The following is a 106,175-nucleotide window of genomic DNA, read 5'->3' on the forward strand; positions in this document are numbered from 1 at the left end:
CCTTCTTAACCACATTCTCAGCAATCAAGACGGACTCAAAACGGCTGTTCTCGTGAATGAGTTTGGCGAGATTGGTATTGACAATGATCTTGTGGTGAGCACCAGCGCAGACATGGTGGAACTCAGCAATGGCTGCATCTGCTGCACGATCAATGGTGAGTTATTGGAAGCCGTTGAAAAGATTCTGAAGCACCCAGATCCCTTGGATTATTTGGTTGTGGAGACCACAGGCCTTGCCGATCCACTTCCTGTCGCAATGACATTTCTGGGCAGTGAATTAAGAGATCAGACGAGACTGGATTCGATCATCACCCTGATTGATGCTGAAAATTGCAATGACCGCGTTTTTGAAAGTGAAGTTGGGCGCTCCCAAATCATTTACGGAGACATCCTTCTCCTGAACAAAACTGATTTGGTGCCTAAAGAACGCGTTGAAGCGTTGGAAGAAAGCCTGCGCAGTATCAAGAAAGACGCCCGAATCCTCCATTCCGTCAAAGGCGAGGTTCCCTTGCCCCTGCTGATGAGTGTCGGATTGTTTGAAAGCGATCGCATCGCAAACTCAGCCGATCACGACCACGGGCATGACCATCACGACCATGACCATGACCATGACCATGACCATGACCATGACCATGAAAGCCATGCTGACCATCTCGACATCGAGGGCTATACCTCGCTGTCATTTAGTAGCGACGGACCCTTCTCCCTGCGCAAATTTCAAAACTTCCTCGACAACCAACTGCCCGAGAGCATTTTTCGTGCCAAAGGCATCCTTTGGTTCAACGAAAGCGAAAAGCGCCATGTTTTTCACTTGGCTGGCAAACGTTTCTCTATCGATGACAGCGAGTGGGATGGCCAGCGCAAAAACCAGTTGGTGTTGATCGGTCAAGAGATGGACCACAGCACCCTGAGGAGGCAACTTCAAGACTGCGTTGCCAAAGATGCCGGCAAAGGTTTTTCCTAAACCAATCCTCCTCACACGTTTCGTTCAACCTGGATGTCGAAACCCAATCAAACTGATTAGAGTTTCACCAGCTTTGAGTTGGCGATGTTGGAACTCACCCTTCTCGGGACTGGTTTCATTTTGATTGGCATCGTTCTTTGGTACTCGGCCAACTCTGACGATGACGACAACAGTGGCGGTGGCTTGATGGAGCCCGCACTCGTACCGATCCCTGTTCGGAATCACCGCCGCTGACGGCATCATTTGAGACCCCTTCCCATCTCTCAGCCCAGGGTTTTCAGCGATGAGAAGCCCCAACCAACCAAGCCACTCTTGAGTACTGTTCTCAACAGGTTCTTGGTGCGAATGCAGGTCAATAGGAATCCATTCCGTCAACGGGGACATGACTGCATTCCCTTCTTGTGAAGGCCCGAGCCGTTGGCCTCGCTCCATTGGGATGGCTTCATTGCTATCGCTCGCTTGGTTGATCGCTATGGTTGAGCGCTACCACTCATGACAAGCAAGAGCTTGCAAAGCCAGTGGCAGCAGGGAAGGACCCTCTTGGCAACCTTGGCCTGCCTCCTCGCCGCGCTCGCGCTCTTTCCCTTGGGCGGATTAATTGGAGAGGGGTTCAGGGGCCTCCTTCTTGGCGCGGCCAGCCTGGGAGCCGATGGTCTGATCCAAATCCGTGGAACAACGCTCCTGCTGCTTGGAACCGCGAGTCTCGGGGCCATTCTTGGCTCAGCCAACGGCTGGCTTCTCGCCAATTGCCGCTTCCCCGGCCGACGCCTTCTTCGGATTGCCCAGCTGCTCCCACTCGCCAGCCCTTCGTATCTCTTAGCGGCAACGCTGGTTGATCTGGGCAGCATCCATGGGATCCGAATTCATGGCCTGAGCTGGGGGGTGCTGATCATGGCCTTAAGCACCTATCCCTATGTTTTCCTTCTCAGCACTGAAAGCTTCAGCATCTGCGGACGCCGTCAGCTTGAAGCCTGTCGATGCCTAGGCGTGGGTCCATGGGAAAGCTTTCGACGCATCGCTCTGCCGATGGCTCTCCCTGCCATCGGAGCCGGAATCGCTCTGATGGGAATGGAGGTGGTCAACGAACTTGGGGCCGTCCAACTCCTGGGCATCCCCAGCCTTTCCGCTGGCATTCTCCAAGCCTGGCAACTCGAAGGGAACCCAGCAGGAGCGGTCGGACTTGCCCTCGTCACGCTGATCATCGTGACGGGCCTGTTGATCGGCGAACGCAAACTGCGGCGTCGAAGCCGTCGATGGTCTGAAGGCCTTACGGGTGGAGAATCCCCGAATTGGACGCTCACCGGAACGAGAGCCTTGGCCGCTCAGGCCTTGGGATTCATTCCCCCGTTTCTCAGTCTTGGTACACCCTTGATCTGGGCCTGCTTGAACCTTGATCAACTTCAAACCGGTTTACAACCAGAGCTGTTGCTGTTGACCTTGCGCAGTCTTGGGCTCGCCCTTGCCGCGGCAGGTTTGGCCTTAGCAGCGGCCTTGCTCCTGGCGATCACAAAGCGCTGGACCACGGCCCCTTGGCTGCACAGCCTGACCTTTCTCGCGGGGCTCGGGTATGCGATCCCAGGGGCCGTCCTCGCTCTGGCCCTCCTCCTCATCGGTGGGCCCTGGCAGCTCTCACCCATCCTGCTGTTGCTTTGGGGCTACAGCGATCGCTTTCTTGCCGTTGCCAAAGGGGGACTTGATGCCGGATTGGAACGCATGTCACCCAGCCTGGACGAGGCAGCCACTGGCCTGGGCTGTCGCTGGCCAGATGTGCTTCGTCGCATTCACATTCCCCTGCTGCGGGGCCCGCTCGCGGTCGGTGCCCTGCTTGTCTTTGTGGACACGGTGAAGGAACTTCCGCTGACCTTCGCGCTTCGTCCCTTTGATTTCGACACCCTTTCCGTGCGCGTTTTTCAATATGCGAGCGACGAGCGGCTTGCGGCAGCGCTTTGGCCTGCCTTGATGATCCTTGGACTCGGCCTCATTGCTGCCGCGGCCCTGGTGCCAGGCCTCGACCACACAACTGAGACTTAAGTCTTCGGCAAAGCAGGGCAACCAGAGCTCCGGCGAGGAGCCAACAGTCCCACCAAATTTCGCTGAATCAGACTGAAATTATCGTCACTGACGATCACGAGAGTGCGACGCCCATCGTCAAGCTTTGGCCCCCAAGCCAGACCCTCCCAATTTTCGCGAGGCAGATCCTCACCCCTGAAATCCCAGCCCGTGATGGGCTGCAAAGCCAGCTGAGACTTGCGTTTAGGCCAAGAGAACAACTGGAGCCTGGAGGTCCATTGAAGGGGGCGATGACGACGAATCAGTGCCAACAGGCCAGGGGGGCCTTCCAAGGCAAGAAGTTCGGACAGTCCAACGGTTTCTTCTGAATCGGTTTCTTCTGGTTCTGAGTCGCTGGAATCGAGAGGCAAGCGACCACGCTCTTCCATGACACCTTCCCGGTCCAAATGCGCTAAACGCACGCCATCCCTATCGCCGGCAGCGAGATCCTGAATCAACGGAGCCTCCGCTGCGATCAAGAGTCCACCATCGATGGAGCGCGTCAAAGACTCTGGCCCTTGATTCACCGCGAGTCCCTGACCAGGAAGAGCCATCCATGCAGGTGGCAGAGCCTTGGTCTCCAACAACCAGCCATTGCGAAGCGAAAAACGCTGAAGACGCGCCTGATGCCCTGCTTGACGACGCCCCTCGCTCACAATCCAAGCCCCGTGATCGCCCGTCAGCACCAAACCCTCTGCATCTAACGAGGGAGGGAGGGGGGTTCCACTTTGATCACGCAAAACCAAGCGGGGACCAACCTGCAGTTGACCTCCTGTTCGTAAGGCTTTTGCAAGCGGGCCCACCGGGAGCACATATCCCCATGACGCATCACTCAGCAACCAAAGTCGATCATCCGATGCTTGGTAAGCCGCTGCGGAAAACCCTCCAAGGGACAGCCCGTTATCGGCCCGTTTTGGCAGTTCCCAAAGACGGATCAAAGCCCAACCAGCATCAAGCGGACAGGGCAACGCCTCCCAGCGAATCGGCAATTCAGGGAGAGGCCACACCATCAGAACAGCTGATTAAACGCGAACCTTGCCGTGATCCAGGCATCACCCTTCACAGCAGCAGCAGCGATCAGATCCGCCAAGGTGACGAGCAATCGGTAACTAAGGGCCACGGCAAGCAGGGAAGCCTCCGGCACCATCGTGCCCATACGAATTAACAGAACCACCTCAAACACCCCCAACCCACCTGGAGCAGCAGGAACGACCAGACCTGCCGTCCAGGCAAGGGCAAAGGCCGCAAGCCAAAGGCCTAGGGGCTGCCCAGACACGAGTCCGAACGTTTGCAAGCAGCACCAAAACCCAGCAAATCGACAGAGAACAAACAGCAGTTCGGAGACGAGGGGCCACCAGGGGTACGACGCTCGACCAGTGCCCAGATCCTCATCCTCAATGGAGGTCATCCCCCCCGGATCCACGCGATTGAGCTGACGCAACTTGCTGGTCTCCAACCGACGCAACAAAGGCTCCCGCCAACGGGGCAGCAGCAGCAGAGAAGGAAGAACGCAGAGCAACGCCAAACCGTTTTGAAACCCACCGAACGGCACCCAAAGCAACGCAGCAACGGCCATCACCATGGGCTCCATCAACACTGAAACCAAAGCCTTGCCGCCACCAAGATCAGGCCGGAGAGCACGAAAACGATCGAGGAAATGCCAGACGCCACCAGGCAAATATTTAAGCAAGTTGCTTCGGAGATAGAGCGGCACCAAGGCCAAGCGCTCCGGCTGATGTCCGAGCCAAATCACCAAGACCTTCCAAGCCAGGGCATTGACGACCAAGCTGAGCCAACTCAAACCAAGCCCTAACAACAACCACCACCATCCCTGTCGGCTGATGGTGAGGGCACGCAATCCTGTGGCATGGCTCGCCAACGCCACGCCCACAAAAACGAGGGTCAGCAGGGTGATCCAAAGACGTAAACCACCTGGCAAAGAAAGCCGTTTCAACACTGCCAGTCCTCCTCGGGCACAAAAGCAAGCGTCTCGCGAGAAAGGCGCTCACGAAGCTCCATCACGGTGAGACCCGCCTCAGCAGAGACGCGCTGGAGCTCATCTTGCTCCCACTTCAAGGTGAAGGTCCCATCTGGACGGCGCGTCTGCTTAGCGCGAATCATCCCCCAAGGGGTGGTGCTTGTCCCACAACGACGGGGCAACACCCAGCGCCCCTGTTCTCGCTCCCTTAAGCCGATGGTTGGACTATGGCGCCACCACACCTGCCGCAAGGCCGCTGCCTGATTTGGTGTTGTTAGGGCCATCACAGCAGTACCCGGCCTTTGCTTTTTCATCAACACGGCTCCTTGAGCAACGTCCAATGCACCAGCCAAACGCAAGTGCTGAGCCAGGCTTGCCAACTCTTCGGCCGTGGCATCGTCAATCCAAGCCTCCTGCACCACAAGCTCCTGCCAACCAGGCTCTGTTCTGGTCGCATCACGAATGCGCATCATGCGCAGCAGGTTGGGACGGTCCAAAGACCGATGGCCGAGGCCAATGCCAACGGCTTCAACCTCCATCCTGGAGGGACGATGAAAGTGATCTGCCAACGCCGCCATCAAGGCCAGACCGGTGGGCGTGGTGAGCTCAGCCGCAGGAAAATTTTCCCCCGTGAGGAGCGGCAGCTGATGGCGCTTTGCCAATTCGAGAACCGCTGGCACTGGAACAGGCAACACCCCGTGGGCCGTCGTCACGCGTCCATGGCCTGCTGGGGGTGCTGTGCAATAAATCAAACCCGGGGAAAGGTGCTCAATTCCAGCGCAGACGCCGATCACATCCACCAAGCTGTCGATGGCCCCGATCTCATGGAAATGAACCTGATCAGGAGCACAGCCGTGCACCGTGGCTTCCGCATCAGCCAGGGCCTGAAACACCTGCAAAACCTTGGCCTTTAGGGAAGGTGACAGCGAAGCGTCCGAGATCAACAGGCTTAAATCTGACCAGCGACGATGGGGTGGATTGGATTCCTCGCTCCTCACCGTGAGCCGAAGACCACGCAAGCCACCACTCTTCGCTTCCTCCACGTTGAGTGCATAGGCCTTTGCGAGGCCAAGCGCCTGCAAGGGCTGATGCACAACCGACTCCGGCACTCCTAAATCCAGGAGTGCCGACAACAACATGTCCCCGGCAAGCCCCGTTGGACAATCAATGACCAGCGCACTCATGCTGGCTCTGGTGGCATACCGTCCAGCAACCTGTCGGCGATTGATTCAATCTCAGTGCGCCGCGAACGCAGAAGCTGCTCCACCTCCCGACGGGCCCGTCGTTGCTCGCGCTGAGCCGTGTCGACATCTTGTCCTGACACGCCCCAGATGCGTCCCAATAAAGCCCTGTCATCTTCACCGCCTTGAGGGGGGCCCTCGAGCAATGTCTCTGCAGCCATCCCGGCCTGAAGGACGCGGCTCCAGCGACGCAAGTCTTCCAGAGACAACCGGGCCCGATCGGGCAGTGCAAATTCAGTGACACCGTTGCAGCGCAACCCCGCCTTCAGGCAGCCACGGGTTCCGACAAGAACCCTCTTGACCTCAAGATTTTCCTCTTGAGCCACCAACCAGTGACCTGCCTCGTGAAACGCGACTCTGCGCAATCTGTTGCGTCCCCCGGGCAGGGATTCCGCCAACAGGTGACCTCCCATCCCATTCAACTGAGCGGCATCCACGGTGAGGCCCAATAGGGCCCCTCCCAAGCCGAGAGCAATCCAAGCCGGCGACAGTCCGATCAACGGTCCGAACACAGCCAACCCTGTGGCACTGGCCACCGCGATACCGGCCGTGGTGTTGAAGGTGGGGGAAGAGGGCATCAGGTCTTGGCAGGTCGGGAACGAGCACCTCCCTTACGGGATCCCTCCCGTCCTTTTCCGCCTCGCGTCGGCATCGGTGCAATCACTTCCACAGCCTCTACGGCGAGGAGCTGTCCTTGACGGCGCACATCCAAGCTGACGAAATGTCTTAGGAGCTCGAGGGGCAGCTCTCCAGTGAGCTGAACTTTGAACGGCAACGGGCGGAATCCGTCAGCGCGAGGCAGCTGCCGCACCTTGACCACAAGCTGATTGGCTTCTGGCTTGGTGAAAATCAATTCGCCGCGAATCGAGAAAAAATCGTCGCCTTCGGGCAGTTGATCCAACGCGTCCTGGGCCTCGGAGGCCTCGGCATCCGGGGTTTCCGCTGTCGCCAGCGTGCTTGGCTCCCAAATTCCTGCGATTTGAAGATGCAGCTGCTCAGACTCACGGCAGCGGGGGTACACCACCCAAAGGTGGGGCGTTTTCATGTCGAGATGACGACGCATAAGGGTCAGCATCCTGCCAAGAACGACAGTCTCTAATTCATTGCCATCGGAATCAATCAAGACTCCCCGGGTCAATTGATCCTCGGATTCCGGTCGGTAGATACCCCTAACAACACCGATCGCCCGGTACTGGAGGGGTTCTGTAACCGGGGAAATCGGATGGTCGCGCATTGCTGTCAGTGGCTTCCATTTGCCTGCAGTGACTCTAGCCAGCTCGAGGGATTCGATTCAGAGTGGTCCCAGCACTCCCCATGCAGATTGGCCGGCGCTAACCGACAACAGGCGGTTCGAAATCGATGGTTGATGGGGTTGGGACTTCCTTTGGCCCTGATCACAGGCTGGTTTGTAGCCCAGTCACTCAATCAAAATCCAACGGGGAACCAGCAGACGAAGGCGCCAAAAGCCAAGGCGCGAAAAGACAAGGCGCCGCAGGCCCTGGAGCCAGAGCAAAGGCTGGAGCGACTCGCCCTCTCCCATCCACGCGATTGGCGTTGGCGCTTGCTCCTGGCCCAAAGGAAGCTCCAAGGAGGGGATCGCGATGGCGCAAGGCGCGAGCTCATCACCCTTCAAGCCCTGTGGCCCAATCGGCCAGAGGTCCAAAACCTCCAACTGCTGTTGGAGGTGGGAACAAAGCGTCAGGCCGCCGCGTTGAAACAGACAAGCGATCGTTTCCAGCAAACCCCCAAAGGTCAAAGACTCTTGCTTGGATTGCGCCTGGCGGATCTGCAACGTCTCTCCGGACAAGACGAGGCAGCCATGGCCACCTATCGCCTGATCGCCACAGAGTCTCCCAAGAGCATGCAGCCTTTGCTTGCCCTCGCCCTTCTCCATCGAGACAAGGGACAGAATCAGCAATCGCAACAGGTCCTGCTCAGTGCCCGAAACAGACTGTCTGGCAGCGAAGAGAACAAGCAAACCATCGATCAGTTAGCCGTGCGCTGGCAACTTGATTCCTTCCGAAACAGTGAGGACAGCACGGCAAAACATCGTGCAAGCGTGCTGCCCCCAACCACCTCTCCGACTAAGGCGCGGGCTGGGACGACTCCAGAGCCCTAAGAGCCGCATCAATGGCATCGGCAGGCGGTGTGGCGTCATTCATGGCATTCGCCCTGCGCAACCGATTCATCAATTCCATGGGGTTGGTGGCATCAAGCACCGACTCCTGGTTTTTCTGGCCGGGCACGGTCTGGAACACGTCACGCTGCTGGGGAGACTGATAGCCGCTACTCATCGGGCTTTCCTGAGCCAAACCGTCCACGCAAGTGACCAGCGAAATCGCACTGATGAGCCCAAGCAGATGGGGTCGGAACGGGGTTAGCGATGGCACGTTCTCAACTCCCAGATAACGGCCTGATGCTAAGGGTCACCATCAGAAGCCGCATCATCCGTGCAAATCGCCAGCTGGAATGTCAATTCCGTGCGAACCCGACTGGATCATGTTCTGAATTGGCTTGAGCGCTCGGAAGCAGACCTGCTGGCATTGCAGGAAACCAAGGTGGATGATCCTCAATTCCCGCTAGGGCCTTTTCTCGAGAGGGGCTATCAAGTTCAAATTCATGGACAGAAGGCCTACAACGGCGTTGCGCTGATCAGTCGCACCCCTCTGGACGATGTGCGCATGGGCTTCAGCGCAGAACTTGTGGACGACAGCGAAGCCGAGGAACTTGGTGCTCAAAAACGCGTGATCAGCGCTCTGATCGATGGCGTTCGCGTGGTGAATTTGTACGTCCCAAATGGATCGAGTCTCAAATCGGACAAATACAGCTACAAACTCACCTGGCTGTCCTGTCTGGAGCGCTACCTAAAGGCCATCCAAACCAGAGATGAACCGCTCTGCGTGGTGGGAGATTTCAACATCGGGCTTGAAGCACGAGATCTCCCTGATCCCGATCGCTTATCCGGGGGGATCATGGCCTCCGATCGCGAACGCAACGCGTTACATGCAGCCTTAGGCCCCGATCTCCATGACGCCTTTCGTCTGTTTGAGCCGAACAGCGGCCATTGGAGCTGGTGGGATTACCGCAGTGGTGCTTGGGACCGAGACCGTGGCTGGCGAATCGATCACGTCTATCTCGATGAAACCCTTCGGGACGTCGCACGAAGCTGTTCGATCGATAAGCAAGAACGCGGACGGCTCCAACCCAGCGACCATGCACCTGTGATTGTTGACCTGGCCTGGGACTTGGAGGACGACGAAGAGGTTGAGGACTGATTTCAGTAGACAATGGCTTCTTCAGGAAGCGATCGTCCTTCTGTCTGCAATTGCACGGACCGTCGCATCGACTCGCCACAGGTCTGTGGAGTCGGAAAAATTTTTCCGGGATTGGCACGGCCAAGCGGATCAAAAGCCAGCCGAACCCATTGCATGCTGTCCAGGTCTTCAGCGCTGAACATTTGGTCGAGAAAGCAGCGTTTATCGCTGCCAACGCCGTGCTCACCACTGATGCTGCCGCCGACCTCCAGGCAAAGGTTCATGATCGCGCCTCCAAGTGCTTTCACCCGTTCATTCACACCCTGCTCTGAAGCCCGATACAAGATCAGCGGATGCAGGTTGCCATCACCGGCATGAAACACATTCGCCACCACCAATCCGTGCTCCGCACTGAGCTGATCAATGGCCTTGAGAACCCTCGGCAGAGCCGTACGCGGGACCACACCGTCCTGGAGGTAATAGCTAGGGCATTGCCTGCCAAGCGCTGAAATAGCACTTTTACGCCCTTTCCATAGACGGGCCCGATCCTCTTCACTCCAGGCTTCCCGAATAGCGCCGGCCCCAGCCTCTCGACAAAGGGCTGTGGTGACCGTGACAGCTTGCTTGACCTCTGGTTCCTGGCCGTCCAGCTCAATCAATAAAACCGCTCCAGCCTCCGGCGGATACTCCTCTTCTCCAAACGCTTCATTTACCGCCTTGATGCAGGTCTGGTCCATGATTTCCAACCCAGCCGGCAACACCCCAGCGCGCGTGATCAAGCGCACAGCCTCTCCAGCCGCCTGCATGGAAGAGAAATCTGCGAGCAACACCGCTACAGCATCCGGAGCATGCAGCAAGCGAAGCGTGATCGCCGTAGCAATTCCAAGCGTGCCCTCACTCCCAATAAACACGCCCCGCAGATCCAGTTCAGCCGCATCGCACAACGCGCTGCCAAGGCGTGTGGGTGTGCCATCCGGCAGCACAACATCCAAGGCGAGCACATGGTTGCTGGTGACGCCGTACTTCAAGCAATGCACGCCACCAGAATTTTCGGCCACATTGCCGCCGATGCTGCACACCACCTGACTGGAGGGATCTGGCGCGTAATAAAAGCCATCACCAACAACCGCACGACTCACCCAACTGTTGATCACACCGGGCTCCACCGTGATCGTCTGATTGTCGAGATCAATGTCGAGAATGCGGCGCATCCGACTGGTCACTACCAGAAGCGCTTCCTGCTCAACCAGCGCACCACCTGAAAGCCCAGTGCCGCTCCCTCGAGCCACAAAAGGAATGCCATGGCGATGGCAACACACCAAGATTTTGGCCACCTGATCGGCCGTTTCTGGCAAGACCGCAAGCCTCGGCATGTGCCGATCCATGGTGAGACCGTCACAGTCGTAAGACAACAATTCCTGGCGCCTTGCGACGACTGATTTCGAAGGAAGGAACCCTCTCAACTCCCGCTCAAGCGCTGGCCAGTCGTAATTCACGGATGACGTGCCGAACTTGAGCAACCTAGGCATCTTTGTCATCAATTTTTAGGCTTCAACTACAGAAAAAACACATTGGGCCAATCTTGGGTCAAGATGTTGCACGGTTTGCAATTGCCCTTTGGCTCCCGTCCCCGTGACTGCTTCCAATCTGAACACCAGCCACTCCCAGGCCATTTTTAGTGCTGCCAAGGCTCTGATGCCTGGTGGCGTGAGCTCTCCGGTGCGCGCCTTCAAGTCGGTCGGCGGGCAGCCCATCGTGTTCGATCGGGTCAAAGGCCCTTACGCCTGGGATGTCGATGGCAATAAATATGTGGATTACATCGGCAGCTGGGGGCCAGCCATCTGCGGTCATGCCCATCCAGAGGTCATCAGTGCACTTCAAGAGGCCATTGAGAAAGGCACAAGTTTTGGTGCTCCCTGCGCCTTAGAAAACACCCTGGCCGAGATGGTGATTGAAGCCGTCCCCAGCGTGGAAATGGTGCGCTTTGTGAACAGCGGCACCGAGGCCTGCATGTCGATGCTGCGCTTGATTCGCGCGTTCACTGGGCGCGACAAGATCATCAAGTTCGAGGGCTGCTACCACGGCCATGCGGACATGTTCCTCGTCAAAGCTGGTTCTGGTGTGGCAACGCTCGGCCTACCCGATTCCCCCGGAGTACCACGGAGCACCACTGCCAACACGCTAACCGCTCCCTACAACGATTTGGAATCGGTCAAACAGCTCTTCGCTGAGAACCCCGACGCCATTGCTGGCGTGATTCTTGAGCCAATTGTTGGCAATGCTGGGTTCATCCAACCTGAGCCAGGATTTTTGGAGGGGTTGCGAGAACTCACCAAAGAAAACGGCGCACTTCTGGTCTTCGATGAAGTGATGACTGGTTTCCGTATCAGCTACGGCGGGGCCCAAGCTCATTTTGGAGTGACTCCTGATCTCACGACGATGGGGAAAGTGATTGGAGGAGGTTTGCCCGTAGGAGCCTATGGCGGCCGCAAAGACATCATGGAGATGGTGGCTCCAGCTGGTCCTATGTATCAAGCAGGGACGCTGAGCGGCAATCCATTAGCGATGACGGCTGGAATCAAAACACTCGAGTTGCTCAAGCAGCCAGGAAGTTACGAGAAACTGACTGCCACAACGGAACGCTTGATTCAAGGAATCCTCGACGCGGGCCGTGAGGCAGGGCTTCCGATCACCGGGGGCAGCGTTGGCGCCATGTTTGGTTTCTTCCTCTGTGAAGGTCCAGTTCGCAATTTCGAAGAAGCGAAAACAACCGATTCCGTTCGGTTTGGACAGCTGCACCGAGCGATGCTGGAACGCGGTGCTTACCTTGCACCGTCGGCGTTTGAAGCGGGGTTCACGTCGCTTGCTCACTCCGATGTAGACATCGACGCGACCATCAAGGCATTCCGAGAAAGCTTCGCTGCAATCGCCTGAATCAAGTGAAGATCACGGCTCTAGGTATCGCGAATGCGATGCTGAGCTTTGGTCTTTTGATGACTGAAGCACACGCAAACGAAACGGAAACATCTCAACCACCTGCTTGGGTTGATTTAACTCTGGATTTAACGGCCCAACCGGTGGTGGGAATTGCAGGAGGACTGGAGCCTTCAGCCAGCAGTTGGATGCAACAAGTTGCGGCAGGACTCACCCTCGGCACTGGCCTGGACAAACATCGAAGCAGCTGGACAGGCTTCGATCATTGGCAAATCCAGCTGGAACTGAATCAGTTCACAGGCAATCCAAAACTCAATGAACAGCTAGGGACGGACTATCCCCTTCAAAGCCTGGTGGTTCCCACTGGCACCTGGATTACACAGGCATCCTTGGAACGACTAGAGGGCGAAAACAAAATCGACTGGAGCATGAATGCTGGAATGATTTCGATCGAAAACAATGTAATGGAGATACCATCTCTTGATTACTACACAAATCACACCTTAAACACACCTTACAACGTATCGATCATTGGCCTTCCAATCACTCCACTTGTCGCCCTAGGAGCACAACTAGGATGGCACACGAACAACTCGGGAGCTTCGATTACGCGTACTACAACTTAACAAGACACATCAAATTGCTGCCTCACTAGGTGTCAAGCCGTTAACGCCAAAGCTCAAAGGTGATCTTCAAATCTTCCAATGGTCGATGAATCCATGGATCGATTCCCAACAGAAAAACGCGAAAGAATCAGAACAAAACCTGCCAGATCCACTCATTCAACTAGGCGGTTATTCAGCAACAACCGACCTAGATGTAACGCAAAGCACAAACTTAGGCGATGGCAGCAATCATGGCATTTACGGAACGATCACATGGCCATTATCCCTACCCATTGGAAACGACAACCGAATCTGGATCTCCAGTAGTCTCAGTTTGAACCCAAACAACAACCCCTTAATCAGCTATGTAGCCGGGGGACTGCTCAGCCAAGGGATCTTCCCTGGCAGGCCCTTGGATGTGCCCCTAGGCGTGAACAAAAACGGATTCAGCCAAAGCATTACTCCTAACCAAAGCTATGAAGGAGTGATTGAACTCAACTACAAGATTCAAATCTCTGATCGCCTGCAAATACAGCCACTCATGCAGTTGATTATCAACCCTTCTGGGATAGGATCTCTGCCAACGATATGGGCAACAGGAGCCCAAATCAACTTCTCTATTTAAGATCGCATGAAAATACAAACAACAAGTCTTCTCCCCATATTAAAACGAGCAGCGTGGCTCCCCATAGCCTTCAATGCAACCGCGCTGCTGCTGCTTGATAGCAGCACACGCAATGTCTTTGCAGAAACAATCACGCTAACCCTTAGCAATGGCGACAAAATTCAAGGGACATTAGTCAAGAGTGAGAGCACTGATACCGTGACTGTGATTGACCACCCAAGTTTAGGCAAGCTTGAAATTAAATCGACAGCTTTAAAAGCCAAACCGAAAAAAAAGCACTGGACAGGAAGTCTTTCAGCTGGAATGACAGGCACAAATACAGATCGTGATTACGACCTCGACAGCACATTTCAACTGATCACACAATATAAGGACGAAAGGAATCTTCTCTCCTTCAAAGCCAATACAGAGTACGGAATTACAAGAAGCGCCAATCAAAAGGAGGGCTCAACAGACACCAACCAAGGACAGATGGACTTGCGTTATTCATATACTTTTTCAGGGAAACTGAGTACTTATGCATCCAATACCTATGAGTACGACATGCTGAATCAGGTCGGCCAGAATAATCTCATTAATTCAATTGGACTCGGGTATGACCTGATCAAAACTGACACCACAACTCTCAATGTATCGGCAGGACCTTCGGCCCAGAGCCTTTGGGGAGGAAGATTCTGCACAGCTGACAAATACTGCGGAAAAACTTACCCAGCAAGCAGTGCTCGAATCAGTTTCGACTGGCTTCCTAACAACTACTTCAACCTCTCTCTCAGCAATCAATTCACGAATGCCTACGTCGATGGGTTTTCTCCGAGCAACAATTTCTCAGGAACCATCAAAATCTACCCCTTGGGGGACAAAAAACTATTCACATCCCTAAATGGACAACTTATCTATAACTCTCTCACGTCACCAAAAGTTGACAACAGCTTTTCATTGCAACTTGGAACCCAACTCTTCTAACGCTACTGAGTGACGAACAGCCCCTTAAGACCTGCCAGCATCAATCACTAGCCATAAGACCTTCAACGGAAAGATCAAGACTAGGAACTTTCCATTTAGCGGTAATTCTCAAATTGAAGCGGAACATCTAATTCTTCCTCCTTGCTTTTCACGAGTTGGATGGCTGCTTGAAGGTCGTCCTTGCTCTTACCAGTAATACGAAGACTTTCCCCTTGAATGGCAACCGTGACCTTCTTCAATTCATCGCGAACCATTTTGCTCAGCTTTTTCGCCAACTCTTGACTCAGCCCCTTTCGCAATTGAATGACCTGCTTGACGCGATTCCCACCCACTGCTTCAGGGGTTTGGAAGTCAAAAATCTTTAAAGAAAGATCGCGTTTCGTCGCTTTAGTTCTCAAGATATCCTCCACAGCCTGCAATGTCATATCACTGGCTGTTGTGATAACCACTTCCGTTTCGGCTAGATCAATCTCAGTACCCGAGTCCTTAAGGTCATAGCGATTTCCAACATCCCGGCGGACTTGATCCAGAGTATTGACCAGCTCCTGGCGGTCAAAATCAGAAACCACATCAAATGAATATGACGCCATAGTGCTGTGCTGCTGTTCCGAACAGGTCTTTGCTCAACTTACTCACGGCGAGCGATCGTGGCAGTCTGAACAAACAAACTCACAGCATCTCGGGTGCTTTTGGCGCTCAAAAGCAGAGTTGCGGGCCCAAAGACCTAAAAACAGTCGGCAGGTCCAGGATCTACGACGCACAAGCCCGTGGGCGATTCAACAATGAGCCTCAAGACATTGAGTCAATATTATTTTCACCGAAGAATTAACAAAGAATTCACATCAAAGCCCAAGCAAGTCTAATTTATAATCAAAAAACTTACTCACGCAGGCTTTCAGGCTCTCCATGACAACACCACTTGATCAAGCGCTCTTCATCGCCAATGAGATGGAAAAACTTGCTGATCAACTGAAGCCTACGGTGATTCGAGCCGCTCGTTCTGATGATGAGGGACGAAAAAATCTCGACCGTATTGAATATGCCCTTGGGACGATTGGGAAAGCTCTGATCCTTACTGACTACAGCGTGGATGAACAAAAAGATCTCGATAAACTCGAAGAGTTCAGAGAACTTCATGGAAAGCAGTGAAGCAGTGAAGCCCTAAAGCTCGCTGCTCAAGCAGGGTGCAAAATTAGGGAATGGGCTCATCGGATGCAGCTTGTTCTAAGTCTTTCCAGGTCAAGTCAATGAGGGGGAGCGCCTCATCAATTTCTCTTTTCACGCCAGAGGCTTCATCACTGAGCCCCAGCTCGATCAGCTGCTGGTATTTCTTGTATTGGTTGACCCAGATCAGGATCGTGGGGGTGCTGTTCGTCATGCTTCTAGAGTGGAGCGACATTCCAGGACATCCCATAGGCAGAGGATGTAGGGGAAGAGCCTTTGGGCATCAGATCAATTCCAAAGGTAATCGATTCATAGGCGAGGAAGGCCTGAATGCTCGAGAGCTCACATACCCAATAGCGAATAAAACTGCCATAGAGGGGTTGCGATGGCCATTTAAGTAAAAAAAAGCGATGCCTCAGAGAAGCGAACTGGCCAAAAGTGTTCTCAAAGGGTCAACTCTGAACCCAAGCTTGCATCGAGACAACATATTTGAAGACGTTTAAAAAGCCTCATCCATCACATCTACGAATCAAAAGATGAAAAGCCTAAAGAAGTGAGCTAGAAGTCATGTTTTTCACCTTCAACCACCATCGCCACCAATAAGGGCCAGTAGCGATAGCTCGCCCGAATCAAAAGGGCCCAAATCAACCAGAGAAGCCAAAAATTGACACTCTCATCAATGGCCTCACGACAGTTCTGTTGCAAGCGCGTTGCCTCAGGGCCTGAAACTTGCTCTTGCAACGACCGATTCATGGCTGCACACACCCTTCCAGCTGGAAGGCGGAACAATTCTGCAGAAAGCCAGGCCGGAGCTAAAGCCACGGGAATAGCAACCAACCATCTGCCGACAAATCGCTCTAACGAACGACTCGGCACGATGCGTCTCGGCTTGGGAGAAGGCATCAAACGCCAATCCAGACGCTCACTGTCCTGAAATTAGAAACGGTTGGTCAACAAGACCAGCGCATTGACATCAAGCGAAAGCTTTTCTGTTGGACACTGATTGCGCAACCACGCGGTACACCGTTTACAAACTCAGCATCACACAACTCGATTCAAGGAAGTCTGAATGATTGCGCCGGTAGTTGAGGCATCCTCTGCCCAAAACTGACTCCAACCGGCAGTTCCAACGTAATTGGTGTAGAGCCAAACGCCGTTGCGGCCAAAGTTCATCCAAGGGCTCTCAGGCGTTTGACGGGTGGGGCTAAAAAATGTCATCGATCCACCACTCAGGGTGCCTGGCCAACGTTGATTCCCATAAACAACGACCGCCTCTGTTGGATGTTCCGTGGAACGATCAACACTCACCTCACCAAGCGGTCCGCAGCGATACCTCACCGACTCCAAGGCGAGAGCAGGCCCTGGGAGAGCGCCTACAACCACAAGCAATGACCACCGGGCAATGTTGTGCCATGACGTCATGGGGCATCGACCCGAAGGGCCATTATCCCATTAACAAACGCGAGCAGATTGCCAGCCAGCAAGCGAACAAACAACAAAAAATAGTCCAATACTTACCTATCGGGGGCTAAAAAGCGACTGAAATCAACGATTCAGCCCGATATTCAAAGCAAATTCAACGCATTTTAGGCGACGTACTGCCACACTCAAGCGCAAACACAAGCTCAATCAGATCATGGATGATTGACCCGAATCAGATGCGACTAACAATCATGTTTGACGCTTAAATGTATAACAACCGCCGTGGTAACCCGTGAATGGCTGCGCATAGGTAATCAATTCCCACCCCTGCTGTCCAAGCTCATTCATCAGTCCCACCAAAGTGACATCATGCTGTGGGTTCCTTCGCGAAATCAGCTGCTTTTCATCAAGCCAAAGCTCTTCAATTTCTCCAGTCCACGACTTTCCTTTCGGAACAAAACGCAATTGCGTGTATTCCCAAGTCATGGAGGTCAGTCGTCATCATGTTGACTGTAAAGCAAGGATCGAGCTGACTAACCCTAGAAAGCACAATCTCAATGCATTTCAACGATGACAGCGCAACGCAAGCGTGAGCAGCCACAGGCCGATGCCGTAAGGCTGCACAGGCAGGGGGAGCGAGCAGGCCTCTGCCCTCAGCCAACGACAAACACGGCCGTTATAAACACGGCAGAAATAGCCGCTAGAAAACTGCCGATACCAGCAGCTTGAATCAAGTTTGGGCTCATCAGAAATCCTCGATGCCCTTGGTATGGCTCAAGCCAAGCTCTGACATCAAGATTTGTCGTGAAACGGAAACGAAAAAGCAACCAGAAACGGAGAGGCCGCCCCTCCCGGATGCGCATTGCCATCAGAACCAAAACCGACGAGGTTGGAAATGGCGTACCTGAAGTGAAGATTTCAGCCATCATCAGGTTTTGATGGCTGCAGGCCTCCAAGACTTGTCATCCACGATCCACTCACTCAAGCGGGAAGCAACTGGACAAAAGCTCATAAAGCCAGGTTCACTCTGCGTGTACATAGAAAAGACTTCTGCTGTTGCTAAGCAACATTTGGGACCACAGGTAGACGATCCATAACGAGGACAAATCATGGCTTCTCTCCGTTTTTTTTATCATCTCGCTCTTTGATGGTGTTAACTGAGCAAAGGATGAGATATCCACTAGGAAGCCATGAATCATGCCCATGGCCAATCACCTACTCGACCAAATCCAAGGCTTGAAGCACTTTCAAGCGAATTCCTCCGAGTTTGGCCCAAGCACGCAAGGCCTCAGGCTTCGAGGCATAGGGCCTCCAATCATCTTCAAGAATGCGACGCTGCATATGAATTGCAACGCGTTGAACAACAGCTCGATCACTAGGACGATCGAGATGGATCGTTGTCCCGTTGAGCTCAAAATTCATATCAGTCCGAGTCTCTTCGCAAGGTGCGGATGTTGATGTCGCTGCTAACGACCCTAAGCCACCCTCTCAACGTCGAAATCCACTTTGATGGTGAACAGGCCGAAGCACCGTTGAAACAGTTAGGAGTGAAACCTTCAAACCGTACCTCTAACCGAACAACCGTTAAGGAACAAAACCCAATAGATTTTTCAAAGACTTATCGAGCCAATGACCAATCATCGCTTGTCGATTGAACAAAAGTTTCAGCTCGAAGCGGCTTTCAGAGACATTGACGCTTGCGACGACATCGGCAAACTACGTGAAATCACCAAAGCCATCATCACAGCCCAAGAAAATGAAAAGGCTTTCGCAAGAGAAGCTATTTCGCGAATGCGTCAAGAGATAGAAGCACAGACAAGTTCTCATTTTGGCTTTAATCGAGCGGCTGGGTAACCAGCAGCAAATGCTACTCCAATCCTTCAATCAATCTTTCTTTACTAGTTAGTATCGCTACGACAGGTTCTCCCAACCACGCTATCGATGTAGCGAAGCAAATCACATGAGATCATCCTTTTCCATTTCCCGGTCACCATCCACTGGTTTCCATTGACTTACCACTTTTAACATCAATCCCTATCTTTAAACGTCTTGATTCACAAGGCCTACAACATAATTGATTTGTATTTCATTTAATGCATTGACCCGACCTGATCTTGCCTAGCGCCAGCGCTGAACATCAGTGACTTTCACGCCGATTCGCGCAAAAAACATGACACCAAGCAAAGATTGGGGCATAAAGGGAAGACACAGCAGATGCAGACATGTCATTACCAAAATGGGAAACGATGACTGACGAAAGCCAAGCGATGGTGAAGAACACCGGTCTCAGGATCGGCGCAGGGCTCTTGGTGGTTTGGGTGGCTTTGGGATTCATCAAAGCCATCCTTCCCATCATTGTCCTTGGAGGAACCGGCTACTTAGGTTGGAAGGTCCTCAACACAAAGTAGTGCTGGTTGGCGATCCAGCCATCGAGCTCCAGTGTTGGCTGAGAGGGAGCGATCGCTACGATCTTCAAGAATCGACGCCTCTCCATCTGAAGTGATATCAAAAGACTTCGACTATTCGGCCTCGATTTCATTGATGGAAGTTAGGGAGAACTTACCTTTTATCGATCCCGAAAATCTCTCATCCCAAGATGTGCTGGAGGTGCTACTGCATCTCTTTCGGCAAAAGCCAGGATTTGTTGACCGGGGCCATGAAATCAACAACAAAGAAACGGCCTGGGTGAATGCGTTCCTCTTTCGACTCAATCCTGGCATCGATCACGACGGCATGGAAGCGTTCGTTGTTGAGATCATCGGCTCTAGCGTCGACCGGATGGCAAAGCTGCGTTGACCGTGTTCAATCTGGAATCATTGCATTAATCAAGCCGTATTGAGGCGAATCAGAAACAGCCCCATCCTGCGCAATCAGCCAAACAGGCTTCAATCCCAAAGCCCTTCAAGACATCCGTCAATCTCTGATGTTCTGGCCATGCTTTCGAGCAAATTAGAGCTTCAGCTGGTGATCCAAACACACCTAGCGATCCAGCATTCATGGATTCAAGGGCTCGATATCTAGGAAGCGCACGCATGCGAGCCAAGGGGCTTCATGCACCGGAATCAGATCTCAGCTTGTTTTCCCTGTTCCATTCCCGAGTGCTCTTCCCTCTCCAGTCAAAGTAGCGAACCAACAGGGAATTTCGGCAGCATGTTTCTCCCTCATACCTCCATCGCACAAGCCGAAGAACTTGCAGCCGCTGTTGTCGGTGCCATGCGACTCCCCAGTGGTTGGTGTTCAGCGTTCCAGCCCCACTTCCTGTCTTTGATCTTCCGTGAGCTTCTGGACGTGGAGATCAACTTCGAACAAATCCGCGGCCTGAGCGTGGCAGAAGCCGGAGTGATTTTTCCAGACCCCTTACAGCGGCAAGAGCTGATCGAGCTGATCGTCCTGACAGAAATGATGGTCAATCCCATCCCAGCCGAACTGGAGCGGTCGTTGGAACACTGGGCAGAGCAACTCAACGTCCACGATCGATCCCTTGTCTTGGCCCGAGATGTGGCCACCCAAGCCAGGGCTCAAGCCCAGAGTGATTTTTATCGGCTGTTCTGGATGGGAGAAGAGGACCTGCAAAAAGCCGAATTTGAAGGACTCCTCGAGAAGCATGGGTCGCAAGCATGGACCTTCACGGTGAAGGAAGATCCCGAGCTGGCCGCTCAATGGCGCTCCCTTGCCCAGCTACCCGCAGGCACTTTAGGAGCTGCTGTTTGGCAGCACTATCAGAGCCATGGCTTCACCACCCCTGGGGAGCTCGGCGGTGCCAATGCCGCCCTTGCGCATCACGATTGGCTTCACGTCCTGGGTGGATACAACGTGGATGTCATCGGAGAGGTAGAGAACGCCGCATTTGGAGCTGCCAGCAGCAGCGTCCCGGGCTCAACGCTCTGGTTTTTAGGCGTGATGGCGATGTACGAGGGAGGACTCTTTGACAGTGTCGTCGCCGGCAGCCATCCGCACCAAATCTCTAGCGCGGGCACGCCGGAGCGAGTCGCCCACGCCCTGCGGCGCGGACGGGAATGCAAGCAGGACTTACTCGCCATCGACTATTTCAGCGTTGCCAATCAACAGCTGGTGGACCTGCAAGAAACCTGGGGCCTCAAGGACTGACCCTGACAGCATGCAAAGAAGGGGATTCAGCTCAACCTTGAGGAAAAGCAATAAAATTCCAAGAAAGAAGGCCTAGAGAGAAAACTATTCACACCTTTAATGACCGCCTCGTTTACTCATCTCCACAACGGATAGCACCACTCAATTGGTCATCGACTATTGCCAATAAAATCTCAAACTAGAGTGAAGCCTCTTGCTTAAGAAAGGGATCCGCAAGGCCCTTACCATCAAAAACTCGTGATTTATGCCATCAGCTGCAGACCATCCAGTGATCGGACAATGTGCGTGACCTCATCACCGTTCACCCAATGAATCACGCCATCATCGACATCTGAAACTTGAAACATTGTGTTCACCATCGGATCCCTAGCTCCCCCCTCACAGAACACCACCTGTCCCATCCACCAATTCTCATCGACCTTTCGAGCCACCCGCCTCTCCGCCTGCACGATGACAAAGTCACCAGAACTAACGCTCAAAAATGCGGGAATATCCTGGCTCGCAAACGGACTCTTGCCCTGGAGAGGGTGATCAACACTCACTAGTACACCTGAACCACTGCTCGCGTTCTAGGGCATCTGCATCGGCTGGTCAAGCCCTTCCCAAGCCCTGCCAGACCTTGGGTTTCTGGTGTGCAACGGGATCGTTACTTCAAAGAGGAATGGTGATTGACCACTTGTTGCGCCTAAAACCCCAACGCTTCCCTGAATCCTCGGCTTTAGGGACACTGTCAAACAGAAAACCTTTGGGGTCATCAGGGCGTTGGCCAATCTTCTTGGCTCCATCCAGAGGAATCTCAGATCCAACGTAGTGATCGCCCTCCTTACGGCACAAGCGCACTGGAGACTGCGCGTAACTGGTCCAAATCCCTGTTCTCTTCACGGTGTATTGACCGGCACTCTCCGCCCATTGATTGCAAGCCCTAAGCGCAGCCTCAGGCGACTCATAGCGATTGAGAGCCTGAATGAAACTGATGCAATTGGGCACTTGCGTAATAACCAGAGCCGCCAAAAGGAGCTGTGTGATTCGACTAGAAGTCATAAAAGCTCTTGGTTAGGCCACGCCTAAACCATATTGAATCCTTTTAGAAACAAGGGCAGACTCCCTGAAATTCCCAGCCAGCCCCATACCAATCCAACCGCTAGCAGATTTTGCAAAAGAAACAGCACTCCATCAAAGGAATCAACTGCCATTACGATTAGAAGCGAATGTTTGCTCTATAAATGTCCAAACGCAGGACCGGGCCAAGCGTTTGCGAGGGCGGTAGGGAAGGAGATTCGGGATAAAAACTTGCCGACCACTCGTAAACTCCCTGCCTGGGATTAATACTTGGGATCACAACACTAACAATCTGACCAGGCTTAATGGAAGGGCTGAAGATGATCTCAGTGATTCCACTCTCATCATGGGACTGGAGACTTGCAAGACCCTTTTCTCCACGCTTACGCATATCATAAAAGCCAGAATAAACAGAGAGATCCTTACCTCGCCATTTCCACTTCTCAGTGCCATTAATTTGCGACAAGGCAATTCTTTTGAGATTCGCCCCAGCATCTGCGGGTAGCTCCAATGAGATAACGGGATAGGACCTCTGATAGGCGTTGGAATATGAATTGTGGATCGAAATATTTCTGGGAGGACTTTGAAAAAATTCCTGACCGTATAACTCTGTCGCATGCGCGCTCAGCGGCTGAGCAAAAAGAAAAAGAAGGGGGAGCGCGGCAGCTTTATTCACGGATTCTTTTCCTTTGATTCTAGTCGGCAACATCTTTCAGCAAGAAGAATGCAGCCGCCACACAGTCAGTCGCGAGCTAGTCGGCTTCGCCTTTTAGCTAGTTCTTACAGACGCTATTGAACGAATCAGGGGGTCTCGACAAAAGAGATCCCAGTCAACGCGTGAAGACATTGGGGCTGGAGGGTGGTCTTAGTAACCACCGAAACGCAGCGCAAGCTCTAAGGCCCCATAACCAAAAAGGAACGTGCTTCCAAGCAGTGCCAACTCTTTTTTCGAACTTGCCATAGAAAGGAGGGAGGAACCCACCAGCAACGCTCCAAAGAATCTAAAGGGAATCTGAAGCTCCAATATTTAGAAAACTATCAATCTGGTCATTATGAGCGACCTGTTTACTCAATTTCATGAAAAACGCTTAACAGTGAACATTTTTAGGCGCCAGCGCAATACTTCTATTTATCTATAGCGAAATAAAAATGGTTCAGCCTCCGTCGCCGCCCTGCAGGCTTCACGCCCCTCCACAGCGAGGCATTTGCACCTGAGAAAGCCTCGCTTTCTGGATTTCGCCTGGCAGACTGGACCACCTAGCCGATTGTCCTCTTGTCCGTCGATCGCCATTTGAGAGTCGTCGCGGCTACCTCCCCAGCAGATGCAGCACGGCTTCAACAGGAGGAGAGTCTCCGCACACCTGGCGTCATGAAAACCCTGGTGACACCGAGAGTCAATCTGGGGGAAGGGCTAAGGCAGGGCAGCCGCTGAATGAAAGAAGGCCTGGACACAATCCATCGCGATCTTTATGGGCCTGGGGAATCGCCCATTCTGAATGGAGAAGAAAAACTCGAAGACAGGACTTCCCATAGGCCCGGACGTTTAGCGAGCTCATTTTTCGCCTCCACAATCAGCTCGTTCTGGGTGTCTTGATCAAGGGCAAGAGCGTCACAAAGACGGGCAAAAGCCTTTTGCTCATCGGAGTTAACAGTGAATTGGTAAGCATCCCGAGAGGAGGCAATCACCATGTAGGACAATTTTGCCGTGAGAGCTCTACATTCTTCAGGGATCTCCTCCGCCAAGACCTCCAAATCATTGGGATGGCTGAAGGCTGCAGCCCAAGACGGAATGGCGGCTTCTTTGAGATAACGCTTACTAAGAGATTCCAAGAGCTCCTGCTCCTCAGGTGCCATATTCCCGTCCGACACAGCCATCAATTTAAGGATCTGGATAACTACTCCTGCCGTACGGAGATCCATAATTACATCCATTTTAACTACCATAGCGTGGCAACTTAATGTCAACAAAGTTTTTACCACTTTTTAATAGTCCTTCGGCATTTCCTGTTCCTAAACAGCGGCTCCAAACGTGCCATTGGTTCCTGTGACTAAATGCCCCATCAGCTCAATTTCGATCGACGAGTGGAGAACCTCAGGGACATTTTCCTTCCAGCTATGATTGTTAGCTGATAAGCACATCTTTAAACAAGCAACCTTTGCAATAAAACCAGGGCTAGACGGAATAAAGAAGGAAACCAATAAGACGTTGGCTTTGTACGCGCCCTAGAGGCAAGCTGCACGCGCCAACTCTGTCCTGGAACAGCCCTGAGAATGATTGCTACATAGAGAAAGCTGTTGCTGCTCGTTGATGGGAACCAAGACTGCGATCTTGGCAGCTGTGCTTTCTGCCATCTCTCCAATGCGAGTGGTGATGGCCAACGAGCCAGGGCTAAGTGCACAGGATGTTGTACGCCGCTACAGCAAGACAGTGGCTTGCCAAATTCATGAGGAGAGCCCCAGCCAGTACGCCAAGGTCCAGTTGGAGCCTGGCATTCAAGATGATTTTGGAGCTATCTGGCTGGTGGGTTGGACTGGTGACCAGGGTCATTGATGCGGAACCGATGCCGAAGCTTCTGATGGGAACGCTGTTGGAGCTGGATTTTCAAGACGACGTGCTGACGATCCGCGGCACCACTGTTCGCCAGAAATGGGGCACTCTCAAACAGGTGACAGAGCGCTATCTCTGGCTTGGTCCATGGGGTAACGGCCCACGTTTCAAGCGCCTGTCTTGAGACATAACCTTGACCCTGCTCTGTGGAACCGCAGTGGTGAAACACTGCAAGTCGAGATCAGCACAAACCCCATCTGCAAGGCCCGAGCCAAACTGACGAAATGAAACGTCTCCTACGGCTTCTTAAGCGACTGACAGGCAAAACGCAGAAGCCTCCGCTTCATACGCCTGAGGAGTTGGAGTGCTTTAAACGGGATGCCATTGAGAACCGGGGCAAGCACTACTAATGCAGGGCGCAATTGCACTGGGGCTGGTGGCTGTCCTGTTTCTTAGCCTTCAGGTTTGGTGGCTCAGCAAGGTCTTTTTAAATCGTCCACGGCAGCCAAGACCCATGGGCGATTCAAAACCAAGGGGAGCCAATTCACTCCAAAACGAACGTCATGCTCTGGAGAAGATCTTTGGGAAATCCTGAGAACCAATACAGCGCTTTCAGAGCACCCAGCCCCCACGAAGCCCCCAGTTCATTCAGCGCAGATCTGCTTAGAAGTAGAGAAGACTGGATCGGCACAGATGCAGCGCCTTACGCGCCGAATCAACCGATGCCGTATTGGGTGTGGTCAATCCTTTTGGAACCACGAGTGCGTCATTGAGATCCAGACGAACCCGGGCAGAGAACCACGATCCACCACCAGGCAACGATGCACGGCAAACATGATTTTGTTCACGATCCACCTTGCGCTCAATCAACCAACCATCAACGCGATCAATCGTTTGAAAATTCTGAGCCAGGGCTGATGTTCCCATCAGCGAAACAAGCAGCAAGAGGCATTTCATACAACAGAAGACACTCGCATCGACATTGACATGGGTGAAAGGATGAAAAGCAACGTGAGCAACATCACAGCAGAGCTGGATACCTGTCATCACAGAAGCCATGGATTCGAGAGATGGTCATCCATCGAACCCATCTCGCTTCCATGAACTTCACTCTCCCTGGCTTCGAGTCCTGGAACTTACAAATCGTATTTTTTGGAAACATCCTAATTCTTGAAGCAATCCGTGATACCGAAACGCTAAGCACCGTGCTTCAGCCAATGGACGACACACGCAAGGCCGCTCATGGATTGATCAACATGCCAAGCTGCAGCCTGATCGGACATTAAGGCGGAAGCCAAGCATCCTCTATGTGATGCCAAACTCGTACTTTTTGAGTGCATTTGTTGAAGCAGAGATAGCTTTATGAATGGAAGCGTCTAAACGTCACTTCCATTTATCTTTGCGGCCAAGACCGGATCGGCTTGCGCAGGCCATCAACCTTGTGGGTGTCAATCAGCGCTTCCGCATGTGCCCAACCCAGGGAAAACTCAACATGGAGTCCCCTCCTTCCGTAGCCTCAAGATCAAGAAACATTGACGCATGGACGAAGACAGCAGAAAGGCCAGACGAACGACTTTTGCCTGGGTCATCGGAGCCAACGTCGCAGCATGGGGTCTTTACTTCGTTCTAACGAAAGTTGTGGGGATCGATTTTGAGATGATTCGCCAAGCCAACTACGGCTGACTCAGGGAGAAGCGCTTGGCGGACTGCTTAGAACGTGCTTGGTGATTCAATCACCCTTCGCCTAACGGCAGACCAGACCGATGGCCACGACTGAAATGAAAACTATGCGGTTTTAGAGGGAAAACTAAACCTCATTTAGTGAAAGCCGGTACGGTTCATGCGCCAACGCCTAATCGCGATTTCTGTCGTTAGGTCATGATCGGCAAACCTGGCTGGGATGACATGAACAAGGTCGTCGAGATTGTGACCAAAGAAGGCGTCAAGATCGCATCGCCCAAAACCAGCCAGAGGGAAATGCTTCACACCGCGCTTCGCAATAAAAAAGGGACTCAGCGTTTGCTGAATCCCCTCAAGCCATAACGCCCCCTGCTGGATTCGAACCAGCGACCGACTGCTTAGAAGGCAGTGAGTCATACAGTCAGGCGATTCTCCTAAGTAACTGAAATTACTGGCCAGAACGTAGATCACAGCTGAAGCTATCGGGATCTGGGCCACACATTGTTCACGCGTGTCATGGCATGTAATGGCCATTTGGGCCACACTTTGGGCCACACCCGAGCATTTGGGCCACAGTGGCGAAGCGAAAGAAAAAAGCAGTCGCAGACTGGGAACAGGCTCTCCGCCACAGCCTGAAAGCGGTGAACGGCAAAGGCTGGAGCCTCAGGGAGAGTCGTGGCCGGGCCCAGCTTGTTCAGATCCTGGAAGACCGCAGCAGGCGCAGCACCAAGCTCGAAATCATCTGGGCCAGCAAAAACGTTGGGGAGATGCTGGAGGCGGTGGCCCAGCTCCGGGAATACCTGCAGAACGGCATGGACTGGGAGGTCGCTCTAGCTAACCGCGAGGAACTCTCTGTCCACAGCACCGGCACCACCAGGGCCACCAAAAAGGTGAACTGGGAGACTGCCTGCGATCGATTTTTAGAGTCACGCTCGAACCGGCGCAGCAGCACCCTCAGCGATCTCCGGACCCGATTGCGGCGTATTCAAGAGGTCATGGACAGTAAGCCCAAGGTCACCGACGGGCCAGGTTTGATGCGTCGCTACGCCGCGCTGCATTTCGCGGATTGCCCTCCCGGTGGTCAGGGTCGGAAACGCCAGCTGCAGGATGTGAGCGCCTTTCTGTTGTTCTGTTGCGACGACCTGGGCTTCCCGGCGCGTTGGATGCCGTTGTCTACGGCCAAGCGTCAGAACCTGGTGGGCAGCTCTCCCACCACCGGAAAGAAAAAACAGCCGACCATCCCGGTCATGCCGGAGGACTTCAGCTGGCTCTTGGAGAGGATGCTCGAAGACCACAAGGAGCAGCTGTGGTTAATGACGGCGATGCTCGGTTTCTACGGCCTGCGCGAGGGCGAAATCTGCCTGCTCGACATTGATGAAAGTGGCGACGTTTATGTTGGCGGCGAGCTGAAACGGGACCTCCGCACCCTGAATAGCGCGCAGGAGAAGGGGGAGCGCCTCGCTCTGGGGCTCGATCTAAAGGGTCAGCCCGGCGAAGCTCGCAGGATTGCTCAGTTGTTCCGTTCTGGACAAATCGGCTTGCCCAAACCCGTGCAAAACCAGATTGAATTGGTGCCCCAACGGAACAGCTACCGGGAGGTGGGCGCAGCGTTCGCCCAAATCCTTCAGCGATATAAACCCTGGCAGGAATTAGTTAAGCGGACTCCAGGATTGAAGCCGTATGGATTGCGTCACGGTTGGGCATGGCGGGCTCATAAATATTCCGCTCGTCCTCTTCATTACAGTCAGGCGGCAGCCTTTATGGGTCACAGTGTCGAAACTCATCTGAAGTATTACTCCAGTTGGGTAGATCAGAAGGAGCTCATTCAGGCAGGTAAAACCTACAATGAAGCCCTTCAACTTGCCGACATTTACTAGGACAAAGCATCAAGGAGACGGAGCAAAAATGTTGCAGTCTGAGATGACATGTCCTAGAAGAGTCATATCGGATTGAACTATCGGCTCTTTTGAGTCTTCGCCAGGTCCCGTGTCTGGTGATCGCTACGCGGATAGGTGTCTCCGGGTATTTCTCTGCCTCTCCCTACGGGATAAAGAGCCTGCGAATCAAATCGGCGACGGTTTGAAGAGCTGAGCACAGAAGTTCTCGATGACTTCAAAACGATGCAAGAGCAATGGCTTCGAACGCCACAGGCTGCGATCGCCTGCGGTGTATCTGAACGAACCCTGAAACGCCTACGCGACGATGTCCTTGAGGAAGGTATTCACTACCAGGTGGGATTCAGCAGCAACTCCGCGTACCTCTGGGAGGTGCAAAGTGTGCGCGCCAAGCTCGCCTGGCGGGGAATGATCCACCGCAAAGCCGCTGAGGTCATCCGCGAACAGGTGGAGGCATAAAAATGAGCCCCACACAATCTGCGTGGCGCTCACTACTTGCCAAAGATGAGCCCAATTTAGGCGAGCGACTGCCACTTGAGCAGTCGTGCAAACAACCCAAACCCTCTGCGGAGACTGACATCGAGATAGCCCTACGGGGCTGCTGTGGCCCAATCTGCGGCCCAAAGCGGAGGTAGCCATGACCACCGCGGAAAATTTTCATCGGCTCGAACCGCTCAGCAACAGCGACCGACTGCAGCCTGTAATTGGTGGCAATGAGTTCAAAACAGCAGAAGGATCTGACGATTTTTCTGGGTTGAAAATCGATGAAGTCGATCAGTTCACATGGCTACTAAGCAAAGACCTTGACGACACCTGGCTAAGGGCTATCGACCCACTAAAGATCCGAACCCCTGGAGGGGACGCAGGGTTTAGCGAGGGGTGGATTCAAGACAAGGTCGAAGCCGGGTTCAACGTCTACATGGTCATCGGTGAGACCAGCCGCCCCCCAGCCAAAGGCGGGGGAATCAAAGACGCCGACATCGATTCATGCGTTGCATTCTTTGTCGAGTGGGACGACGGCGCATCACTTAAAGAGCAAGCCAGCCGCTGGAAGGCATCGGGTCTGCCTGAGCCCACTGTGATGGTGGCAACAGGCGGGAAGTCGCTGCATGCCTATTGGACGCTTGAAGAGCCACTAGCCCCGACAAGGTGGAAGGAACTTCAGACGCGGCTGATCACGCATTGCAACGGCGACAAAACATGCAAGAACCCCTCACGGGTCATGCGGCTCCCCGGTTGCCCGTACTTCAGCAAAGAGACCGGCAAGATCACAGGCCGGTGCAGGATTTATGCCGCATCAGGCCAGCTCATAACAGCTGCTGAGATCGAGGCATGCCTGCCACCCGTTCAAGTCGCCCCACTAGGCGATCTGTTCACCGCGGTTGACCGGCCATCAACCACCCACACGCCCCGCCCGATCGAAGAAATCCGAGATGCAGCCAGACACATCCCACGCAGGGCCGGAGGGCAAGGCACCTACGAACGAGACAGAAATGCACTCTGCGGGTGTGCTGCTGCGCTGAGGGATGCAGGAGCAGCAAGCCCAGACGCTGAAGCCTTAAGCCTGCTGGGGAGCTGTTGGCCGACACCACAGGCTGCGCGGCAGGTACTGGCCAGCACCACCACCCGCAACGCTGCGAGTTTTTGGGCGGTCGCAAAAGAGAACGGTTTTAGCCTGAGCAGGAGCCAGCCCCAAACAGTTGAGGCCAGCAGCAAGCCGGCAACAAACGCCAAACGCAAGCCGAAACGAAACCCTCAAAAGCATCTATCGCACTCCAAAGCAATGGTGTGTTTTGAACGTTGCGTGGAGATTCAAGCCAAGAGAGAACGCAACAGCCTGAGGCGCCGTGCGCGGCTCCTAAAAGCAGCAAAGGATCTGGGGCTTGCGTCCTATCTCAACCGCGCTGAGATCTCCCAACGTGTGCTTGAAGCAAAGGTCGAGGAACAGGGCCAAAACTTTCGGATGCTGACGGTGGCAGACCGCCAAGCCATGGCCAAGCCTGTGATCCGCTGGTTGCTGCCCGGCGTGCTGCCTGCTGGTGATCTGACGATCCTTGGCGGTCGTCCCAAGGTCGGCAAGACGCGATTAGCGATGGCATTTGCAGCGGCAGTTCTGGAGGGGCAAAGCTGTTTCGACATGCAAAAGCCAGCGAAGCCAGCATCAGTGATCCTTTGCACGGACGATCAATCAGACGGCGACACCGCCGAAATGTTGGAGTCGCTCAACCTCTGGGAACACCCACGTCTCACATGGTCGAAGCACTTCCGGCTGTGTGAACGCGACATCGATCAGCTGCTCATGGCGATCAGCTCAAACCCCGGCGCGCTAGTGATCATTGACAGCCTGAGATCGATCAGCAGATGCCTGCAACACGGCGAGAACGACCCTGAAAGCGGCGTAGTGCTCTACGACCTAAAGCAAGCCGTCACAGATGCAGGAGGAACGCTCCTGCTTATCCACCACTGCAACAAGGCCGTCGACCTGGTGGGAGTTGAAGCACTAAGCGGCCACAACGCAATCGCAGGCGCGGCCAACACCGTCTTGACGATGCATTACGTCGACAGCAAAGGGCAAGCCGACAAACAAGCACCTGAGCGGCGCCTAGTACGCGAAGCACGATCTGGCGAAGGATTCGACCTAGTGATCAGTCGCGACGGTCCTGGTCGATTCAAACGGGTGTGTGATCAAGGCGAATGGAAGAAGCAGCAACAGGAGGTCAAGCAACGTGAACAGCTTTCAGACCTGCAACAGGAGGTACTCGCTGTCGTCGATGCCTTGGAGGGTCAGTGGCTAACGCGCAGGCAAGTCTGCGAAGCCCTCGACATCGAATGGACGAACAGAGGCAGAAACAAGGACTGCCGGCGGGTGGAACGTGCGCTGAGGACTCTTGCGAGCGAGGAAGAGATTCAGACCGTCAGTTCCGGGTCAGAAAACACTTATGCCTCGTGTAAGGGTCACATTAGGGTGGTCTCAGTGGACCCACCCAGTCATACCAACGGGTCTGAGGTGGCCCGTTGCGTGGTGTCACATGGTCTCAGTGGTCCCACCTTCCTCCCTGCACCCGCGACCGGGACCAGTGTCCCGTTTGACGGGACAGAAAAGGTCTCACCAAACCCCTTGGCATCACTGGGTGAGACCGCCGAGACCAGTGACCCGGGGGTGTTAGAGGCAGAGCGAAAAAAAAGCAAAAAACGATCTGTTCGGACTTCTCCTGCTGAAGCTCCGAAGCCAGGAGCCGGAGCGGCTGGCACTCTGATCTCTGGCGCTCACGACACCACCCCACCCTCTCAACTCCCCTTTGTGATGGAGGACGGTGATGAGCTCACGTAATCGCTCCGGCAGGTGCCTAGGCGTTGAGTTGGAACCCGACCAGCTCAGCCGGCTGCATGCACTCGCCCGCGAACGCCGGATCACGTTGTCCGCGCTCGTTCGTGAATGGTTGGCCCTGGGCCTGGCCGGCTCACTCGAAGACGGATCACCGGAAGCATCCATCGCCCGGTTGCAGCTACAGATCGACGCGTTGCAGCGGGACGTTTTGACGTTGCATCTCAAACGCCTACCCCCCTAGGGCACTCACATATTCCGCGATATCTCGTGGCGAAATCCCGCTTTTAACTGCCTCTTCGCGCGCGAGTTAGTTTTTCTTATGGATTAGATGCTCGAAAGTGCATTACATTTGTAGTACAGTACAAGCTCAGGACAGGGACTGCTGGCGCCTTTGCTTTTGGTATTAGCAGGACTACTCCTGTTCATTCAGAGAAATACCCATGCCTAAGAATCAAACTGTTCAAGTCAGGGTCAATTCACAAACTATTGAGAATTTAAAAAGGCTTTCTAGTCAAAGCCAGGAGTTTCAAAGTGAAACGGTTAGAAAGGCTTTGGCTTTATATTTAGAGGCGATGTCGGATGCCGATAATAAGGTTTTGATAGTAAATGATTTGAAGAAAACGAAAAAGGAGATAATTCTTGCCTAGCTCTAGTGATTCTTATGAAACAGAATCTGTTAAATTGATGAGTATCCTTGAATCTAGATCTGATGTTATCAATAACGTAAGTGATGTATCAGCCTTGCTTGAGGCTGATACAGATAGACAGATAAAATTAGGTAAGCATCGGTTCTTTTACAAAGATCTTCCTAGGTATTCTCTTATTTTTGGTATTGCGTCTCTTGGTGTTTATTTATCATTCGTTGAGCATAGTAAAGACCTTGCCTCTGTTTTGTTCGCGATTGTTGCAGGGGCTTTGGGATTAGACCCGAATGTACGCAACCGTCTGGACAAGCACGAGTGACTGCTGACTCCACAGTGACGCAACCGCTTGATGTGCCAGTTGGTCTTGTCGCGGTGGTGTTTGCCCGTCTCATCGCGTGAGACTGATGCGGCGATTCCTGTCCAATTTGACCTTGGCTCGTGTCCAAAAATCTGAGACTCAAGCAGGTGTGCCAGTTGGGTTGATCCGAAAGCCGCTTAGGGCTGGAGTTCTCGAAGTCGGTTGAGGCTAATGAACCTCTGTCCGTTTGATTGCATTGCCCCAGCGGCTTCCCATACCGGTGATGCCGCACCTGAATAGATCTCTGTTGCTTCTCCAGTCTTGTCAATCTGTAGAACGATCAACCTCTCAGCTGTTGGTTCCATCCCGCGAAGAGCCACTCCACGACTGCCAGTGGTCGCTTTAATTTCCACGCTGGTGCCGTTGGCGTCGTGAGCGTCAATGCCTTTGTTGCTGGCTGTGGTCAATGTCAGACCGTTTCGAGCGGCTGCAATTACCTCACCGATGCTGCCTACTAGGTGTCCATCAGGGGTGAAGTGGCGGCCAGGTGCTGCAGCTTCAAGTGCTGCGGTGACCCTGAATAGTTCAGGAACAAGGCGTTGAATTGCTGCAGCGTCCATTTCAGTTGGTTCAGGTATCAACCATCAAATACATTGGTGATCTTTGGAGTTACATATTTACAAGTGCCCTTTGTTGTTGTTGTATTTGCATCCTGAGCTGAGAGCAGAGCAAAGATCACCGAACCGTTTTGGCAGACGTATCGGTAGACGTGATCTGGATCGAGCCGGATTGAAGCGGTGATGAACTTGCCGTCACGCAGGAGATACCGCTGCGCTTTAAGGGGAGTCGTCATGCTGTTTTTTGATTGTTGTGCTGCCGGTGGTGCGCCAAGCGCAACGCTTCCGACGAGCCAAAACTAACGAGATCAATCAGGGATGCAAGAGGCTGACCTTCGGGTTATGAGCCCGACGAGCTGCACCGTGGGTTCGAATTCGACCCTCTCCGCTGAGGATTTGGTTGTGCTCATCTTGGCTTAATGGGCATGGTCATTTGTTTCTCCATCAGGTTCACCATCTGTTCACCTTTTGGAGTGAGAAAAATTCGATAAGCACGGTAATTATCTGGATCAACTTCTCTTCTGACCAGTTTTAATCCGTCTCGATGCTCAAGGCGGTGAGCAGGTCCAAGCCAATCAAGACAGCGCGAGACAGAAGACTTAGACATTTTCACTGCTTCAATCACATCTGATTGACGGCAGCCGTTGTGAGATGCCACCCAAAAGAAAATTGCAGCTAGCTGCATTGGGAATTCCTTCTCTCCAGTAGCGCGCAGAACTTCAATAACCAGATGGGCGCGATAAAGGCTGACGTTGGTGATTTTGTCCAGAGTCATGTCGATGGATATGTAAAAGGTCGGCTAGCTCCTACGAACGGTGATTAGAACCTGGAACTAGCGCGACTAACGGATCCGACCCTCTTCGCTGACGAGTAACTGATGCAGCAGTGACGGGTCAGTTACCCGTCAGTGTCATGCGGCTGAACAGATCGGAGCCAGTGCAATCAGTTGCCCGAACGTCGATCACTGAGAGCGATGCAGCAGTGCCAGCGTCATCTGAGTTTCGAGAGTCATTGGGAAAAAAGCAGCTGCTTGAAGTATTCCCCCTTCAGAAAATACCTAACTATCGATCTGCAATATCCATAGCTGACACCCTTGTTTTAGCGATTTCTTTTTATCTATTATCTGCTCAATCGTGCCAGGTATTGGATGGCATTTAAAAGTAATTACAGAAATAAAAAGACCCTGCCGTTGTGCCACAGGCACAGAAGAACGGCTGTTATGCTCTTTGATTCTTATCTCTAGCAATCAACAGCAAGGTTATAAACTGCTGGAGTGCTAAGGTAAGGCAAACATCTTCTCGAATTCCCCACTCTTACGTCTCGGTTGCTTGGCGTTGCGGTTAATGCCTTAATCACAGGTTGTTGTCGAACTTCTTTTCTCATTGCTGTTGTTTTGGGTCCACCAAAACGTAATTTCAAATCAGCAGTCACCCTGGATTCAAAATTTTCGTCATAGGAATAACCAACACCTGCCTGTAGTTGATTACTGATGTCATATTCGAGCCGTGTTTTCACTCCAGATCCTTCAGCATAGTCTTCAAATACTTCTGGCTCTTTCTCACATGTTTGGTAGTAATAACCAGCCAATAAAGACAATGAGTTGCTGATTTTGTAATTAACATCAAGGCCGACAGTTGTTAACGGCTCTGCTCCAAAGCTACTATTAATCAACGCGACATTGTCTGAGCCATAGCCATATTCCCCAACCGGTATTAATCCATAGATATTGGCACCCCATTGGTTGCTTTGTAGTTCTGCATTAACAGCAACCTGCTGAAAGAACGGTGTTTGTGAATTAAAGACTTCGATGCCATTGGTTGTTGCACCTGTTGCCATCGGCCTGCTGTCATAGCCAGCATTGATGCCATACATCGTGCTGCGATCACCATTGAGCCAGCGGTAGCCCAAGCGCGTTGAGGTCGAGATGGTGGTGCCAGCAACAGTGGTTTGTCCAATGCTGCTGTAGCTCTCGTAATCAGCGAAATTAGCGTTAGCGAGGACATCAAGAAACCAGACGCTGTTGTCGCCAACAGAAAGAGGCAAGAATCCACCAATACCTGCTTGGTTTGCTGTTCCTGCTCCTTGCAGTGCGCCTTGAAACCCAAGGGTTGGTTTGACGACATCCTTCAGGCTGATGCTCATCACACCAAGGTCATCAGCACTGCCGTCCTCTTGAGCAATGGCAGGCAGAGCAGAAAGAGAGATGGCAGAAGCCAACAGCCCCAGGGAGAGACGACGCAGCATGGAGCGTGAATCAGTTGCCGTAACGATGCTTTGCTTGTGCTGCTGCTGCCAGCTGCAGTAGGCAGTTTCAGCTTTGCTGTTCTGCTCTCACAAAGGGACTAGAGGCTCACACCCAGCTGCCAAGCCATAAGCCTGTCTCTTTCCTCTTCCACCAACAGGGGCACCATCCAGTCCGACTCGACTTCAGCAGCTACATCCCTTCCAAGCTGTTCAATGCCGAGGGTTAACCAAGACTTATAGCCATCAGCGTCATTCGCCCTCAGTGCCATCAGTAGCTCTTGCAGTAGAGCCAGCGTCATCTGTGTGTTGAGGGTCATTGGTTTAGGGCAACTGGTTGAAGTATTCCCCGAAGCCAACTGCGAGAATCTTCTGAAAAGTGTAGAAAAGTAAACGCCATGCAGAGGGCTCTAATCGCTTTACAAGCTGAACCATACTTAGAGTTGAAGTGAAGCCTGAGAAGTCGGTAGGGACAATATCTTTGCTAAGGATTGCTAAAAATTTTTGACAAAGCAATGCACAATCCTTCTGACAGGCTTAGAGGTAATATGTTTGCATTTATTGCGATGAGAGCCTGCCTTGTATTGATTGCTGGATTATTTCTTTTTGGAATACAAGCACAAGCCAATACTCGGTCGCTTACAAGGAGTGGAGTGAGTGAGGAGATCACGCTCAACCTCTTGAAGTCAAAAATTCCTCAAGGCGCAACAGTTACAGATACATCCTGCAAAGAAATACAAACAGCAGGTTTTAATTATTCATATCGTTGCACTATTACCTGGGAAGAAAATTAGATATGATCCATTGAACTGCTCGCTTGATGATCTAAGTCCCATCAGCAGCTCTTGCAGCAGAGCCAGCGTCATCTGAGTTTCGAGAGTCATTGGGAAGAAGCAACTGCTTAAGCATTCCCCTATTGAAATAAACAACCCCGCACGTGGCCGGGCTAGTGAATATTCAGTCGGGAGATTGATAGCCACAATCAGCGAACCTGTTCGTTCATGGAATGGGACGTACGCAACGCAAGCTTCCAGCAGGTCATTCCTTTCACATCACACTCAGGTGCAATAGCCGTCAGTTCTTGATTGCCAAGGGCTTGAGAAGGGATGTGCTTCTTGCTGTGCTCGCTAAGGCAAAGCAGAAAGTACCTCATCGCTTGTATGCGGTGTGCCTGATGGCTAATCACCTGCATCTGCTTCTGCGTCCTAATGATGCATCACAGCTGCCAAAGCTGATGCATTGGGTTGGCTGGTACTCAGCGATGGCACTGAATCGTCTTTCTGGACGTTGCGGGCATTTTTGGGAGGCAAGGTATTACGCCACTGTGATTGCGCCTAGAGACCACAGGCGAGTGCTGAATACGTTGCGGTATATCCACGCCAATCCAAAGGCAGCAGGAATCAGGAAAGGGTTTTATGACCCCTATTCCAATTATGGGCATTACGGAAGATTGGAATGTGATGGCATCAGTGAGTGGCACCCCAGCTTTCTGCAACTGGCATCAAGCCTGAAAGGCTGTTCCAGACGATATGCACGGTTCTGCCAGAAGTATCGCCATCACGCCAAAGGAACACCTAAGTGCCATTGGGGCTCAAGCATGCTGAAACGACTGGTTGAAAAAGGCAGAAGCAGTCAAAGCAGGAAGAACCGGGTCTCACCAGGGCAGCAGAACTTACCCTTTGCATTTGATATTCGCCTCAATCAAATGCCAGAAGACTGGCATCAAGTCGCGGTGAGATTTAGACGAGCAAATGGCATTCGTGATGGCGATCAAATCCTCAAGCTGTGGTGATTAAACCAGGAAATATAGATAGAGTTAGGGCAAATCAGTTGAGGCATATTTGTCATGAATACGCAAAATAATTCTTATTGGCTCCTGCCAAATAAGCCATCAAGGCAGCTTTCTGAATTCCAATGGTGCCAGGTATTGGAGGCTGATTTAAGGGTTTATGGTGTTGATTGAAGAAATAAAAAACCCCTGTGGTCGCAGGGGCGTTGAGTGACAAGCTGCCACTACATCTCAATTACACCTTTACAGAAAAGCACTACTCAAATGTACAGGCTTGTCGCTTCGTTGGCTGACAACCATCGCCAAAAGCACTACTACTATCGTGCACCCTCACATCTCGGTTGCTTGGTGTTGATGTTAAGGCATTGATGACAGGTTGTTGTTGAACTTCTTTTCGTTTTTCAGTTGTTTTCGCACCACCAAAGCGAACTTTAAGATCAGCTGAAACTCTTGTATCAAAAGCCTCGTCGTAGGAGATATTCACTCCTGCTGTGACGCCACTTGCCATTTCGTAAGCCAAGCGTCCGAGTACGCCAGAACCATCAGCTGTTCCTAGGTCACCATTTTGGTAGTAGTAACCAACAGACGCATTCACCACTGGAGTGATGAAGTAACCCACATCAAGCCCGTAGGTGTTGAGTGAACCGCCTTGATAAACGCTGTTGAGTTGAGCTTCTTTCTCACCGACAGGCACTAAGGCATAGGCATTGAAATTCCAGCTATCTGAGATTGCTTCTGCATTCACAGCAAGCTGCTGGAAAAACACACTGCTCTTATCTGTGACGGATACCCCTGTATCGGCATCGCCTGTAGCCATCGGGCGACTGTCATAACCAGCATTCAGCCCATACATCCAGCTGCGATCTCCATTCAGCCAGCGGTACCCAAGCCGTGAAGAGGTGCTGATCGTGGTACCAGCCACATCGGTATTGATGATGCTGCTGTTGTTTTCGTAATCGGCGAAGTTGGCGTTAGCGAGGACATCAAGAAACCAGACGCTGTTGTCGCCAACAGAGAGAGGCAAGAACCCGCCAATACCTGCTTGGTTCGGTGTTCCAGCGCCTTGAAGTGCCCCTTGAAAACCAATGGTGGGCTTGACCACATCCTTGAGGCTGATGCTCATCACCCCGAGGTCATCAGCACTGCCCTTCTCTTGCGCAATGGCAGGTAGGGCAGCAACAGAGATGGCAGAAGCCAGCAGCCCTAGGGAGAGACGACGCAGCATGGGGCGTTCAATAGATGCAGTAACGATGCTTTGCTTGTGCTGCTGCTGCCAGCTGCAGTAGGCAGTTTCAGCTTTGCTGTTCTGCTCTCACAAAGGGACTAGAGGCTCACACCCAGCTGCCAAGCCATAAGCCTGTCTCTTTCCTCTTCCACCAACAGGGGCACCATCCAGTCCGACTCGACTTCAGCAGCTACATCCCTTCCAAGCTGTTCAATGCCGAGTGCCAGCCAAGACTTGTAGCCATCAGCGTCATTAGCCCTGAGTGCCATCAGTAGCTCTTGCAGCAGAGCCAGCGTCATCTGAGTGTCGAGGGTCATTTGTTTGGGGTAACTGCTTAAAGCATTCCCCGCTGCCATGAAAACCCAGACTGTGGCGGGATAAAGCATTATTTAGTGCCAAGCATCGAAGAAAGATATGGGCGGTTATTAGAGCGAATAAAGAAACAAAAAGCTCCTGTTATGTCAGGAGCTTGGTGGATATCGTTATTTAATCAAATCTCCTCCCTGCGGAATCATAAAAGGACGTCCATCATCAGACTTCGCATCAATATTGCAAAACCCCGTCCTTCGCAACCGTTCGCACTTACTCCTTCCTTCCGCGTCTATGGTAAGAAGTAATTTTTTGCCGTCTTTGTCGATCCGTGGCTCAAAAGTTTCAACCTTGCCGGTCGCTTTGTCCATAACATTTATAGAAATGCCGTCACAAGCAATCGCAACAAGAACTCGCGCCGCATTTACGGCATCCGGGCCTTGACAACCATTGGCGTCTATCACGTCATGCACCCTCACGTCCCTATTGCCTGGCGATGATGTTAATGCAGATATGACAGGTTGATTCTGAACTTCTTTGCGTTGTGCTGTTGTAGCTGCACCACCAAAACGAACTTTTAGATCAGCTGAAACTCTGGTCTCAAATGCTTCGTCGTATGAGACGTTCACTCCTGCTGTTAAGCCACTGCTGATTTCGCAGGCAACTCTTCCGAGCACACCAGACCCATCAGCTGTGCCTAGATCACCGCTTTGGTAGTAGTAACCAACAGAAGCATTCAGCTCTGGAGTGATGAAATAACCAACATCAAGCCCGTAGGTGTTAAGTGCACCGCCTTGGTAAAAGAAGTTGAGATCTTGCTCCGTATCACCTATAGGAATTAAGGCATAAGCGTTGAAGTTCCAATCATTGGAAACAGCTTCTGCGTTGAATGCCACCTGCTGAAAAAATGCACTCTCCTCTGTGCCGCTGACATTGATGCCTGTATCGCTTCCGCCTGTATTCATCGGGCGGCTGTCATAACCAGCATTCAGCCCGTACATCCAGCTGCGGTCTCCGTTTAGCCAGCGATAACCAAGCCTTGATGAGGTGCTGATCGTGGTGCCAGCAACATCGGTGTTGATAATGCTGCTGTTGTTCTCGTAATCAGCGAAATTAGCGTTGGCGAGGACATCAAGAAACCAAACGCTGTTGTCTCCAACAGAGAGGGGCAAGAACCCACCAATGCCTGCCTGATTCGGTGTTCCTGCTCCTTGCAATGCACCTTGAAACCCAAGAGTTGGCTTGACGACATCCTTAAGGCTGATGCTCATCACCCCAAGGTCATCAGCACTGCCATCTTCTTGAGCAATGGCAGGCAGAGAAGCAATGGAAATGGCAGAAGCCAAAAGCCCTAGGGAGATACGACGCAGCATGGGGAGCTGATAGATAAGGCAACGATGCCTTGCTTGTGCTGCTGCCGCACGCTGCAGTAGGCAGTTTCAGCTTTGCTGATTTGCTCTGAAAAGGACTAGAGGCTCACGCCCAGCTGCCAACCAATCAGCCTGTCCCTCTCCTCTTCCACCAACAAAGGCACCATCCAGTCGGACTCGACCTCACCAGCTACATCCCTTCCAAGCTCTTCAATGCCAAGGGCAAGCCAGGACTTGTACCCATCAGCGTCATTAGCCCTGAGTGCCATCAGCTCTTGCAGCAGGGTAAGAGTCATCTGAGTGTCGAGGGTCATTGGTTGTGGGCAACTGGATAAAGCATTCCCCGCTGCAATAAAAACCCGCTCGTCATGGGTCTAAGTATTAATCAGCGCTAGGTATCGGATGTCATTTAGGCGTGATTAGGCAGTGATTAAAGAAATAAAAAGCCCTTGCAATTGCAAGAGCTTTGGGAGTTAGCCTCTAATTTCTTTCTTCAATTTTTCATTGCGGCTTTGCCTTGCACAGTTCTTGACCACCTTCTTTGGATATTCCTTCGCGGCTCCTATAGTACAAATGTTAACAAAATGTTACAAATACAGTTAAAATACATTAACTTACGGTGAGGTGCAGTTAGTACACGTGTCACTCGCTCCCGGACTGAATCTCCATTATCCAATTCATTATTCAAATACACACATCCACTGCACCCGGATAACACTTCGTGTCGTGCACCCGAACATCCCTGTTCTTGGGTGATGCTGTTAACGCATTAATTGTTGGATTCTCCCACTTTTTCTTCGTCGCTGCTGTTGTACTTGGGCCACCAAAGCGCACTTTAAGATCAGCTGAAACTCTTGTATCGAATGCTTCGTCGTAGGAGATATTGACTCCTGCTGTGACGCCACTGGTCATTTCATAGGCTAAGCGTCCGAGTACGCCGGAACCATCTGCTTCTCCTAGGTCACCGCTTTGGTAGTAATAACCAACAGAAGCATTAACGGCTGGAGTGATGAAATAACCAATATCAAGCCCGTAGGTATCAAGCGAGCCGCCTTGATAAACGCTATTCAGCTGTTGCTCTGTATCACCAACAGGAACTAAGGCATAGGCATTGAAGTTCCAGCTATCAGAGACTGCTTCTGCATTAACTGCCACCTGCTGGAAGAAAGCACTCTTCTCTGTGCCGCTGACATTCACGCCTGTATCAGTTCCACCTGTATTCATCGGGCGGCTGTCATAGCCACCGTTAACGCCATACATCCAGCTGCGGTCGCTATTTAGCCAGCGATAACCCAATCGCGTTGAGGTACTGATCGTGGTGCCAGCTACGTCGGTATTGATGATGCTGCTATTGCCGCCGTAATCAGCAAAGTTGGCATTGAGCAGCACATCAGCAAAGAACACACTGTTCTCGCCAACAGCGAGGGGCAAGAACCCGCCAATACCTGCTTGGTTAGGCGTGCCTGCTCCTTGTAGTGCGCCTTGAAAACCCCAGTTGAACTTGACTGCATCCTTAAGGTTGATCTCCATCACCCCGAGGTCTTCTGCGCTACCTGCCTCTTGAGCAGCCGCAGGAAGCAGAGCGCCATTAGAGAGTGCCAGTGCAGCAACACCGCTTAGCGATAACGACAGGCGCAGTGAACGCTGCATTGATAAGGATCTATTGAGCGCAGAATGGCTTGCTTTTACTGCTGTTGCGAGCTGCAGTAGGCAGTTTCAGCTTTGCTGCCCTGCGCTCACAAACGGATTAAAAGCTCACGCCAAGCGTCCAAGCCATCAGCCTTATCTACGCGAAGCAGATAAACCACACAGCTTGTCCAGCTGAGATACAGCACCAACAACGGCACCATCCAATCCGATTCGACCTCAGCAGCTACATCCCTTCCAAGCTGTTCAATGCCGAGTGCCAGCCAAGACTTGTAGCCATCAGCGTCATTAGCCCTGAGTGCCATCAGTAGCTCTTGCAGCAGAGCCAGCGTCATCTGAGTGTCGAGGGTCATTTGTTTGGGGTAACTGCTTAAAGCATTCCCCTGCATTAAAAACTCCGCTCGTTGCTTGGCTAAGTATTAATTATTGCCAGGTATTAAAGGCTGATATAAGGGTTTATGGTGTTGGTTGAAGAAATAAAAAGCACCTGTGGTCGCAGGGGCTTTAGGAGTCTTTAATTATTTGGAAGGGGAGGGAGTTAGCCTCGATGGAGACACCTAGAGACCAGGAGCACGTGTCCCTCACAAACGAAGATCACGGCCATGCCGGCTGCTATGGAACCCTTCTACAGGGCCCTGGTTTATCACAAATGATATCATCGTGAACCCTCACATCCCTGTTCTTGGGTGAGGCTGTTAATGCATTAATTGTTGGATTTTCCCACTTTTTCTTCTTCGCTGCTGTTGTACTTGCACCACCAAAGCGAACTTTAATATCAGCTGAAACTCTGGTGTCGAATGCTTCGTCGTAGGAGATGTTCACTCCTGCTGTTAATCCGCTGCTGATTTCATAGGCAAGGCGTCCAAGCACACCAGACCCATCAGCAGATCCAAGATCACCGCTTTGGTAGTAGTAACCAACAGAAGCATTCAGCTCAGGCGTGATGAAATAACCAACATCAAGCCCGTAGGTGTTAAGTGCACCGCCTTGGTAAAAGAAGTTGAGATCTTGCTCCGTATCACCAACAGGAATTAAGGCATAAGCGTTGAGGTTCCAGCCATTGGAGACCGCTTCTGCATTGACTGCCACCTGCTGGAAGAACGCACTCTCCTCTGTGCCGCTGACAATGATGCCGGTATCGGTTCCTCCTGTATTCATCGGGCGGCTGTCATAGCCAGCATTCAGCCCGTACATCCAAGAGCGGTCACCATTCAGCCAGCGATAACCAAGCCGTGATGAGGTGCTGATCGTTGTACCAGCCACATCGGTATTGATGATGCTGCTGTTGTTTTCGTAATCAGCGAAATTAGCGTTAGCGAGGACATCAAGAAACCAGACGCTGTTGTCGCCAACAGACAGTGGCAAGAACCCGCCAATACCCGCCTGATTCGGTGTTCCTGCTCCTTGCAATGCACCTTGAAACCCAAAGGTGGGCTTGACCACATCCTTCAGGCTGATGCTCATCACACCAAGATCATCAGCACTGCCCTCTTGCGCAATGGCAGGCAGGGAAGCAAGAGAGATGGCAGAAGCCAAAAGCCCCAGGGAGATACGACGCAGCATGGGGAGCTGATAGATAAGGCAACGATGCCTTGCTTGTGCTGCTGCCGCACGCTGCAGTAGGCAGTTTCAGCTTTGCTGCTATTAAGTAGGCAATAAAAAACTCCCGCTGTTAAGCGAGAGCTGATTGATGTGAAATCCTTGGTTTACTTGGCGTATGACACGCCGCGATAGGTCAATGGTGCCTTCTTGGTTGCATCAAAACCAACACCTTTGTGCTGGACATACTGCTTACCACGATAGGTGAGAGTCATTTGAGGTTCCTCAGAAATCCAGGTCCCCGTTCCGTGGCCTGGCGAGTCTGCGCCTCACAGAAGTGAGGTGAACGTTCTTTGTAGTTGGTACTACTTTATTTTTATAGCAACAACGTCAACGTTTCTGTTGTTCGTGCTGTTACACAAGTGAATCCAATCTTTCTATTGGCAGCATATCTATACAGAAACGAAAAACCCCCAACAGTTAGGGCAGGGTTAGAAGGCTTTAGCGTTGGTTGCCAGAGCTTCATCAGCAGTGCCACGCTTGCGCTTATCAGGCAGCTTGGTCGAAATGATGTCGTCATACAACTAATCCAAGTCCTCACCCGTTATGGGTACAACACCTCCATAATTTCCCAACGGGACTGCAGACTCACGCCTAGCTGCCAAGCCATCAGCCTGTCCCTTTCCTCTTCCACCAACAGGGGCACCATCCAGTCTGATTCCACCTCACCAGCTACATCTCTTCCAAGCTGTTCAATGCCAAGAGCAAGCCAACCCTTGTAGCCATCAGCGTCATTAACCCTTAGCGCCATCAGTAACTCTTGAAGTAGAGCCAGCGTCATCTGAGTTTCTAGAGTCACTGGATTGGGGCAACTGCTAGAAGCATTCGCCGCTTCAGAAAGCCGCAGCTATGTCTGCTGCAATGTCCCAAGTTGACACCCTTAATTTAGCTAGCTTGTTTTATCTAATTTCTGCTTAAATTTTTAGTTTGCAGATTGAGAGAACATTCGGCTGTTCGTTCGTGTGATCATCTACAGTAAAAATCACTCTCATCCCGTCTAAAGAAGGCTGTTGGATACCCCATGAGTATCGACAATCCGCGCTGGTGTAGAGTTATCAATTAATAGCTAATTTCTATAAATGTCTCGACTATCCCTGGTGATCGCCTTTGCGGCTGTTGCATCTATCTCTGCTGTGCCTGCGCATGCCAGCAAGTGGGTTGATGACATTATTTTCGGAAAGTGCGCTGAAGCCATGAATAAGGAATACTTGAAAGCAGGTAAACAGCTGCTCTTGAGCAAGAAGAACGAGACCTGTAACTGTGTAGTGAAAGAGATGAATAACCACAAGAGCATTGACGAAGCTAAAAACTTCTGCATCAAGTAGATTGTCGTGTCAACATAAACATAAAAGTCAGATCGATGTGTTAATTGAATACATATTCGCTAACACTTTCTCTTTGCGCAGACACTCAACTTATTAATTATGAATATTCAGTCGGGAGATCGATAGCGACACACACAACGCCCCCTGCTTTTCCCTTTCGGGTTTTGTATAGCTTTCAGCCATAAGGCTTCAGGCTTCCCGACGAGTGCTTAAGTCCAACCGGCTGAATTAATCCCAAGTTTCCTTATCTAATAGCACCTTCAGAGAAGCACCGCCCACCACAAGCGCGATTGCAGTGCTGGTATACATTTCAGCCTGGCATGATTCAGCTGCGATCTGATTTCGCTCCATAAAAGCCTGACCTTCAGAACACATTTTTGAATTATTCGCTTCATTTGCGAATAACACAGCTGCAACTATCCCCACTCCCCCTAGTACCTTTTTGATTGTGTTGATCATGGTTCACATTTTTGGTATTAGTTAAATTTTCTCATAGCCTTGCTTTCATGGCTTCAGGCTTCCCGACGGAGGATTAGCGGCAGAATTTATTAAAAGCAACTGCTTCCTCTCCTCCTGGTATTACATCAAACCAACGTTCCCATTCCGGTTTGTTGGAATAAACAGAACGCCATCGGTATTTCTTTGAATTACAATCAATCTCATGCGCATTAACAAGTTTATTGCTTCGGTCAACCATTTTAGTGAAATAAATGCAATGACTTTGCCTGCAGTCAACGAGTTTCATTTTTTTCATTAAATCCGTGCCAGGCGATGATGATAACAACACCCAACCAGGCGAATCGTATGTTTTTTTCTGATCTTTAGATGGAAATTTGTAGGTTGTACCTCTAAGCATTTCATATGTCGGTTCTTGTCCCCCACCCCACCAAGCCTGAGCAGGATTAGGGATTAAGAATGAACCACCGATAACAGCAGCGATAGCGACAAAAGCAGAAAGTTTCATTTGATTCAGGTGTTGTGTGAAGGTCGCCCCTCGATGTATTCACAATCGCTGAATCAGAACGAATCCGAATCCCCCATTCGAGTGGTCTTCGCTGCTGATGTGTCCCCCAAACAGGTAGTCAGTTAGGTGCTGAGCAGGGTTGCCAACCGATCTTCTGCAGGTTGATCCACATTTCGATGCCTAGATGCCTAAGCATCCTTTGCTGCCTGATTGGCTGCCCAAGCCGTGCTGACAAGTGGTAGTAGCTCGCCAGAACGAACTGAGCATGTTGCGTTGGTGTGTCGGGCTTGATCTGCGAGAGCATCCCTTCTTGCCTGTTGACCAGCCAGCCTTCACCGTTGAGCTTCTCTTTATTTCTGACGTCATCAGGCTGCTGCTGCCACATCACTGCAATTTGGCGAGATTGCCCATGGGGTGAGACCAACTCACTCGAAAGGATGAGTTGAAATCCCTTTTGATCAGCCCTTGGAGCGTGTCGATGCGGTCGGAGGTCTCTGCTGCTGTTGCTCGTGCCATGGCCAATAAGCCTTTGAAAGCCGCTGGCACATCCAGCTTTTGGGGAATAACCAACACTAGGACGACTTGGGCCACACTTTGGGCCACACAAAGCAACAAATAAGAAAAAAGGGCTCAGCTTTCACTGAAACCCCTTGCTGTGATTAACGCCCCCTGCTGGATTCGAACCAGCGACCGACTGCTTAGAAGGCAGTTGCTCTATCCAGCTGAGCTAAGGGAGCATCAAGCCATTTTGACAGTTGGCGTACACCACCCCGCTTAAGCTTGAAAACTGTGCGGTACAGACGATGGCCCCCAGCCGGCTTAACGACAGCCACAAGCAGGAAATTGTGGAGCGGTACCGCGCTGGAGAAACAAGCGCTCATATCGCGGCAGCCTTCGGATGCAGCGCAAACACGGTGAGTCGCACCGTTCGGTCTTTGTTGAGCGCTGATGAATACGCCGAGCTCAAAATCCAGCGTGCCGCCAAAGGGACGGCTTTAGAGATCTCTGCTTCAGAAAGCAGCGCGCCTGACTCAGCACCAAGCACCAACGCGGAGAGCAGCAAAAAGAGCGTGGGGAGTGAAGCTGATGGCGATGCTGTTGAAGATGAAGATGGCAATGGAGATGGTGAGAGCCAAATCCTCGCGCTCGATGATGCCGAAGATTTCGGTGGCGCCGATCTCGACGACAACGAGACCTTCAACACGGACGATGAAAATGTTTTCCATGAGATAGCCGTGCTCCCGGTGGACCTTCCCCAGGTCACCACCCAAGAAGTGATTTGCCGGCCCTTTGCCTCTGAACTTTTGCCAGACAGCGTCTACATGCTTGTCGACAAAACGGTGGAGCTTGATCCTCGGCCACTCAGTGAGTTCCCTGAATTGGGCCTGAGTGACCCCTCAGAGCAGCAACGCCAGGCTTTATGCCTCTATGCAAGTCCACGTGCTGCCAAACGCCAATGCGGCCGAAGTCAGCGGGTGATCAAAGTGCCAGACACCCAGGTCTTTGAGCAAACATCGTCCTACCTGCTTGCCCGTGGCATCACGCATTTAGTGGTTGAGGGATCCCTCTTTTCACTCAAGTCCTGATTCAGCGGTCTGGGTCTGAATCAGGCGCTGGCGCCAACACCGCAGCCACACTGCCACCGCTGATGATTCCGAGCACCAAGCTGACGCCAACAATGAAGCCGGAGGGAAGGGGGGCAGACCGACCAACGCCAAGGTTGAGGCGATAGCGATCATTCAGATTTTGTGCACCAAGGCAGAGCACTAACAGCAGCGTTAGCCCACTCCCCAAACTCAACAGCAGCAGTCGTAGCCGGATCAGCATCGCAATCGCTTTTGACTTGATCAGTCTGACGGTTCGCTCACAGCGTGTAGTAACGCATAAAGCTCTCGTTTCGAACGTCCAATCCGACTGGACAACAGCTTGGCCGCATCCTTGGCACTCATCCCCTCGGCGGTGAGTGCCAACAACTGCTCACAACACTGCGTGTCGCTTAAGGCTTCGATCTCGAGGGGTGGAGCTCCTCCCAACACCACAGTGCATTCCCCCTGGGGGGGGTGCTCTTGAAAATGCATCCGCGCCGCGCCAACGGTTGGCCCCACCTGTTGCTCATGCCGCTTCGTGAGTTCTCGAGCCACTTGTAACGGTCGCTCCTCACCGCAAAGCTCAAACATCTCTTCCAGCAGTTGGCACAAACGATGAGGGGCCTCATAAATCACGCTGGTGCGCTGCTCCGTTGCGATGAGGGCCAGTCGGTCCCGGCGTTCTCTGCCTTTGGACGGAAGAAACCCCTCGAAACAAAACCGGTCGGTAGGAAGCCCGCTGCTCACCAGAGCCGTCGTCGCCGCGCAAGGGCCAGGAATAGAAATCACCTCACAGCCAGACGCACGCGCAGCAGCGACCAAGTCCTGCCCAGGATCACTAATCCCTGGCAAACCGGCATCAGTGATGACCGCAACGCTGCGACCTTCTTCGAGTTCCAGCAACAGTTGGGGAATCCTCGTGCGGGTGTTGTGCTGATGGAAGGAACACCGCCTTGCTGCTGAACCGATACGGCTCAGCAGCTGTCCGCTGTGCCGCGTGTCCTCGCAAGCAATCGTGTCCACAGCGATCAACAGCTCACGCGCTCGAGGAGACAGGTCACCGAGATGGCCAATCGGAGTGCCTACGACATACAGCACTCCGGCCGCAGGTTCAGCGCGTTGCTTCACAATGGCTTCGCCTAGATCAAACCATGATGCCGAGCTCGCCGACCCTTCTTGCCGGTATCAACCTAGAAGATGTTTTAAAGGTTCTTCGCCCCCTCAGCTGGGGAGCAGCAGACATCCTGCGCGCCTATGCCCGTGGAGAACAGCCTCCCCACGGTTTTTCGAAAGCCCTGAGCGTTGACAACGGTGGAGAGGGCCCTGTGTCCGCCGCTGATCTTGCCGTCAATCAATGGCTCCTGGATGGCTTAAAACAATCCTTCCCCAGCGCCGCTTGGACCCTTCTCAGTGAGGAAACAGCCAAAGAACAACTGACGGAGGGGCAACCCTTGGCGGCGGATTGGCTATGGATTTTGGACCCACTCGATGGGACCAAGGATTTCCTCCAAGGCACAGGGGAATACGCCGTCCATCTGGCCTTGGTGCATCAGCAGCGGCCAGTCCTTGGGGTGGTGCTGCTCCCAGAGGCGGACGAGCTTTGGATTGGTGTCGTGGGTGAGGGGACATGGTGCGAAAACCGCTCCGGAGAACGAGCGCCAGTTCGTTTCAGTGAGCGAAAGGTCACCCATGAACTGATCTTGGTGGCAAGCCGCAGTCACAGAGATCAGCGACTTGAGCAGTTGATTACCGCCCTGGAACTTGGCGACTCCAAGGCCGTGGGCAGTGTTGGCTGCAAAGTGGCCACCATCCTTCGCGGCGAAACCGATTTATACATTTCCCTCTCTGGGAAAAGTGCTCCGAAAGATTGGGATATGGCCGCTCCAGAAGCGGTGCTACTCGCAGCTGGAGGTGCCTTCACCCATGCAGACGGCAGAGAGCTCACCTACAACACCGGCGATGTTCGCCAGGCAGGCTGTTTGATCGCTAGCCATGGAAAAGCCCATGCCACTTTGTGTAAGAAAGGGGCACAGGCCATGGAAGTGATTGATCCCGGTTTTCAGGTCTGAGCCTGGGCGGGCGCCTCTCAGGAGAGGGGCGCTACGGGTGTCGGAGCGGGTTGTGAGTGAGGAGACTCGCCGTTCTGAGGAACGCCACGCAGGGTGAGGTTGATATGGCCGCGATTGTTAATTTCACGCACGCGCACCGTGACTTCATCTCCCACCTTCACCACATCTTCAACTTTTTCGACCCGTGCCTCAGAAAGCTGTGAGATGTGAATCATGCCTTCTTTGCCGGGAAGAATTTCCACAAAGGCTCCGATCGGAATGATGCGGGTAATGGAGCCCGTGAACACTTCGCCCTCATTCACCTTGCGGGTGAGGCCTTCAATGATCTTCTGAGCTTCCTCTGCCGCAGCACCGTCATGGGAGGCAATGGTGACAATGCCACTGTCCTCGATGTCGATCTTGGTGTTGGTTCGCTCCGTGATGTTCTTGATGGTGCGACCACCAGGGCCGATCACAGTCCCGATCAACTCAGGATCAATCCGGAAACTCAGCAAACGAGGGGCGTGAGGAGAGAGACCCTCCCGTGGGCTTTCAATCGCCTCCATCATCTTTTCGAGGATGTGAAGACGCGCAGGGCGAGCCTGATTCACCGCATCAGCCACGGTGCTCACAGGGAGACCCGTGATCTTCATATCCATCTGCAGAGCAGTAATCCCCTTATCTGTACCCGCCACTTTGAAGTCCATGTCGCCAAGGAAGTCTTCAATGCCTTGGATATCAGTGAGGATTTTGACCTCATCACCCTCCTTAATCAGGCCCATGGCCGCACCACTCACAGGAGCCTTCAGAGGAACGCCGGCATCCATCAGAGCCAAGGTGCTTCCACAGACGGAACCCATCGACGTGGAGCCATTGGAGCTCAACACTTCGCTGACAACACGCACCACGTAGGGGAAGGTGTCTTTCGCAGGAAGGACGGGCACGATGGCGCGCTCAGCCAAGGCACCGTGACCAATCTCGCGGCGTCCAGGAGAGCGCATGGGACGGGTCTCACCGACGGAGTAAGCCGGGAAGTTGTAGTGGTGAAGGTAGGTTTTTTCGTTGCTTGGATTGAGGTCATCCATCTCCTGGGCATCACTTGGGGTGCCGAGGGTTGCGGTCGACAGCACCTGGGTGAGACCGCGTTGAAATAAACCTGAGCCATGCACGCGCTTCGGAAGCACTCCCGCAGCGGCGCTGATCGGACGCACCTGATCAAGGTTGCGACCATCCACCCGTTTGCCGTCCTTAAGGATCTGCTGGCGCATCAAGGTTTTGGTGAGCGCTTTGAAACTGTTCGGTAGGGCCTTGCCGTTGGCACTCACCGCGACGCGGACGGGATCAGAGTCCTTGAGACCCTGAATCGTTTCCGCCGTTGTGCTGCGAATGGCATCCAGCTTTTCGTCACGCTCAGCCTTGGTCTGCTCGAACTGGCCGAGCACCTCACCAATCGCCTTGCTGCAAGCTTTCTCTAAATAAACCGGCAGCGTTTTGTCTTGCTCAGGAGCCTCTGGAATCACTTGCTCGATCCCAGCCTCTTTCAGGATGGATTGCTGAGCTTTGATCAACTCAGAGACGGCTTCATAACCAAAGTCGATCGCTTCAATCACATCTCCCTCAGGGAGCTGATTCGCGCCGGCTTCCACCATCACCACACCTTGAGGAGTGCCAGCGACAACGAGGTCTAGATCGCCACGCTCAATCTCCCGATAGCTGGGATTAAGAACAAAATCATCACCGAGCAGACCGACGCGAACAGCGGCCATCGGCCCATAGAAGGGAATCTTTGCCAGCAGAGTGGCCATGGAGGCACCCGTCACGGCGAGGACATCAGCTGGAACCCGCTCATCCAGAGACATGCAGGTTGCAACGATCTGCAAATCATCCCGCAGCCAACTTGGAAACAACGGACGCATCGGCCGATCGATGAGTCGGCAAATCAGCGTGGCTCGCTCAGGGGGGCGACTCTCACGCCGCATAAAACTTCCAGGAATCCTGCCTGCTGCGTAGAGACGCTCTTCGTAATCACAGATCAGCGGAAGAAAATCAATTCCGTCTCGACCTGTGGAGCGTGTAGCCGTGACCAATACGGAGGTATCCCCGCACTCAATCATCACCGAGCCACCGGCTTGAGGGGCATACCGCCCAGTGGTCAGCCGTATCTCCCGACCGTCAAAGGAGATCGACTGCGTCTGACCTTGCACGTTGGTTTATGTCTTTCTGTCAATTCTGATTCTTACATTTGAGCGGAACCCACTGCTGGGGTTACCCGGTTAGATCCACAAAATCCAACAGATCCGACGCCATAAAAAGGTCAAAAAAAAAGAGGTGATGACTCACCTCTTCGTCGAATCGATTGGGAGAGAGTGAACTCCAATCACCAACTGGACTTCACAACACCGGGAAGTTCACCCTTGTGTGCACGCTCACGGAGCTGGTTACGGCACAGACCAAAATCGCGATACACGCCACGGGGCTTGCCAGTGGCCCAGCAGCGATTGCGCACACGGTTGGGGGCGCTGTTACGAGGTAACCCTTGGATCTTGCGGTGGATCTCAAGACGCTCCATAGGATCCTTAGCCGCATGAAACGCAGCCATCAGGGCTGCGCGCCTTTCCGAAAAGCGCTCAACTATCTTTTTCCGCTTCACATCGCGGGCAATCATCGACTTCTTGGCCATGCAGCGAGTTCAGATCAGACGTCTTGATCTCTCACTCTATCTGTTCATTGACCAAGCAAGCGCTGAACAACCGTGAGTTGACTGGTATCGCGCACGATCAAAAGCACACTCAAGCCAACCACGAGCAAAAAGCTGGATTGCATCACAATCAGCTGAAAGCGCTCTGGGATCGGCCGTCCGCGCACTCCCTCCAAAAGGATGAACACCAACTGTCCTCCATCAAGAAGGGGCAATGGGAGGGCATTGAGCACCGCGAGGTTGATCGAAATCAACGCCATGAACAGGGCGAGACCACTTCCGCCCTGACTGGAGAGTTGGGCGCCCATCTCCACGATCTTGACCGGCCCACTCACCTGCGGAGCTGTCGTTCCAAAATCAGTGAACAAGGCTCCATATCCCGACACCGTGCGTTGCAACAGTCCAGAGAACTGCTCTGATCCACTTGCGATCGCTTCACCCAAGCCATGGACAGCGCGCGTGGATCCACTGAAGTTGGCCTGGAGCTGGGCACCGATGCGTCCTTGGCCTTGATGGTCCTCCGGAGTGAGCGCAATCACGCGAAGCGATCCATTTCGCTGCACCTCAAGGGAAAGGGCTCGAGAGGGGTTATCGCGAACGGGCCTCACGGCGTCTTTCACGCCCTTCTCTCCACGACCCAGGGCCAATCCCTCGATGCTCAAAATTTGATCACCGGGTTGCAAGCCTGCTTTCTCAGCGGGTTCACCCGGCTGAACAGCCATCACCATCACCCCAGGGTCAGGATCACCTGGAACTCCTGCCAGAGCGGTATGGCCGACGAGAACGAGCCAAGCCAGCAACAAATTGGCCAGCACCCCTGCACTAATGACCAGGGCTCTCTGGGGGATCGGGCGGTTGCGAAGAAGGTCAGGGTCATCCGCAGGGATGGGACTGTCTTCCTCATCGTCGGGGAAGGACACGAAGCCACCAAGAGGAAGGGCGCGCAAGGCATAGGTCACACCTCCACGCTCGAGTTTCCATAGGGCAGGTCCAAATCCAATCGAAAATCCATTCACGCGGATGCCCTGAAATCTGGCCGCAAGAAAGTGACCAGCCTCATGGATCACGATCAGCAGCCCCAGAACCAACAGTGCTGCCAGAACGTTCATATCGGATCCATTACTCGATTCATTCTGGCTGGAGACGATCGCAACCGAAGTACGGAACCAAAGCCTGGGGAAGCTTCACGCTCCCGTCTGGCTGTTGCCCGTTCTCAAGCAGAGCCGCCATGGTGCGGCCAATCGCAAGGCCACTGCCATTGAGCGTGTGAACCAACCGTGTGGTCTTGCCGTCTTTCGTGCGAATCGAGGAGCGACGGGCCTGGAAATCGGAACAGACACTGCAGCTGGAGATTTCCCGAAACGCACCTGCACCTGCCAACCAAACCTCGAGGTCATAGGTGCGGGCGGCGGAGAAACCCAGATCCCCCGTACAGAGCTCAAGCACGCGATAGGGCAGCTCCAGGGCCTGAAGCACGGCTTCGGCGTCGGCGGTGATTTGGGCGTGCGCTTCTTCAGAGCGCTCGGGATGGACAAACCAATACAGCTCAACTTTGTTGAACTGATGCAGGCGAATCAGCCCCCGCGTGTCCCGTCCATAGCTACCGGCTTCCCTGCGAAAGCAGGGGCTATAGGCCACGTAGCGCAGAGGCAATTGATCCGAAGGAATAATTTCGTCGCGATGCAGCGAGGTGAGCGGAACCTCTGCGGTGGGTGTCAACCAGAGGTCATCCTCTGCGCAACGGAAGCTTTCTTCAGCAAATTTGGGCAGTTGCCCTGATCCCATCAGGCTGGCGCTGTTGACCAAAACCGGAGGAAGCACCTCGCGGTAGCCCTTCCCCGCATGCAAGTCCAACATAAAGTTGATGAGCGCTCGCTCCAGCCGAGCGCCTTGCCCAAACAAGGTCACAAAGCGACTTTGGGCAATTCGGACGGACCGCTCCGTGTCGAGCAAAGACAGCTGCTCGGCGATTTGCCAATGCTCAATCAGTCCGTCTTCAACCCGGGGATCACCCCAGCGACGAACCTCTTTGTTGTCGTCTTCGCTGCGACCGTCTGGACACGCCTCTGACGGCAGATTCGGGTAGCTAAGAAGTTCCTCACGCAACCGTGCCGTGAGTTGCTTCTCCTCATCCTCGATCACGGCAACCTTCTGCTTGATTTGGTTGCCTTGCAGGCGAAGTTCAGCAACTTCAGTCCCTTTTGGATCGGCCCCGGCTTGAATGCGCTGACCAACCTCTTTGCCAATGCGGTTGCCCTCGGCTTGAAGGCTGCTGCGACGCTCCTCGAGATCGCGTTGCTGCTGTGCAATCAGCTGAAGACTTGTGAGATCAACATCCATCCCCCTCCGTCCCAACTCACGGGAAATCAGTTCGGGGTTGTCACGCACCAAGCGCTGGTCAAGCACGGAAATTCTGAAGAGGGCAGGCTGAAAAGCCTACGTCTCGGTTCAGATCGAACGATCAACGTTCCTAGAGAACCTGGCCAACCATCACCGCGGCAACAGCCGAGAACAAGGTGATGCCGAGGGCTGTAATCGGATTCTGCCCCTGAGCGACCGCAACGGTTGTAATCACACCGGCACCAAGACAGGCAGCAGCGAGTTGGGTGGTGAGATCCGAAAAACGATTCACGGACAAAGGGGCGCTATTGACGAAACATACGGAGGTCGCCAAACCTTGTCTGGGCCCATGCCCCTGGTTCGTTACGCCCTGTCAAGGTTCGTTACCAGTCGCAATGAAGCTGGACGCGCCCGGCCGCTACTCGCCCATTGCTTCAGGCCTTCCAATTGTTCTTTGGCGGTACGCGACAAAGGAACCAATTGAGCCGCAGCTTGAATTAAATCGGACTCCGCCAATTCACGGCCTTCAGCAAAGGCCAGGTGCATGGCTTCAATCACCGTTTGCTCGAGCTCTGCTCCGGAGTACCCCTCCGTCCGGTCGACGACGGTTTCAACGGGAAGGCGCAGCCCTGGCCGTCTGCGACCAATGTGCAATTCCATGATGCTCTGACGTTCAGAGCGAGCGGGCATATCGAGGAGAAAAATCTCATCGAAGCGGCCCTTTCTGAGCAGTTCAGCGGGCAGCCGATCCACTCCATTGGCGGTGGCCACCACAAACACTGGAGACGTTTTCTCCGCCATCCAGGTCAGAACGGTGGCCAAGACCCGCTGACTGGTTCCGCCATCGCTGCGGCCGTCACTGCCAAATCCTTTGTCGATTTCATCAATCCAAAGCACACAGGGAGCCATCGCTTCAGCCCTTTGAATCATTTCGCGCGTGCGTGCTTCGCTCGCGCCAACGAGTCCGGCAAAAAGCCGACCCACATCCAAACGCAGGAGGGGCATGGACCAGCTGTGGGCGATCACTCGCGCCGTAAGCGACTTACCCGTTCCCTGCGGCCCTACCAAGAGCACACCCCGAGGGAGGGGCAAGCCAAAGCGCCTGGCCTCATCACTGAAGGCACGGTGGCGCTGCTCGAGCCACTGCTTGAGAGCTTCCAGCCCACCAATATCGGCGGGGGTGGCGTCGGTAGGACAGAACTCCAGCACTTCGCTACGCGCCAGGGCGAGGCGCTTCTCCTCCAGCACATCAGCAAGGTCCTGGCGGCCGAGCTCGCCGCGCTGAGCCAACGCCTTCGCCGCCACGTGACGCACCCGTGATTCACTCAATCCACAGCAGGCATGGGTGAGCTCCTCAAGCACCTCGCTATTGAGGGGCGATCCTGTTGCCTTCGAAATATTGCCAAGCAGGGTCATCAACTCCTGTTCTTGGGGAAGGGGCAGGTCGAGCAGAGTGAGGGCTTCTTCTAAATCTGGAGGCGGCGTCCAGCTGCCACAACCGAGCACAAGGGTATGAGGGCGTCCACGCAACAAACTCGTGAGATTGCGCAGCATGCGGGCGATGCCCGGGTCATCGCAAAAGCGATGCACATCCTTGAGCAGAAACAGCGTGGGACTGTTGCCATCGAGATCCTGCAACCACTGCAGAACAACCATCGGCTGACGAGCTCCGAGTCCCTCGCTGCCAAGGACACCTGAAAGGCCACTCACAAAGTCCCAAGACGCCAGTCGCCGGCCTGGCAAGCGTTCGGCCGCTTGACTCAAAAGAGATTCAACGCGCTCCTCCTCGTGGCTGCGAATCCAGATCAGAGGAGTTCCGGCGCGAATGAGCAGATCGAGTTCTTGGGCCCACTGTTCAGTCACGGGATACCTCCGACTCCTCGCCGACGTCAGCGCGCAGGCTCAACAGTGCCTGCCAACGCGGATCGGCCGCGGCCGACAGCGAAGCATGGGGCGCTTGGTTGGCCGCTTGAGGCATGCCTGAACAGTCATCACCGCAAAAATTGACGGCTGGAATTTGAAGACTCAATTGCTCGAACACCCATCGCTCTGGTTCAAAGCTGCCCCTTGGATCGAGGCACTCCACAAGTCCATCCACTGAAGACGCATCGAGGCCCTGCTCAGCCATCGCCTCTGCAGCTTCAGGATCGCCAAGCCAGATCAGCTCATTCACCTGCGTGGACAACTTACGGTTGAACTGCTTCAGACAGCGATCGCAACAAAAGCAAATGATGGTCTGAGCTGAGCCGGAAACCTCGAGAATGTTGCCGCGGTGCTCGGCCTGAAGATTGCCGCGAACGGGGGTTAAGGAGGGAAGCTCATCCAGTTGGCCCTCGAATTCCCAATTACGAACAGACCCAAGAGCTTGCAGCTCGCGAAGGGGAACGGGCTCGAGCCCAGGAATCATTTGTTTCCGCCTTTGGGCTCGAAGGGCATCCGACCAGAGCTGGATCCACCCCCCGCAGAAGCCGCTGCAGGCTGGGAATTCTTGAGCCTTTGATCATCAAGGATCGACTGAAGGTTGTCAGGAAGAGCCTCACGCGTGAGCAGGAATGTTTGCAGGGCTTGGAAAATATTGGCGATCACCATGTAGAGCAAAACACCTGCAGGGAGTGGGAAGAACAGGAACATCCCCGTGATCATCACTGGAGTGATCTTGTTAGCCGTGGATTGCTGGGGGTTGGCGGGCATCCCCATGCCGGAGAGAAGCTGAGACGCGAACAGGCTGAGACCGAAGGCACCAATCAGGATGGCAATGTCCCAATTGATCGCCCCCTCGGTGTAAAAACCAACCTGACCGAGGGCCTTGATGAACAAGAAGCCGCTGCGGGCTGCCAAACCGGTGATTTTTCCTTCAACCGTTGCATCGCCGGTCGTGAGAGCCGTAATCGTTCCCGTCTCACTCACGCTGACAACGCCCTCTCCCTTGGTGACCGTCCAATTGGGAAGGAATCTTTGGCCGTTATCAACACCCGAAATCACATCGCGGAAACTCTGTCCACTGCGCGTCTCGAGCTGAATCGTGGCGGAGTCTCCAGCACCGATCTTGGTGCCGCCGGGAAGGCTCGCGATGATGGGGACGTGATTCGTTTCCGTAATGAAGATCGAATGGCTGGCGCTGGTGAAAGGCTTGGGCTCAACAGCGGCAATCTGATCAGCGGGAAGCACCTTGAGATTGAGGGTGTAAGGCACATCCGCGAAGGGTGATCCCCGCAACGTCGCAAACAGCGCAAACAAGATGGGCATCTGAACGAGCAGTGGCAAGCAGCCCGCCAGAGGACTGCCGAACTCCTTCATCAACTTTCCGAGTTCGGCTTGTTGCTTTTGGGGATCGCTTGCGTAGCGGGCCTTGATCTCAGCCTGACGCTTCTGCATCACAGGCTGGGCGATGCGCATGCGCCTGGCGCTACGAATCGAGCCTGCGCTGAGAGGAAACAAAGCCAGGCGAATCACCACCGTGAGGGCCACGATCGCCAGGCCATAGCTTGGAACCAATCCGTAGAAAAAATCCAGGATTGGCAGCAGCAGATTGTCGGAGATGTACCCGATCACAATGGCGTTCCGAGTGATTGATGAATGTTGTTGCCAGTGTGCAACAGCACAAGGGCTTCTGTGGAAATTCGCTTGAGGCGAACACCTAACTCAGGCCGCGAAGCCCTTGTTGTCTTCCTCCTTCGCATTCGCATTGTCACGGCGGGCACGGATGCGCTCTTCGATGAAAGCCTCGAGCTCCCGGAACCGTGGGACGGAGCGCAGCTCCAGACGTGATCCGTCTGTCAAGACAAGAACCATGTCTCCCCAGGCGCCAAAGCCGCGGGACACGCTGCGGACTTCACGCACCTGACTGAAGACCACCTGACTGCGATCCCGTCCCATCCAGCCGCCAGTGACCGAAATTCGACGGGTGGTGATGTTGAAACGCAACCAAACCGCGCGAACAATCGCTCCAACCGCAAATGGCAGACCGATCAGTGTCAGCCCAAGCAACAGATTAAAAATCAAGTCGCCGCGAGCTGGACCACCTTCGTAGAAGGTCTCTTCTTGGATGGACGTTGGCATGGCTAATACCCCGCTTGTTGGAGCAATCTGTCGCATTCTTCCAGGACAGGGGCATCTTTGGCCTCTGCGCCGGGTTTAAGACTGATCAAAACCCAAGTGTTGGCGTGCTGAAACGACTGCTCAAAATGTTCACGCAAGTGGTCATGCAGCAGGCGTCTGAGCCGATTGCGGACGACGGCCCGTTTGCTGACCTTGCTACTGACGACCACAGCGCATCGACACACCGCCGTTGCTCCCTTCTCCTCGACAGGGCGACAATCTCTACGCAGAAGCCTCGGCATCGCCGAGGCTTTACGAAGGGTCATCAACGAGCAGTGGAAGCGCTGACCCCTGCGATGCAGATGGTCAAAACAGCGGTGACCGCGTAATCGCATGGACGTCGGAAGCACCATCGAATTCGTTCAAACGTCACCCCTCAAGGGGGTTAAGCGTTGCTGGTCAAGCTCAAGCAGCCAAGCGTGAACGTCCACGCTTACGACGCGTCCGAATCACGCGACGCCCAGTGTGAGAGCGCATGCGAACACGGAAACCGGAAACGCGTTTCCGCTTACGGCTGGTGCCACCAAAAGTTCGTTTGGTCATGGATTCACTCTGGCGCCCAGCCTTTCATCAGTAGAGGAGCTTATCAGCCAATGATTAGTCGATACTGAAGTTCCAGCTCCCCAAATAGCCGGCCACGGGAACATCCCCAGGCGCCTGGGCCAGAGCATTGAGCTGAAACATTCCAGCTTTATTGGGATTAAAGATCGTCATGGACACGGCGTAGGTGTCTTCGGTTGGAATGGGAGTTTCGGGGAAAACCTCAATTGCAGTTTGGTTCTCGCTGACCTCGAAAACGGCTGGAATGATCTCTTCGCAACGGCTTCTGCTGAGCATGCCGCCCTTCTTCATCTTGCAGAGCTTCAACTTGTTTGGGCGGATCTTTGCGTTGAAGTAATCAGGAATGGTGATGGTGAGCTTCAGGATCGCGGTTTTGCGATCTTTCGGCCGAAGCATCAGGTAGTAATCCGAGCGCTCGCGCGTGCGGGTGCTGGTTTGGACGTAGTACAACTTGCGATAGTTGTTGTCGCTTTCCCAGCGAAACTCCATCAAAGAAGGCGTGTTCTGAGCTTGAACAGCAACGGGTTGGAGCATCTCGACCACAGAAGCGGACGCAACAACTCCGCCACCAATCACCCCCGCAATCACAGCGAGGCGTCGGGTCTGGGTCGTGGGCAGAAGGTCCATTCGTTCACCTGGTGAAAACAACCACCGCAATGGTTAGATCCCATGATTGTCCTAAGGACAGGCAGCGACAAGGGGTTCGAAGGGCCGGCGCGGCATCTGTCAGTTGTGACTGGATCTATCTGGCCTGAGGCGGCTGGCTTCCCCTAGGTAGGCGTGGCGAAGCTCCTGATCTTCTGGCATCCAGGTGTGGGCCAAAAGACGAATGCACCTGGCCAGATCCCCCTCAACAGCCATCTGTTGACAGTCGATCAGTGCCACCCCATCCCAACCTTCACGGCGGCGTGCGATGGCCGCTGGAAAACAGGCATCCAGATCGGTTGTCACCGAAAACGTGATCGAAACGATGCATTCCGGCTTCAGAGCGTTGTGTTCCACCAGGGCATCCATCAGTTCAGAGACCGCCTGCTCGATCGCCACAACTGTGTTGGCACTGCAGGTGGTCGCACCTCGCAGACCGCGCAATGCCAAGCCGCTCCCCAAGGTCATGGCCGAAACAACCACAAAGGTTGACCGCTGAGCTCCATCTCAACCGTAACGAGCTCCTGAATGCGTGCAAGCAAATGGGACCCTGACAACCCTTGCAGCAAGGGCTTGCGGGGTTTTCCAAGGGTCACCACGCGGCAGCGCTCCTCATCCAGATCAGCCAACTGTGCCGCAAGCACTCTTGCGCGCTCTTCGTCCCCCAATTCATCCACAAGCCCAAGATCTTTGGCCTGCGCACCGCTGAACACCCGACCGTCAGCAAACTCGCGGACACGGCTGGGATCCAGCTTTCGTCCTTCGGCAACGGCCGCCACAAATTGCTCGTAGCTGCTGTCAATCAAGGCTTGCAGCAGCTCACGTTCTTCTGCGCCAAGGGCACGATCCGGAGAAAGGATGTCTTTGAAAGCACCGCTCTTCACCGTTTCAAATTTGACACCAACACGATCCAGCAATTTGGACAGGTTGTTGCCGCGAAGAATCACACCGATGGAACCGGTGATCGTGCCTGGATTGGACACGATCGTTTCTGCAGCAACACCCACATAAACCCCACCAGAAGCAGAAATATTTCCGAAGCTGGCAACAACGTGACAGCCTTTTTCCCGCAGCCTGAGCAAGGCAGCATGAATCTCCTGACTGTCGCCAACAGTCCCTCCAGGACTATCAATCCGCAGCAAGAGTGCAGGGAATTCCCGATCCTGAACCTCCTTCAGGGCTTTAAGGATGCGACGGCGCGTGGAGCCAGTGATCGCCCCCTCAATGGCGATCCTCGCCATCGTTCGCCGGGACTTGCGGCGCCAGGGCCAGATCATGACGATCAATCAAACACGTTTAGATCTTAAAAAGGAACCTGTTCGCAGCACCCCATGGGATCTCTCCGCCGAGGGCTGCTGATGGTCCTTCCGTTCGTCCTCTGGGGAACGGCCATGACAGCGATGGCTCCTCTGGTCAGCACAGGAGGGCCGATTCTGGTCTCCTGCTTGAGGCTGCTGCCGGCTGGAATCGTTGTGATCGCCTTTGTTCCGCTCCTCGGGCGTTCCTTAGCGATTGATCCTGGAGATCGGGGTTGGTTTCTCCTGTTCACCCTGGTTGATGCCCTGCTCTTTCAGATCTGTCTTGCCCGCGGACTCGAAGGCACGGGCGCGGGCCTCGGCTCCGTGCTGATTGATTCTCAGCCCTTGATGGTTGCCCTGCTTGCCCGCTGGCTCTTTGCCGAAACGATCAATCCCATCGGTTGGATGGGATTGGTTCTCGGCCTGATGGGAATTGTCTGTCTGGGGGTCCCCCAACCGCTACTGCGGCACTGGTGGCTCTTGGGTGAGGGGGTGTCCTTTCAATCCGGTTGGCAGGCTGGAACTGGTTGGATGTTGGCGGCTGCCATTGCGATGGCTGTCGGCACCGTTCTGAGTCGATTCGCCTGCCGAAACAGTGATCCTGTAGCCGTCACGGGATGGCACATGCTGCTGGGAGGACTCCCCTTGCTGGTTTGGCATGGTCTCGACGGAGCGTTCCCCTTGATTCCTCCTTGGTCCGCGTTGGCTTGGACGCAGATGGCCTATGCATCGCTGATGGGGAGTGCCGTGGCCTACGCACTCTTTTTCTGGTTTGCCAATCGTGAGGACCTCACAGGGTTCACCACACTGGGATTTCTTACACCCGTGTTTGCGCTGGCGTCTGGGGGCCTGCTGTTGCAAGAACGACTCAACACCCTGCAATGGTTAGCGGTGGTTTTGGTCCTGATTTCCGTCGTGCTGGTGAGCCAACGCAAACGACTCTGGGAGCCGGTTGCTCTCGTGAATAACCCCCAGCAAAGCGATCTCGGCGCATGAGCACCCCTCCCCTTGATTTAGTTCTTGTCAGCACACCCATCGGTCACTTGGGCAGTGGACGCGGTGGCGGGGTGGAACTGACGCTCAGCTCGTTGTTGCGCGGTCTTGCCGCAAGGGGGCATCGGATCACCCTGGTCGCCCCTGAGGGGTCGGTTGCCCCTGACGACTGCCCTGGACTCCTCCTGCACACCGCAGGGGGCAGCGACCAACCCAGCTGGCAACATGCCGCAAGAGCTGCTTCCGTTCAAATTCCATGCGATGGCGTGCTTCCCCATCTATGGGATCTGGCGTTGTCCTTAGGCGAAGACGCCGATGCGGTCATCAACTTCAGCTACGACTGGTTACCTCTCTGGCTCACTCCCCATGCGAAGTCCTCGTTATTTCATCTCGTGAGCATGGGTTCTGTCTCGCGGGCGATGGATGAGGTCATCTCTCAACTCGCCCGCTGGGACCAGAGGCGAATGTCCTTCCATACCCAACGGCAGGCGGATGATTTTTCCCTGACCAGTCCACCCTCCATCGTGGGCAATGGCTTTGACCTCACCCGTTACCAGTTGCAGTTGAACCTCGATGGCCCACTGGGTTGGGCCGGTCGCATCGCGCCTGAAAAAGGTCTCGAAGATGCCGCAGCCGTTGCCGCAGCTCTTGGAGAAACGCTTCTGGTGTGGGGCTTGGTCGAAGATGCTGGCTATGCGCAATCAGTCGAAGCAGCCGTGCCTCCCGGAACCCTTGATTGGCGTGGTTTTCAGCCAACACACCGCCTTCAGCAGGAGCTTGGATGCTGCCGCGCCCTCCTGAATACGCCCAAGTGGAATGAGGCCTACGGCAACGTGGTGGTTGAGGCCATGGCCTGCGGAGTCCCTGTTGTGGCCTATGACCGCGGCGGTCCTGGCGAGCTGATTCAAGACGGCGTCACGGGATGGCTGGTGCCACCGGATGATCTCGAGGCCCTCACAATGGCCAGCAGCAAGGTTGATCAAATCGATCGACAAGCTTGTCGCCGTTGGGTGGAGCAAAACGCCAGCCACACAGTGTTTGCGCAACGCGTAGAGGCTTGGATCAGGCAGGGCCTCTCTGCAGGAAATGGCACGATCGCCCCATGTCGATAGTCAACGCCCCCACCGACGCACGGATCTCGCCACGACAGCGCAGCCGGGGGCTGCTGCTGATCTTGGCGCTTGGCCTTGCCTTGGGCTGTTGGCAACTGGGGGGCACCGGTCTTGTCGATGAGACCCCGCCGCTGTTTGCAGCCGCGGGTCGTGCCATGGCACGCACGGGGGACTGGTTAACGCCTCGGGTCAATGGATTACCCCGATTCGACAAACCGCCCCTGGTGTATTGGCTCATGGGTCTGGGGTACTCGCTCCCCGCCAATGAGCTCTGGGATCCACTCGGAACCTGGGCCGGCAGGCTTCCCTCGGCCCTCGCGAGTGTGGCCACCATGTTGATGCTTGGGGACACCTTGATGGTGCATCCAAGTGCAGAGGACAGCCATCCACGCCGCACTGCGGTAGCAGCAGCACTGGCCTTTGCGCTCTCTCCCTTGGTGCAGCTATGGAGTCGTACCGCCGTCAGTGATGCCCTGCTCAGCGGCACCCTCGCCCTCAGCCTGCTTTGCCAGTGGCGTTGTTACGCCACTGGCCACTCGCGGAGATGGTGGCTTGCCTGGGTTCTGCTCGCCACAGCCGTTCTCACAAAAGGGCCTGTCGCCGTCGTCCTCAGTGGCATGACCCTGGCCCTTTTTGCGCTGATGCGCCGAGACCTCAAGGGCCTATGGCGCTGCATCAAACCGATCCGCGGCCTTGCGATCACCGCGTTGATCAGCCTCCCTTGGTACGTCGCAGAACTGCTGGTCGAAGGCCAACCTTTTTGGGACAGTTTTTTTGGCTATCACAACCTTCAACGCTTCACGTCAGTCGTGAATAGCCACCTTCAACCCTGGTGGTTCTTTGGGGTGATTTTGGTTGTGGCATCCCTGCCCTTCACCCCCCTGTTGCTGCTTGGGCTGGCGCAAACCCTGCATCCTTCCAATCTCAAGCGGGCGTTTTCATCCAGCCAACCCACCGCAACACTGTCTCTCCAGAGTTTTGCCAGCTGCTGGCTTCTCTCCATCCTTCTGCTGTTCACCACAGCGGCAACGAAGCTTCCGAGCTACTGGTTACCGGCCACACCGGCTGCTGCCATTCTCATCGCCCTCGCAGCAAGGTCCTCAGGACAACAAATCCGCCGCCCTTTGGATTGGGCCTGGGGCGCCACCATCTTGCTCACGTTTGTTTTGGCGGTGGGGTTCTGGAGTTCCTCAATCTGGGTTCCCCTCATCGATGATCCCGAGATGCCCACGCTGCCTGCCGAACTGCTCGCAAGCCGCTTGGTGCTCAGGGCAGCGGTGTGCTTCTCGGTCGCTGTCGTTTTGGGGCTCTGGATGATCAGGCGGAAGGCCTCCGGTCGCCTCCTTGCCGTTCAGGGACCGCTGGTGGTGTTCCAGCTCATTGCCCTCATCCCCATGATTGGCTTAGGCGATCGCGTGCGTCAGCTTCCCGTCCGTCAGGCAGCAGCCACGATGCTGCGCGTCCAGAAACCCTCCGAACCCCTGGCGATGGTGGGAGCCATGAAGCCCTCTCTGCACTTCTACACCCAGCAGGTGGTCGTGTACGAGGGACGCTCAGATTCCGCCCTGGTCAATCTTTCGGATCGATTGAGTCATGAACAGCGCCGTGGCTGGGTGGGACATCCGATCGATGCCAAGGAAGGGTCTCCGACCGTTCTGATCGTGATTGATTCGGGAACCTTGGAACGTCCTTATTGGAAAGGGCTCGATCCCCTAGTGCTTGGCGAATTCGGGATCTACAGAGTCGTGCGCATCGACAGGGCCAAGTTGAATCGTCGAGCTGACGAGCTTCAAGACGATGGCGTCGAGCTGACCTGGAAGACACCCCGGCCCGAGCGGTATTGAACAATTCCTTGGTCTTGAGCTAGGGCGAACTCTGCAGCTCTGACAGCTTCAATCGTCGACAAAACCCGCAGTGACCCCAGAGCGCCATCTCTCCTGCAGGGGCTGGGCTTTGGCAGCAAGGGCATGAATCCATTCCATGCACATCAATTCGACTTGGATGGCGAGCCCAAACACTCTCCTCGCTCTCTAAATCTGGCGCAGGAGAGGGGTGGTGTTGCTGGATCCTCAGATCACGCACGGCATGGCCAGCACTGCGCACGGCCGCCAAAAGTTGAGGCTTGCTGTACTGCAAAGCCTGCCGCCATTGCGGGTGGCGAGCCCCCACCGTGAGAACCCCATGGCTCAAATTCAAAGGCCTGCAGTGATCGGCCAGGGGACGCCCCGCCAATTGGGGCCAGTCCTGCCAAAGCGCAGCTAGCGACCCCTCCCGTCTCCAGGTGCTGCGTAGGGAGTCGAGGCACTCCACAAGGGGCTGAACCGGCGGCGGTGGCGGCGGCACCAACACCTCTCCCAGACCAAATCGGCGCCGTTGGGATCGAGGTGCTCGTCCCATCACGTCATCCCAAGAAATTGGACCTTAGGGGGGGAAGGTGCTCCAGCTCGCTAATCTCTGGCACTGCTCGCACCGATTCATGGGTTTCTTCGACCGGCTTAGCCGTCTGCTGCGCGCCAACCTCAATGATCTCGTTAGCAAAGCGGAGGATCCCGTCAAGATCCTCGATCAAGCCGTCTCCGACATGCAAGACGACCTGGTCAAGCTCCGACAGGCTGTTGCCATGGCGATCGCCAGTCAAAAACGGCTCAAGAATCAAGCAGAGCAGGCCGAGTCTCAAGCCCGTACCTGGTACGAGCGCGCCGAACTTGCCCTCAAGAAAAACGAGGATGACCTGGCACGCGAAGCCCTGACGCGTCGCAAAACCTTCCAAGAAACGGCCACATCCCTTGGCAGCCAAGTTCAGGCCCAAGGGGCTCAAGTAGAAACCCTCAAAAAAAGCCTGGTCGCTCTAGAGGGAAAGATTGCAGAGGCTCGAACCAAGAAAGACATGCTCAAAGCCCGGGCTCAAGCCGCCCAGGCCCAACAGCAGCTCCAGAGCGCTGTTGGCAGCATGGGAACGAATTCAGCCATGGCGGCCTTCGAGCGCATGGAAGACAAGGTTCAATCTCTGGAAGCCAGCAGCCAAGCGGCCGCTGAACTCGCCGGCGCGGACCTTGATAGCCAGTTCGCGGCGCTGGAAGGTGGCGACGATGTGGACGACGAACTTGCCGCTCTGAGAAAGCAGGTGGAGGGAGGCGCAGAGGCTGCCGCTCTGCCCGCAGCCGATTCCGAGGTGAAACCCGTCAAGGTGGAAGAGGTGGATGCCGATCTGGAGGAGCTGCGGCGATCTATCGACAAACTGTGATGAATCAACGCCTTCAGCGGCCGAGTCCATAGGATTCATTCAGTTCCAAAATCGCCCGTGTCTTCAGCTGTTTCCGACTTCACAGATGCAGCGTTCGAGCAGGAGGTGTTGGCTGCATCCACGACCGTTTTGGTTGACTTCTGGGCCCCATGGTGTGGCCCCTGCAGGTTGATGGCACCGTTGATGGACTGGGCTGCTGAGACCTACGCCGAACGCCTTTTGGTTGGAAAACTAGAAGTGGATGGCAATCCGATCACCCGCGATGGCTTCAAGGTTCAAGGCATTCCAACCCTGATCCTGTTCCGCAACGGCCAGGAAATCGCTCGACACGAAGGGGCCATTGCCCGTCCTCAGCTGCAAGCCTTCCTGGATGCTCACCTCTAAGCGTCTGGCCCGGCTCGGCAGCGGCGTGTTTGATCGCAACGATCAGCGCAAGCGCTTGTACCAGCTCGGGGACGCCCAACAACAGCAACCGCTGCTCGACCTTTCCCTGGGATGCACCGATCTGCTTCCCCCTCTGGCCGCCGTCCAGGCCATGGGGGACCTTCTGCAGGAGCCCAGAAGCGCGGCGTACTGTTTGCACGCGGCAACGGCCTCATTTCGAGAGGCCGCCGCGGCCTGGTGTGAGCAGCGTCTGGGTGTGGCGGTGGATCCTGAGCGAGAGGTTCTTCTCCTGGTTGGATCTCAAGAGGGAACCGCCCATTTACCCCTGACGGTGTTGGATCCAGGGGATCAAGCCCTGATTCTTGATCCGTCTTACCCCTCCCATCGCGGAGGCCTTGAATTAGCCGATGCCTCGATCCAGACCCTGCCCCTCACGCCGGAGCGAGCTTGGGCACCGGACTTCAAAGCGATGACAGAGAGTCAGTGGGATCAACTGCGTTTATTGATTCTGGGTTTTCCCCATAACCCCACAGCCTGCGTTGGCGAACAATCCTGGCTTGATGAAGCGATGCATCAGGGCCAACACCATGATCTGGTCATCGCCCACGACAATCCCTATCTAGACCTAGCGCTTGAGGGAGAAGCACCGTCCCTTTTGCGTTGTCCCCACTGGCGCGAACGCGGGATCGAATTCTTTTCGCTGTCCAAGGGGTGGTGCTTGGGGGGGTTTCGTCTGGCATTCGCCATCGGAGCCGAACCCCTGATTACGGCCTTGAGGCAAGCCAAAAGCGTGATCGATTTCAATCAATGTCAGGCGCTGCAGCAGGGAGCTGTTGTGGCCCTCTCGGAGCACGCTGATTGGCCAGCCAATCTCCTTCCCATCTATCGAGAACGGCGCGATCGCACGCGCGCTGCACTGGCTGCTCTTGGATGGTCGATCCCATTGCCAACCATGGCCCTTTATCTCTGGATGCCCCTCCCAGCCTGGGCCCGCTCAAAAGGATGGGGAGACGAGCAGATGGCCACTCAACTTCTGGAACATTGCGGGGTTGTGGTCACACCTGGCTCCGGGTTTGGAGAAGCAGGGCGTGATTGGCTACGCCTTGCCTTGGTCCGTCCAGCTGACGAACTTGAAGCGGCCGTTGCACGACTCGCTCCTTGGTGGCAGCAGCAGTGCTGAACCATCAGCTGCGTGCCGGAGGAGGGTTACTCCATCGCCTTCGCAGACATCAAGCTGAGGCTTGGAGGCTCCAATGCAAACCAGTTTGTGCCAGCACCGAACTGGAGTTGAACCACTGGCTTCAAGCGGTGCCCTGGCGCGGAGAATGGCCTCGAGCTGTTCTGGCCGATCATCAAACCAGAGGGCAGGGGCAGCGCGGCCGGCGCTGGGAGGCAGCCCGTGGAGGGGTCTGGATCAGTGCCGCCCTTCCCTGGGATGCAAGCGGCGGCCATGCCGACATGCTCGGGCTGATCGTGGCACTGGCCTTGGCTGAACGCCTGGAGCAAGAGGGTCTCCCCGTGCGAATCAAGTGGCCAAACGATCTCCTCATCGATTCGCGCAAACTGGCTGGAATGCTTCCTCGACTGGTGTTTCGTGGAGGCCGCTTGCGCATGGTGCGCATCGGCATCGGCTTGAATGTGGCCAATCCCAGTCCCATGGGGGCGGTTGCCCTGCGCGAGCTCCTGCCGCCTGGTCGTGCACGACGCGATTTTTGGGCGGTGGAGGTGTTAAGAGCCTTGGGTCGCGTCCAGACCCTGGCAAACCGTCCAGAGGTTGTGCGCCGTGGCATCGAAAACCGCCTTTGGACCCATCAGGTTCAGGATCCTCAGAGCGGGGAGACCTGGGACATTCAAGGATTGGCCTCGAATGGAGCACTGCAACTTTGCCAAGGAACCCGGACCGCCAGCTGGACCCGCTGGCCTGATGGCACCCTTGACAATCTCTACAATCTCGTCCAATAAGACGTTTGAAACGAAGTGGTTCTGCGCTGGCTTACTGCTCCCTTGCTGCTGACCCTGCCCTCTGCTCCTCAGACCCCTCAAGTCCTTCCCGGACCACAAGCCCCCCTCCTTCCTCCCGCTGAGCTTCGCGTCAAGCCACCCCAACGCTTTGATCGATCGCTGGAGTCCCTCGAACGCAACCAAATCATTACGCCCCAGGAGCGGCGAACGCTGGAGAGAGGAGCCGTCGCCAAGCCCATCGATGTGCCGCGCTTTCAGCAAGCCTGTCGTAGTGGCGCTCTGTCCAAGCGTGAATGTGCCACTGGCGTCGCCTTTCGCGGGCGTTCCAATCGCGCAACCTTCAGGCAAACGAATCGGCGCCTCGCGCCCATCGCCGTGCCGGTTTCTGCGCTTCTTGCAGGAGCCGGACATGGCTTTCGCTTGGAATCCGTCTTCTCCGTTTCGCCCAGACCTCTTGCGATCGCTGGCAATGGTGATCAGCGCCTGCTCTTTCCCATCATCGGCTCTGCCATCACCACAAGTGAATTCGGAATGCGCCAGCATCCCGTGATCGGCCAATGGTTGATGCATGCAGGAAAAGACCTGGCCGCCCCAGAAGGCACTCCTGTGATTGCGGCCCTCTCAGGCACGGTGATGAGTAGCGGACTCGCCGGGGGGTACGGCATTGCTGTGGAACTGGAGCACACGTCCCCCACACGGCGCACGCTCTACGGGCACCTTTCAGAGATCTACGTGAAATCTGGGCAAAAGGTCCAACAAGGTGAGGTGATTGGAAGGGTGGGAAGCACCGGCCTCAGCACAGGACCTCATCTTCATTTCGAACTGAGAGTGAAACAAGGGAATGGCTGGGTAGCCAAAGATCCCGGCGAACTCGATCTCAACCCAATCGCAGCGTCTGGCACTGATGCTGTTTCCTTGCTCGTGGGGCAACTTATGAACAGTCTCGAAAGGAATAAAGCCTGAGGTTATCAAGAGTCTGAGGAATGACTTTCGTCTCTTAAAATGAATCCAACACCTCGGACCGTGTGGATCAAATCCGGAAGATCTTTGCTTTCTACTTTTTGCCTTAAGTAACGTATATAAACGTCGAGCAAATTGTCATCTCCATAAAAATCATCTCCCCAAACACCCCTCATAATTTCAGATCTTTCCAACACCTTTCCACTGCCACGCATCAAAAAACAAAGCAGCTCATACTCCTTCACCGAAAGCTGAATCCTTTGCCCAGAACGATGCACATCCCTTGTCTGGGTGTTCAGCGTCAAACCTCCAACAGACAAGAATGTGGACTCGGCATCTCTGCCTTGTCCGGATCCTAAAAAGCCTTGCGCTCTGCGCTGCATCGCTCTCAAGCGAGCCATCAATTCTTCTATTGAAAAAGGTTTTACCAAATAGTCATCAACGCCAGCATCCAGAGCTTTAACGCGATCAGAAACATCATCGTGCCCCGTCAACATCAAGATCGGAGTCATTACTCCACTGCTGCGAATTCGCTGGCAAATATCTACGCCTGAAAAATCTGGAAGATTCCAATCCAGAATAATGAGATCAGGCTCGGGTTGACTTCTAGCTCTGATCAATCCGGTCGCGCCATCAGCTGCGACCTCAACCTCATAACCTTCAACGTCCAACTCCAATCGCAACAACTCCGTCAAACGGACTTCGTCATCCACAAGCAGAATTCGAATCGTTTGATCAGAGGGTTCTGACAACTGGGCCATTATCAAGCTTTATCAATTTACTGAGGGGAAGGCGTTTTAAGGCCTGGGTTAACGCGGTTTTCTGCCACGCGCTCGACTTTACCGTCGCGAAAGTGAATCACAGTCTGAGCACGCGCTGCCACATCGTCTTCATGGGTGACGAGAACGATCGTGATGCCTTGAGCGTGCAACTCATCAAACAAGTTCAAAACGTCGTTCGTCGTGCGTGAATCCAAGGCCCCGGTGGGTTCATCAGCGAGGAGGAGCGCTGGCTTGTTGATGATTGCTCTGGCGATAGCCACCCGCTGCTGCTGACCACCCGACAGTTGGTTGGGGCGATTCTGCATCCTTTGCCCAAGGCCAACCTGTTGCAGGGCTGCCCTAGCCCTTTTCTCCCGCTCCGATGGAGGGAGGCCGGCATAGATCATTGGCAGCATCACATTCTCCAGTGCTGTCGCATGGGGGAGGAGATGGAACTGCTGAAAGACAAAACCCAGTTCCTTATTGCGCAGATCGGCCAACGCATCGTCATCAAGCCGCTCCACAGCACTCCCATTGAGGCAGTAGGAGCCACTGGTGGGTCGGTCAAGACAGCCCAGAACATTCATCGCCGTGCTCTTGCCCGATCCACTCGCACCCATCACTGCCAAGTAATCACCACGCAGCACATCCAGATCAAGCCCATTGAGGGCTTTGACCTCCGTTTCTCCAGATCCATAGACCTTGCTGACATCTCGAAGCTGAGCCACCGATGGACGGGCTTCATCCAAGAGATCAGCCAAGGGACGCTCCCGAGGAGTTAGCAATCGCCTGCTGCAACAAAGGGGTGCCAGCCACCGTGCTGCTAGCCCATTCGAACAGAGGATTGGACAAGATTCCGCCCACTGCTGTCACCACGACACAGAGCACGAGCGCCACCCTCAACGGTGGAAGTCCGATCGTGCTCCAGTTAATCGGTGGATAGGCCTTCACAACGTCTGAAGCCTCTTGAGGCTCCTTCACCACCATCATCTTGATGACGCCGATGTAGTAATAAATCGAAATCACCGAAGTCACGAGGCCAACCACAACCAAGACGTACTGGTGGTCCGCCCAGCCCGCAAAAAACAAATAAATCTTCCCGAAAAAACCAAGCATTGGTGGAATGCCACCAAGGGAAAGGAGGCAGAGACTCAGGCCAAGGGTGATTAAGGGATCTTTCTGATACAGACCGGCATAGTCAGAAATTCTGTCGCTTCCCGTTCTGATCGAGAACAGGATGATGCAAGCGAATGCACCAAGGTTCATAAACAGATAGGTGGCCATGTAAAGCACCATGGCGGCGAAGCCGTCTTCCGTGCCGCACACCAGACCGATCATCACGAATCCGGCCTGCCCAATCGAGCTGTACGCCAGCATCCTCTTCATGGAGGTCTGGGCTAGGGCCACCACGTTGCCCAGCGTCATGCTGAGGATCGCCAAAACGGTGAAGAGGAGTTTCCATTGCGTGTCAAAACTTCCAAAACAGCCAACGAGAAGTCGCAGGGCTAGGGCAAAACCTGCAGCCTTCGAGCCCACGGACAAGAAGGCCACAACCGGGGTGGGTGATCCCTCGTAAACATCAGGCGTCCACTGGTGGAAAGGAACAGCTGCAATCTTGAAAGCCACCGTGGCGAGAACAAACACCAGCGCAAGAGCGGCCAATGGGGTGGGGCTGGTCACCAGAGCCGTACCGATCACTTCCAAGCTGGTTGAGCCACTCAGGCCGTACAGCAGCGACGCTCCGTAAAGGAACACAGCCGCCGCCGCTGAACCCACCAGGAGATATTTGAGCGCCGCTTCGGAACTTCGCGCATCACGCTTCATGTACCCGGATAACAGGTAACTGGCCACGGACAGCGTCTCGAGAGACACGAAAACGCTTACCAGATCTGTGGCACCGCAAAGGAACATTCCGCCCAAGGTGGCGGCCAGCAGGATGGCGGCATATTCCCCAACGGGCGTGCCACTTTGCTCGGCGTATCGCCAGCTGATCAGAAGCGACAGCAGGGTGGAGAGGGCAACAACAGCCCGGAACGCAATCGCGAGGTGGTCGGAAAGGAACGCCCCTAAGAACGAAGGTTCAAGGGGTTGATTCCACTGCAGAGCCAGCAGAACCAAAGCCGTCCCCAACCCCGCGTAGCAAATGGGTGGAACCCAGCGAACTGAAACTTTTTCCCCCGCTAGATCCACCAGCAACGTGGCAATCATGGCCACCAAAACAGCAGCCTCAGGCCCCACCGTGCCGGCATGCAAAGCGAGATTGAGCAGCTCTCCAGGAGCTGCCACGGCCTGGGTGGAGAGAAGCAGAGCACCCAACTCGGGCATGGCGAGTCTGGTAAAACCAATTGGAGGGACTGTAGCTGCGCTCCTGCTCTTCCCTGAGTGAATTCGCTGATTTCGCTGCAGAAAGCTCGGCGGTGCGATAAAGAAGGGGACGGTTACCGACCCCCCGTGGCGAACACCCTGGTCATCGTTGAAAGCCCCACCAAGGCGCGCACCATCCGTGGATTCCTCCCAAAGGGCTATCGGGTGGAAGCTTCGATGGGCCATGTGCGGGATCTGCCGAACAACGCAAGTGAGATCCCCGCAGCTCAAAAAGGTCAGAAGTGGGCCAACCTCGGAGTCAACACAGAGGCGAACTTTGAACCTCTTTATGTGGTCCCGAAGGACAAGAAAAAAATTGTGCGCGAGCTCAAAGACGCCCTGAAGGGCGTTGATGAACTGCTGCTGGCAACGGACGAAGATCGCGAAGGTGAAAGCATCAGTTGGCACCTGCTCCAGCTGTTGTCACCCAAGGTCCCCGTGAAACGAATGGTGTTTCACGAGATCACGAAAGAAGCGATTTCCAGGGCACTCGATGACACGCGTGAGCTCGATATGGAGCTGGTGCATGCCCAAGAAACCAGAAGAATTCTCGACCGATTGGTGGGGTACACCCTCTCGCCCCTGTTGTGGAAGAAAGTTGCTTGGGGGCTTTCGGCCGGACGTGTTCAATCCGTCGCTGTCCGACTGCTCGTGCAGCGAGAGCGAGCAAGACGCGCCTTCCGCAGTGGCAGCTACTGGGATCTGAAAGCTGCGCTCGAGCAGCAAAGCCTCCGCTTTGATGCCAAGCTCACCCACCTCGGCGGGACGAAAGTCGCCACCGGCACTGACTTTGATGAAAGCACCGGCGGCCTCAAACAGGGCAGCAAGGTGCGTCTCCTGAGCGAAGACGACGCTCGCTCCCTGTCGCTTGGCCTGAAATCGTCGGACTGGACCGTCTCCTCGGTCGAGGAAAAGCCCACGGTGCGCAGGCCCGTTCCGCCGTTCACAACCAGCACCCTGCAGCAGGAATCGAATCGCAAATTGCGTCTCTCCGCGCGCGAGACGATGCGCTGCGCTCAGGGCCTCTACGAACGCGGTTTCATCACCTACATGCGCACCGATTCGGTGCATCTCTCCGATCAAGCCATTACGGCGGCTCGCAGCTGTGTGGAATCGCGCTACGGCAAGGAGTATCTGAGCAAGGGGCCCAGGCAGTTCAGCACCAAGTCACGCAATGCCCAGGAAGCCCATGAGGCGATCCGACCTTCAGGTGAGAGCTTCCGCGCTCCGTCCGAAACAGGCCTCGAAGGGCGTGATCTGTCTTTATATGAGCTGATTTGGAAGCGCACAGTTGCCAGCCAAATGGCCGAAGCCCGGCTCACCATGCTCGCGGTGGATCTCACCGTGGGAGAAGCCGTGTTCCGCTCCAGTGGAAAACGCATTGATTTCCCTGGCTTTTTCCGCGCCTACGTCGAGGGCAGCGACGATCCTGATGCCGCGTTGGAAGGCCAGGAAGTGTTGTTGCCGGCCCTGAAAATTGGGGACTCACCCAAGGTTCATGACGTCGAAGCGCTCGGACACCAAACCCAGCCGCCTGCTCGTTTCAGCGAGGCCTCCCTGGTGAAAATGCTGGAGAAAGAGGGGATCGGTCGTCCCTCCACCTACGCCAGCATCATCGGCACGATCGTGGATCGAGGCTATTCCTCGCTCAACAACAATTCGCTCACCCCAAGTTTCACAGCCTTTGCCGTAACCGCTCTGCTGGAAGAGCATTTTCCTGATCTGGTGGATACCGGGTTTACGGCCCGCATGGAAACCACGCTGGATGAAATCTCCACCGGGAAAGTGCAATGGCTGCCCTACTTGAATGGATTTTTCAAAGGCGACCAAGGACTTGAGTCCTTGGTCCAAAAACGCGAGGGAGACATCGACCCGGGAGCATCACGCACGATCGACCTCGAAGGCTTGCCTTGCGTCATCAGGATCGGGCGATACGGCGCTTATCTCGAATCCAAACGCGTTGGTGACGACGGAGAAGAGGAGCTGATCAAGGCGAACCTGCCTAAGGACGTGACCCCAGGAGAACTGGATCACGAACAAGCAGAGCTGATCCTGAAGCACAAAGCCGATGGTCCAGAAGCACTCGGCGAGGATCCAGAAACGGGCGATCTGGTTTACCTGCTCTTCGGCCAATACGGGCCCTACGTGCAGAAAGGTCAGGTCAGCGACGAGAATCCCAAGCCGAAACGGGCCTCCTTGCCGAAAGGGGTGAAGCCCGAAGATCTGAAGCTGGATGATGCGCTCGGACTCCTGCGCTTGCCCCGTCTCCTGGGCGAACATCCAGAGAGCGGCAGGGTTCAGGCTGGCTTGGGTCGCTTTGGCCCCTACGTGGTTTGGGACAAGGGGAAAGGCGAAAAGGACTATCGCTCCCTCAAGGGCGATGACGACGTGCTCGCCGTTGGGCTGAGCCGAGCCCTGGAACTGCTCGCCATGCCAAAACGTGGACGCGGGGGAAGGACGGCGCTCAAGGATCTTGGAAAACCGGAGGGAAGCGAAGAGACCGTGCAGGTCTTTGATGGCCCCTACGGCCTTTACGTGAAGCAGGGAAAAGTGAATGCGTCATTGCCGGAAGGCAAAGGCGCCGACGACATCACCTTGAAAGAAGCCATCGAACTCCTCGATGCCAAAGCCGCTACCAAAAAAACGTCACGACGCAAAACCTCAACGGCCAAAACCACCACCAAGGCCAAAAGCACCGCCAAAGCCAAGACCGCCAAACCTGCTGCCCGTAAAGCGCCGGCAACGACCAAAACCGGGCGTCTTCGCGCAAGTGCCGTGCGCGTCATCCGTCCTGGTGACGCTTAATGCGCGCGCGGTGGTTGCTGATGCCGCTGCTGCTTGCCTTGCAGGCCTGCTCAGGTACCACCTTTGGGGAGAGGCTTGCCGATAGCTTCGATTCACCAGCCGCACCCGCCGCGGCCGAGGAGACAGCAAGTTCCAAGGTGAAGCAGGAAGCAAAATCCGCAGTAAAGGAGCAGGAGAGAGCTGAAGACCAGCCCGTCAAAAACAAGGCGACAGCTGCAAAAACACCTGAAGCGAAAACATCCGAAGCGAAAACATCGGAGCCGGAAGACGAGGAGACAGATCCTTCGGAAGCGAAGACTCCGCAGGAAAAGACCAACGTCCAACCCAACCCAATACCCGCCGAGCCTCGGCCCTATCGCATCACAATTCGATTGGCTGCCGCTGATCCTGCAGCACCAGCGGAAAGTGTCACGGATGCCTTACGCCGCGCCGGAATTAGCTTCGAAGTCGAAACGATTGAGAAAATCCCTTCGCTTCAAACCTCAAAAAAAGCCGCTAGCGACAGCCCAGGACAGCTTTAAACGTGATGGAACCGCAACTCAGCCGTCGACAGGCTCTACGCATGATGGAGGCCTCTTACCTCGCGGCGGCGGCAGCCTTGATTTGGCTGGCTCTGTATTACCTGCCGATCGGTGGAGCCCTGTTCCGTCTTGCCCTCCCTCTGCCCCTGGCGCTGCTTCTCGTGCGTCGGGGCAGTCGGGCTGGGCTGGAAGGAGTCATTGTAGCGATTCTGCTGCTGGTGGTGCTGATGGGTCCTCTGCGCGGGCCGCTGATGCTGTTTCCCTACGGAATGCTGTCGCTCTGGCTCGGGTGGTGCTGGCAGAAAAAGGTGAGCTGGTGGATCAGCTGGGGGCTTGGTGTCGTCATTGGAGCTGCTGGATTTCTCGTGAGGGTGGTCGCGCTGTCCCTGATGGTGGGCGAGAACCTTTGGGTCGTGATCACCAGAGCCGGAGCCGGACTGCTCGATCGTGTCCTCGAGTTGCTGCAGCTGCCCCTCGCCCCAGATCTGCTGTTGGTGCAAGCCATGGCCATCACGCTCGTTGTGGTGCAGCAGCTGGTTTATGTGCTGGCTCTCCACGCTTTGGCCTACTGGATCTTTCCCCGTCTCCAAGCTCCGATTCCTGAACCTCCTCCCCTGCTCCATGGCCTGGTCGCCCTCGACCCTCTTTGAGCACCCGGCGGGATGCACCCGCCTTTCCGGTCCAGCATCGGAGTTTTGGTCGGGTGCTATCCACCGCTTTTGGTCTGATCCCGAACCCGCTCCCGATCTTTTACTCCTGCTGTCCTCCACGTTGACCGCAGAGGTGGAGGGCATCTCTGCCGCGGGTGCCACCTCGGAATCACGCCGCTACACCGCGATTGCTGACGCTGAGTTGCTGCTGTATGGGCCCTCACATCGGCCTCGCTGGCCATTGCCGCCCCTTCCCGCCGGCGTCTCACCAGCGTTGATCAGTTGGGTGGCTGCGGAGGCGGTCAAGATTCAGCCCTGGGTGGGTTCGATCGGACTGTCCAAGATGCCTCCCTTCGCGCATCTGCACTTTGAGAATTCTGAGCTTGGTCCAGCCGCATGCATCAGCAGCGGGCAGGCCATGACACCTCAGAGAGTCATGCAGCTGCTCAACCAAGGCCAACGGTTCGGTGAACGTTTGCGCCACCCGCTCGTGCTTGCTGAATGTGTCCCCGGAGGGACCACCACAGCGTTAGCTGTTCTTTGCGGTCTTGGCGTTCCCGCCCATGACCTGATCAGCGGGAGTGCCATCCATCCTCCGATGGCCTTAAAACGAGACCTGGTGCGTCAGGGGCTGCAATCGGCAAAGCTCAGCGCAACACCTTCCGCTCAGGAGCTCTTAGCTGCCGTGGGAGATCCTTTTCAGGCCTTTGCGACCGGGTTACTGATCGGATCGCTCAAGAGCCGTCAACCCCTCCTCTTGGCTGGGGGCAGTCAGATGGCGACCGTGCTGGCACTCGCCCTCAACATGGTGTCGACCAAACAGCGCCGCTTGCTTTGCAAGCAAGTGCTGATTGGCACAACCGCCTGGTTGGCTGGGGAAGTGCTCACGCCCAGCGGGAGTAAACGCGCATCCCTGGTCGAGCTGCTGGCATTACTGGAAAATCATTTCGATGTTTCCATCTGTGCGTTAGCAACTGGCCTGCGCTTTCAGGGCAGTCGACACCTCGCGCTGCGTGATTACGAGCTCGGACACGTGAAAGAGGGCGTGGGTGCCGGAGGCCTCGCCTTGCTTGCGCAGCTGCGTGGACTGTCCTTGGAGCGCATCAGCCAGGCGTGCGACAACGCCATGGATCAATTGCTCGAATCCAAGCGCAAACAGCAGGAATCTCCAAGGGATCCCGCCCCGTAAGGTTTGAGAATGATCGGCCCATCTGCTCAGCCCGTTTCCTTTCGCCGGCGACAGCTGCTTCAGGCCGGCTTGATTGCCGGACTCTCCTGGCTCACAGGCTGTGCGCGGTCGAATGATTCGCCTCTCTTGCGGGCCCCGAGGAAGAGCCTGCCTGCCCTGTGGCAAAAGCAACTCAAGGCGCCCTGGCGCATTGCAGACCTGGAAGCGATCAACAGCTCCGCCCCCCCGTGGCTGTCGTCCACCGATCTGCTCACCATTGGGGATGGTTGGTTATCACGTCTGGATCCGGGATCGTTTCAAGCCATTGATGCCGCCCCTCTTCAAGCGCAATTAGGACCGGCATCAGAGCGGTTTCTGTCTGAATTACCTAGCGACTGGAAAGGCAAAATTTTTCCGGTGGGCGTCAGCCCCTGGGTGATGCTGTTTCGAGGAGAGCCAGCCCTCAAACGCCAAGCAGCCAACAGCTGGGATGTTCTGCTCCAGCCTGAACTGAAAGGCAACGTTCTGTTGCCGTCGAGCCCGCGGCTGGTGATGTCGCTGGCAGAGCACATGCAGAGCCCTGATGCCCTCCGAAGCCTCAAACAGGCAGCGATCAGTTTTGATGATCGCCATGCCCTCAACTGGTTGCTGCAAGGCGATGCACAAGTGGCCGTGCTGCCTCTCCAACGCTGCATGGCAGCACTGCTTCGGGATCAAAGGCTGCATGCAGTGCTGCCTGCGCAGGGTGCGCCCCTGAACTGGACCGTGATGCTGCGCCCTCGTTCAAGCAAAGAGCCCCTCCCTCAGGACTGGGTCGAGAAGGCCTGGGAAGAGCCACTGCTGAGTCGGATGCTCTCGGCAGGCTGGGTTCCGCCCCTGGCTCGTTCCCAACTCAGCACTGCCATGTCGCGGGTGCCAAAACGGCTTCGCACCCTGGTTCTTCCCTCCGAGGAGATCTGGCAACGCTGCTGGAATCTTGCCCCTCTGGATCCGTCAGAACAGGAGGCGTTGAAAGCCAAGTGGCAGGCCTTAACCCCATAGACGTCGTCGAGGGGCCGCGGCCAAGAGCTGATGGGTCTCCGCCAAGAGATCAGGAATCGCTAGTTGATGGGGACAACGGGGCAGGCAATCCCCGCAGGTCTCACAGCCTTCGGCGTTGACCTCCTCCCACCAGTGGCCAGCGCGCCCAATCAAGTTGTAACGCTCTTCTGTGAACTCCTGCAGGTCGTGAGCAAGTCGCAGGTTGCGCAGTCGCAACAACTCGGGAATGGGCACCTCCTTCGGACAGGGGAGACAGGCACGGCATTGATGGCAAAGCGTGTCTCCAAGCCGCTGCTGCCGCAACTGTTCGAGACGAATCACAGCCGTCTGCTCTGCAGGGGTGAGCGCCCCATCACTGCTGGCCATGGAGGCGGCCAGGTTGAGATCGCTCGGGCGGCTGGCCCCAACCGTCAGGGTGCTAATTCCGGCAGCTAAGAGGTAGCGGTAAGCAAGAGCAAGGGGGTCCCAAGGCTGGCAATCGGCCTTCAGCCGTGAGCTTGGTGCCTGCAAACGGCCCCCCTTATCGGCGGGGGAGATCGCCATCACTCCCATCCCTGCATCCAGCGCTTCCAACGCCAAGGGAAGCCGGGCTGGATCCAAGAGATGGAGATGCAGGCTGCAAAACCGAAACCTCCCCGTTGAGATCGCACGAGCGATCAGTGCATTGGAGCCATGGCTGCTGAAGCCAACTTGACCCACAAGCCCTGATCTCAACGCCCAGTCCAAGAGCCTTGCTCCCTCTCCTTCAACCGCCCAATGCAGGTGTTTCTCTCGATTCAGGCCATGAACTGCCAAGCCATGCAGAAAGGGGCGTCCCAACCGTTCAAGGCACGCAGATAAGGCGCGTTTCCCTTGTTCCAAAGACAGGCCTGGAAGGAGTTTGCTGGTGATTAACCACCCCCCTTCAGGAACGATCCCTTCCTGAGCCAGCTGATCCAAAGCCTGCCCCAAAAAGGTTTCAGCAGGGCCATAGGCGGGTGCCGTCTCCAAGTGATTGATCCCAGCGGCATGGGCTGCCCGCAAGACGGCAAGCATTTGGGCACGATCTTGCAAAGCACGCATCGTCCCAAGGGTGAACAAGCTCACCGCTGGACCCGTACCAAACGCACGACGAATCCCAGCACCATCCAAAGGCTCTGTGGTCATTCCAGAGGAGTGTCCTCGTTTGTTTCCTCGTCCTTGGGTTGTCTGGACTGCAGGTGGCGGACCATGGCGGCAGGGCTGACCTGATCTAAAAATCGACGAAACTCGGTGCGATCCTCTGCATCCGCTTCTGCATCCACAGCGATCGAGGCTTCAGCAACGACTTCCTCCAACATCCAAATGCTGCTGCCAGTGCGGATGGCAAGCGCAATGGCATCACTGGGCCTGGCATCGATGTTCAGGAGATCGTCCCCTGTCTGCTGCTCCTCGATCGGCTCATAGTCTGCGGAATCTTCCATCTCATCGACTGGTGCGTCGTGGCTGAGTTTCAACACAGCGCGAAAGGTGCTGTCTTCAATCGCATGGATGATGACCCGTTCGAGGTGCAGCTCACCGGCAGCCAACAAGCTCACCATCAAGTCATGGCTTAAGGGGCGAGGTGAGGGCTCTCCATTCAATCCAGCCATGATGTTGTGGGCCTGGGCCTGATCGATCCAGATCGGCACTTGGCGCCGTCGAGATGGATCGCGAAGCAAAACGATCGGACTGCGACTGGCGGCATCTAGCGCAATGCCGATCACGCTCATTTCCACCATCGACGGCTCTCCCCCCCTTCCTCGATTATGACCAGTGAACACACGCTGAAGGCGCAGCATGTTCACGGGTCTGGTGCAAGCTGTTGGTCGGATTGAGCGCCGCGGCAGTGGCCTCGTCGTGAGTGGCTGCAATCCATTCGCGCCCCTGCAGCTTGGAGACAGCGTCGCCGTTGATGGCGTCTGTCTCACGGTGGCGGCACTGGTGGGCGATGGGTTTCTTGCCAATGTCAGCGAAGAAACGCTGCAACGAAGCACCCTCGGACGCAAGGCCTCAACAGGCGGGGCGGTCAATTTGGAGCCAGCCCTACGCCTGTCCGATCGCCTTGGCGGGCATCTGGTGAGTGGTCATGTCGACAGCATCGGCGAGGTGCTGGCCATCGAAGCCCTCAGCCAATCCTGGAATCTCGAGTTGCGCTGGAGAGATGCCGCCTATGGCCGCTACATCTGTGAGAAAGCCAGTGTGGCCGTGAATGGCATCAGCCTCACGGTGGCAGGGTGTTCGGATGCAGGCGCACGATTTTGGATCGCCGTGATTCCTCACACCTGGATGGCCACAGCCTTGCGCGATCTCGCACCCGGGGATGAGGTGAATTTAGAAATCGATCTGCTTGCTCGCTACACGGAACGCCTGCTCGACCACTCGCGGGAAGGCACTCCATCCGCCGGGGGCAAACACAGTTCTATGAGCGCTGAGTGGCTCGCCGCCCACGGTTGGAGCTGAGGCTTGAAGCTGAGGGAACATCACAAAAACCGGTCAGATCCTCGGGGAATCAATACCTTTCGTGAGTGTCTCTTTTGCAACGTTCATGACCGCTGACGATCGTCCCGATTCCCTCGGGACTTTTAAAGCTTTCGCCATCGCCGAAGGCATTCTGCTGATGATCTTAGGAGTGATTGCCCTGATTTTTCCGGTGCTTGCATCCGTATGGGTCACCGGAGTGATCGCCGTTGTCTTTCTCGTTGGAGGTGTCGTGGGGTGGATCAGCAATCTGGCCCGTTCCAAACGCATGGGCCGCTGGATTTGCTTTTGGCGATTAGTGGTTTCAACCTTGTTCATCGTTGCGGGTGCATCGATGCTCAGCAGTTTCGACAGCGCTGCAGCGCTTAAGGATCAAGTCATCTCCCTATCACTAGTGGTAGGGATCGTGTTTCTTGTTGAGGGTGTGGTGGCCTTTTTCAACGGCCTTTCTCATAGCAACCGTCCTGGAGCGGGCTGGGCCGTGGCCAACGGCGTGATCACCTTCATTCTTGGTCTGTTGATCGTGACGCTGAATTCCTGGAACTTGGTTTGGGTGCTGGGAATGCTCGTGGGGATCAGCTTGCTTTTCAGCGGCATTGATCTGATTGCCTTTAGCTCAACCATTCACAACGATCAAGATCCACCAGCTGCTGCGTGATCACCACGCAGCCAGGCTCTTTAGGCCAGTGAGCGCAAGGGCCCGGGTTTCATCAACCTGGGTCTTTTTTTGCAGCTTGATCAGCACTCACCTCTGCAACCTTGAGCTCCTCGTTGTTCATTGGCAGTAGCCAGATGGAACGGGAGTCTTGACGCAATTCAATCCGAAACTCTTGGCCGGGCTCTAGGCCAAGGCGACGGGTGCAGGCATGACCGATCAGCAGATTTCCATTGCCATGAACCCGGGTCTTGAATTCGGCTTGGCGACCTCTCGTTCCACCCCCACCACCAGAACTGGAGGAGGGAAGCTTGTAGCCCTTCGCTTCCACTAGGGCTTTGTAAAAGCCCTTGCGTAGAACTCGACCACTGGGGCCGACATACCCGCATCCACGGGCAATTTCGTCTTCAGAGCGATTGCTGAGTGACCGGGCCCTGTTCAGCAATTCCTGGCCAGTGAGCATCTAACTCAAGAAATTTGATTTAATTCTGACCATAACGCTCATACCAAGCAACAAAAGTATCGAAATAACATGAGAGGCAAGAGCGACCAAGCTTGCTCAGATGAGATAGAGAATCACAAATAAGACCACCCAGATGCCGTCAACGAAGTGCCAATAGAGCTCTGCGGCTTCCAAGGGAAAGTGATTATCAGCGCTGACGCGTCCCTCAGGAGTCCGACATTGCCACCACACGATCAAAATCATCAGTGCGCCCAGGGTCACATGCAACCCATGGAAGCCAGTGAGAGCGTAGAAAGTGCTGGCATAGAGGTTGTCAGTCAAGCCAAATGGCAAGGTGAAATACTCCACCATCTGACTCGCCAAAAAGGCCAAGCCCAGAGCTGCCGTCAGCAGTAACCAGCTTCTGCAACGTTGCATCTCACTTCGGCGCAGATTGACACCAGCGCGATGGAAGGTGGCGCTACTGACAAGCAGGAGAATGGTGTTCAGGGTTGGAAGCGGAAGTTCCAACTCATAGACAGCACCAGGCAGGAGAGGATTAACAGCCTTAAACGTGAGATAGGCAGCGAAAAAGCCTGCAAATGTCATCGCGTCAGCCACCAAGAAGGTGGCTAGGCCAAACATGCGGTGGTCGGGATGGCTTTCTTCGTGATGCTCCTGAATCTCAACAGCTTGATCTTGGGGGGAAAGGGAAGTCATCGGCCGCTGCTCCATAAATCACTGCCACTGGCGTCTTTCAAGTCGATCTTGTCCGCTGGGATTCCATATCCATAGGGGTGAGTGACCAAAGGAGGCTCACCTTTCCAGTTCTCTACAGGAGGCGGAGAGCTGGTCAACCATTCAGGGGTTAAGGCTCGCCAAGGGTTGTCTCCAGCAATTTGGCCTGAGCGTGCACTCACGAACACGTTCCAAAGGAAGGGCAAGGTGCTGAGGGCCATCAGCAGGGCGCCAACACTGCTGATCTGATTCACAAACGCAAATTGGGGGTCGTATTCAGCAACACGCCTAGGCATGCCGTTGAGACCAAGCCAATGCTGGGGAGCAAAGCAAAGATTGAATCCAATAAACGTCAACAAGAAATGAAAACGTCCGAGATTTTCATCCAGCATCCTCCCCGTGACTTTTGGAAACCAGTGATACACAGACGCGAAGATCACAAAAACCGAACCCCCATAGACAATGTAGTGGAAGTGAGCGACTACGAAATAGGTGTCATGAACATGAACGTCAAAAGGCACTTGCGCAAGCGCTACACCAGTAATCCCGCCCAACACAAAGTTGATAATAAAACCGCAAGAGAACAGAACAGCGCTATTAAGACTGATTTTTCCTCCCCACAAAGTGGCTAACCAGTTAAAGAATTTAATTCCGGTGGGAACGGCAATAAAGGCCGTGGCAATGGTGAAAAACAGGCGCATCCATGGAGGCGTGCCGCTGGTAAACATGTGATGGGCCCAAACAACAAGCCCAAGAACCACGATTGCCATAATCGAATACACCATCGTGGTGTACCCAAAAAGAGGCTTCCGGCAATGAATCGGAAGGATTTCACTCACCAAACCAAAGGCCGGCAACACCATAATGTAGACGGCTGGATGCGAATAAAACCAGAAGAGGTGTTGATAAACAACAACGTTTCCACCCATGCCTGGATTAAAGAATCCCGTATGAGCAACGATATCGAAGCTCAGAAGAATCAAGGTACCTGCGAGAACGGGCGTGGATAAAACAACGAGAATGCTCGTTCCAAGCATTGCCCAGCAGTACATCGGCAATTGCATCAGCTTCAATCCAGGCCGACGCAATTTCAGAATGGTGGCAATGAAATTAATTCCGCCAAAGATGGAACTTCCACCAAGCAATAGAACGCTCAGGATCCAAATAATCTGTCCACTCGCAGGAGTCGTCAGACTGAGGGGTGGATAAGCTGTCCAGCCTGACTGTGCCGCGCCGGTAATAAAGTAACTGGTGATCAGAAGTAGACCAGCAGGGGGAATCAACCAAAAAGCAACAGCATTCAGCCTTGGGAAAGCCATGTCCCTGGCCCCCACATAGAACGGAATCAGATAATTGCCAAATGCACCATTCACCACCGGGACGATCCAGAGAAAGATCATCACAGTGCCGTGCAGGGTCAGGACCTGGTTGTAAACATCCCGGGGCATAAAATCAGCTACCGGGCTTGTCAGCTCTGTGCGAATAGCGCCAGCCAGGGCACCACCAATCAGGTAAAAAGCAAAGCCACACACCAAATATTGAAGCCCGATCACTTTGTGATCGACGCTAAAACTGAGGTAGCGAAGCCACCCAGTTGGTTGCAAGGAGGGGGGTTTGCTTTGCTGGGGAAGAGTAAGTGTCATGCCTCAGATACAGGGAGCTTGCGATTGGCTTGGAACCAGGCGTCGTAGTCGTCGGCCGACTCAACCACCACTGTGGAGCGCATTCCACCGTGATAGGGGCCGCAAAGTTCTGCGCAAACCACTGGGTAACGCCCTGGACGGGTGGGAGTGAAATTGAGCAAGGTTGGCTGGCCTGGAATGATGTCCTGCTTGAGCCTGAATTCTGGAACCCAGAATGCATGGATCACATCTTTAGCCTCCATTTTCAATGAAACAGGTCGTCCTGATGGAACATGCAATTCTCCAGAGATAATGTCGCCTTCGGGATAGTGGAAGAGGAAGGCAAATTGCATCGCCGTGACCTCAACAGGAAGAGGCGCTCCAGCCATTTCAGAACTCGCTTGCATTGCCCCTGCTGTGCCAATTCCTCCCCAAACCCTTTCTTCTGTGGCTTGAGAGTCACCGTGGCCCCCATGTCCAAGGGGAACCATTCCCCCCATTCGTTCGTAGATGTCGTAGCTGAATAAACCCACGAACAGGACAACGATGGCTGGGACAGCCGTCCAAAAAATCTCCAGCGGCAAATTGCCTTCCAGTGCAATCCCGTCACCAATCTGTCCAGCTTTGCGGCGGAAACGAACAAGGCTGAATACCACCAGCCCAACGATTCCCACAAACAAAATTGTACCGATGCTGAACAGAACACGAAACAGTTCGTCGTAAATGGGTGCATTGACGCTGGCATCAACAGGAAGAAGGTTGATGTTTTGGCCAATCCACAATCCACCCAGCACAAGGATCATTCCCAGCACAAGAGTGAGAATCGCCGAGGGGATAGGCACGAAACTCCTGGTACATCTCCCTTAAGACTATGGAGATCCCGAGCCTTCTTCATGCCGTGATTGTTAAAGCAGCCTGTAGTTCCTGCTAACACAGCTGTTTCAGGGCGTTGTTGTCAGCAAAGGGAGATTTTGGCGCCCATAAAAATGTCGGAGACCTGTAAATAGCGTGCCGCTTCAGATCAGATCGCTAGTTTCCAAAAATAAACCGCGTGATTAGGAGGAACAGTCGTTGACTTCATCGGCAACAGTTCCGATTCGTTTGCGCCTGGCGCAACTCGCAGCTCACCTGGTCGTGGCTCTGATTGCTCTAGTGGTGATTGGAGGAGCAACCCGTGTCATGGAGGCCGGGCTGGCCTGTCCTGATTGGCCTCTCTGTTACGGGAGCCTTCTTCCTGGACGCCAGATGAACCTCAAGGTGTTCTTGGAGTGGTTCCACCGCCTAGATGCCTTTGTTGTAGGCGTCGCCCTGCTCGTCCAGCTCGGTGCCGCCTGGTTCTGGAGGAAGGAATTGCCGCGTTGGTTCCTGCCTCTGTCCTTCCTTTTGGTCCTGTTAGTGGTTCTTCAGGGAGGCCTCGGGGCCCTAACCGTGCTTCAACTGCTCCCCTCATCGGTGGTGACAGCCCATCTCGTTCTGGCGTTGACCCTGGTCATCGTGATGAGCGGACTCACCCAAAGGCTGCTGCACACCGGATCGAAAGATGCTGCCGCCCCTCGCTGGTGGCCCTTTCTTGGCGGAATCAGCCTGGCAGCCGTTTCAGGCCAATGCCTGCTCGGAGGGCGGATGGCCAGCTCATGGGCGGCCCAACGTTGCTTGCAGGAAGGTCAGTCCTGCCAATGGCTTCATTGGCATCGCAGTGCCGCAACCCCAGCTGCGATTTGCGTCCTGCTTTTCGTTGCAACAGCTCTGATCGCCGGCGGCTGGGCTCGTCAGCAATGGCCCCTCCTGATCACAGCCACCCTGCTGGTCTCAACCCAAATCGGTTTGGGAGTTCTCACCTTGCGGCTTGGTCTGAGCCAGCCAGCGGTGACGGTGGGTCATCAACTCGTTGCCTGTCTGCTCGTGGCCGTCCTCGCGGCTCTCACCTGGAGACGCCCGTCAGCACCCGACTCCCCTCTCACGATCGCTCGCGATTCTTCAACCCTGGAGCCCTGTCATGGCTAGTTCAGCTTCCGTTGCTCCAATGCCCCCATCCCTCACCAGGGATGAGGTGGTGCCATCTCGCAAGAGAATCAAACTACCCCCCTGGCTTGAGGTTGCCAAACCGAGGCTGATCCCACTCCTGCTCGCCACCACCTTGGGAGGAATGGCTCTCACCGAAGGCTGGCCCCTCTCATCACCACGGCTGGCCTGCACCCTTGGTGGTGGTGCATTGGCCGCTGCCGCCGCTGGCGTTCTCAACTGTTTGTGGGAGCAGGAGCTGGATGGACGCATGCTGCGCACGAGCGGCCGAGCCCTTCCCTCTGGGCGGTTGTCTCCATCCGCGGCCTTTGTTGGTGCGGTGTCCTGCACGCTTGCTGCAGCGGCGCTTCTCGTCAGTGGCGTGAACTGTCTTGCAGCTGGACTGTCTCTCCTAGGACTCTGCAGCTATGTCCTGCTTTACACCGCGCTTCTGAAGCCCCGCACCACGCAAAACATTGTGGTTGGCGGTGTTGCTGGTGCCATCCCACCCCTGGTCGGAGCGGCTGCAGCAACAGGCCACATAGGCCTGAGCGGATGGTGGCTGTTCGCGCTTGTGATGGTGTGGACTCCTGCCCATTTCTGGGCACTTGCCCTGCTTTTGCATGACGACTATCGAGCCGTCGGCATTCCCATGCTCCCTGTCGTCAAGGGACCATTGGTCACCACGAGGGCGATTCGACGCTATGGATGGGCCACCATATTGCTCAGCTTTTTGGGCATTTGGGCCCTACCGGAAGGTGGTGCCTTGTATGGGCTCTTGATCCTTCCCTTCAACGGTCGCCTTCTGCAGATGGTGGAGCGTCTGGCTGCGGAACCCAACAACCGAGATCGCGCCAAGGGATTGTTTCGTTGGTCAATCCTTTATTTGTTCGGAATCTGTTTGTTGCTTGTCATGAGCCGAATGTCTGGTTCCGCTCAGTTTGATCTGGAAGTCAGGACCGTCGTTGACATCCTCGCGGGCGGATTTCTTCCTGTCGCTTCCTAGATTCTTAACTCTCGCTTTTGGACGGTTCCATGTCCCTGATCGTGCTCGATCACCTGGAAAAGTCTTACGGGACGATTCCAGCGCTCAGGGACTTGAGCTTGCAAGTCCCTGAAGGATGTCTGTATGGGCTGCTCGGACCCAATGGTGCTGGCAAAACCACAACCCTGAGAATTCTTGCCACTCTTCTGGCTCCAGATCTTGGCGATGTCCGCATTGCTGGCCTCGATGGCTTGAAAGACCAACGCGAGATTCGACGGCTGATTGGATATGTCGCTCAAGAGGTGGCGATTGACAAAATCCTCACGGGGCGGGAGCTGCTAGTCCTTCAAGGCGACCTCTACCACTTACGACCCAAGCAGAGGAACCAACGAATCGACGAACTGATCGAGATGTTGGGCATGGATCCCTGGATCGACCGGCGATGCGGCACCTATTCAGGAGGCATGCGTCGTCGCCTTGATCTCGCGGCAGGTCTCTTGCATCGCCCCCAACTGCTCATTCTCGATGAACCCACGGTCGGACTTGACATCGAAAGTCGAGCCGTGATCTGGAACGTGCTCCGGGACTTAAGAGATCAGGGAACAACGGTCTTGCTGAGCACCCATTACCTCGAGGAAGTGGAAGCACTCGCCGATCGAATGGCCATCATTGATGCCGGAGCGGTGATTGCTGAAGGCACACCAAACGATCTCAAGAAACGTCTGGGAGGGGATCGCGTCACCTTGCGGGTGCGTGAGTTCAGCAACGAGCAGGAAGCCGAGACGATTCGTGACCTCCTTGAACCCCTTGATGGCATCCAGAACATTGTGATTAATCGCTCGCAGGGCCACTCCCTCAACCTTGTGGTGGATGGGGAACAGGTCCTTCCTCGCCTTCGCCTTTGTTTGGAAGAAGCAGGGCTTCCCGTCTTTGCCCTTGCCCAAAGCAGACCCAGTCTTGACGACGTTTACCTTCAGGCCACAGGACGCACCCTGATGGACGCCGAGCTGGCCATTGCCGGGCAGCGTGATCCCAAGCAAGAACGCAAGCAAGCCATGCGCTAACCGCCTGCTTCCACCTCCAGATTTCCATCAGTGCTCCCCATGACCACTCCCCATCTGCAGATTGATGCCAATCAAGCGTCCTCCCGAGGAGCTTTGACAGAGCTGATCCAGGAAACGACGGCTTTGACGCGTCGCCTGTTCGTGCAGCTCAAACGGCGTCCCTCCACGCTGATTGCCGGTGTTCTGCAACCCCTGATCTGGTTGATTTTATTTGGGGCTTTGTTCTCTAAGGCTCCCGAGGGGCTGCTACCCGGCGGCATGAGCTACGGGCGTTTTCTCGGTGCTGGAGTGATTGTGTTCACAGCGTTTAGCGGTGCACTCAATGCCGGACTTCCGGTCATGTTTGACCGCGAATTTGGATTTCTCAACCGACTTCTGGTGGCGCCACTGAGAAGTCGAAGTTCCATTGTCTTCGCTTCGGTGATTTACATCACCACATTGAGCCTTGTGCAGAGTTTGGCGATCATGTTCACAGCGGCCTTACTCGGCTATGGATGGCCTGGAGCTGGTGGCCTCCTGCTCGTTCTGTTCACCCTGCTGCTGTTGGTTTTTGCCGTAACGGCCTTAAGTCTCGGTTTGGCTTTTGCTTTGCCTGGTCACATTGAGTTGATTGCGGTGATTTTTGTCGCCAATCTGCCGCTGCTATTTGCAAGCACCGCATTGGCACCTCTGAGCTTTATGCCTGAGTGGATGGGCTGGCTAGCGGCCCTAAATCCCCTTACCTTCGCGATAGAACCCATTCGAGCAGCCTATGCAGGCCCTCTCGATCTTTCGGTGGTTCTTTTGGACGCACCCTATGGACCCGTCACTGGACAGACCTGCCTATTGGTCCTGACCGTGCTCACCGTGGGGCTGTTTCTTCTCATCCGACCACTGCTCAATCGCAAACTCTCTTGATTCCGTGTCTGTTTCTTCGTTTCAGCCCCTGAACCCCCGCCAACTAGACCTGCAACGTCGCTTGCTGGTCGCCAATGAATTAAGAGAAGCCTCCCTCATCGCGCAATTGGAACTGCAGTGGGTGCACCGCTATGGGGTGACCTCTCTTCCCAAACGGTCGGATGAAGCCTCCCTGGAGGCTCTCCCCTCAGCTCAGAGTCCAGAGGTGGAAGTAGAGGTGGAGCCAAAGATCCAAGGCCTCTCTCTCGTGAGCGATCAAACGGTCGAAACAGAAACACCAGCTCTGCACGTCGCACCCCTTCCGAGTCCTTCGCAAGCTGACGAGGCTGAGGGGATGGAAGACCTGGCTGATCGTTCTTCAAATCCGCCCCATACCATTGCGCCTCCTCCGTTTGCACGCGGTGCGCAGCGCTTTCGTCGCTGGATGGTGGCATCCTCAGCAGTCCAAGATCTGCAGGCCTCCTGAGGACGATGTCCATCCCCATCCCATCCCGCGCCCAACTGAAGGGTGGCCTGATCGTGTCCGTTCAGGCTCCGGAAGGATCACCCATGCGGCATCCCGATGTGATTGCGGCCATGGCTGAAGCCAGTCTTCGCAACGGAGCCACTGGTGTTCGCCTCGAGAGCCCAGAGCACATCGGAGCTGTACGCAACCGCTGTCCTAACGCTTTGATCATTGGCTTATGGAAGCGAACGCTCCCGCAGAGCTCCGTCTACATCACGCCTCGCTGGCAGGACATTCAAGCGGTCTGGGCAGCCGGTGCCGACGTCATCGCCCTTGATGCCACAGCGCGTCAAAGGCCAGAGCAGGAAGACCTCGCCGAACTCATTCAACGATCGAAGAATGAATTAGGAGCTCCACTCATGGCCGATGTGGACTCCATCGAAAACGGATTGATCGCAGCATCCTTGGGATGCGAATGGGTGGGCACCACTCTTTATGGATACACGGAGCAAACAGCACAACAAACTCCTCCGGGTTTCGGCTTGATCTCTCCTCTAAGGGATCAGCTTCCCGAGCAGGTGACGTTGATTTGCGAGGGGGGCATTAAGTCGCCTGATTCAGCGCTCAAATCGCTTGAGCATGGAGCCGATCTTGTGGTCGTTGGCACGGCGATTACGGGCGTCGACCTTCAAGTGGCCAATTACAACAAGACCCTGAAAAGGCAGAATGGGTGAGTCTCGCAAGACTCAGGCATGTTGCTGAAAGTTGCTTTTCCTGTCGTCCTCAGCGGAGCCTTCTTCGGTCTGCCCATCGCAGGGTTGCCGATGACAGAACTGCAAGCCCTCAATCGAGAGCTGGGGAGACTGTGCAGCCATCCACCCCGGGAAGCCTTATCCGTGTGTCGCATCCACGCAAGGCTGGTGGGATCCCTCTAAAGGGATCCCACTAAAGGGATTCCACGGTGGGAATTACATCATTCCCATGCCGCCCATGCCGCCCATGCCGCCCATGGGATCCATGCCGCCCATGCCGCCCATAGGGTCGCCACCGCCGCCTGCAGGTGCAGGGGGCTCAGGTTTGTCTGCCACCACGACTTCAGTGGTCACCACCAATGATGCAATCGAAACCGCGTCCTGCAGCGCTAGACGAACCACTTTGGATGCATCCAGAATCCCGGCACTCATCAGGTCTTCAAAGTTTCCGGTGAGAGCATTGAATCCCTGTCCACTGTTGCGGACACGATCCACCACAACGTCACCGTTAGAACCTGCATTTTCAGCGATCTGACGCAGGGGAGCGCTGAGGGCACGCTGAACGATTTCGACCCCGGTCTTTTGATCACCCTCCAAGCCTGAGGTCAGAGCATCGAGTTCTGCAGAGATGTGCAGAAGGGTTGATCCACCTCCAGCAACAATGCCTTCCTCGACCGCTGCACGGGTGGCATTCAAAGCATCCTCAATGCGTAGCTTGCGGTTCTTGAGCTCCGTTTCTGTGGGGGCACCGACCTTAATCACAGCCACTCCTCCAGCGAGCTTGGCGATGCGCTCGTTGAGTTTCTCCTGGTCGTATTCCGAATCCGTGTTGTCGAGCTCACGCTTGATGGAGGCAACACGAGCGATGACGGCATCTTTGCTGTCATCGCTCGCCACGATTGTGGTGCTGTCCTTGCTGATCGTGATCCTGCGTGCCCGGCCCAGATCGTCCAACGTCACCTTGTCGAGGGTCATCGCCCTGTCTTCGCTGATCACTTGACCGCCGGTCAGCACAGCGATATCAGCAAGAGCAGCCTTCCGGCGCTCGCCAAAGGATGGAGCACGCACTGCCGCCACCTGCAGCACCCCTCTGTTCTTGTTCACAACCAAGGTTGCTAGAGCTTCTCCATCCACTTCTTCGGCCAAGATCACCAGCGGTGAGCCCGATTTCTGAACCGTTTCCAACACGGGGACCAAATCGGTCACCGAGCTAATTTTGCGATCGGTGAGGAGCAGTAACGCATTCTCAAATTCACAGATCTGGCGGTCACCATCGGTGACGAAATAGGGAGAGCTGTAGCCACGATCGAAGGCCATGCCCTCTGTGACTTCGAGCTCAGTGGCCAAAGACTTGGATTCCTCCACGGTGATCACACCGTCAAAGCTCACCCTGTCCATAGCCTCAGCAACCATTCGCCCCACCTCCTCATCACCGCCTGAGCTCACCGTGGCAACCTGGCGAATCGCATCGCCGCTCACGGACTGACTGCGCTGATTCAGGCTGGCGACCACCGCCGCCACAGCTTTTTCCATGCCTCGGCGAAGTTCGATCGGGCTGGCACCTGCGGCGGTGTTGCGAAGCCCCTCCTCAACCATCGCCTGGGCGAGCACGGTGGCCGTTGTGGTGCCATCGCCAGCTTTGTCCTTGGTCTTGGACGCCACCTGCTGGATCAGCTTGGCTCCGATGTTTTCGAATGGATCAGCAAGTTCGATTTCTTTGGCAATCGTGTCACCGTCATTGACGATGTCAGGTGCGCCGTAGGACTTCTCGAGCACCACGTTACGGCCACGAGGTCCGATGGTGACCCTAACGGCATCGGCAAGGGCATTCATGCCTCTCTCGAGGGACTCACGTGATTCGTTCGAGAAGCTGAGAAGTTTGGCCATAGTGTCAGGAGCCCGAGAGTCAATCTCGTCCAGCGTCTACGACCAACCGCTCCTCTCGGAAGTGGGGAAAGCCGAATCCATGGACCAACGGCGCAAACGATCTGGTTAAGGTTTGGACATGAAGGATTCCGGAGCGCTGTTCTTCGTTTTCATGGCTGCCATGGCAGCAACCATGACGTTGGTCTACGTGCCGCTTCGGATTTATCTCACGGCGACGGACCGCAGTCGGAGATTGAAATTGCTTCAGCGCATTCGCCGCTTGAGAGAGGAGCTTGGGCAACCTCTCCAGAGCTGATCCTCAACTCATGACCATCCCGCCATCCACCTGAAGAACCTGCCCGGTGATGTAAGCGGCGGCCGGATCGGCAGCTAAAAATCTCACGGTTCCAGCCACCTGATCAGGGGTCCCAAACCGGCCCAAAGGAATGGCAGCAAGGATGGCCTCGGCCTCAAGATCTTTCGTCATATCAGTGGCAATAAATCCAGGTGCCACCGCATTCACCGTGATTCCACGGCTTGCCATCTCCTTGGCGCTACTTCGGGTCAGTCCCACCACGCCGGCTTTGGCGGCGGCGTAATTCGCTTGACCGGCATTGCCCATCAACCCAACCACCGAGGTGATGTTGATGATGCGACCACTGCGCTGCTTCAACATGGGGCGTGTCACAGCCCGCGTGCACAGAAAGACTCCGGTGAGATTGAGATTGATCACCGCCTGCCAATCCTCGGTTTTCATCCTCATCAACAGGCCGTCGCGCGTAATCCCCGCGTTATTCACCAAAACGTCGATGCGTTCACTGCGCTTCAACACCGTTTTCATCAAGTCGTCCACCGAAGCCTCGTCCGCCACGTCGGCCTGGAGGGCATAGGCGGAGCCGCCCTTGGCCTGAATTTCAGCAACCACCGCCTCCGCCGCATCGGGTGAACTGGCGTAATTCACCACCACTTCTGCGCCCTCAGCGGCCAAAGCCAAGGCCACTGCGCGACCGATGCCACGACTTGCACCAGTAACAAGGGCGGTTTGACCGTCAAGAGAAGCGGATGAATCCATGAACGCTTTTTTTTACGATCGTGTGATAGTAGGGATCATTAGCCCTTTCAGTCATCAAGGCCAGCTAGACACCCCGCATGGTTTCAATCGTGTCGATGGCATCACCCAGCAGATTGCGGAATAACTCCAACTGCTTCTGACTGCCCATCACCACAAGAAGTTGACCAGGGCCAAGCCGTTCTTCCCCGCTGGGATTTCCCTTTAATGCGCTCCCGTCACGGATGGCCAGCACCATGGCCCCACTGCGCCGACCGAGCTGGAGCTCCGACAAGCTCTTGCTGGCTAAGTGACCCACGAGCAAGGGATCACGACTTAACCGAAATTCTTCAATTTCAAATTCCGACCCAGACAACAGATCCATAAAGTCCACTGCCAAAGGCCTCAGCGCTGTTGCTGCCATCACCCTGCCCCCAGCGACATAGGGACTCACCACAACCGTGGCTCCCGCCAGTTCAAGCTTGGCTGCCGCTTCTTCTCTATCGGCCCGAGCAATGAGCCGGCATCCAGGCTCCAAGCCTCGAGCGCTGAGCGTGACGTACAGATTGGCAGCATCGCTAGGCAAGGCCGCCACCAGGCTTCGACAACGATGAAGTCCAGCCTCTAGGAGCGTTTCATCGAGGGTGGCATCGGCCTGGAGCACAGGCAAACCACGCTCCTCTGCCGCCAGACGGCGAGCAGAATCCAACTCCACAACAAGCACAGGAACGGTTTCCAAGAGCAGCTGTTCAGCAATCTCCCGGCCAATGCGGCCATACCCGCAAAGAATCACATGATTATGCATACGCCGCAGATTTCGGCGAAACCTCAACTCCCGCAACTGACGGAAGTATCCGGATTCTGTCAGGCCGAGAATCTTTTGAATCGAGAGCTGCACCACCACGATGCCCCCAGCCACGATCAAAACGGTCACCAGCCGTCCGGCCTGGGAGAGGGGCTCCACTTCTCCATAGCCAATGGTGCTGATCGTGATCAGCACCATCCACAAGCAATCACCCCAGTCCCACCCCTCCGTGATCCGATAACCAATCGCACCCCCCATGATCACGATGGCGAGGGCTAGGACGGGTAAAAGCCATGGCCTGGCCAGCTGGCGTAGCTGAGGCCGATAAAACTGAACGGAATAGGGCTGAAGCCGACGGCGTTGTGGCGACCTCCGTCGAGGCTTCTTCATCCGAAGCCCATCGCCTCCAACACATCCCCTTCTGAGAGTGAGCGGAGATCGTCATTGCCGAGATGCCGAATCACATCCCGCTCGGGCAGTTGATCGTCAGCCAGTCCGAGGGCAACCAACGGAACACCGCAAAATGTTGCCATCAGACTGGTCACAGGACAACTGGTCAACACCACATCGGCACAGGCAATCTGCGCGGCTCTCTCGGAAAGCGAGCTCTCATCACCGAGATGGATGGTTCGCAACCCAGGAAGCTTGGCTTTGATCGTGAGCGGTAATTGTTTCCAGCGTTCTGAGGGCCAGTCTCCTGCCTTGGCCGTTGGTTGAAGCATTAACAGGGGACCATCTCCCTGCGGCTGCCTTTCGCGAGCCTGGCTCATCAGCGCGGCAGGCAAACTGATCCGAAAGGCTGCGGCATCCAAGCTGAGACCAAGCGGAGCCAGAAATCCAGAGAGGCGCTGCGCACTCCAGCCATCAGCCTGGCTCGCTACAGCATTAGAGGCAAATCCAGCCTCTGCAACCCGCGTCGGGATATGGCTCATGGACAGCATCAGGTTGACCTGACGTCCGTCCGCAAAATTAAGGCATATTTGGAAATCAGGTTCTCGGACGGAGCCAAGGAGATTGGCCCAATCGGCCATGGTTTGAGCTGCAGAAAAATCAAAGGGAATGATTTTTTCAACAGAGGGGAGCAACGTCCACAGCGATCGGTAACCAGGGGAACAGGCCACCTGAATCGAAGCTCCAAGCGCGTTGGCACAGGCTGCTATGGCAGGCATACGCTCAAGCTGCTGTTGAGCTGTTCCTGGGCTTAAAACGAGAACGCGCATGAAACAACAGCACAAGGGGTGCGAGCTGATTGTATGGAGGCCGTTTCAGGTTGCTGGGAACAGGAGTCGCTTATGCATCTGTTGATCGCAGCCGCTGGTAGTGGGCGGCGGATGGGAGCGACCCGCAACAAGCTGCTGCTGCCACTATCTGGACAACCCGTGCTGGCATGGACGCTGGAGGCAGCTCTCGCAGCTGAAGCGATCCATTGGATCGGAATCATTGGCCAGGAGATTGACCGTTCCGAGATTCTCGATCTCGTGGGAGGCGCTTCCAAACCCATCGTTTGGATTGCCGGCGGAGACAGTCGTCAAGAGTCAGTGGAACGGGGGCTGGCGGGCCTGCCAACCGAAGCCAAGCATGTGCTCATCCATGACGGAGCCCGCTGTCTCGCCACTCCCGACCTGTTTAACCGCTGTGCAGAAGCCGTTCGCAGCGGCCAAGCTGTGATTGCGGCGACCCCTGTCACCGACACGATCAAAAAAGTCGATGCATCAGGCTTGATCACAGCAACCCCAAAGCGCGCAGAGCTGTGGGCGGCCCAGACTCCGCAAGCTTTTTCAGTGGATGAACTCCGCCAGGGTCATCGTGAAGCCCGTACGAATGGCTGGACGGTCACCGATGACGCCTCCCTTTACGAGCGTTTGGGATGGCCAGTCAACGTTCTTGATGCTGGTCCCTCCAACATCAAAGTGACCACCCCTTTTGATCTCACTGTGGCTGCAGCAGTGCTGGCCGAACGCCAGGGTTAGCTCCCACGCGCAAGACCCCCTGATCTCCATCGAGGGTCGCGATCGCGCCCACCGGCAAGGCTGCATTTCCCCCCGGACCATGCCCCACTAGAAGGTTCCCCACCACAGGAATCCCTAAATCATCGCTGCGCTCTCGCAACACCTCTTCCAAGCTGAAGCCAGCAGAGTTCGAGGCGTCATCGCAATCCAGAAATCGACCGAAGCCAAGGCCGGCGAGCGATTGGAGCAGACCTGCTAGTCGCCACTGGGTGAGCATGCGATCAAGGCGATAGGGCGCTTCGCCGATGTCTTCAATCACCAACACAACGCCTCGCAGATCGGGAAGGAAAGGGCTCCCGATCAAATGGGACGCCACCGTTAAATTCAGGGTCAATAACGGGCCTACAGCCACGCCTCCCCGCCAGGGCACCCCTTGAAGATCCGGGAGGCCGTGGCCAAAGAGCAGATCATGCAAACGCCGCTGACTCCACTCGGGTTCATCGGCGAGGGTTGTGATTAAGGGCCCATGGACGCCCCCGCTCACACCGGCCGCCATACGAGCGCAGAGCAGTGCAGTCACATCCGAGAAGCCCAGCAACCATCCAGGCTGCCAAGCGAAAGGATGCTCCAAAAGTCTGGCTGCTCCCCAGCCGCCGCGTGCACAGGCCAAGAGGGCGGCATTGGGAACCGCTTGGAAATCACGACGACGTTCCTCATCCCGTCCCGCCAGATAGCCCCAGCGCCGTTGGCTGATGACATCCGGACGGATTCGCAATCCCCAGCTGTCCAGAATCGAGAGCCCACGCCAAAGGTTGTCTGTGTTGTCAAGCGCAGAGCTGGCGGCCACCACGGCCACCTCATCTCCCCGTTGAAGAGGGGAAAGCAACACGTCAGAGCCGTCTGGGCTGTGCATCAGCCCAGCCGCCCGAGAACGAGACCCAACAACAGCAACGCGCCCAAGCGCACCTGCTGACTGAAATGAAGGCCATACACCGACATGGATTGTTGCTGGACACTTTTGAGCGCTCGCGTTGCACGTTGCATCCCAAAGGCCACCACCAACCAGAACGGCCAGAAAATGACTCCGATTCCGGCAAAAGCGGCGGCAACAGCCAGGGCCAGCATCGAGAGCGCATAGGTGATCCCCACGACGCGCAAGACGGACGGACCGAGACTCAGTGCGCTGCTGTTTAACGCCATCCGGGCGTCATCCGGACGATCCGCCATCGCATACACCGTGTCAAAAGAAAACGTCCAAAGCAGGGTGGCAAGCCAACAACCGGCCAAAGGCCAGCCACCATCCAGATTTCCCTCTTGAGCGGCCCAAGGGATCAACACCGCGAAGCCCCAGCACAAGGCCAGGACTGCCTGGGGGTAGGCGAACCAACGCTTGGCAGAGGGATAGATCAAGATCGGCGGCAAGGCGAAACACGCCAACACAAGGCAGAGGTTGCGCACGGAAGCCGGCAAGCTCAGCACCACGCTCAAACTGATGATCAACAGCACGATCAACACAACAACGGCCTGGACAACGCTCAAACTTCCTTGCGCAAGCGGACGCTGCTTCGTGCGTTCCACAAAGCGATCGATGCGTCGATCCCACAAGTCATTGGCGATGCAACCCGCTCCACTCACCGCCAGACCGCCGAGCACGATCAAGAGTGCAAGGGCTGTAGAGGGCGGGGCATTCGGAGTGAGCCAGAGACTCCAGCCGGCGGGGATCAGCAAAATCAGTCTTCCGCTGGGTTTGTTCCAACGCAACAGGGCCACCCATGGAGCCAGGGTTTGACGAAACAACATGCGCTTAGCGGAGCTGACTGACAAAAAGAACTCCAGCTTGGAAACCTTAAACAGAGCTTCTCGCTGTCTGCTTGAGGCAAAGTGGAAGGGCTTTCAGCGCGGTGCGTGAAGTGACAGCAGGGCCGAGCTTTCAAAACGGTCGAGCCTTGCGGAAGATTGCCGCAATCGATATCGGCACCAATTCCACCCACCTCTTGGTGGCCTCTGTCGATCCGGAGCTACGAACCTTCAGCATCGAGTTAGCTGAAAAATCCACCACGCGGTTGGGGGAAAGAGACCCCGAAACAGGCAATCTCTCCGAGGCCGCCATCGAACGCGGGCTCGAAGCGCTTCGTCGCTTTCGCGAGCTCGCCCTGAGTCACCAAGTGGAACAGATCGTGACCGCAGCCACCAGCGCGGTGCGAGAGGCCCCGAATGGTCGGGACTTTTTGCAGGAGATTCAGGAGCAGCTCGAGCTCGAAGTTGATCTCGTGAGCGGCCCAGAAGAAGCCCGCTTGATCTACCTAGGGGTGCTCTCAGGCATGCCTTTTGGAGACTGTCCGCATCTTGTGCTGGACATCGGAGGCGGCTCAACAGAGTTAATTCTTGCGGATGGTCGTGATGCTCGAGCACTCACCAGTACAAGAGTTGGCGCGGTACGACTACAGCGTGATTTCATTCAAGATGACCCGATGCCCCGGCAGCGTCGGACCTTCCTGGAAGCCTTCATCCAAGGGTCTCTTGAGCCTGCCGTCAACAAAGTGCTGCGCAGGATCACCCCTGAAGAAACACCCGTGATGGTGGCCACCAGTGGCACCGCAATGGCCCTCGGAGCCCTAGCCGCCAGTGAGGAGGATCGTCCACCGCTGAAGCTGCACGGTTATCGCCTCAGCAAACAACGGCTCGACCGGGTGGTTGATCGCTTGGTGGTGATGACACCGGAGCAACGCAAAGGGTTGTCACCCATCAATGATCGGCGCGCAGAAATCATCGTTCCAGGGGCCTTGATTCTTCAAACCAGCATGCAGATGTTGGGAGCGAAAGAGCTGGTTCTGAGTGAGCGAGCGCTTCGCGAAGGCCTGATCGTTGATTGGATGCTGCGTCACGGCCTACTGGAAGACCGTTTCAGCTTTCAAAGCAGCATCCGACAACGCACCGTGATCCACCAGGTGCAACGTTTTGCCGTGAATCAAGCGCGAGCCGAGCGTGTGGCCTCCCATGCCCTCACTCTTTATGACCACACCAAAGACCATCTCCACCGTGATGATGGCTCAGGCCGTGACTTGCTTTGGGCTGCCGCGATGCTTCACGCCTGCGGCCAACACATCAATCTCAGCGCTTATCACAAGCACTCCTGGTATCTGATTCGCCATGGAGAACTGCTTGGCTATTCAGAAGCGGAGCATTTAATGGTGGCTGCCATCGCGCGCTATCACCGCCGCAGCCTTCCCAAAAAGAGGCATGAATCCTGGCAAGCGCTACAAAGCCGTGCAAATAGACGCACCGTCTCAGAGATGGCCTTACTGCTCAGGCTGGCGGTTGCCCTTGATCGACGTCCAGAGCCGGTGGTCAAAAGCTTGCGGGTCCACGTCCAAAACGAAGATCTTGTCCTGGAGCTCGTCGGAGAACAGGCTGATCAGAATCTGAGTGTGGAGCAGTGGAGCTTGGAAAGCTGTGCCCCCATTTTGAAGGAGGTCACCGGGTTAAACCTCAAGCTCACGGTTCAGGGGTAAGGGGATACCAACGCAACTGATCGATTTTGCCCAAGGCCTTAGGTGATCCATTCCCGTAGCGCAATCGAACCAAGTCGGGTCGTCCCGCGAAGACTTCAAGCCCCTGATCGCCCTCAAACCGTTTGAGTTCGCTCAGAGTGCCCTCAAAGATCACCTCTCCACTCCCATTGCGGACGGAGACCCAGCTCGGTTGTGAACTATCAAGGGCGACGGATCCTGGAGTGTTGTTATCGACGTCAACCGCCACGTCCACAGCTGAACCGTTGTCACTCGCTGCCATCGGCTGAGGCAGAGGTTGCTCCGTTGCTGCCTCGCTGCTCACTGCTGCTGGTTGCTGACGGTTGCCGCGAAAGGCAATAGCGCTGATCGCTGTCACCCCAACGAGAAGCAAAGGAATGCCTGCATTCCTGATCCAGCGACCCATCTGTGCATCGTCCTGCTGGCCCTGGGGTGCGTCGGCAGAGCCGGAGCGCTGGTAACTGCCACGCTTTGTTGGCGCCCCCTTCGTCTCACGGAGCTGAGCTTGGAATTGTTGAACCAGAGGACCGGGATCCAATCCCAATTTCTGCGCGACTCGCCGCAGCATTCCGCAAATAAAAACGGATTCTGGAAGATAGTCCCGATCCCCATTCTCTAAAGCTTCAAGCTGTTCTTTGCCCATGCGCAGCGAATCGGCAAAGGCTTGGCAAGTTATCCCTTGTCTTTCCCGCTCTTCCTTTAAGACACGGCCCAGTGAAACAAGTTCGTCCTGACGGAAATCTGAATAATCGATATCCTCCCTAACTTCAGCCATTCCATGGATTCAGCATCTAAATATTTTAGTTGCGTTTCGACAAACTGTCAGCCAGATCATTTGTTCACCCAATCAATGAGTGAGGTAATTTTGAAATTAAAGGGTTGAAATGGGCGATACTGGATTCGAACCAGTGACCCCTTCCGTGTGAAGGAAGTGCGCTACCACTGTGCTAATCGCCCCGAACGCAAATCTTAAACCACAACGGGGAAGCCTGATACTTAATGAGTAGGGCGAAACAGGTGATCATGCTCTGGCGAGTAAAGCTTGGAGCGCTGCCGTCCTGCCTTTAGCGCTGGACTCACGACGTAAAGAGTGGTCCGGATCAGATTTTGCTCGCGAGAGATCGCTGCCATGCGATCCAATGGGACGACTTGCAACCATTCATCAGGCCAACTCACACGGTGACCAATAGCAACCGGTGTATCAGGCGAATAGTGCTTCAACAATGTTGCTTGCACCTCTTCAACATGGCGAGCACTCAGATAGAGACAGAGCGATGCTTTGAGGCGGGCGAGATTCTCCAAACTCTCCGTTTCCGGAACCCCAGTGCGTCCACCGGCCCTCCCAAGAACAATGGTCTGGACAAGACCAGGGATCGTGAGTTCAGCCCCTAAGGCCGAAGCGGTCGCCTGATAAGCGCTGATACCTGGAACCACATCGACAGCAATACCAGCGTCGTTTAAACCACAAATTTGCTCTGAAAGCGCTCCATACAGGCAGGGATCACCATCATGAAGACGCACAACCTGCAGGCCCTTCTTCGCTCGATCAATCATCAGTGGAAGCACGTCTTCAAGCGTGAGGGTGCTACTCCGGATCGTTTCGCAGTGATCAGGAGCTAGAGCCGCGATCTGAGGCGACACCAACGAATCTGTCCAGATCAAAACCTGAGCAGATTGCAAGCGATTCTCCGCACGGCGCGTGAGGAGATCAGGAGCTCCGGGCCCTGCACCGACAATCGACACTGTGGTCATGAAGTACCTGGTGTGCGTAAGCCTGGATCAGGCAATGACTTTCGTTTCCCGTATAGCCAAAACAAACCAAAGCCCGCAAGCAGCAGCAATGAGAGGCTCATCAATTGAGCAATCCTCAAGCCTCCATCACAAAATGGTGGAACGCCTCCCAAGCAGAGCGGATCAATGCGCAGGCCCTCGATCCACACACGGCCAAGGCTGTAGCAGAGCAGATACATGCAACTCAAAGCGCCTGATGGGAGTGGAATCCGTCCGCTCTTCCCCCATTGAAATAACGTCATCAGAAAAATAAAAATCGCCAGATTCCAAATCGATTCGTAAAGGAATGTGGGATGAAAAAATTCTGAATCGGCAAAGATTGGAGGGCGGCTTGAATAAGGAATGAACAACTTCCAAGGCAATTGGGTAGGAACCCCAAAGGCTTCTGAATTGAAAAAATTTCCCCAGCGACCGATTGTTTGGCCAAGAATGACCGATGGAACCAAAACATCGAGCAGGTCCCAAAAGGAAACTTGCCGCCAACGACAGAACAAAATCACGGAGATCGTGCCTCCAATCAATGCTCCATGGATTGCAATACCCCCTTGCCAAATTGCAAACACGTCCCACCAAGAATTTTGATAAGAGCGCCATTCAAAGGCGACGTAGTAAAAACGCGCGCCGATAATTGCAGCCAACACAAGGATGGGAAGGAGGTCGCTAATCAATCCAGATTCGAGATTTCTTTGTTTAGCCAACCAACTGGATAAATTCAGACCTATGAGTACGGCTAGGGCAATGAGTAGCCCATACCAACGCAAAGTAATAGGCCCGAGCTGAAAAAGCACGGGCCCAGGTGATGTGAAGACAGCGGGAATGATCACCTTGATCAGACGCCTTCTGCGGCTTGAACCTTCTCAATCTGTCGCTTCTTCAGAACCAGCATGATCTGAGCCAAAGCAACTGCTGCAAAGAACGCAAGCATGCCGTAGATGCGAACAGGATTCTGAAGAACGACTTCGGTATCGAGCTGACCGAAGCCACCAACATTGGGATCGTCGGTAATGGGGGCTCCAGCTTCAACAACATCGCCAACAGAGACCAGCAGTGCGGGCCCCACTGGAACGGTCTCGGTGATTTCAGAACCATCAGCAGACGTCACGGTGACCAGGCTTGCGCCGTTGTCACCAGGTTCAATGGAGCTGACAGAACCAGAAGCTGGCGCTGTATAGACAGTGTTGTTGCTCTTTTCACCGGTTGGGTAGACCTGGCCGCGGCCGCGGTTGCCACCAACGTGAATGGAGTACTTACCAAAACTGATGCTGCTATCCGTTGCGGGATCAGGGGAAAGCACAGGGAAGACGATCTCTTGATGCTCATCACCAGGGATTGGACCCACCAAAATCACATTGGGTTGGTCATCGCTGTACTCGCTGAAATAAACGCCCTCCGTTTCCTCTTTGATCTCGTCGGTCCAGCGATCCTGAGGAGCCAGCGTGAAGCCATCAGGAAGCATCACAACAGCTCCCACCTGAAGGGGAACCTGGCTGCCATCAGCACCAAGCTCTTGAACGCCGGTGTCGTATGGGATCTTGACAACGGCCTTGAAGACGCTGTCCGGCAGAACCGACTGAGGAACTTCTGCCTGAGTGAGCTTTTGAGCCAGGTGGCAGTTCGCACAAACGATCTTGCCAGTGGCCTCCCTTGGAGAATCGTAATTTTGTTGTGCCCAGAAGGGATAGGCCCAACTTGCAGTGGGTGCACTGAAGACAGCAAGACCGACGATCAGTGCGGCAAATGTTGAGGAGAGCAGGCGACGCATGGGAAAGCGAGGGAGGAAAGAGACAGCAAAGAGGAGGGGCTGATCAGGACCACCAGGGCTTTTCGCCCGTCCGGAAATCGGTTTCAGTCCACTGACTGACAAACACGTTGTCGTTATCGACGCTGACATTGGCCAAGGCCAAGGACAGAGGGGCTGGGCCGCGAACCACCTTGCCTGTGGCGTCGTACTGACTGCCATGGCAAGGGCACATGAATTTGTTGGCGCCGCTGTTCCAGGGGACAACACAACCCAGGTGGGTGCAAATGGCGTTAATGCCGTAGCTCCCGATCGCATCAGGGCCTTCCACGATCAAGTAGGTGGGATCACCTTTCAAGCCTTGGACAAGGCTGCGATCACCTTCGGCGTGGCTACTCAACCAGCCGCTCGCGGTGACTGCATTTCCGAGCTCGTCTTTGGCGCTGGTTCCACCACCACCCCCGGCAGCCCTGGGCGGGATGAAGTAGTTCGCCACCGGATAAAGCGCCCCCAGGGCCACGCCTGTGACGGATCCGAAGGTCAGCAGATTCATGAACTGCCGACGGCCCATACCGGGCACATCACTAGCTGGCATCTGAGTCATGGCTGACGCTCAAGCAACACTGAATGAGGTCCATTATGGAGGGTAAAGGTCCCGTCACGCTTTGCAACGACTGGGCTTTTAGATGATCCGCTCAGCCGTTTCCGTGCTTGTAGACCCACCCTTGGAACAATCCATCCCTCCATTGACGGTCGACGAGGTGGTTGACCTGCTGCGGAAGCGCTGGCAAGCCAGCTACGACATGCAAGTCGTTGTAAGGCGAAAGCGGATGTACCTCCAAGTGATGTGGGCCTATCTGGAGCAGCAATCCTTCCCCTTAGACGAGGAGGAGTACCGCACCCATCTAGCCCAAGTGCTGGACGTGGTGAATCGCTTAGGCCAAGCAGGCGACGTGCGTTCGTGGTTAAACGACACACGGGACCGTCCCCGACTGGGCAAAGCCCTCAGCCTGCAGCTGCAGGGGGAGGGGCGTCTGGAGGAGTTTCTGGTTTGAACCGTTCCACGGCCGCCACGAGAGCGACGCCAATGAAAAACAAGCCTGAGATCGCACCGGCTAGCAGCGACATCGTGATCGGATCGGTGGATGGCGTCAAAACGGCGCCGGCCAGCGCTGCCAGCAACACGACCCAACGCCAGGCCGAGAGCATCCGCTTCCAACGGACCAACCCAAACAAGCCAAGCAGTAGCTGCAGAACGGGCAACTGAAAAGCCAATCCAGTGGAGAGCATCAGCAGAAGCACAAAATCGAGGTAGCGCTCGATCGACCAAATCGGCTCCACCACATCAGCCCCGTAGCTCACCAAAAAGCCAAGGGCCGCTGGGATCAGCGCCCACCAGGAAAAAGCAATTCCTGCAAAAAACAGCACCGCTGAGCCCGCCACAGCGGGAGCGATGAGTCGACGCTCATTGCGTGTGAGACCGGGCAAAACGAAAGCCAAGCCTTGATACAAGACGTAAGGAATCGCCAAGGTGAGTCCTGCATAACCGGCAACCTTGAACGAAACGAACAGGAATTCTCCAGGCGCCAACTGAAGAAATCGGATCGATCCCGCGGGTTCCTCCAAGATCCTTACCAACGGTTTCACCGCAACAAGGCAAGCCAAAGCACCCATCACAATCGCAATCAGGCTGCGAAAAACGCGCTGACGGAGCTCCTCCAGGTGATCGACCAGGGACATCTCCACATCGTTGGGTGGAAGCTGGTCAGGCCGAGGGGTCAGCCGGATCGGCTCGGGAGCGGGAAGCACTGTTTTTTCGTTCGTCTCGGGAGGGATCAGTCCGACTGCACGTGGGTGAACTCAGGCTAAGAGCTTGCCGGCGATCAGTTGCTGTCTGGCTCGATCTGGCTCGGCCCAAACAACCTCACCGTCTTTGTGTTGCACCGTTCCAAGTGCTGCACCAGCAATCCGTTGGAGATGCTCGACAGGGGCTTTCACCACAGCCACCCGGCGGTTTCCCCGCGCGCGGCTAAACCATGCCGCCAGGTCAGCCGCAAGGGTGACGTCGTCGTCGTCCGCAAAACCAGCCGAAGCCTTCAACACAACGTGACTACCCGGACATTCCTGGGCATGAAACCAAAGGTCACCAGGTCGTGCCCGCCGGAGGCTGATCCAGTCGTTTTGACGATGGTTTCGGCCCACTTGAATTAGCAAGCCCGCGGGGCTCAGGATCTCGAGCGGCTGGGGGTCCACGCGACGCGATCCCTGACGGCGGCGGCGGCGAAG

At 55.0% G+C, this 106,175-nt stretch carries 133 protein-coding genes and 2 tRNA genes (2 of these 135 running past the window's edge); 57 read left to right on the top strand and 78 right to left on the bottom strand.

Translation table 11 applies throughout. The features are described from left to right. From SynROS8604_RS10950 to SynROS8604_RS10960, 3 genes are all read left to right on the top strand, one after another. A protein-coding gene (locus tag SynROS8604_RS10950) for a GTP-binding protein (RefSeq protein WP_186544008.1) crosses the window boundary here: on the top strand, positions 1 to 964 show its 3' portion. Its footprint begins 89 nt before the window's first position; the window shows 964 of its 1,053 coding nt (coding positions 90-1,053); its start codon lies off the left edge, out of view; the stop codon is at positions 962 to 964. A gap of 84 nt (positions 965 to 1,048) precedes the next feature. After that, complete coding sequence (locus SynROS8604_RS10955) at positions 1,049 to 1,198, top strand: hypothetical protein (RefSeq protein ID WP_186544009.1); 150 nt, start codon at positions 1,049 to 1,051, stop codon at positions 1,196 to 1,198. 258 nt (positions 1,199 to 1,456) lie between these two features. After that, positions 1,457 to 2,995, top strand: a complete 1,539-nt coding sequence (locus SynROS8604_RS10960) for an iron ABC transporter permease (protein WP_186544010.1) — start codon at positions 1,457 to 1,459, stop codon at positions 2,993 to 2,995. On the opposite strand, the gene SynROS8604_RS10965 is transcribed toward SynROS8604_RS10960, so the two are convergent. From SynROS8604_RS10965 to SynROS8604_RS10985, 5 genes are read right to left on the bottom strand one after another with little or no spacing between them, the layout of a single operon-like run. Beyond that, entirely contained in the window at positions 2,992 to 4,023 is a 1,032-nt protein-coding gene (locus SynROS8604_RS10965) for an esterase-like activity of phytase family protein (protein ID WP_186544011.1), read from the bottom strand. The genes SynROS8604_RS10960 and SynROS8604_RS10965 overlap by 4 nt on opposite strands. Continuing rightward, the gene (locus SynROS8604_RS10970; RefSeq protein ID WP_186544012.1) at positions 4,023 to 4,970 is read right to left on the bottom strand and encodes a lysylphosphatidylglycerol synthase domain-containing protein; all 948 of its coding nucleotides are present in this window, start codon (positions 4,968 to 4,970) and stop codon (positions 4,023 to 4,025) included. Before SynROS8604_RS10970 ends, SynROS8604_RS10965 begins: the two co-directional genes overlap by 1 nt. After that, a complete protein-coding gene (larC, locus tag SynROS8604_RS10975) occupies positions 4,964 to 6,175 on the bottom strand; it encodes a nickel pincer cofactor biosynthesis protein LarC (RefSeq protein WP_186544013.1) in 1,212 nt (403 codons plus the stop codon). Before larC ends, SynROS8604_RS10970 begins: the two co-directional genes overlap by 7 nt. Next, positions 6,172 to 6,810: a hypothetical protein gene (locus SynROS8604_RS10980; protein WP_186544014.1), complete on the bottom strand. Its 639-nt coding sequence runs from the start codon at positions 6,808 to 6,810 to the stop codon at positions 6,172 to 6,174. The genes larC and SynROS8604_RS10980 overlap by 4 nt, the downstream gene beginning before the upstream one ends. Further along, on the bottom strand, positions 6,810 to 7,466 hold the full coding sequence (locus SynROS8604_RS10985; protein WP_186544015.1) for a hypothetical protein: 657 nt from the start codon (positions 7,464 to 7,466) through the stop codon (positions 6,810 to 6,812). The genes SynROS8604_RS10980 and SynROS8604_RS10985 overlap by 1 nt, the downstream gene beginning before the upstream one ends. An 87-nt stretch (positions 7,467 to 7,553) precedes the next feature. Between SynROS8604_RS10985 and SynROS8604_RS10990 the strand changes: the two genes are divergently transcribed. After that, the gene (locus SynROS8604_RS10990) at positions 7,554 to 8,351 is read left to right on the top strand and encodes a lipopolysaccharide assembly protein LapB (protein WP_255445012.1); all 798 of its coding nucleotides are present in this window, start codon (positions 7,554 to 7,556) and stop codon (positions 8,349 to 8,351) included. Here the strand turns inward: SynROS8604_RS10990 and SynROS8604_RS10995 are convergent. Further along, positions 8,317 to 8,622 carry a hypothetical protein gene (locus SynROS8604_RS10995; RefSeq protein ID WP_186544016.1) on the bottom strand — a complete coding sequence of 102 codons (306 nt, stop codon included), beginning with the start codon at positions 8,620 to 8,622 and terminating at the stop codon, positions 8,317 to 8,319. The genes SynROS8604_RS10990 and SynROS8604_RS10995 overlap by 35 nt on opposite strands. A 60-nt stretch (positions 8,623 to 8,682) precedes the next feature. Here SynROS8604_RS10995 and xth point away from each other — a divergent pair, with 60 nt between their 5' ends. Then, positions 8,683 to 9,507: an exodeoxyribonuclease III gene (gene xth, locus SynROS8604_RS11000; RefSeq protein WP_186544017.1), complete on the top strand. Its 825-nt coding sequence runs from the start codon at positions 8,683 to 8,685 to the stop codon at positions 9,505 to 9,507. A 2-nt stretch (positions 9,508 to 9,509) separates the two neighbouring features. Here xth and SynROS8604_RS11005 read toward each other — a convergent pair whose 3' ends face one another. Beyond that, positions 9,510 to 11,015, bottom strand: coding sequence for an FAD-linked oxidase C-terminal domain-containing protein (locus SynROS8604_RS11005; RefSeq protein WP_186545952.1), 1,506 nt, complete (start codon positions 11,013 to 11,015; stop codon positions 9,510 to 9,512). 103 nt (positions 11,016 to 11,118) lie between these two features. Between SynROS8604_RS11005 and hemL the strand changes: the two genes are divergently transcribed. The 4 genes from hemL (at position 11,119) to SynROS8604_RS11020 (ending at position 14,613) form a co-directional block, all read left to right on the top strand. After that, on the top strand, positions 11,119 to 12,420 hold the full coding sequence (gene hemL / locus SynROS8604_RS11010; RefSeq protein WP_186544018.1) for a glutamate-1-semialdehyde 2,1-aminomutase: 1,302 nt from the start codon (positions 11,119 to 11,121) through the stop codon (positions 12,418 to 12,420). A gap of 59 nt (positions 12,421 to 12,479) precedes the next feature. Further along, the gene (locus tag SynROS8604_RS15975; RefSeq protein WP_255445013.1) at positions 12,480 to 13,046 is read left to right on the top strand and encodes a hypothetical protein; all 567 of its coding nucleotides are present in this window, start codon (positions 12,480 to 12,482) and stop codon (positions 13,044 to 13,046) included. A gap of 85 nt (positions 13,047 to 13,131) precedes the next feature. After that, on the top strand, positions 13,132 to 13,650 hold the full coding sequence (locus SynROS8604_RS15980; protein ID WP_255445014.1) for a carbohydrate porin: 519 nt from the start codon (positions 13,132 to 13,134) through the stop codon (positions 13,648 to 13,650). 6 nt (positions 13,651 to 13,656) lie between these two features. Further along, the gene (locus SynROS8604_RS11020) at positions 13,657 to 14,613 is read left to right on the top strand and encodes a DUF481 domain-containing protein (protein ID WP_186544019.1); all 957 of its coding nucleotides are present in this window, start codon (positions 13,657 to 13,659) and stop codon (positions 14,611 to 14,613) included. 95 nt (positions 14,614 to 14,708) lie between these two features. On the opposite strand, the gene SynROS8604_RS11025 is transcribed toward SynROS8604_RS11020, so the two are convergent. Continuing rightward, positions 14,709 to 15,203 carry a YajQ family cyclic di-GMP-binding protein gene (locus SynROS8604_RS11025; protein WP_186544020.1) on the bottom strand — a complete coding sequence of 165 codons (495 nt, stop codon included), beginning with the start codon at positions 15,201 to 15,203 and terminating at the stop codon, positions 14,709 to 14,711. 316 nt (positions 15,204 to 15,519) lie between these two features. On the opposite strand from SynROS8604_RS11025, the gene SynROS8604_RS11030 reads away from it, so the two are divergent. Continuing rightward, the gene (locus SynROS8604_RS11030; RefSeq protein ID WP_186544021.1) at positions 15,520 to 15,762 is read left to right on the top strand and encodes a hypothetical protein; all 243 of its coding nucleotides are present in this window, start codon (positions 15,520 to 15,522) and stop codon (positions 15,760 to 15,762) included. 43 nt (positions 15,763 to 15,805) lie between these two features. On the opposite strand, the gene SynROS8604_RS11035 is transcribed toward SynROS8604_RS11030, so the two are convergent. The 6 genes from SynROS8604_RS11035 to SynROS8604_RS11060 form a co-directional block, all read right to left on the bottom strand. Beyond that, positions 15,806 to 15,991, bottom strand: a complete 186-nt coding sequence (locus SynROS8604_RS11035; RefSeq protein ID WP_255445015.1) for a hypothetical protein — start codon at positions 15,989 to 15,991, stop codon at positions 15,806 to 15,808. 344 nt (positions 15,992 to 16,335) lie between these two features. Then, positions 16,336 to 16,680: a hypothetical protein gene (locus tag SynROS8604_RS11040; RefSeq protein WP_186544023.1), complete on the bottom strand. Its 345-nt coding sequence runs from the start codon at positions 16,678 to 16,680 to the stop codon at positions 16,336 to 16,338. 138 nt (positions 16,681 to 16,818) lie between these two features. Beyond that, a complete protein-coding gene (locus tag SynROS8604_RS11045) occupies positions 16,819 to 17,199 on the bottom strand; it encodes a hypothetical protein (RefSeq protein ID WP_186544024.1) in 381 nt (126 codons plus the stop codon). 249 nt (positions 17,200 to 17,448) lie between these two features. Then, complete coding sequence (locus SynROS8604_RS11050; RefSeq protein ID WP_006853444.1) at positions 17,449 to 17,685, bottom strand: hypothetical protein; 237 nt, start codon at positions 17,683 to 17,685, stop codon at positions 17,449 to 17,451. A 167-nt stretch (positions 17,686 to 17,852) separates the two neighbouring features. Next, positions 17,853 to 18,155, bottom strand: a complete 303-nt coding sequence (locus SynROS8604_RS11055) for a hypothetical protein (RefSeq protein WP_186544025.1) — start codon at positions 18,153 to 18,155, stop codon at positions 17,853 to 17,855. Between the two features lie 259 nt (positions 18,156 to 18,414). Continuing rightward, the gene (locus SynROS8604_RS11060) at positions 18,415 to 18,621 is read right to left on the bottom strand and encodes a hypothetical protein (protein WP_186544026.1); all 207 of its coding nucleotides are present in this window, start codon (positions 18,619 to 18,621) and stop codon (positions 18,415 to 18,417) included. Between the two features lie 207 nt (positions 18,622 to 18,828). Here SynROS8604_RS11060 and SynROS8604_RS11065 point away from each other — a divergent pair, with 207 nt between their 5' ends. From SynROS8604_RS11065 to SynROS8604_RS11080, 4 genes are all read left to right on the top strand, one after another. After that, positions 18,829 to 19,053: a hypothetical protein gene (locus SynROS8604_RS11065; RefSeq protein WP_186544027.1), complete on the top strand. Its 225-nt coding sequence runs from the start codon at positions 18,829 to 18,831 to the stop codon at positions 19,051 to 19,053. A gap of 392 nt (positions 19,054 to 19,445) precedes the next feature. Then, complete coding sequence (locus tag SynROS8604_RS11070; RefSeq protein WP_255445016.1) at positions 19,446 to 19,607, top strand: hypothetical protein; 162 nt, start codon at positions 19,446 to 19,448, stop codon at positions 19,605 to 19,607. Positions 19,608 to 19,641: 34 nt separating this feature from the next. After that, positions 19,642 to 19,995 (top strand): hypothetical protein, encoded by a 354-nt coding sequence (locus tag SynROS8604_RS11075; protein WP_370586508.1) that lies wholly within the window; start codon positions 19,642 to 19,644, stop codon positions 19,993 to 19,995. Between the two features lie 354 nt (positions 19,996 to 20,349). Continuing rightward, positions 20,350 to 21,306, top strand: coding sequence for a hypothetical protein (locus SynROS8604_RS11080; RefSeq protein WP_186544029.1), 957 nt, complete (start codon positions 20,350 to 20,352; stop codon positions 21,304 to 21,306). A 242-nt stretch (positions 21,307 to 21,548) separates the two neighbouring features. Here the strand turns inward: SynROS8604_RS11080 and SynROS8604_RS11085 are convergent, their stop codons facing one another. From SynROS8604_RS11085 to SynROS8604_RS11095, 3 genes are all read right to left on the bottom strand, one after another. Next, positions 21,549 to 21,785 carry a DUF3104 domain-containing protein gene (locus tag SynROS8604_RS11085; protein ID WP_370586509.1) on the bottom strand — a complete coding sequence of 79 codons (237 nt, stop codon included), beginning with the start codon at positions 21,783 to 21,785 and terminating at the stop codon, positions 21,549 to 21,551. Positions 21,786 to 21,957: 172 nt separating this feature from the next. Beyond that, positions 21,958 to 22,347, bottom strand: a complete 390-nt coding sequence (locus SynROS8604_RS11090; protein WP_186544031.1) for a hypothetical protein — start codon at positions 22,345 to 22,347, stop codon at positions 21,958 to 21,960. Positions 22,348 to 22,504: 157 nt separating this feature from the next. After that, a complete protein-coding gene (locus SynROS8604_RS11095) occupies positions 22,505 to 23,041 on the bottom strand; it encodes a DUF2808 domain-containing protein (protein WP_255445017.1) in 537 nt (178 codons plus the stop codon). 597 nt (positions 23,042 to 23,638) lie between these two features. Here SynROS8604_RS11095 and SynROS8604_RS11100 point away from each other — a divergent pair. Continuing rightward, positions 23,639 to 23,797: a hypothetical protein gene (locus SynROS8604_RS11100; RefSeq protein ID WP_186544033.1), complete on the top strand. Its 159-nt coding sequence runs from the start codon at positions 23,639 to 23,641 to the stop codon at positions 23,795 to 23,797. Between the two features lie 35 nt (positions 23,798 to 23,832). On the opposite strand, the gene SynROS8604_RS11105 is transcribed toward SynROS8604_RS11100, so the two are convergent. Beyond that, complete coding sequence (locus SynROS8604_RS11105; RefSeq protein WP_255445018.1) at positions 23,833 to 24,240, bottom strand: hypothetical protein; 408 nt, start codon at positions 24,238 to 24,240, stop codon at positions 23,833 to 23,835. A 433-nt stretch (positions 24,241 to 24,673) separates the two neighbouring features. On the opposite strand from SynROS8604_RS11105, the gene SynROS8604_RS15985 reads away from it, so the two are divergent. The 3 genes from SynROS8604_RS15985 (at position 24,674) to SynROS8604_RS15995 (ending at position 25,323) form a co-directional block, all read left to right on the top strand. Then, positions 24,674 to 24,916 (top strand): hypothetical protein, encoded by a 243-nt coding sequence (locus tag SynROS8604_RS15985; protein ID WP_255445019.1) that lies wholly within the window; start codon positions 24,674 to 24,676, stop codon positions 24,914 to 24,916. Continuing rightward, a complete protein-coding gene (locus tag SynROS8604_RS15990; protein WP_255445020.1) occupies positions 24,900 to 25,097 on the top strand; it encodes a hypothetical protein in 198 nt (65 codons plus the stop codon). Before SynROS8604_RS15985 ends, SynROS8604_RS15990 begins: the two co-directional genes overlap by 17 nt. A gap of 100 nt (positions 25,098 to 25,197) precedes the next feature. Beyond that, complete coding sequence (locus tag SynROS8604_RS15995) at positions 25,198 to 25,323, top strand: hypothetical protein (protein ID WP_255445021.1); 126 nt, start codon at positions 25,198 to 25,200, stop codon at positions 25,321 to 25,323. A gap of 253 nt (positions 25,324 to 25,576) precedes the next feature. On the opposite strand, the gene SynROS8604_RS11115 is transcribed toward SynROS8604_RS15995, so the two are convergent. Beyond that, positions 25,577 to 25,972 (bottom strand): hypothetical protein, encoded by a 396-nt coding sequence (locus tag SynROS8604_RS11115; RefSeq protein ID WP_255445022.1) that lies wholly within the window; start codon positions 25,970 to 25,972, stop codon positions 25,577 to 25,579. Positions 25,973 to 26,013: 41 nt separating this feature from the next. Between SynROS8604_RS11115 and SynROS8604_RS11120 the strand changes: the two genes are divergently transcribed. Continuing rightward, positions 26,014 to 26,199, top strand: coding sequence for a hypothetical protein (locus SynROS8604_RS11120; RefSeq protein WP_186544035.1), 186 nt, complete (start codon positions 26,014 to 26,016; stop codon positions 26,197 to 26,199). A gap of 253 nt (positions 26,200 to 26,452) precedes the next feature. After that, positions 26,453 to 26,596 (top strand): hypothetical protein, encoded by a 144-nt coding sequence (locus SynROS8604_RS11125; protein ID WP_186544036.1) that lies wholly within the window; start codon positions 26,453 to 26,455, stop codon positions 26,594 to 26,596. Positions 26,597 to 26,731: 135 nt separating this feature from the next. Here SynROS8604_RS11125 and SynROS8604_RS11130 read toward each other — a convergent pair whose 3' ends face one another. Then, positions 26,732 to 27,010 (bottom strand): hypothetical protein, encoded by a 279-nt coding sequence (locus SynROS8604_RS11130; RefSeq protein ID WP_186544037.1) that lies wholly within the window; start codon positions 27,008 to 27,010, stop codon positions 26,732 to 26,734. Between the two features lie 158 nt (positions 27,011 to 27,168). Here SynROS8604_RS11130 and SynROS8604_RS11135 point away from each other — a divergent pair, with 158 nt between their 5' ends. The 6 genes from SynROS8604_RS11135 to SynROS8604_RS11160 all read left to right on the top strand — a co-directional run bounded on the left by SynROS8604_RS11135 (position 27,169) and on the right by SynROS8604_RS11160 (position 32,779). Further along, complete coding sequence (locus tag SynROS8604_RS11135; protein ID WP_186544038.1) at positions 27,169 to 28,470, top strand: site-specific integrase; 1,302 nt, start codon at positions 27,169 to 27,171, stop codon at positions 28,468 to 28,470. Positions 28,471 to 28,713: 243 nt separating this feature from the next. Then, complete coding sequence (locus tag SynROS8604_RS11140; RefSeq protein ID WP_186544039.1) at positions 28,714 to 28,947, top strand: hypothetical protein; 234 nt, start codon at positions 28,714 to 28,716, stop codon at positions 28,945 to 28,947. Positions 28,948 to 29,125: 178 nt separating this feature from the next. Then, on the top strand, positions 29,126 to 31,819 hold the full coding sequence (locus SynROS8604_RS11145; RefSeq protein WP_186544040.1) for an AAA family ATPase: 2,694 nt from the start codon (positions 29,126 to 29,128) through the stop codon (positions 31,817 to 31,819). Beyond that, positions 31,806 to 32,057 (top strand): hypothetical protein, encoded by a 252-nt coding sequence (locus SynROS8604_RS11150; protein WP_186544041.1) that lies wholly within the window; start codon positions 31,806 to 31,808, stop codon positions 32,055 to 32,057. The genes SynROS8604_RS11145 and SynROS8604_RS11150 overlap by 14 nt, the downstream gene beginning before the upstream one ends. Before the next feature lie 199 nt (positions 32,058 to 32,256). After that, positions 32,257 to 32,463, top strand: a complete 207-nt coding sequence (locus SynROS8604_RS11155; RefSeq protein ID WP_186544042.1) for a hypothetical protein — start codon at positions 32,257 to 32,259, stop codon at positions 32,461 to 32,463. Further along, the gene (locus SynROS8604_RS11160) at positions 32,456 to 32,779 is read left to right on the top strand and encodes a hypothetical protein (RefSeq protein WP_186544043.1); all 324 of its coding nucleotides are present in this window, start codon (positions 32,456 to 32,458) and stop codon (positions 32,777 to 32,779) included. Before SynROS8604_RS11155 ends, SynROS8604_RS11160 begins: the two co-directional genes overlap by 8 nt. Before the next feature lie 176 nt (positions 32,780 to 32,955). Here SynROS8604_RS11160 and SynROS8604_RS11165 read toward each other — a convergent pair whose 3' ends face one another. The 5 genes from SynROS8604_RS11165 to SynROS8604_RS11185 all read right to left on the bottom strand — a co-directional run bounded on the left by SynROS8604_RS11165 (position 32,956) and on the right by SynROS8604_RS11185 (position 35,936). Continuing rightward, complete coding sequence (locus SynROS8604_RS11165; protein ID WP_186544044.1) at positions 32,956 to 33,378, bottom strand: hypothetical protein; 423 nt, start codon at positions 33,376 to 33,378, stop codon at positions 32,956 to 32,958. A gap of 17 nt (positions 33,379 to 33,395) precedes the next feature. Then, complete coding sequence (locus tag SynROS8604_RS11170; RefSeq protein WP_186544045.1) at positions 33,396 to 33,611, bottom strand: hypothetical protein; 216 nt, start codon at positions 33,609 to 33,611, stop codon at positions 33,396 to 33,398. A 170-nt stretch (positions 33,612 to 33,781) separates the two neighbouring features. Further along, entirely contained in the window at positions 33,782 to 34,150 is a 369-nt protein-coding gene (locus tag SynROS8604_RS11175) for a MarR family winged helix-turn-helix transcriptional regulator (RefSeq protein WP_186544046.1), read from the bottom strand. Positions 34,151 to 34,614: 464 nt separating this feature from the next. Beyond that, positions 34,615 to 35,619 (bottom strand): carbamoyl-phosphate synthase, encoded by a 1,005-nt coding sequence (locus tag SynROS8604_RS11180; RefSeq protein WP_186544047.1) that lies wholly within the window; start codon positions 35,617 to 35,619, stop codon positions 34,615 to 34,617. Between the two features lie 98 nt (positions 35,620 to 35,717). Next, entirely contained in the window at positions 35,718 to 35,936 is a 219-nt protein-coding gene (locus SynROS8604_RS11185) for a hypothetical protein (RefSeq protein ID WP_186546089.1), read from the bottom strand. Between the two features lie 195 nt (positions 35,937 to 36,131). On the opposite strand from SynROS8604_RS11185, the gene SynROS8604_RS11190 reads away from it, so the two are divergent. After that, positions 36,132 to 36,410 carry a hypothetical protein gene (locus tag SynROS8604_RS11190; protein ID WP_255445024.1) on the top strand — a complete coding sequence of 93 codons (279 nt, stop codon included), beginning with the start codon at positions 36,132 to 36,134 and terminating at the stop codon, positions 36,408 to 36,410. Positions 36,411 to 36,622: 212 nt separating this feature from the next. Beyond that, positions 36,623 to 37,408 carry a transposase gene (locus SynROS8604_RS11195; RefSeq protein WP_186544048.1) on the top strand — a complete coding sequence of 262 codons (786 nt, stop codon included), beginning with the start codon at positions 36,623 to 36,625 and terminating at the stop codon, positions 37,406 to 37,408. A 253-nt stretch (positions 37,409 to 37,661) separates the two neighbouring features. Here the strand turns inward: SynROS8604_RS11195 and SynROS8604_RS11200 are convergent, their stop codons facing one another. The 8 genes from SynROS8604_RS11200 to SynROS8604_RS11240 form a co-directional block, all read right to left on the bottom strand. Further along, positions 37,662 to 38,630, bottom strand: coding sequence for a carbamoyl-phosphate synthase (locus SynROS8604_RS11200; RefSeq protein ID WP_186544049.1), 969 nt, complete (start codon positions 38,628 to 38,630; stop codon positions 37,662 to 37,664). A 98-nt stretch (positions 38,631 to 38,728) separates the two neighbouring features. After that, positions 38,729 to 38,947 (bottom strand): hypothetical protein, encoded by a 219-nt coding sequence (locus SynROS8604_RS11205; protein ID WP_186543740.1) that lies wholly within the window; start codon positions 38,945 to 38,947, stop codon positions 38,729 to 38,731. Positions 38,948 to 39,112: 165 nt separating this feature from the next. Further along, positions 39,113 to 40,312: an inverse autotransporter beta domain-containing protein gene (locus SynROS8604_RS11210; RefSeq protein ID WP_255445025.1), complete on the bottom strand. Its 1,200-nt coding sequence runs from the start codon at positions 40,310 to 40,312 to the stop codon at positions 39,113 to 39,115. A gap of 95 nt (positions 40,313 to 40,407) precedes the next feature. Further along, on the bottom strand, positions 40,408 to 40,623 hold the full coding sequence (locus SynROS8604_RS11215) for a hypothetical protein (protein ID WP_186543739.1): 216 nt from the start codon (positions 40,621 to 40,623) through the stop codon (positions 40,408 to 40,410). A gap of 370 nt (positions 40,624 to 40,993) precedes the next feature. Beyond that, positions 40,994 to 41,959: a carbamoyl-phosphate synthase gene (locus SynROS8604_RS11220; protein WP_186544050.1), complete on the bottom strand. Its 966-nt coding sequence runs from the start codon at positions 41,957 to 41,959 to the stop codon at positions 40,994 to 40,996. Positions 41,960 to 42,045: 86 nt separating this feature from the next. Next, positions 42,046 to 42,309 carry a hypothetical protein gene (locus tag SynROS8604_RS11225; protein WP_186546091.1) on the bottom strand — a complete coding sequence of 88 codons (264 nt, stop codon included), beginning with the start codon at positions 42,307 to 42,309 and terminating at the stop codon, positions 42,046 to 42,048. A gap of 259 nt (positions 42,310 to 42,568) precedes the next feature. Next, positions 42,569 to 43,519, bottom strand: coding sequence for a carbamoyl-phosphate synthase (locus SynROS8604_RS11230; protein WP_186544051.1), 951 nt, complete (start codon positions 43,517 to 43,519; stop codon positions 42,569 to 42,571). Between the two features lie 580 nt (positions 43,520 to 44,099). Continuing rightward, entirely contained in the window at positions 44,100 to 44,336 is a 237-nt protein-coding gene (locus SynROS8604_RS11240) for a hypothetical protein (RefSeq protein WP_255445027.1), read from the bottom strand. Between the two features lie 298 nt (positions 44,337 to 44,634). On the opposite strand from SynROS8604_RS11240, the gene SynROS8604_RS11245 reads away from it, so the two are divergent. Next, positions 44,635 to 44,880, top strand: a complete 246-nt coding sequence (locus SynROS8604_RS11245) for a hypothetical protein (RefSeq protein ID WP_186544053.1) — start codon at positions 44,635 to 44,637, stop codon at positions 44,878 to 44,880. 228 nt (positions 44,881 to 45,108) lie between these two features. Here SynROS8604_RS11245 and SynROS8604_RS11250 read toward each other — a convergent pair whose 3' ends face one another. The 5 genes from SynROS8604_RS11250 to SynROS8604_RS11270 all read right to left on the bottom strand — a co-directional run bounded on the left by SynROS8604_RS11250 (position 45,109) and on the right by SynROS8604_RS11270 (position 46,581). Then, on the bottom strand, positions 45,109 to 45,339 hold the full coding sequence (locus SynROS8604_RS11250; RefSeq protein ID WP_186544054.1) for a hypothetical protein: 231 nt from the start codon (positions 45,337 to 45,339) through the stop codon (positions 45,109 to 45,111). 73 nt (positions 45,340 to 45,412) lie between these two features. Next, positions 45,413 to 45,844 carry a hypothetical protein gene (locus SynROS8604_RS11255; RefSeq protein WP_186544055.1) on the bottom strand — a complete coding sequence of 144 codons (432 nt, stop codon included), beginning with the start codon at positions 45,842 to 45,844 and terminating at the stop codon, positions 45,413 to 45,415. Between the two features lie 118 nt (positions 45,845 to 45,962). Then, positions 45,963 to 46,229, bottom strand: coding sequence for a DUF1651 domain-containing protein (locus SynROS8604_RS11260; protein ID WP_186544056.1), 267 nt, complete (start codon positions 46,227 to 46,229; stop codon positions 45,963 to 45,965). Next, on the bottom strand, positions 46,229 to 46,414 hold the full coding sequence (locus SynROS8604_RS11265; RefSeq protein ID WP_186544057.1) for a hypothetical protein: 186 nt from the start codon (positions 46,412 to 46,414) through the stop codon (positions 46,229 to 46,231). The genes SynROS8604_RS11260 and SynROS8604_RS11265 overlap by 1 nt, the downstream gene beginning before the upstream one ends. Before the next feature lie 93 nt (positions 46,415 to 46,507). Beyond that, positions 46,508 to 46,581: transfer RNA gene (locus tag SynROS8604_RS11270), tRNA-Arg, on the bottom strand. Positions 46,582 to 46,647: 66 nt separating this feature from the next. Between SynROS8604_RS11270 and SynROS8604_RS11275 the strand changes: the two genes are divergently transcribed. Then, a complete protein-coding gene (locus SynROS8604_RS11275; RefSeq protein ID WP_186544058.1) occupies positions 46,648 to 47,430 on the top strand; it encodes a helix-turn-helix domain-containing protein in 783 nt (260 codons plus the stop codon). 1 nt (position 47,431) lies between these two features. Here SynROS8604_RS11275 and SynROS8604_RS11280 read toward each other — a convergent pair whose 3' ends face one another. After that, positions 47,432 to 47,671 carry a hypothetical protein gene (locus tag SynROS8604_RS11280; RefSeq protein ID WP_006853466.1) on the bottom strand — a complete coding sequence of 80 codons (240 nt, stop codon included), beginning with the start codon at positions 47,669 to 47,671 and terminating at the stop codon, positions 47,432 to 47,434. Between the two features lie 20 nt (positions 47,672 to 47,691). Then, the gene (gene rsmI / locus SynROS8604_RS11285; RefSeq protein ID WP_186544059.1) at positions 47,692 to 48,558 is read right to left on the bottom strand and encodes a 16S rRNA (cytidine(1402)-2'-O)-methyltransferase; all 867 of its coding nucleotides are present in this window, start codon (positions 48,556 to 48,558) and stop codon (positions 47,692 to 47,694) included. 23 nt (positions 48,559 to 48,581) lie between these two features. Between rsmI and SynROS8604_RS11290 the strand changes: the two genes are divergently transcribed. Beyond that, positions 48,582 to 49,499 carry a 3'(2'),5'-bisphosphate nucleotidase CysQ gene (locus SynROS8604_RS11290; protein ID WP_186544060.1) on the top strand — a complete coding sequence of 306 codons (918 nt, stop codon included), beginning with the start codon at positions 48,582 to 48,584 and terminating at the stop codon, positions 49,497 to 49,499. Positions 49,500 to 49,516: 17 nt separating this feature from the next. Here SynROS8604_RS11290 and SynROS8604_RS11295 read toward each other — a convergent pair whose 3' ends face one another. From SynROS8604_RS11295 to sppA, 14 genes are all read right to left on the bottom strand, one after another. Then, the gene (locus tag SynROS8604_RS11295) at positions 49,517 to 51,682 is read right to left on the bottom strand and encodes a polyribonucleotide nucleotidyltransferase (RefSeq protein ID WP_186544061.1); all 2,166 of its coding nucleotides are present in this window, start codon (positions 51,680 to 51,682) and stop codon (positions 49,517 to 49,519) included. Between the two features lie 173 nt (positions 51,683 to 51,855). Continuing rightward, positions 51,856 to 52,158: a 30S ribosomal protein S14 gene (rpsN, locus tag SynROS8604_RS11300; RefSeq protein ID WP_038013462.1), complete on the bottom strand. Its 303-nt coding sequence runs from the start codon at positions 52,156 to 52,158 to the stop codon at positions 51,856 to 51,858. A gap of 44 nt (positions 52,159 to 52,202) precedes the next feature. Beyond that, positions 52,203 to 53,285 (bottom strand): RIP metalloprotease RseP, encoded by a 1,083-nt coding sequence (gene rseP / locus SynROS8604_RS11305; RefSeq protein WP_186544062.1) that lies wholly within the window; start codon positions 53,283 to 53,285, stop codon positions 52,203 to 52,205. Between the two features lie 19 nt (positions 53,286 to 53,304). Then, the gene (serS, locus tag SynROS8604_RS11310; RefSeq protein ID WP_186544063.1) at positions 53,305 to 54,582 is read right to left on the bottom strand and encodes a serine--tRNA ligase; all 1,278 of its coding nucleotides are present in this window, start codon (positions 54,580 to 54,582) and stop codon (positions 53,305 to 53,307) included. Positions 54,583 to 54,646: 64 nt separating this feature from the next. Beyond that, entirely contained in the window at positions 54,647 to 54,808 is a 162-nt protein-coding gene (locus tag SynROS8604_RS11315; RefSeq protein WP_006853473.1) for a hypothetical protein, read from the bottom strand. Positions 54,809 to 54,879: 71 nt separating this feature from the next. Continuing rightward, complete coding sequence (locus SynROS8604_RS11320; protein ID WP_186544064.1) at positions 54,880 to 56,379, bottom strand: AAA family ATPase; 1,500 nt, start codon at positions 56,377 to 56,379, stop codon at positions 54,880 to 54,882. Then, positions 56,372 to 56,923, bottom strand: coding sequence for a DUF177 domain-containing protein (locus SynROS8604_RS11325; RefSeq protein WP_186544065.1), 552 nt, complete (start codon positions 56,921 to 56,923; stop codon positions 56,372 to 56,374). The genes SynROS8604_RS11320 and SynROS8604_RS11325 overlap by 8 nt, the downstream gene beginning before the upstream one ends. Further along, positions 56,920 to 58,068: a membrane protein insertase YidC gene (gene yidC / locus SynROS8604_RS11330; protein ID WP_186544066.1), complete on the bottom strand. Its 1,149-nt coding sequence runs from the start codon at positions 58,066 to 58,068 to the stop codon at positions 56,920 to 56,922. Before yidC ends, SynROS8604_RS11325 begins: the two co-directional genes overlap by 4 nt. Positions 58,069 to 58,158: 90 nt before the next feature. Further along, on the bottom strand, positions 58,159 to 58,575 hold the full coding sequence (locus SynROS8604_RS11335) for a PH domain-containing protein (protein WP_186544067.1): 417 nt from the start codon (positions 58,573 to 58,575) through the stop codon (positions 58,159 to 58,161). Positions 58,576 to 58,577: 2 nt separating this feature from the next. Beyond that, positions 58,578 to 58,967 carry a ribonuclease P protein component gene (gene rnpA, locus SynROS8604_RS11340; RefSeq protein WP_186544068.1) on the bottom strand — a complete coding sequence of 130 codons (390 nt, stop codon included), beginning with the start codon at positions 58,965 to 58,967 and terminating at the stop codon, positions 58,578 to 58,580. A 52-nt stretch (positions 58,968 to 59,019) separates the two neighbouring features. Then, on the bottom strand, positions 59,020 to 59,157 hold the full coding sequence (rpmH, locus tag SynROS8604_RS11345) for a 50S ribosomal protein L34 (protein ID WP_011620012.1): 138 nt from the start codon (positions 59,155 to 59,157) through the stop codon (positions 59,020 to 59,022). A gap of 54 nt (positions 59,158 to 59,211) precedes the next feature. Then, positions 59,212 to 59,802 carry a DUF2808 domain-containing protein gene (locus SynROS8604_RS11350; RefSeq protein ID WP_255445029.1) on the bottom strand — a complete coding sequence of 197 codons (591 nt, stop codon included), beginning with the start codon at positions 59,800 to 59,802 and terminating at the stop codon, positions 59,212 to 59,214. Between the two features lie 99 nt (positions 59,803 to 59,901). After that, positions 59,902 to 60,288, bottom strand: a complete 387-nt coding sequence (gene aroH / locus SynROS8604_RS11355; RefSeq protein WP_006853480.1) for a chorismate mutase — start codon at positions 60,286 to 60,288, stop codon at positions 59,902 to 59,904. After that, entirely contained in the window at positions 60,285 to 61,097 is an 813-nt protein-coding gene (gene sppA / locus SynROS8604_RS11360; protein WP_186544069.1) for a signal peptide peptidase SppA, read from the bottom strand. Before sppA ends, aroH begins: the two co-directional genes overlap by 4 nt. Before the next feature lie 54 nt (positions 61,098 to 61,151). On the opposite strand from sppA, the gene SynROS8604_RS11365 reads away from it, so the two are divergent. The 3 genes from SynROS8604_RS11365 to SynROS8604_RS11375 are packed head-to-tail and all read left to right on the top strand — an operon-like array spanning position 61,152 to position 65,067. Next, on the top strand, positions 61,152 to 62,114 hold the full coding sequence (locus SynROS8604_RS11365) for a DMT family transporter (RefSeq protein ID WP_186544070.1): 963 nt from the start codon (positions 61,152 to 61,154) through the stop codon (positions 62,112 to 62,114). After that, entirely contained in the window at positions 62,111 to 63,223 is a 1,113-nt protein-coding gene (locus SynROS8604_RS11370; RefSeq protein ID WP_186544071.1) for a glycosyltransferase, read from the top strand. Before SynROS8604_RS11365 ends, SynROS8604_RS11370 begins: the two co-directional genes overlap by 4 nt. Further along, the gene (locus tag SynROS8604_RS11375; protein WP_186544072.1) at positions 63,214 to 65,067 is read left to right on the top strand and encodes a glycosyltransferase family 39 protein; all 1,854 of its coding nucleotides are present in this window, start codon (positions 63,214 to 63,216) and stop codon (positions 65,065 to 65,067) included. Before SynROS8604_RS11370 ends, SynROS8604_RS11375 begins: the two co-directional genes overlap by 10 nt. Before the next feature lie 19 nt (positions 65,068 to 65,086). Here SynROS8604_RS11375 and SynROS8604_RS11380 read toward each other — a convergent pair whose 3' ends face one another. Then, positions 65,087 to 65,620 (bottom strand): DUF721 domain-containing protein, encoded by a 534-nt coding sequence (locus SynROS8604_RS11380; protein WP_186544073.1) that lies wholly within the window; start codon positions 65,618 to 65,620, stop codon positions 65,087 to 65,089. Between the two features lie 79 nt (positions 65,621 to 65,699). On the opposite strand from SynROS8604_RS11380, the gene SynROS8604_RS11385 reads away from it, so the two are divergent. From SynROS8604_RS11385 to SynROS8604_RS11405, 5 genes are read left to right on the top strand one after another with little or no spacing between them, the layout of a single operon-like run. Then, positions 65,700 to 66,467, top strand: a complete 768-nt coding sequence (locus tag SynROS8604_RS11385; RefSeq protein ID WP_006853486.1) for a PspA/IM30 family protein — start codon at positions 65,700 to 65,702, stop codon at positions 66,465 to 66,467. A 57-nt stretch (positions 66,468 to 66,524) separates the two neighbouring features. Then, positions 66,525 to 66,851 carry a thioredoxin gene (trxA, locus tag SynROS8604_RS11390; RefSeq protein WP_006853487.1) on the top strand — a complete coding sequence of 109 codons (327 nt, stop codon included), beginning with the start codon at positions 66,525 to 66,527 and terminating at the stop codon, positions 66,849 to 66,851. Continuing rightward, a complete protein-coding gene (locus SynROS8604_RS11395; RefSeq protein WP_186544074.1) occupies positions 66,838 to 68,031 on the top strand; it encodes an aminotransferase class I/II-fold pyridoxal phosphate-dependent enzyme in 1,194 nt (397 codons plus the stop codon). Before trxA ends, SynROS8604_RS11395 begins: the two co-directional genes overlap by 14 nt. Beyond that, a complete protein-coding gene (locus tag SynROS8604_RS11400) occupies positions 68,010 to 68,813 on the top strand; it encodes a biotin--[acetyl-CoA-carboxylase] ligase (protein ID WP_370586511.1) in 804 nt (267 codons plus the stop codon). Before SynROS8604_RS11395 ends, SynROS8604_RS11400 begins: the two co-directional genes overlap by 22 nt. Before the next feature lie 15 nt (positions 68,814 to 68,828). Continuing rightward, positions 68,829 to 69,776, top strand: a complete 948-nt coding sequence (locus SynROS8604_RS11405) for a M23 family metallopeptidase (protein ID WP_186544075.1) — start codon at positions 68,829 to 68,831, stop codon at positions 69,774 to 69,776. Positions 69,777 to 69,781: 5 nt separating this feature from the next. On the opposite strand, the gene SynROS8604_RS11410 is transcribed toward SynROS8604_RS11405, so the two are convergent. The 3 genes from SynROS8604_RS11410 to SynROS8604_RS11420 are packed head-to-tail and all read right to left on the bottom strand — an operon-like array spanning position 69,782 to position 72,859. Further along, positions 69,782 to 70,534, bottom strand: coding sequence for a response regulator transcription factor (locus SynROS8604_RS11410; protein WP_186544076.1), 753 nt, complete (start codon positions 70,532 to 70,534; stop codon positions 69,782 to 69,784). A 17-nt stretch (positions 70,535 to 70,551) separates the two neighbouring features. Then, a complete protein-coding gene (locus tag SynROS8604_RS11415; RefSeq protein ID WP_186544077.1) occupies positions 70,552 to 71,295 on the bottom strand; it encodes an ABC transporter ATP-binding protein in 744 nt (247 codons plus the stop codon). Continuing rightward, a complete protein-coding gene (locus SynROS8604_RS11420; protein WP_006853493.1) occupies positions 71,288 to 72,859 on the bottom strand; it encodes an NAD(P)H-quinone oxidoreductase subunit N in 1,572 nt (523 codons plus the stop codon). The genes SynROS8604_RS11415 and SynROS8604_RS11420 overlap by 8 nt, the downstream gene beginning before the upstream one ends. Positions 72,860 to 72,985: 126 nt before the next feature. Here SynROS8604_RS11420 and topA point away from each other — a divergent pair, with 126 nt between their 5' ends. The 5 genes from topA to SynROS8604_RS11445 are packed head-to-tail and all read left to right on the top strand — an operon-like array spanning position 72,986 to position 79,083. Further along, positions 72,986 to 75,703 (top strand): type I DNA topoisomerase, encoded by a 2,718-nt coding sequence (gene topA / locus SynROS8604_RS11425; protein WP_186545957.1) that lies wholly within the window; start codon positions 72,986 to 72,988, stop codon positions 75,701 to 75,703. Then, positions 75,703 to 76,224: a hypothetical protein gene (locus tag SynROS8604_RS11430; protein WP_186544078.1), complete on the top strand. Its 522-nt coding sequence runs from the start codon at positions 75,703 to 75,705 to the stop codon at positions 76,222 to 76,224. Before topA ends, SynROS8604_RS11430 begins: the two co-directional genes overlap by 1 nt. A gap of 5 nt (positions 76,225 to 76,229) precedes the next feature. After that, positions 76,230 to 76,874, top strand: coding sequence for a DUF2232 domain-containing protein (locus SynROS8604_RS11435; RefSeq protein WP_186544079.1), 645 nt, complete (start codon positions 76,230 to 76,232; stop codon positions 76,872 to 76,874). Further along, on the top strand, positions 76,846 to 78,063 hold the full coding sequence (locus tag SynROS8604_RS11440) for a nicotinate-nucleotide--dimethylbenzimidazole phosphoribosyltransferase (protein ID WP_186544080.1): 1,218 nt from the start codon (positions 76,846 to 76,848) through the stop codon (positions 78,061 to 78,063). The genes SynROS8604_RS11435 and SynROS8604_RS11440 overlap by 29 nt, the downstream gene beginning before the upstream one ends. Positions 78,064 to 78,072: 9 nt before the next feature. Next, positions 78,073 to 79,083, top strand: a complete 1,011-nt coding sequence (locus SynROS8604_RS11445) for an ABC transporter substrate-binding protein (protein ID WP_186544081.1) — start codon at positions 78,073 to 78,075, stop codon at positions 79,081 to 79,083. On the opposite strand, the gene SynROS8604_RS11450 is transcribed toward SynROS8604_RS11445, so the two are convergent. Beyond that, the gene (locus SynROS8604_RS11450) at positions 79,072 to 80,229 is read right to left on the bottom strand and encodes an aldo/keto reductase (protein ID WP_186544082.1); all 1,158 of its coding nucleotides are present in this window, start codon (positions 80,227 to 80,229) and stop codon (positions 79,072 to 79,074) included. The genes SynROS8604_RS11445 and SynROS8604_RS11450 overlap by 12 nt on opposite strands. Further along, positions 80,226 to 80,822: a bifunctional nuclease family protein gene (locus tag SynROS8604_RS11455; RefSeq protein ID WP_186545958.1), complete on the bottom strand. Its 597-nt coding sequence runs from the start codon at positions 80,820 to 80,822 to the stop codon at positions 80,226 to 80,228. Before SynROS8604_RS11455 ends, SynROS8604_RS11450 begins: the two co-directional genes overlap by 4 nt. Positions 80,823 to 80,880: 58 nt before the next feature. On the opposite strand from SynROS8604_RS11455, the gene SynROS8604_RS11460 reads away from it, so the two are divergent. Together SynROS8604_RS11460 and SynROS8604_RS11465 are read left to right on the top strand one after the other, a co-directional pair. Continuing rightward, the gene (locus SynROS8604_RS11460; RefSeq protein ID WP_186544083.1) at positions 80,881 to 81,543 is read left to right on the top strand and encodes a riboflavin synthase; all 663 of its coding nucleotides are present in this window, start codon (positions 80,881 to 80,883) and stop codon (positions 81,541 to 81,543) included. Between the two features lie 85 nt (positions 81,544 to 81,628). Then, a complete protein-coding gene (locus SynROS8604_RS11465) occupies positions 81,629 to 82,219 on the top strand; it encodes an HdeD family acid-resistance protein (RefSeq protein ID WP_186544084.1) in 591 nt (196 codons plus the stop codon). A 52-nt stretch (positions 82,220 to 82,271) separates the two neighbouring features. On the opposite strand, the gene SynROS8604_RS11470 is transcribed toward SynROS8604_RS11465, so the two are convergent. From SynROS8604_RS11470 to SynROS8604_RS11485, 4 genes are all read right to left on the bottom strand, one after another. Beyond that, a complete protein-coding gene (locus SynROS8604_RS11470; protein ID WP_186544085.1) occupies positions 82,272 to 82,679 on the bottom strand; it encodes an AbrB family transcriptional regulator in 408 nt (135 codons plus the stop codon). Between the two features lie 96 nt (positions 82,680 to 82,775). After that, positions 82,776 to 83,378, bottom strand: a complete 603-nt coding sequence (locus tag SynROS8604_RS11475; protein ID WP_186544086.1) for a cytochrome c oxidase subunit 3 — start codon at positions 83,376 to 83,378, stop codon at positions 82,776 to 82,778. Beyond that, the gene (gene ctaD, locus SynROS8604_RS11480) at positions 83,375 to 85,039 is read right to left on the bottom strand and encodes a cytochrome c oxidase subunit I (protein WP_115070030.1); all 1,665 of its coding nucleotides are present in this window, start codon (positions 85,037 to 85,039) and stop codon (positions 83,375 to 83,377) included. The genes SynROS8604_RS11475 and ctaD overlap by 4 nt, the downstream gene beginning before the upstream one ends. Next, a complete protein-coding gene (locus SynROS8604_RS11485) occupies positions 85,036 to 85,860 on the bottom strand; it encodes a cytochrome c oxidase subunit II (RefSeq protein ID WP_186544087.1) in 825 nt (274 codons plus the stop codon). The genes ctaD and SynROS8604_RS11485 overlap by 4 nt, the downstream gene beginning before the upstream one ends. A gap of 229 nt (positions 85,861 to 86,089) precedes the next feature. Between SynROS8604_RS11485 and SynROS8604_RS11490 the strand changes: the two genes are divergently transcribed. Genes SynROS8604_RS11490 through SynROS8604_RS11520 form a run of 7 tightly spaced genes read left to right on the top strand, consistent with a single transcriptional unit; the run spans position 86,090 to position 91,345 of the window. Further along, a complete protein-coding gene (locus tag SynROS8604_RS11490; RefSeq protein ID WP_186544088.1) occupies positions 86,090 to 87,022 on the top strand; it encodes a heme A synthase in 933 nt (310 codons plus the stop codon). Positions 87,023 to 87,041: 19 nt separating this feature from the next. After that, complete coding sequence (locus SynROS8604_RS11495) at positions 87,042 to 88,025, top strand: heme o synthase (protein ID WP_370586512.1); 984 nt, start codon at positions 87,042 to 87,044, stop codon at positions 88,023 to 88,025. 29 nt (positions 88,026 to 88,054) lie between these two features. Beyond that, positions 88,055 to 89,068, top strand: a complete 1,014-nt coding sequence (locus tag SynROS8604_RS11500; protein ID WP_186544090.1) for an ATP-binding cassette domain-containing protein — start codon at positions 88,055 to 88,057, stop codon at positions 89,066 to 89,068. Positions 89,069 to 89,107: 39 nt separating this feature from the next. Beyond that, on the top strand, positions 89,108 to 89,965 hold the full coding sequence (locus SynROS8604_RS11505) for an ABC transporter permease (protein WP_186544091.1): 858 nt from the start codon (positions 89,108 to 89,110) through the stop codon (positions 89,963 to 89,965). Between the two features lie 4 nt (positions 89,966 to 89,969). Continuing rightward, complete coding sequence (locus SynROS8604_RS11510) at positions 89,970 to 90,431, top strand: hypothetical protein (RefSeq protein WP_186544092.1); 462 nt, start codon at positions 89,970 to 89,972, stop codon at positions 90,429 to 90,431. A gap of 5 nt (positions 90,432 to 90,436) precedes the next feature. After that, a complete protein-coding gene (locus tag SynROS8604_RS11515) occupies positions 90,437 to 91,144 on the top strand; it encodes an N-acetylmannosamine-6-phosphate 2-epimerase (RefSeq protein WP_186544093.1) in 708 nt (235 codons plus the stop codon). Positions 91,145 to 91,162: 18 nt separating this feature from the next. Beyond that, a complete protein-coding gene (locus tag SynROS8604_RS11520) occupies positions 91,163 to 91,345 on the top strand; it encodes a hypothetical protein (RefSeq protein WP_006853513.1) in 183 nt (60 codons plus the stop codon). Positions 91,346 to 91,378: 33 nt separating this feature from the next. Here SynROS8604_RS11520 and groL read toward each other — a convergent pair whose 3' ends face one another. Continuing rightward, entirely contained in the window at positions 91,379 to 93,049 is a 1,671-nt protein-coding gene (gene groL / locus SynROS8604_RS11525) for a chaperonin GroEL (protein ID WP_186544094.1), read from the bottom strand. A 118-nt stretch (positions 93,050 to 93,167) separates the two neighbouring features. On the opposite strand from groL, the gene SynROS8604_RS11530 reads away from it, so the two are divergent. Next, entirely contained in the window at positions 93,168 to 93,344 is a 177-nt protein-coding gene (locus tag SynROS8604_RS11530) for a hypothetical protein (RefSeq protein WP_006853515.1), read from the top strand. 3 nt (positions 93,345 to 93,347) lie between these two features. On the opposite strand, the gene fabG is transcribed toward SynROS8604_RS11530, so the two are convergent. From fabG to SynROS8604_RS11545, 3 genes are all read right to left on the bottom strand, one after another. Beyond that, a complete protein-coding gene (gene fabG, locus SynROS8604_RS11535) occupies positions 93,348 to 94,100 on the bottom strand; it encodes a 3-oxoacyl-[acyl-carrier-protein] reductase (protein ID WP_186544095.1) in 753 nt (250 codons plus the stop codon). A 64-nt stretch (positions 94,101 to 94,164) separates the two neighbouring features. Beyond that, positions 94,165 to 95,271, bottom strand: coding sequence for a TrkA family potassium uptake protein (locus tag SynROS8604_RS11540; protein ID WP_186544096.1), 1,107 nt, complete (start codon positions 95,269 to 95,271; stop codon positions 94,165 to 94,167). After that, complete coding sequence (locus SynROS8604_RS11545) at positions 95,268 to 96,101, bottom strand: glycosyltransferase family 9 protein (RefSeq protein WP_186544097.1); 834 nt, start codon at positions 96,099 to 96,101, stop codon at positions 95,268 to 95,270. Before SynROS8604_RS11545 ends, SynROS8604_RS11540 begins: the two co-directional genes overlap by 4 nt. A gap of 72 nt (positions 96,102 to 96,173) precedes the next feature. Here SynROS8604_RS11545 and ispD point away from each other — a divergent pair, with 72 nt between their 5' ends. Next, the gene (gene ispD, locus SynROS8604_RS11550; protein WP_186545959.1) at positions 96,174 to 96,851 is read left to right on the top strand and encodes a 2-C-methyl-D-erythritol 4-phosphate cytidylyltransferase; all 678 of its coding nucleotides are present in this window, start codon (positions 96,174 to 96,176) and stop codon (positions 96,849 to 96,851) included. On the opposite strand, the gene SynROS8604_RS11555 is transcribed toward ispD, so the two are convergent. Continuing rightward, positions 96,811 to 97,743: an LD-carboxypeptidase gene (locus SynROS8604_RS11555; RefSeq protein WP_186544098.1), complete on the bottom strand. Its 933-nt coding sequence runs from the start codon at positions 97,741 to 97,743 to the stop codon at positions 96,811 to 96,813. The genes ispD and SynROS8604_RS11555 overlap by 41 nt on opposite strands. Further along, positions 97,743 to 98,630 carry a 4-hydroxybenzoate polyprenyltransferase gene (locus SynROS8604_RS11560; RefSeq protein WP_186545960.1) on the bottom strand — a complete coding sequence of 296 codons (888 nt, stop codon included), beginning with the start codon at positions 98,628 to 98,630 and terminating at the stop codon, positions 97,743 to 97,745. Before SynROS8604_RS11560 ends, SynROS8604_RS11555 begins: the two co-directional genes overlap by 1 nt. A gap of 101 nt (positions 98,631 to 98,731) precedes the next feature. Here SynROS8604_RS11560 and SynROS8604_RS11565 point away from each other — a divergent pair, with 101 nt between their 5' ends. Beyond that, positions 98,732 to 100,342: a Ppx/GppA phosphatase family protein gene (locus tag SynROS8604_RS11565; RefSeq protein ID WP_186544099.1), complete on the top strand. Its 1,611-nt coding sequence runs from the start codon at positions 98,732 to 98,734 to the stop codon at positions 100,340 to 100,342. Here the strand turns inward: SynROS8604_RS11565 and SynROS8604_RS11570 are convergent. The 6 genes from SynROS8604_RS11570 to petC all read right to left on the bottom strand — a co-directional run bounded on the left by SynROS8604_RS11570 (position 100,326) and on the right by petC (position 104,493). Next, positions 100,326 to 101,135 (bottom strand): helix-turn-helix domain-containing protein, encoded by an 810-nt coding sequence (locus SynROS8604_RS11570; protein WP_186544100.1) that lies wholly within the window; start codon positions 101,133 to 101,135, stop codon positions 100,326 to 100,328. The genes SynROS8604_RS11565 and SynROS8604_RS11570 overlap by 17 nt on opposite strands. A gap of 110 nt (positions 101,136 to 101,245) precedes the next feature. Continuing rightward, positions 101,246 to 101,317 (bottom strand) — tRNA-Val (locus SynROS8604_RS11575). Between the two features lie 39 nt (positions 101,318 to 101,356). Then, positions 101,357 to 102,112 carry a precorrin-4 C(11)-methyltransferase gene (gene cobM, locus SynROS8604_RS11580; protein ID WP_186544101.1) on the bottom strand — a complete coding sequence of 252 codons (756 nt, stop codon included), beginning with the start codon at positions 102,110 to 102,112 and terminating at the stop codon, positions 101,357 to 101,359. Then, a complete protein-coding gene (lgt, locus tag SynROS8604_RS11585) occupies positions 102,109 to 102,975 on the bottom strand; it encodes a prolipoprotein diacylglyceryl transferase (RefSeq protein ID WP_186544102.1) in 867 nt (288 codons plus the stop codon). The genes cobM and lgt overlap by 4 nt, the downstream gene beginning before the upstream one ends. A 5-nt stretch (positions 102,976 to 102,980) precedes the next feature. Continuing rightward, a complete protein-coding gene (petA, locus tag SynROS8604_RS11590; protein ID WP_186544103.1) occupies positions 102,981 to 103,913 on the bottom strand; it encodes a cytochrome f in 933 nt (310 codons plus the stop codon). Positions 103,914 to 103,956: 43 nt separating this feature from the next. Then, on the bottom strand, positions 103,957 to 104,493 hold the full coding sequence (gene petC / locus SynROS8604_RS11595; protein ID WP_186544104.1) for a cytochrome b6-f complex iron-sulfur subunit: 537 nt from the start codon (positions 104,491 to 104,493) through the stop codon (positions 103,957 to 103,959). An 82-nt stretch (positions 104,494 to 104,575) separates the two neighbouring features. Here petC and SynROS8604_RS11600 point away from each other — a divergent pair, with 82 nt between their 5' ends. Further along, the gene (locus SynROS8604_RS11600; RefSeq protein ID WP_186544105.1) at positions 104,576 to 104,944 is read left to right on the top strand and encodes a DUF3067 family protein; all 369 of its coding nucleotides are present in this window, start codon (positions 104,576 to 104,578) and stop codon (positions 104,942 to 104,944) included. Here the strand turns inward: SynROS8604_RS11600 and tatC are convergent. Both tatC and SynROS8604_RS11610 read right to left on the bottom strand, forming a co-directional pair. Then, positions 104,895 to 105,629 carry a twin-arginine translocase subunit TatC gene (tatC, locus tag SynROS8604_RS11605; protein WP_115070075.1) on the bottom strand — a complete coding sequence of 245 codons (735 nt, stop codon included), beginning with the start codon at positions 105,627 to 105,629 and terminating at the stop codon, positions 104,895 to 104,897. The genes SynROS8604_RS11600 and tatC overlap by 50 nt on opposite strands. Positions 105,630 to 105,749: 120 nt before the next feature. Beyond that, a protein-coding gene (locus SynROS8604_RS11610) for an NFACT family protein (RefSeq protein WP_186544106.1) crosses the window boundary here: on the bottom strand, positions 105,750 to 106,175 show its final stretch. Its footprint extends 1,320 nt past the window's final position; only the last 426 of its 1,746 coding nucleotides appear in the window; its start codon lies off the right edge, out of view — the gene reads right to left on this strand; the stop codon is at positions 105,750 to 105,752.

It is taken from the genome of Synechococcus sp. ROS8604, assembly GCF_014279655.1.
Classification (GTDB): domain Bacteria; phylum Cyanobacteriota; class Cyanobacteriia; order PCC-6307; family Cyanobiaceae; genus Synechococcus_C.

Excerpts from the sequence above, each read along its gene's own strand:
- SynROS8604_RS11430 (WP_186544078.1), top strand. The coding sequence starts at position 75,703 with ATGCGCGCGCGGTGGTTGCTGATGCCGCTGCTGCTTGCCTTGCAGGCC.
- SynROS8604_RS10965 (WP_186544011.1), bottom strand. The coding sequence starts at position 4,023 with ATGGTGTGGCCTCTCCCTGAATTGCCGATTCGCTGGGAGGCGTTGCCC.
- SynROS8604_RS11375 (WP_186544072.1), top strand. The coding sequence starts at position 63,214 with ATGTCGATAGTCAACGCCCCCACCGACGCACGGATCTCGCCACGACAG.
- SynROS8604_RS11570 (WP_186544100.1), bottom strand. The coding sequence starts at position 101,135 with ATGGCTGAAGTTAGGGAGGATATCGATTATTCAGATTTCCGTCAGGAC.
- SynROS8604_RS15985 (WP_255445019.1), top strand. The coding sequence starts at position 24,674 with ATGGGAACCAAGACTGCGATCTTGGCAGCTGTGCTTTCTGCCATCTCT.
- SynROS8604_RS11060 (WP_186544026.1), bottom strand. The coding sequence starts at position 18,621 with ATGAATTTTGAGCTCAACGGGACAACGATCCATCTCGATCGTCCTAGT.
- SynROS8604_RS11025 (WP_186544020.1), bottom strand. The coding sequence starts at position 15,203 with ATGGCGTCATATTCATTTGATGTGGTTTCTGATTTTGACCGCCAGGAG.
- SynROS8604_RS11325 (WP_186544065.1), bottom strand. The coding sequence starts at position 56,923 with ATGATTCCTGGGCTCGAGCCCGTTCCCCTTCGCGAGCTGCAAGCTCTT.
- SynROS8604_RS11530 (WP_006853515.1), top strand. The coding sequence starts at position 93,168 with ATGAAGGATTCCGGAGCGCTGTTCTTCGTTTTCATGGCTGCCATGGCA.
- SynROS8604_RS11505 (WP_186544091.1), top strand. The coding sequence starts at position 89,108 with ATGACCACTCCCCATCTGCAGATTGATGCCAATCAAGCGTCCTCCCGA.
- SynROS8604_RS11195 (WP_186544048.1), top strand. The coding sequence starts at position 36,623 with ATGGGACGTACGCAACGCAAGCTTCCAGCAGGTCATTCCTTTCACATC.
- SynROS8604_RS11215 (WP_186543739.1), bottom strand. The coding sequence starts at position 40,623 with ATGACCCTCGACACTCAGATGACTCTTACCCTGCTGCAAGAGCTGATG.
- SynROS8604_RS11280 (WP_006853466.1), bottom strand. The coding sequence starts at position 47,671 with ATGCTGATCCGGCTACGACTGCTGCTGTTGAGTTTGGGGAGTGGGCTA.
- SynROS8604_RS11540 (WP_186544096.1), bottom strand. The coding sequence starts at position 95,271 with ATGAAGAAGCCTCGACGGAGGTCGCCACAACGCCGTCGGCTTCAGCCC.
- SynROS8604_RS11410 (WP_186544076.1), bottom strand. The coding sequence starts at position 70,534 with ATGGCCCAGTTGTCAGAACCCTCTGATCAAACGATTCGAATTCTGCTT.
- SynROS8604_RS11040 (WP_186544023.1), bottom strand. The coding sequence starts at position 16,680 with ATGCCTTCTCCCAAGCCGAGACGCATCGTGCCGAGTCGTTCGTTAGAG.
- fabG (WP_186544095.1), bottom strand. The coding sequence starts at position 94,100 with ATGGATTCATCCGCTTCTCTTGACGGTCAAACCGCCCTTGTTACTGGT.
- sppA (WP_186544069.1), bottom strand. The coding sequence starts at position 61,097 with ATGATCTGGCCCTGGCGCCGCAAGTCCCGGCGAACGATGGCGAGGATC.
- groL (WP_186544094.1), bottom strand. The coding sequence starts at position 93,049 with ATGGCCAAACTTCTCAGCTTCTCGAACGAATCACGTGAGTCCCTCGAG.
- SynROS8604_RS11140 (WP_186544039.1), top strand. The coding sequence starts at position 28,714 with ATGCAAGAGCAATGGCTTCGAACGCCACAGGCTGCGATCGCCTGCGGT.
- SynROS8604_RS11105 (WP_255445018.1), bottom strand. The coding sequence starts at position 24,240 with ATGGCTGTGTCGGACGGGAATATGGCACCTGAGGAGCAGGAGCTCTTG.
- SynROS8604_RS11170 (WP_186544045.1), bottom strand. The coding sequence starts at position 33,611 with ATGACGACTCCCCTTAAAGCGCAGCGGTATCTCCTGCGTGACGGCAAG.
- SynROS8604_RS11005 (WP_186545952.1), bottom strand. The coding sequence starts at position 11,015 with ATGCCTAGGTTGCTCAAGTTCGGCACGTCATCCGTGAATTACGACTGG.
- SynROS8604_RS10960 (WP_186544010.1), top strand. The coding sequence starts at position 1,457 with ATGACAAGCAAGAGCTTGCAAAGCCAGTGGCAGCAGGGAAGGACCCTC.
- cobM (WP_186544101.1), bottom strand. The coding sequence starts at position 102,112 with ATGACCACAGTGTCGATTGTCGGTGCAGGGCCCGGAGCTCCTGATCTC.
- SynROS8604_RS11520 (WP_006853513.1), top strand. The coding sequence starts at position 91,163 with ATGTTGCTGAAAGTTGCTTTTCCTGTCGTCCTCAGCGGAGCCTTCTTC.
- SynROS8604_RS11465 (WP_186544084.1), top strand. The coding sequence starts at position 81,629 with ATGACCGCTGACGATCGTCCCGATTCCCTCGGGACTTTTAAAGCTTTC.
- SynROS8604_RS11155 (WP_186544042.1), top strand. The coding sequence starts at position 32,257 with ATGCCTAAGAATCAAACTGTTCAAGTCAGGGTCAATTCACAAACTATT.
- SynROS8604_RS11080 (WP_186544029.1), top strand. The coding sequence starts at position 20,350 with ATGTTTCTCCCTCATACCTCCATCGCACAAGCCGAAGAACTTGCAGCC.
- SynROS8604_RS11045 (WP_186544024.1), bottom strand. The coding sequence starts at position 17,199 with ATGACGTCATGGCACAACATTGCCCGGTGGTCATTGCTTGTGGTTGTA.
- SynROS8604_RS11440 (WP_186544080.1), top strand. The coding sequence starts at position 76,846 with ATGGCCTGGTCGCCCTCGACCCTCTTTGAGCACCCGGCGGGATGCACC.
- SynROS8604_RS11255 (WP_186544055.1), bottom strand. The coding sequence starts at position 45,844 with ATGAAACTTTCTGCTTTTGTCGCTATCGCTGCTGTTATCGGTGGTTCA.
- SynROS8604_RS15980 (WP_255445014.1), top strand. The coding sequence starts at position 13,132 with ATGAATCCATGGATCGATTCCCAACAGAAAAACGCGAAAGAATCAGAA.
- SynROS8604_RS11225 (WP_186546091.1), bottom strand. The coding sequence starts at position 42,309 with ATGACCCTCGACACTCAGATGACGCTGGCTCTGCTGCAAGAGCTACTG.
- SynROS8604_RS11450 (WP_186544082.1), bottom strand. The coding sequence starts at position 80,229 with ATGACCACAGAGCCTTTGGATGGTGCTGGGATTCGTCGTGCGTTTGGT.
- aroH (WP_006853480.1), bottom strand. The coding sequence starts at position 60,288 with ATGACCTTGGGGAGCGGCTTGGCATTGCGCGGTCTGCGAGGTGCGACC.
- SynROS8604_RS11240 (WP_255445027.1), bottom strand. The coding sequence starts at position 44,336 with ATGACGCTGGCTCTACTTCAAGAGTTACTGATGGCGCTAAGGGTTAAT.
- SynROS8604_RS11145 (WP_186544040.1), top strand. The coding sequence starts at position 29,126 with ATGACCACCGCGGAAAATTTTCATCGGCTCGAACCGCTCAGCAACAGC.
- rpmH (WP_011620012.1), bottom strand. The coding sequence starts at position 59,157 with ATGACCAAACGAACTTTTGGTGGCACCAGCCGTAAGCGGAAACGCGTT.
- SynROS8604_RS11370 (WP_186544071.1), top strand. The coding sequence starts at position 62,111 with ATGAGCACCCCTCCCCTTGATTTAGTTCTTGTCAGCACACCCATCGGT.
- SynROS8604_RS11365 (WP_186544070.1), top strand. The coding sequence starts at position 61,152 with ATGGGATCTCTCCGCCGAGGGCTGCTGATGGTCCTTCCGTTCGTCCTC.
- SynROS8604_RS11545 (WP_186544097.1), bottom strand. The coding sequence starts at position 96,101 with ATGCGCGTTCTCGTTTTAAGCCCAGGAACAGCTCAACAGCAGCTTGAG.
- SynROS8604_RS11115 (WP_255445022.1), bottom strand. The coding sequence starts at position 25,972 with ATGGCTTCTGTGATGACAGGTATCCAGCTCTGCTGTGATGTTGCTCAC.
- SynROS8604_RS11130 (WP_186544037.1), bottom strand. The coding sequence starts at position 27,010 with ATGACTCACTGCCTTCTAAGCAGTCGGTCGCTGGTTCGAATCCAGCAG.
- SynROS8604_RS11395 (WP_186544074.1), top strand. The coding sequence starts at position 66,838 with ATGCTCACCTCTAAGCGTCTGGCCCGGCTCGGCAGCGGCGTGTTTGAT.
- SynROS8604_RS11175 (WP_186544046.1), bottom strand. The coding sequence starts at position 34,150 with ATGACTCTGGACAAAATCACCAACGTCAGCCTTTATCGCGCCCATCTG.
- SynROS8604_RS11250 (WP_186544054.1), bottom strand. The coding sequence starts at position 45,339 with ATGATCAACACAATCAAAAAGGTACTAGGGGGAGTGGGGATAGTTGCA.
- SynROS8604_RS11515 (WP_186544093.1), top strand. The coding sequence starts at position 90,437 with ATGTCCATCCCCATCCCATCCCGCGCCCAACTGAAGGGTGGCCTGATC.
- SynROS8604_RS10980 (WP_186544014.1), bottom strand. The coding sequence starts at position 6,810 with ATGCCCTCTTCCCCCACCTTCAACACCACGGCCGGTATCGCGGTGGCC.
- SynROS8604_RS11435 (WP_186544079.1), top strand. The coding sequence starts at position 76,230 with ATGGAACCGCAACTCAGCCGTCGACAGGCTCTACGCATGATGGAGGCC.
- SynROS8604_RS11065 (WP_186544027.1), top strand. The coding sequence starts at position 18,829 with ATGACCAATCATCGCTTGTCGATTGAACAAAAGTTTCAGCTCGAAGCG.
- SynROS8604_RS11290 (WP_186544060.1), top strand. The coding sequence starts at position 48,582 with ATGATGCCGAGCTCGCCGACCCTTCTTGCCGGTATCAACCTAGAAGAT.
- SynROS8604_RS11205 (WP_186543740.1), bottom strand. The coding sequence starts at position 38,947 with ATGACCCTCGACACTCAGATGACGCTGGCTCTGCTGCAAGAGCTACTG.
- SynROS8604_RS11090 (WP_186544031.1), bottom strand. The coding sequence starts at position 22,347 with ATGACTTCTAGTCGAATCACACAGCTCCTTTTGGCGGCTCTGGTTATT.
- SynROS8604_RS11260 (WP_186544056.1), bottom strand. The coding sequence starts at position 46,229 with ATGTGGCAGCAGCAGCCTGATGACGTCAGAAATAAAGAGAAGCTCAAC.
- SynROS8604_RS11455 (WP_186545958.1), bottom strand. The coding sequence starts at position 80,822 with ATGGTGGAAATGAGCGTGATCGGCATTGCGCTAGATGCCGCCAGTCGC.
- SynROS8604_RS11500 (WP_186544090.1), top strand. The coding sequence starts at position 88,055 with ATGTCCCTGATCGTGCTCGATCACCTGGAAAAGTCTTACGGGACGATT.
- larC (WP_186544013.1), bottom strand. The coding sequence starts at position 6,175 with ATGAGTGCGCTGGTCATTGATTGTCCAACGGGGCTTGCCGGGGACATG.
- SynROS8604_RS11120 (WP_186544035.1), top strand. The coding sequence starts at position 26,014 with ATGAACTTCACTCTCCCTGGCTTCGAGTCCTGGAACTTACAAATCGTA.
- SynROS8604_RS11560 (WP_186545960.1), bottom strand. The coding sequence starts at position 98,630 with ATGTTGTTTCGTCAAACCCTGGCTCCATGGGTGGCCCTGTTGCGTTGG.
- SynROS8604_RS11600 (WP_186544105.1), top strand. The coding sequence starts at position 104,576 with ATGATCCGCTCAGCCGTTTCCGTGCTTGTAGACCCACCCTTGGAACAA.
- SynROS8604_RS11200 (WP_186544049.1), bottom strand. The coding sequence starts at position 38,630 with ATGCTGCGTCGTCTCTCCCTAGGGCTGCTGGCTTCTGCCATCTCTGTT.
- SynROS8604_RS11385 (WP_006853486.1), top strand. The coding sequence starts at position 65,700 with ATGGGTTTCTTCGACCGGCTTAGCCGTCTGCTGCGCGCCAACCTCAAT.
- SynROS8604_RS11030 (WP_186544021.1), top strand. The coding sequence starts at position 15,520 with ATGACAACACCACTTGATCAAGCGCTCTTCATCGCCAATGAGATGGAA.
- SynROS8604_RS11210 (WP_255445025.1), bottom strand. The coding sequence starts at position 40,312 with ATGCTGCGTCGTATCTCCCTAGGGCTTTTGGCTTCTGCCATTTCCATT.
- SynROS8604_RS11460 (WP_186544083.1), top strand. The coding sequence starts at position 80,881 with ATGTTCACGGGTCTGGTGCAAGCTGTTGGTCGGATTGAGCGCCGCGGC.
- SynROS8604_RS11245 (WP_186544053.1), top strand. The coding sequence starts at position 44,635 with ATGTCTCGACTATCCCTGGTGATCGCCTTTGCGGCTGTTGCATCTATC.
- SynROS8604_RS11180 (WP_186544047.1), bottom strand. The coding sequence starts at position 35,619 with ATGCTGCGTCGTCTCTCCCTGGGGCTGTTGGCTTCTGCCATCTCTCTT.
- petC (WP_186544104.1), bottom strand. The coding sequence starts at position 104,493 with ATGACTCAGATGCCAGCTAGTGATGTGCCCGGTATGGGCCGTCGGCAG.
- SynROS8604_RS11230 (WP_186544051.1), bottom strand. The coding sequence starts at position 43,519 with ATGCTGCGTCGTATCTCCCTGGGGCTTTTGGCTTCTGCCATCTCTCTT.
- SynROS8604_RS10985 (WP_186544015.1), bottom strand. The coding sequence starts at position 7,466 with ATGCGCGACCATCCGATTTCCCCGGTTACAGAACCCCTCCAGTACCGG.
- SynROS8604_RS11555 (WP_186544098.1), bottom strand. The coding sequence starts at position 97,743 with ATGCACAGCCCAGACGGCTCTGACGTGTTGCTTTCCCCTCTTCAACGG.
- petA (WP_186544103.1), bottom strand. The coding sequence starts at position 103,913 with ATGCGTCGCCTGCTCTCCTCAACATTTGCCGCACTGATCGTCGGTCTT.
- SynROS8604_RS11335 (WP_186544067.1), bottom strand. The coding sequence starts at position 58,575 with ATGCCAACGTCCATCCAAGAAGAGACCTTCTACGAAGGTGGTCCAGCT.
- SynROS8604_RS11150 (WP_186544041.1), top strand. The coding sequence starts at position 31,806 with ATGAGCTCACGTAATCGCTCCGGCAGGTGCCTAGGCGTTGAGTTGGAA.
- SynROS8604_RS11445 (WP_186544081.1), top strand. The coding sequence starts at position 78,073 with ATGATCGGCCCATCTGCTCAGCCCGTTTCCTTTCGCCGGCGACAGCTG.
- SynROS8604_RS11275 (WP_186544058.1), top strand. The coding sequence starts at position 46,648 with ATGGCCCCCAGCCGGCTTAACGACAGCCACAAGCAGGAAATTGTGGAG.
- SynROS8604_RS11070 (WP_255445016.1), top strand. The coding sequence starts at position 19,446 with ATGACTGACGAAAGCCAAGCGATGGTGAAGAACACCGGTCTCAGGATC.
- SynROS8604_RS11050 (WP_006853444.1), bottom strand. The coding sequence starts at position 17,685 with ATGACTTGGGAATACACGCAATTGCGTTTTGTTCCGAAAGGAAAGTCG.
- SynROS8604_RS11165 (WP_186544044.1), bottom strand. The coding sequence starts at position 33,378 with ATGGACGCTGCAGCAATTCAACGCCTTGTTCCTGAACTATTCAGGGTC.
- SynROS8604_RS11220 (WP_186544050.1), bottom strand. The coding sequence starts at position 41,959 with ATGCAGCGTTCACTGCGCCTGTCGTTATCGCTAAGCGGTGTTGCTGCA.
- SynROS8604_RS15975 (WP_255445013.1), top strand. The coding sequence starts at position 12,480 with ATGACTGAAGCACACGCAAACGAAACGGAAACATCTCAACCACCTGCT.
- SynROS8604_RS11470 (WP_186544085.1), bottom strand. The coding sequence starts at position 82,679 with ATGCTCACTGGCCAGGAATTGCTGAACAGGGCCCGGTCACTCAGCAAT.
- SynROS8604_RS11350 (WP_255445029.1), bottom strand. The coding sequence starts at position 59,802 with ATGGACCTTCTGCCCACGACCCAGACCCGACGCCTCGCTGTGATTGCG.
- SynROS8604_RS11020 (WP_186544019.1), top strand. The coding sequence starts at position 13,657 with ATGAAAATACAAACAACAAGTCTTCTCCCCATATTAAAACGAGCAGCG.
- SynROS8604_RS11125 (WP_186544036.1), top strand. The coding sequence starts at position 26,453 with ATGGACGAAGACAGCAGAAAGGCCAGACGAACGACTTTTGCCTGGGTC.
- SynROS8604_RS10955 (WP_186544009.1), top strand. The coding sequence starts at position 1,049 with ATGTTGGAACTCACCCTTCTCGGGACTGGTTTCATTTTGATTGGCATC.
- SynROS8604_RS15995 (WP_255445021.1), top strand. The coding sequence starts at position 25,198 with ATGAAACGTCTCCTACGGCTTCTTAAGCGACTGACAGGCAAAACGCAG.
- ispD (WP_186545959.1), top strand. The coding sequence starts at position 96,174 with ATGCATCTGTTGATCGCAGCCGCTGGTAGTGGGCGGCGGATGGGAGCG.
- rnpA (WP_186544068.1), bottom strand. The coding sequence starts at position 58,967 with ATGGTGCTTCCGACGTCCATGCGATTACGCGGTCACCGCTGTTTTGAC.
- SynROS8604_RS11185 (WP_186546089.1), bottom strand. The coding sequence starts at position 35,936 with ATGACCCTCAACACACAGATGACGCTGGCTCTACTGCAAGAGCTACTG.
- SynROS8604_RS11035 (WP_255445015.1), bottom strand. The coding sequence starts at position 15,991 with ATGACGAACAGCACCCCCACGATCCTGATCTGGGTCAACCAATACAAG.
- tatC (WP_115070075.1), bottom strand. The coding sequence starts at position 105,629 with ATGTCCCTGGTCGATCACCTGGAGGAGCTCCGTCAGCGCGTTTTTCGC.
- ctaD (WP_115070030.1), bottom strand. The coding sequence starts at position 85,039 with ATGACACTTACTCTTCCCCAGCAAAGCAAACCCCCCTCCTTGCAACCA.
- rseP (WP_186544062.1), bottom strand. The coding sequence starts at position 53,285 with ATGAACGTTCTGGCAGCACTGTTGGTTCTGGGGCTGCTGATCGTGATC.
- SynROS8604_RS11475 (WP_186544086.1), bottom strand. The coding sequence starts at position 83,378 with ATGACTTCCCTTTCCCCCCAAGATCAAGCTGTTGAGATTCAGGAGCAT.
- SynROS8604_RS11420 (WP_006853493.1), bottom strand. The coding sequence starts at position 72,859 with ATGCCCGAGTTGGGTGCTCTGCTTCTCTCCACCCAGGCCGTGGCAGCT.
- SynROS8604_RS11380 (WP_186544073.1), bottom strand. The coding sequence starts at position 65,620 with ATGGGACGAGCACCTCGATCCCAACGGCGCCGATTTGGTCTGGGAGAG.
- rpsN (WP_038013462.1), bottom strand. The coding sequence starts at position 52,158 with ATGGCCAAGAAGTCGATGATTGCCCGCGATGTGAAGCGGAAAAAGATA.
- SynROS8604_RS11190 (WP_255445024.1), top strand. The coding sequence starts at position 36,132 with ATGCACAATCCTTCTGACAGGCTTAGAGGTAATATGTTTGCATTTATT.
- SynROS8604_RS11495 (WP_370586512.1), top strand. The coding sequence starts at position 87,042 with ATGCCCCCATCCCTCACCAGGGATGAGGTGGTGCCATCTCGCAAGAGA.